Below are 110,368 nucleotides of genomic sequence, written 5' to 3'. Positions count from 1 at the left end.
CGGGTGCGGGCGGAGGTGTTCGCGGCCCGGGCGGCGAGCGAGCGCTCCCTCATGGCGAAGGGCGTCTTCGCCTGGGCCGCCGCGGAGTCCAGGAAGCGGTCCTGAGCCGTTACGGTGAGGTCCCGTGGAACGGATCATCGGAGTCGGCGTCGTGCTCACCGCGCCCGGCGGGCGCATCCTGCTGGGCGAGCGGGTCAAGGCGGGCGAGCCGCCGTCGTGGTGCCTGCCGGGCGGGGCGGTGGAGCCCGGCGAGGGGTTCGAGGCGGCCGCCGCGCGGGAGCTGCGTGAGGAGACCGGCCTGTCCGACGCCGGGCCGCCCCGGGTCACCGCCGTGGTGCTCGACCATCCCGGTGAGGGAGTGGTGCGGGTGACCGCGGCGGTGACCATGGAGCTGCGGTCGGGCGAGCCCGTGGTCACCGAGCCGCACGTGTTCCGGTCGTGGCGCTGGTTCGCCGTCGGCGACCTGCCGTCACCGCTGTTCCCGGCGACGGCGCGGGTCCTCGGCGGATACGGCGAGGGCCACTACCGCGTCACCGGCTGAACCTCCCGCCCGCCGGTTCAGCCCAAGTGGGCGCGGGTCTCGGCGAAGGCCAGGTCGGTGCCTTCGAGCGCCTTGGCGACGTCCTCCTCGGTGTGGGCCGCCGACATGAACCAGTTGTGCCACGGGTGCAGGTAGACGCCGTGGCGCAGGCAGGCGTCGCTCCAGTGCATGGCCACGGACAGGTCGGCGTCGCCGTCGAAGCTGAGCCACGGGATGGTCACCGGGCCGGTCTGGTTGACCACGAAGCCGTGCGCCTTCGCCTGGGCGTAGAGGCCCTCGCGGAGCTGGGCGCCCGCGCGTTCCATGGCGGCGATGGCGTCGGTGTCGCGCAGGGTCTCGATGGTGGCCTTGGCCGCCGCCATCGCGACCGCGGAGAACCAGAACGAGCCGGTCGAGTACAACGTCTGGGCGGCGCCGCGCAGCGCGTCGGTGCCGGTGACGGCGGCGATCGGGTAGCCGTTGGCCATGGCCTTGGACCAGGCGGTCAGGTCGGGGCGCACCCCGTACGGCTCCCAGGAGCCCCGCAGGTCGATGCGGAACCCGGCGCGCACGTCGTCGATCACCAGGGCCGCGCCGATCCGGTCGGCGAGGGCGCGGGCCCCGCGCGCGAAGGCCGGCTCGACGAGCTCCTGGTCCTCGAACGAGTCGTGCTTGAACGGCGTCACGATGATCGCCGCCACGTCACCCTCGACGGTGGCCGCGGCGGCCTCCAAGGACTCCAGCGAGTTGTACGCGAACTCCACCAGGTCGGCCCGCTCGTTCGGCGTGGTGCCGGCCGGCGAGGGCGTGCACCAGGGGTCGGCCCCGTGGTAGGCCCCGTGCGCCATCAGCACCTTGTTCCGGCCGGTGGCGGCCCTCGCGACCATGAGGGCCTGGGTGGTGGCGTCGGTGCCGTTCTTGGAGAACATCGCCCAGTCGGCGCTCGGGATCAGGTCCACGAGCAGCTCGGCCAGCTCCACCATGATCGCGCCGGGGCCGTTGAGGCAGTCGCCGAGCGCGGCCTGGCGGGCGGCGGCCTCCTCCACGCGCGGATGCCGGTGGCCCAGCACGACGGGGCCCCAGCTGCACATGAAGTCGATGTACTCGCGCCCGTTCACGTCCCACTGGCGGCAGCCCTCGCCCCGTTCGAAGAACTGGGGGAAGCCGGGGGCGAACAGGGCCGCGTTGAGGTGGCCGTACATGCCGCCGGGGACGACTTTTGCGGCTCGCGCGCGGAGGTCGGCGTCGTTCATCGGAGCATCCTTAGGGTCGAGTCGAGATCGGTGAGGCCGGCGTCGGAGCCGAGCCCGGTGGCGACGCGGGCGGCGGCGGCCGTGCCCCAGCGGGCGGCGGCGAGGACGTCCTCGCCGTGGAGGAGGCCGGTGAGGAAGCCGGCGCAGTACGCGTCGCCGCACCCGGTCGTGTCGACGACCTCGGTCTTGAGCGCCGGCACCCGTTCGGCCCCGTCGCCGGTGACGACGAGGCTGCCCTCCTCGCCGAGGGTGACGAGCACGCCGCGCGGGCCGTCGGCCAGCAGCTCGCGGGCGGCCTCCTCGGCGTCCGCGGCCCCGGTCATGAGCCGGGCCTGGGACTCGTTGGGCAGGACGTAGTCCACGTGCGGGAGGAAGGCCCGCGCCATCCCGAGCAGGTCGGGCATCTCCGACAGCAGGTCCATCGTGACGACGGTGCCGGCGGCGCGGATCTCGTCCAGGAGGGCGAAGAAGGCCGGGTCGCCCAGGCCGAACGTGACGTCCATGCCGCCGAGGTGCACGCCCCGGGCGCGGCGCAGCACGTCGGCGTCGAGGTCGGCGGTGACGACGGAGAGGTTCGCGCCGGGGACGTGGAAGCTGGGCCGCCCGCCGTCCGGCCGGATCGGCAGGATCGAGGCCGCGGTCGCCTCTCCCGTCCTGCGCCGCAGGCAGGAGGTGTCGACGCCGCGCTTGGCCAGCACCATGAGCAGGAAGTCGGCGAGTTCGTCGTCGCCGACCGCGCCCATGGTGACCACGTCGTTGCCCAGTTTGACCAGGTCCACGGCGGTGCCGGCCGCCGCGCCGGCGGCCGTGAGGCGGATCTGGTCGACCAGCACGGTGTCCTGGCCCTCGGGGATGTGCTCGACGGGCCTGGCGAGTATGTCGACGATGTGGACGCCGACGGTGACGACGGTCATAGTCTAAATAGACAGACGTCCGAATAAAACGTCAAGTGGAGGTTTCGATGCCGAAGATCGTCGACCACGACGAGCGCAGGCGCGAGGTGCTGTCGGCGGCCCGCCGGGTGATCGTCAGGGACGGCATCGACGCCGCGACCACCCGGGCCATCGCCAAGGAGGCCGGCTACTCCAACGGCGTGCTGGCCCACTACTTCGCCGACAAGGACGAGATCCTGCTGTCGGCGCTGCGCCAGTCGCACCAGCGCATCCGCGAGCGGCTGACCGGCAAGGTGGAGGGCGCGAGCGGCCTCGCCGCGCTGCGCGAGCTGCTGCTGGACAACCTGCCGCTGGACGCCGAGCGCACCCAGGAGTCGCGGCTGGAGGTCAGCTTCTGGAGCCGCAGCCTCGCCTCCGAGCGGCTGGCCGGGGTGCAGCGGGCGGAGGCGGACGAGCTGCGCGCCGCCGTACGCGAGCTGCTGGGCCAGGCGCGGGCGGCCGGCGAGCTGCGCGGCGACCATCCCGACGACGGACTCGACGACCTGGCCGAGCACTTGCTCGCCCTCGTGGACGGGCTCAGCCTGCACCTGCTGCTCTACCCGGACCGGTTGAACCGGGTGGACGTCGAGCGGCTGATGCTGCGCGCGCTCGACCGGCTATGACCACGATTGCGTCGTATTCGGACGACCGACTAGATTGCGCCCTCATGGACCCTCGCGAACAGCTCTGCGCGTACGGCCGCCGCGCCGTCGAGCTCGGCCTGGTCATCGGCACGTCCGGCAACCTCAGCGTGCGCGAGGGCGACCTCGTCGCGGTCACCCCGTCCGGGGTGGCGCTCGACCGGCTCACGCCCGAGATGTGCCCGCTGGTCGACGTCGAGGGCTACCTGGTGGAGGGCGAGCTGCAGCCCTCCAGCGAGACGCCCATGCACCTGGCGATCTACGCGAGCACCGACGCGCGGGCCGTGGTCCACACGCACTCGGTGTTCGGCACGGTCGTGGCCACGACGATGACCGAGCTGCCGCCGGTGCACTACAACGCGCTGCTGCTGGGCGGCGTGGTCAAGGTCGCCCCTTATGCGACGTACGGCACCGACGAGCTGGCCGCCAACGTGCGGGAGGCGCTGGCCGGCAAGCAGGCCGCGCTGCTCGCCAACCACGGCGGGGTGACCATCGGGCCCGGCCTGGAGCAGGCGTTCGAGGCCACCCGGCTGCTGGAGTGGCTGTGCGAGGTCTACGTCAGGGGGCTCGGCGTCGGGCGGCCGGCCGTCCTCACGGACGAGCAGCTGGCCGCCGTGGTCGAGCGGGCGCTCAACCCCCCGTCGTTCCCCCGGCGCGGCTGACGCGTGACTGCCGGGCCGATCACTGGGTAGACGCCCGGTCCAGTGTCAGTCGCGAGAAAGGAACGATCATGGCCGGACAGGCCAACTCCCGAGACGTCGTCCAGCGCCCCGACGGCACCTGGGCGGTCACCAAGCCCGGCTCCGAGCGCGCGCTGCACACCGCCGCGACCCAGGCCGAGGCGGTGGAGCGGGCCCGCGAGCTGCTGCACCGCGACGGCGGCGGCGAGCTGCGCGTCCACGGCACCGACGGCAAGGTGCGCGACCAGCGCACCATCGCCCCCGGCAACGACCCCACTCCCCCGAAGGGCTGAGCCGGCCGCTATCCCAGCGCCGCCTTCTCGGCCAGCCCCAGCGGCAGGCCGCCGGAGCCGGCGATGCGGTCGTGGAACTCCTTGAGCGAGCCCTGGAACGACTGCCGGATCCGGTCGATCTCGATGGCCCCCGTCAGGTACGAGGGCGCCTGGGTGGGCCAGGCGCAGTAGCGGTTGACCTCCCCCTGGGCGGTGCCCGGCGACAGCGACGCCTTCGTGGCCATGAACGTCTCGGCCTCCTCGATCGACATGTCCTCGCAGTGCAGCGCGGTGTCGACGACGATGCGGGCGGCGCGGAAGATCCGGCAGTCCAGGTGGGCCAGCTCGGTGGCGGGCGTGTCGAAGTAGCCCTGCTCGTGCAGGAGCTTCTCGACGTACAGGGCCCAGCCCTCGCTGAAGTAGGGGGTGCGGAAGACCTTCCTGACCGTGCGCGGGTTGCCCGCCATGTACGACAGGTGCCAGTGGTGGCCGGGGTAGGCCTCGTGGACGGCGATCGAGGGCATCTGGGCCCGGGAGTTCGTCCGCAGCCGCTGGCGCACCTGCTCCTCGGTGAAGTCGTCCGGCGTGTACGGCACGAAGAACACGCCGGTGCGCGAGCCAGCCAGCGGCGGCGGCGCCAGGTAGTGGGCGACGGACAGGACCGGCCGGGTGTACTCGGCGGAGGGCAGCACCAGGCACTCCTCGCCGTCGGCGAAGGTGACCAGGTCGCGCTCGGCGACGAAGGCGCGGGCGCGCAGGGTCTCGGCCTCGTACTCGGCCCGCATGTCGGCGAGGGTGGGCGGGTGGTCGTCCATCAGGGACTCCATGGCCGCCCGCCAGTCCTCGCCGCCGTTCACCCGGACGGCGACCTCGCGCATCCTGGCGTCCAGCTCGGCCCAGGCGGCCTTGCCCTTCTCGTGGAGCTCGGCGGCGCCGTAGCCGAGGAGCTCGCGCTCGCGGAGCAGGGTGGAGTAGAGCTTCTCCCCCATGCGCCAGGTGCCGCCGCACTCGAAGCCCTCAAGGAAGGTCACGAGCTCGTCGAAGGCGCGGGCGGCGGGCTCGGCGGCCTCGGCCAGCCTGGCGCGCAGCGTGTCGTCCCCGACCATGCCGGGGATGGTGCGGGTGAGGAAGTTGCGGCCGGTGCGGGCCTGGCCGAGGCCGCGCTTGACGAGCAGCGGCGCGGCGAGGTCGGGGTCGAGGTTGGCGCGGCAGGCGGCGAGCACGCCGGGCACCTCGGCCAGCCGGGAGATGGCGGCCGCGACCAGCTCGGGCTCGGGCTGGAGCCGCCGCTGGAACGGGGTGTACATCGCGCCGAAGACCGGCGAGAGGTAGACGCCCGGGTCGCGGCGCCATTCGGGCGAGGACGACGCGATCGCGATCGAGCCTCTGAGCTGGGAGAGGACGAGGTCCCTGTCGATCTCGTCGTCGAGGGAGGCGGTGGGGAGGCCCTGTAGCCGCTCGGCCCAGCGGATCTCCTCGCGTTCGCGGGTGGCCCAGGCGGCGGCGGTGAAGTCGCCTAGCGTGTGATCGTAACCGTCCGCCCCCAGCAGGCTGGCGAGCACGGGATGGTCGGAAAAGTACCACTTGAGAAACTCGTCCACCGCCGCACCTTATCCTGAGCGAATGCCCCTCCAGATCACTGGCGCGCTCGGCGATCCCGACCTGCTCCGCCTCCCCTGGGACGTCCCACTCGAAGACTGGCCGCAGCACCATCTGGTGGATCTGCCGCGCGGCATCTCCCGGCACATCGTGCGCTTCGCCCGGCTCGGCGGCAAGGTGTACGCGATCAAGGAGATCAGCGAGCGCTACGCCAGGCGGGAGTACCAGCTCCTCTGGGACCTGGCCAGGCTCGACGCGCCGTCGGTCGAGCCGGTCGCGTACGTCACCGGCAGGGACGACGGCCTGGACGCCGCGCTGGTCACCCGGCACCTGCAGTTCTCGCTGCCCTACCGCGCGGTCATGTCGGGCACCCTGCGCCCCGACACGCTCACCCGCCTGCTGGACGCCCTGGCCGTGCTGCTGGTGCGGCTGCACCTCAACGGCTTCTACTGGGGCGACTGCTCGCTGTCGAACACGCTCTTCCGGCGGGACGCGGGGGCGTTCGCGGCCTATCTGGTGGACGCCGAGACCGGCGAGCTGCACCCCATGATCAGCGAGGGCCAGCGGCTGACCGACATCGACATGGCCCACACCAACATCTTCGGCGAGATGCTGGACCTGGAGGCCGGCGGGCTGCTGCACCCGTCGATCGACCCCATGGAGACCGCCGAGGACATCGTGGCCCGCTACCACCGCCTCTGGGCCGAGCTCAACGACAGCGAGATCATCGAGGAGCTGGACTGGCACCGCGTGGAGCAGCGCATCCGGCGGCTCAACCTGCTCGGCTTCGACGTGGCCGAGATGATGGTGCGGCGCAAGGTCGGCACCGGCCGGCTCATCGTCCGGCCGAAGGTCGTGGACGCGGGGCACCACCAGCGGCGGCTGCTCAGGCTGACCGGCCTCGACGTCGAGGAGAACCAGGCCAGGCGGCTGCTCAACGACCTCGACGGCTTCCGGGTGGCGAAGGGCCTGCGGCACGAGGACGAGGCCATCGTGGCGCACCGGTGGCTGGCGGAGGTGTTCAACCCGACGGTGGACGCGATCCCGGCCGGGCTGCGCGGGAAGCTGGAGCCCGCGCAGATCTTCCACGAGATCCTCGACCACCGCTGGTATCTGTCCGAGCAGGCGGGCGCCGACGTCGGGCTCGCCACGGCGGCGAAGTCGTACGTGGACAACGTGCTCGTGCACAAGCCCGACGAGAAGGCGCTGCTCCCGGACGAACCGGATGAATCCGACGAGTAGTCAGTACGCCACAGTGATGCGGGTGCGCGGGTGGGCGCCGCGCTCCAGCTCGTCGGCGACGGCGACCGCGTAGTCCTCGGCCGTGATGAAGCTGCGGCCGTCGGCGTCGGTGAGCAGGTCCTCCCTGCCGATGCGGTAGACGCCGGTGCGCTCGCCGGGCGCGATCTCGGCGGCCGGCGAGATGTAGGTCCAGTCGAGGTCGTCCACCTGGCGGAAGAGGCCGAGGGCCTGCCGCCCGGCCAGCGCCTCCTTTTTGTAGATGTCCGGGAAGCCGGGCGTGTCGACCAGGTCGTCGCCCGAGGGCACCTTGAGGCTGCCCGCGCCGCCGACGGCGATCAGCCGCCGCGTTCCGGCCTCGCGGGCGCCGTCGATGACCGCGCGGTTGGCCTCCAGGAACGGGCCCTCCGGGTCGCTGCCGTCGCGCGGCGGCGAGATGGCGAGGACGATCGCGTCGTGCCCCTTGGCCAGGGTGGCGGTGTCGCGGACGTCGCCCTTGACCGGGCCGCCCGAGCGGCTGACGCCGGTGACCTCGTGCCCACGGCCGGTCAGCTCGGCGACGATGCGCTGCCCGATCATGCCGGTCGCGCCAAAGACAAGGATCTTCATGGGGTCAACAGTATCTGTTGGATACTGGTTACTTCATCGTGCTATAAGTACCTTGTGGATACCGGTGACGTATTCGACCCACAATGCCCGACCCGCGTGGTCCTGGACCGTATCGGCGACAAATGGTCGATGCTGGTGCTGCTCAGCCTCCGCGACGGGCCGATGCGCTTCACCCAATTGCGCACCCGGATCGGCGGCGTCACGCCGAAGGTGCTCACCCAGACCCTGCGCGCGATGGAGCAGGACGGGCTGCTGACGCGGGAGGTGTTCGCCGAGGTCCCGCCGCGGGTGGAGTACACGCTGACGGGCCTCGGGCGCTCGCTCCACGGGCCGCTGTCGGTGGTGGCCGAATGGGCCGAGCAGAACGTCGCGGAAATCCTCCGTTGCCGCGAGAAATTCTCGTGAATCTCATATTTATCTGTACTGGTGTTGTTTTTCTCCGCCATCGCCGTACAAATCATTAACTCCAGCCGCTGATCACGCTTCGCGGCGATTCCGTACCTCTACGCTGTCTCCGTCCCACCGATGGCGAGGGAGGTCACGTGCTCGGAATCGACACCTGCCTGGCGGAGGTCATGGCCATACCAGGCGCGCTGGACGCCATGCTGGTCGACCACACCAGCGGCATGGCCGTGGCCTTCAGCCAGGCGTCCGGCGTCGACGCCGACCGCTCCGCCGCCGCGCTCACCGAGGCGCTGCGCGCCACCTCCGACGGGCTCGCCCGTACCTGTCCCGGTGACGTCGTACGCATCGACGACATGATGGTCACCACGGACAAGGGCCACCATCTGCTCCGGCTGATGGAGACCGTCTTCGAGGGGCCGCTCGTCATCTACGTACGCCTCGACCTGGAGCGAGCCAACCTCGCCCTGGCCAGGCACCGTCTCCAGTCCATCGCCGGCCGTCTGACGACGTGAGCCATGACCAAGCTGGACTCCCTCCTCGCCGGGCTCGCCCGAGAGCGCTCGACGGGCGCGCTGCGGGTCGGGCGGAGCGGCACCATCTTCCTGTCGGACGGGCGCGTGACGTACATGGAGTGCGCCCAGACCCCGAGCCTCGAACGGCTGCTCACGGCCAGGGGACGGATGTCGGAGGCGGCCCTGCGGGGCGTGCAGTCCGACGGCGGCTGCGACCGGCTGCTGCGCGAGGGCTCGATCACGCAGGGAGAGCTCCAGTACGCCGTGCTCGGCGTGGTGCTCGACGCGGCCTTCTTCCTGCTGCCGATGAGCGGGACGCGGCCGAAGTTCCGCCCCGGCGAGGAGCACTGGCTGGGCAGGCAGTGGTTCTTCGACGTGGCGGGGCTGGTGCGCGAGTGCGCCAGGCGGCGGGCCCAGCTCGCGGGGATCTGGCCGTCCGCCGACGTCGACACCAGCCCGGTGCGCCCGGCCACCGCCCTGGCCGGGCACGGGGTGACGCTCGACCGGATCCAGTGGGAGGTGCTCGTCCGGGCCGACCGGAGGGCGACCCCGCTGGAGCTGGCCAAGCAGATCGGGCGGTCGGGCTACTCGGTGCTGCTGGCGGTGCGCCGGCTGGCCGCCGCCGGCCTGCTGTGCCCACCGGATCCGCCCGGTCCGCCGGGCCAGGAACCGGACCCGCCCGCCACGGAGGACGAGCGGACGCTGCCCAGGCGGGCCCGCGGCGAGCTGCCGCGGCCGCCCCACCATCCGGAGGCCCCGCGGCTGCCCGCCGGGCCGCCCGTCACGGGGGACCCGACCGATATAGCGCTGCTGTTGCGGCTGAAGAAGGCGCTAGAGGAGCTGTCGTGAGGTTTCCCTCACTCAGGAGGAGGCCACGGGTGGAATCGACGCACGAGGTCCTGGAGGAGATGAGGCTCCTGCGCGAGCGCACGCCGGACGTGCGCGGGAGCGTCGCCTGCACCGTGGACGGCCTGCAGGTGGCCTGCGACCTGCCGGACGAGATCGGCGAGCAGGCGGCGGCCCTGGCGGCGGCCCTGCTCGCCATGAGCAGGCGCATGCTGATCATGGCGCAGCACGGCGCCTTCGAGGAGACGCTGATCTCCGGCACCGCCGGCTTCGTGGCCTTCTACGCGGCCGGCCCCACCGTCATCCTCACAGTCCTGGCCGGACCCGGCGCGAACGTCGGGCTCCTGCGGCTGGAGGGCAGGAAGACGGCCGCCGCCGTGGCGGCCGTCGCAGCACCCAAGCAGTGAAACCGAACCCGGCAGAGAAGGAGGAGTCATGGCGGGCATGGACGTCTCTCTCAAGGAGATGATGACCATCGACGGCGCGGTCGGAGCGGCGGTCGTCGACTACGGCAGCGGCATGGCGCTGGGCACCCTCGGCGGATCGAAGGACCTGGACCTCCAGGTCGCCGCCGCGGGGAACACCGAGGTCGTCAAGGCCAAGCTGCGCACGATGGACTCGCTGGGCCTCAAGGACAGCATCGAGGACATCCTCATCACCCTGGGGGGCCAATACCACATCATCCGCCCCATCACCGGACGCGGCGGCAAGGGGCTGTTCCTCTACCTCGCCCTCGACCGCGCCCGGGCCAACCTCGCGATGTCCCGGCACCAGCTCCGGGGCATCGAGGAGAAGCTGGAGGTCTGAGCCTCGCCGCGGCCCGCGCCCCGTGACGGGGTGCGGGCCGCGGCGCGTTCAGGCGGTGGTGAGCTTGGTGATCTCGGCCACGAGGTCGGGCCAGAGCGCGCGCGGCAGGTCGTGCCCCATGCCCGGGTACGTCACCAGGCGGGCGCCCGGGATGGCCGCCGCGGTGGCCTGGCCGCCCGCCAGGGGAACGAGCTGGTCGGCCTCGCCGTGCACCACCAGGGTGGGCACGTCCAGCCGGCCGAGCGCCTCGACGCGGCTGCCCGAGGCCATGATGGCGGCGAGCTGCCGGCCGGTCCCGGCCGGGTCGAAGCAGCGGTCGTAGGCCAGGGCGGCGAGGGTGGTGATGCGCTCGTGGTCCAGCTCGTAGCCGGGCGAGCCGATCACCGACCAGGTCCGTACGGCCTGCGCCAGCACGCCGTCGCGGTCGGCCGGAGGCCGGGCCATGAGGATCGCGGCGGCCTCGGCCGTCGGAGGCGCGACCTCCGGACCGGGGGTGGACATGATCGAGGTGAGGGTCAGCACGCGCTCCGGGTGGCGGATGGCCAGCGTCTGGGCGATCATCCCGCCCATCGAGGCGCCCACGATGTGGGCCTGCGGCCAGCGGAGGGCGTCCATGAGGCCGGCGGTGTCGTCGGCCATGTCGTCCAGCAGGTACGGCGGAGCCGTGCCAGGACCGGGCGCCCCCGCCTCGCCGAAGTGCGTGGAGAGCCCCGCGTCGCGGTTGTCGAACCGGACGACGTGGTGTCCCTGCTCGGCCAGGAGCTCGCAGAGCCCTTCGTCCCAGTGGATGAGCTGGGCACCGAGGCCCATGATGAGGAGCAGCGGGCGGCCTCCGGGGGCGCCGAAGCTCTCGTAGGCGATGTCGATGCCGTTGGCGGTTACGCGGGTCGTCACCGGACCAGAATCTCATTCTGGTCCGGTGACGTAAAGCGTCAGGGCCGGGGGTCAGCCCTTGATCAGGCGCCGGAGCCGGGCGCCGGCCACCACCACGGCCCCGCCGCCCAGAGCCAGGACGAACCACAGCACGGCGCCGACCGCGCCGGTGCTCGCCTGCGCGGTCTCGCCCGCGGGGGCGGGCGCGGCCTGGCCGGCGGCGAGCTCGACGGCCGCGCCGCCGGACTGGGCCTGCGTCTTCGCCTGCGTCGTCTGCGCGCCCGAGTGCTCGGCCGTCTTCTCCACGGCCTTCGTCGTGGTCTTCGCCGGCTGCACGGTCTGCGTCGCCGTCGGCTTCTCCGCGACCTTCGGGGGCTTGGCCGGGTTGTTGTCGCGGCGCGACCAGGCGCCGGTGGAGAAGGGCACCGGGTAGTTCTTCTTGCCGACGCCGGGGCCCCACTTGGTGATGACGTAGTCGACCTTGATGTGGCCCTGGCCGCCGTTGCCGTCCACGTACAGCGTGGAGGGGTTGAACCTGCCGCCGGTCAGCTCGGCGAACGTCTTGGCGTCCAGGTCGAGCATGATGCCCGAGTTGGAGGGCACGCCGGGGCCGCGGTCGCCCACGAAGAAGGGCATCTTCTTGCCCTTGTAGATCACGTAGCCCTCGGTCAGCAGGGGCCAGCTCGGGCTGGCGGCCAAGCCCTTCTGCATGGGCTTGCCGCTGGCGGGCAGGCCCGTGTCCCCGGCCCGGCCGGAGGCGTCGTCCCAGAAGTAGGAGGCCGTGGTCGAGCCCTTGAGCAGGATCTTCTCGTCGGTGTCGGCGTGGGCGGGGGTGGAGACGGCGGTGAGCGCGCCGAACGAGCAGGCGGCGAGCACGGCGCAGGAACGCAGGCCAAAGCGGGGAGACATGAAGCAGTGAGTCCTTTGCGAGGGGGCAGGGACACGCGCTCAGGGGAGAAAGGCGCAGCCGGGAATGAACACCTGACGGGGGGAGGCTGCGCGGAGCGCGGAATGAGCCTGGGGTGAGGGGCCGCTCAGCGGGCGGCCGGCACTACGCTCTCGGGAATCTCGACCGGTGGGGAGCCGGCGTCCGGGGGTGTGACGCGGTACGACATGCGGGGGTCCTCTCCATCACGCCTACCGGGTTAGCTGACGGGTTCGGGCGAGGAGATGCCCTACCGGCGTGCTGCCGGATTCACCCCAACGAAGTGGGTCCCCGGTTCCCGAGTGGTTCGGGATTCGGCTGGTTGAATGGCAAGACTAAACCACGCACGCCGGGACGAACGCAAACGAATCTTCATGAATCGGACAAAAGATCTACCTGGCCGCAGCGCAAAGAAAAGAGGGGCGCGGAATAACCGCGCCCCTCTGGACCTGCCGGAACTGTCTGACTCAGCCGCCGCTCTTGCGCCTGAAGGATCGCTTGTTCGCGGCCGGGCCGTGCGTGCCGTGGATCTTCGACGGATCGCCGCCCCTGCCACCCGCGCCGCCGGCCGCCTGCTGGCCGCGCTTGCGCTCAAGCGCCTCGCGGAACTTGCGCTTCATCTCGTCCTCGGGAGTTTCGCTGACTTCCGGCTCCGGTGATTCCGCCATTGAGGACCTCCATGGTGTTGGGACACCCCCAGCTTCGCACGGGGTACCTTACGACGCGAAACCGGCGTCAATCTTGGTCTGCGGCACGGCCGGCAGCTCCAGCCGCCGGCCCGGCATGGCCGCCAGCGCCACGAGGGCGATCATCGCCCCGGCCACGCCGAGCGACGGGACGGCGACGGCCGCGGCCGAGGCGTGCGCGGCGGCGAGGCCCTGCGCCGGAGCCTCCGCGGTGACCGTGGAGGTGTAGAGCGCGCCGCCCACGGCCAGCGCCACGGAGCCGCCGATCTGCCGGAAGAAGGTGAGGTTGGCCGAGGCGGTGCCGAGGTACGCGGGCGGCACCGCCTGCTGGACGGCCACGGTCAGCCCCGAGAACATCGGCCCCATGCCCAGCCCGATGAGCAGCATCCACCCGGCGAGCGCCAGGCCCCCGGTGTCCAGAGCGAGGTTGAGGCAGAGCAGGGTGCCGGCCCCGAGCAGGAACGGCGCGGCCAGCAGCCAGGGCTTGTAGACCCTGGTACGGGACATCAGCATGCCCATGATGCCGCTGCCCACGACCATGGCCAGCGTCATGGGGTAGATCCGCAGGCCCGACTCGGTGGCGTCGGCGCCCAGTGCCTCCTGGAAGTAACGCGGCAGGAAGACGACCCCGGCGTACAGGCAGAACGCGGTGACGAAGGAGGTGACGTTGACCAGCGTGTACGTCCGGTTGCCGAACAGGTGCATCGGCATCATCGGGTTGGCCGCCCGCCGCTCCACGGCCACGAACGCCGCGAGCGCGGCCAGCGCCAGCAGGATCGGCCCCGCCACGGGCGCGTCGGTCCAGGTGTGGCCGTCGAGCCCCTTCTCCGTCAGCCCCACGAGCAGGGCCGTGATGGCGACGGTGAAGACGGCGATGCCCGCGTAGTCGGGACGCCCGCCGCCGCCGGTGCCCGGCCGCCCCGGCAGGCGCAGCGCGACGATCGCGATCAGCGCCGCGCCGAGCGGCACGTTCACGTAGAAGCCCCAGCGCCAGCTCGCCTGGTCGGTGAACACCCCGCCGAGGAACGGCCCCGCCAGGTACGCCAGCGCCATCACGCCGCCCAGAGCCCCCTGGGTGCGCGCGCCGCGCGGGGTGCCGGGCGGGAACATCTCCAGCACCAGGGCGAGCGACAGCGGCAGCAGCGCGCCCGCGCCGAGCCCCTGGAGCGCGCGGAAGGCGATGAGCTGCGTCATGTCCTGGGCCAGTCCGCACAGGGCCGAGCCCGCCACGAACACCACCATCCCGACCAGCAGCAAGGGCTTCCTGCCGTGCTGGTCGGACAGCCTGCCGTAGAGCGGCACCGTGACCGTCGAGGTCAGCAGGTAGGCCGTCACCACCCAGGTGTACAGCTCGCCGCCGCCCAGCTCGCCGACGATGCGCGGCAGCGCCGTGCCGACGATCGTCTGGTCGAGCATCGCGAGGAACATGCCGCCGAGCGCGGCCACGAGGACGAGCGCGCCGCCCTCCCGCGTCTTCATGTCATCAGCCACATGTGAAGATTGATATGTAAGCTCTTACATGTCAAGTCTTCGATAAGCTGACCGCCATGTCCCTGCGGATCGCGCTCCTGGGGCTGCTCTCGGCCAAAGGCCCGGCGAGCGGCTACGACCTGGCGAAGAAGTTCGAGCACTCGCTCAACCACGTCTGGCAGGCCGGGCACACGCAGATCTATCCGGAGCTCGTGAAGATGGCGGCCGACGGGCTGGTCGACGCCGGCTCCGAGGGCGTGAGGGGGCGCAAGACGTACACGATCACCCCGGAGGGGACGCGGCGGCTGCACGAGTGGATGATCGAGCACGCGGCGGTGGGCGTGACGCGGAGCGAGGTCGCGCTCCAGGCGTTCCTGCTGCCGCTGCTCGACCGGGACGACGCGATCGCGGTGATGGAGCGGATCCGGGCCGGGTTCCAGGGGCGGCTGGCGACGCTGGAGTGCCAGTCCCCGGCCTCGTTCGGGGCGTACGCGCTGAGGCTGGGGCTGGCGCAGGTGCGGACCAGCCTCCAATGGGCCGACGAGGTCCTGGCGGAGCTGAGGAATCCGGCCGGGTAAAAGGACGCCGTTCTGCTCGTGGTGTTGCGTTGATGTTCCGCCGGAAACAAATCCCGACATGGTGGACATATCACCTGGACAGCCATGAGCATCCTGGGGCTGGACCTGGCAGTGGATCTGGGGGCCGCGCGCACGCGGATCTACGTCAAGCGCAAGGGCATCGTCCTGGACGAGCCCACCGCCGTCGTCCGCGACGCCAGGACAGGCAAGATCGTGGAGTACGGCGCGGAGGCCGACCCCACGAGCGGCCACGAGACCTGCCGGCCCGTCAGCGCGGGCCTGCCGGTGGACGGCGAGCTGACCCGGCGGCTGGTCAGGCACTTCCTGCGCAAGGTGCACCGGCGGCCCTTCGCGGCCCGTCCACGCCTGGTCATGGCGCTGCCGGAGGGCGCCACGCCCATCGACAAGGTGGCGCTGCGGGACGTCGCCTACGACGCCGAGGCCCGCGGGCTCCTGCTCGTCCCGCACGGGCTCGCGGCGGCGCTGGGCGCGGGCGTCCAGGTGCGGGACGGCACCGGGCGGATGATCATCGACATCGGGCGGGACGTGGCCCGCGTGGCCGTCCTGTCCCACGGCGCGGTGGTGGCCGCGGCGACGGTGCCCGTCGGGGGCCGGGCCATGAACCTCGCCATCGTCCGCATGGTCGAGCGCGAGCACGGGCTGCTGCTCGACGAGGCCGAGGCGGAGGAGGCCAAGCGCCAGGCCGGCACCGACTGGAAGCCGCTGCAGCGGCACGTGACGGTCCAGGGCCGGGACGCCGAGACCGGCCAGGAGCGGGCCGTGTCGCTGCCCGTACAGCTCATCTACGAGGCGACCAGGCAGCCGGTCGAGGCCATCGTGCGGGCCGCCGTCGGGACCGTCGAGGGATGCCCTCCCGAGCTGGTGGCCGACCTCGGGGAGCGCGGCGCGGTGCTGGTGGGGGGCGGCGCGCTGCTGCGCGGCCTGGGCCGGCGGCTGCGCGCGGCGCTGTACATGCCGGTGCGGCGGGCGGAGCGGCCCCTGTACTCGGTGGCGCTCGGGCTCGGCCGGTGCGTGGAGGACCAGCATCTGGTGAGCCGGCTCAAGTCGATCATCCACTGATCCCGCGCGGCCCTGCCGGAGGCGCGGGGCCTCCGGTAAGGTCCGGAGCATGCGTACCCGCCGATACGCAGTCTCCGTGGCGCTCGTCTGCGTCGCGGCGATCAGCGCGTGCACGGCGGGCAGCGGCCTCCCGACGCTCGACGAGGCCACCAGCCGGCTCGCCGCCGACGCCGACCTCCTCCTCCGCTCCTCCGGCCTGCGCCGCTCCGCGCCACAGCAGCTCGACGACGGCTCCTGCGTCCCCGGCGAGGTACGCGGGTCGCTGCGGGCGGAGAGCGAGCGGGTGGACGCCTCCTCCGGCCTGCGGGAGAAGCTCCAGGCCATGGGGTACGCCGAGATCGCCGACGACCTGGACCTGCGCGACGGCCGCCAGGACGTGACGGTGCTGCGCGACCCCAGGACGTTGCTGACCTTCGAGCTGACCGTCGCCCGCGGCATGGGCGTCCGCCTGGTCGGCACGACCACCTGTTACGCGGCCTCCTAGTACTACGGCCTGTCCCTTCCTCAGTTCCTGGTCCACTTCTGGTTGGCGCCGCCGTTGCACGTCCACAGGATGATCGCGGTGCCGGCGCCGTCAGCGGATCGGTCCGACGAGCGGCCGCCGCGGCGTGAACGTTTCATTGAACGCCGCCGCGCGCCCGTAACCGGTTCATGCCTGGTGGGGGCGTCCCGGCGGGCCGGCGGGGGCCGTCGCAGGCGGGGGCGGGCGCTTGACGGATGCCGCCGCGAGGTATTTGCTCCGCCACACACCACCACCCCAGCAGCCCTCGCGGAAGGAGCGCCGCGCCGGGCAGCGAAATGTTAGCGCTAACAACGCATCAGGAGGTTCCCTTGACCCCTATCGATTCGGCCCCCGCCCGGGCAGTGGGCCCGCGCGCCTGGAGACGCGGCTGCGCCGCCGCGCTCACGGCCCTGGCGCTCGTCTTAGCCGCCATGGCGACGGGGGCGGGGACCGCCGCCGCCGAGTCCAACGGCGGGACGCGGGTCATGCCGCTCGGCGACTCCATCACCGAGGGCACCCAGGTGCCGGGCGGGTACCGGATCGGGCTGTGGCAGCGCCTGCTCGGCGGCCGGTACACGGTCGACTTCGTCGGCTCGCAGTTCAACGGGCCCGCCGGCCTCGGCGACCACGACCACGAGGGCCATCCGGGCTGGCGGATCGACCAGATCGACGCGAACATCGCCGGCTGGCTGCGCTCGTACACGCCGCGCACGGTGCTGCTGCACCTCGGCACCAACGACGTCCTGCAGAACTACAACCTGGCCGGCGCGCCGCAACGGCTGTCCACGCTGATCGACCGCGTCACCGCGGGCGCGCCGAACGCGGACGTCTTCGTCGCGACGATCATCCCGCTGTCCAACGCCGGCCAGGAGTCGGCCGCCCGCGCCTTCAACGCGGCGATCCCCGGCATCGTCCAGAGCAAGGTGAGCGCCGGCAAGCGCGTCCACCTGGTCGACATGCACAGCAAGCTCACCACCGCCGACCTGATCGACGGCATCCATCCCACCGCCGGCGGCTACGACAAGATGGCCGCCGCCTGGTACGCCGCGCTGCAGTCGGCGCCCGGCAGCATCGGCGAGCCCGGCACTCCCGGCTCCACGGCCGGCGCGATCAAGGGCGTGGGCTCGGGCCGCTGCCTCGACGTGGCCGGCGCCGCACAGACGAACGGCACACCGGTGCAGATCTACGACTGCAACGGCCAGGCCAACCAGCGCTGGGAGGCCACCGGCGCGGCCGAGCTGCGGGTCTACAGCGGCAAGTGCCTGGACGTGTCCGGCCGCGGCACCGCCGACGGCGCCCAGGTGCTGATCTGGGACTGCAACGGCCAGAACAACCAGCAGTGGCGCTTCAACGCCGACGGCAGCATCACCGCGATCGGCGCGAACAAGTGCCTGGACGTGCCCAACTACTCCACGGCCAACGGCGTCAGGCTCCAGATCTGGTCCTGCAACGGCGCCGCCAACCAGCGCTGGACCCGCACCTGACGGCTTGACGTAACCGGACCGTGGTCCATATAGTTCTCGCAACTAACCGGACCACGGTCCGATACTGTCGAGAAAGAGGTGCTCCCATGCCGAAGCTCCTGCACGTCTCCGCCTCCCCGCGCGGCGAGAACTCCGATTCGCTGCGCATCGCCCGCACGTTCACGGACGCCTACCGCGACGCCCACGAGGGCGACGAGATCGAGCACTGGGACCTGTGGGACGGCTCCCTGCCGGACTTCGCCGCCGGCGCGCGCGCCAAGATGACCGTCTTCGGCGGCGGCGAGCCGCAGGGCGAGGAGGCCGCGGCGTGGACCGCCGCCCGGCGCGCGTTCGAGCGCTTCGCCTCCGCCGAGCGGCTGCTGTTCAGCGTCCCGATGTGGAACGGATCGGTGCCGTACGTGCTCAAGCAGCTCATCGACGTCGTCAGCCAGCCCGGTTGGATCTTCGGCGTCGACCCGGAGAAGGGCTACAGCCACCTGCTGGAGGGGCGCGGCACCCGCGTCGCCGTCGTCTACACCAGCGCCGTGTGGGGGCCGGGGCTCGGCCCGGAGTTCGGCAGCGACTTTCAGTCCACGTACTTCTCCGACTGGCTGCGCTGGACCGGCCTGACCGACATCAGCGAGATCCGCTTCCACCCCACGCTCACCGGCGACCGCGACGAGACGCGCCGGCAGGCCGAGGCGCACGCCCGAGAGCTGGCCAAGGGCTTCTGATGGCTCCCGGCGAGGAAGGGCTGCGGCCGATCCGCCGCTACGGCGCCGCCGAGCGACGCCGAGCCCGCGCACGGCTCGGGCTCGACGGCCGGGTCAGGGTCGAGCACCGCATTTTTCCCCTCGAACTGTTCAACGGCCCGCACCCCCGGCGCGGCACCGACACCGAGGCCGTCGGGCTCGGACAGATCGAGGCGCGTCTCCTGGCAGGGGCCATGGGCGGCCGGCTTCCCCGTCGTGGACTCCTTCGAGGCCGGCGCCTACGACGCCCTGCTCAAGCGCGCGGCCCAGTGAGCGGCGCTCACCGGCGACCGTGGGTCACCCGCGGCTGGTGAGAGACCGACTCCACCAGGCAGGTGACGGTGGCGGCGGCGCGGCCGGCGCCGTACTCGGCCCGCAGGACCCCCGCCACCTCCGCGCTCACGGCCGCCAGGAGGGCGTGGGACAGTGGCTCGGCGTCGGCGTCCGGACGGGCCTCGGCCAGCAGGATGGCGACGTGGCGGTGCCAGAACCGGTAGGCGCCGATGCGGAACCTGGCGCCGGGGCTGGCGGTCTCGGACATCCTGACCAGGTCCAGGTGCCCGAGCACGTACTCCAGGTAGGCGGCGAAGAAGGCGGCCAGCCGGTCGCGGGCGGGCGCGCCCGGCCCCAGCGGCGGCGAGCCGGACAGGATGCGTTGCTGCAGGTCGCGTTCACGCTCGTCGAGCAGCGCCGCCGCGAGGCCCGACTTGTCGCCGAAGCGGCGGAAGAGCGTGCCCTTGCCCACTCCGGCCGCGGCGGCGACCGCGTCCATGGAGACCGACTCCACGCCCTTCTCGGCGAACAGCCTGGCCGCGGCGGCCAGCACCTTACGCCGGTTGCGGGCCGCGTCCGCGCGCTCCTTGGGCGGCTGCGCGCCCAGCATTTCCAGCTCCTCCATTCAAACGGACTGTAGTCCATTTTCATGGCGGCGCGCAACAGCCCGCGCCGGACGCCACTACCGACGCCTCCATCAGCTAGGGCCTCGTCTTCTACGGGGTGGAAAGGGCCTCGGTCGGGGAGAGGCGCGAGGCGCGTACGGCCGGGTAGAGGCCCGCCACCGCCCCGATCGCCAGCGTCGCCGCGAGGCCGCCCGCCGTCGCCCAGGCGGGCACCACCGGGGGCCAGCCGCTGTACAGCGCGTACCCCGTGGTCACCGCCGTGCCCAGCAGGACGCCGCCGGCCCCGCCGAGCAGCGACAGGAGCAGCGACTCCGCCAGGAACTGCGTGCGGATCTGCCCCCTGGTCGCCCCCAGCGAGCGGCGCAGGCCGATCTCGGCCCGGCGTTCCAGGACGGAGATGACCATCGTGTTGGCCACGCCGACCCCGCCCACCAGCAGCGCCACCGCGCCCACGCCCAGCAGGAGGCCGGCGAAGGCCTGGCTGGTGGCCTGCTTGGCGGCCAGCGCGTCGGACGGGCGGGAGACGTCCACCTCGTTCGGCGCCTCCGGGTTGGCGGTGCCGGCCAGGACCTCGCGCACCGCCTCAAGACCGGCCTCCTCCGCGCGGGTGTAGAGGGTCGTCGGATGCCCGTCGAAGCCCAGCCGCTCCTCGGCGACCGGCCAGCCGACCAGCACGCCGTTGTCGAGGTCGGTGGCGAGGGCCACCGGGTTCAGCACGCCGACCACGGTGAAGCGCACGCCGCCGACGACGACCTGCGTGTCCGGGCCGGCCGCGCCGACGCCGAGCCGCCGCGCCGCCGCCGCGCCGAGCACGGCCGCGGGATGGCGTTCGGTGGCCGCGTTGAGCCAGATGCCGTCGCGCAGGGTCGCGCCGATCGTGGCGGGCAGGTCGAGGCGGGCCGCGTACGTGCTGAGCCCGCCGGTCTGGACCTCGGGGATCCGCTCCGAGCGGTAGACCTTCGCCTCGGGGATCTTGCCGACGGACGAGACCGCCTGCACCGGCCCGACGCGCTCGATCATGGCCTCGGCCTCCACCGGCAGCCGCGCCGCCTCCCCCGTCAGCGTGGCGCCGGCGGAGACGGTGAGCAGGTTGGTGCCGAGGGCGGAGAGCGTACGGTCGAGCTCGGCGCCCGAGGAGGACGAGAGCCCGACCACGCCGACCATGGCCGCGATCCCGATGGCGATGCCCAGCGCGGACAGGAACGCCCGCAGCGGGCGGGTGCGCAGGCCGACCGCGCCGACCCGCACGACGTCCCCCGGCCGCATCCTGGCGGGCGCCGGCGGCGTCCTCACCGGCCCCGGCCGCGGTTCTTCCGGCGCCGGCCCGGGGGGCTCCAGGGCGCTCATCGGGTCACCCGCCCCTCCGTCGCGAGGACGCCCGCGGCGGAGTCGGCGACGATCCGGCCGTCGCGCATGCTCACCTGCCGGGGCAGGCTGCTCGCGATCTCGTGGTCGTGCGTGATGATCACGATGGTCGTGCCGGCCGCGTTGAGCTCGTGCAGCAGGTCCATCACGCCCGCGCCGGACACCGAGTCCAGCGCGCCGGTCGGCTCGTCGGCCAGCAGGAGCGGCGGCTCGCCGGCCACCGCGCGGGCGATGGCGACCCGCTGGCGCTCCCCGCCGGACAGCTCGTGCGGCTCGTGGTCCATGCGATGCCCCAGCCCCACGCGCTCCAGCGCCTCGGCGGCCCTGCGGCGGCGTTCGGACCGGCGCAGGCCCGTGTAGATGAGCCCGTCGGCCACGTTGTCCAGCGCGGGGACCCTGGCGGCCAGGTGGAAGTGCTGGAAGACGAAGCCGATCGTGGTCGCGCGCAGCGCCGAGAGCCGGCCGTCGGAGAGCGCCGCCACGTCGTGGCCGTCGAGCTGGACGGCGCCTGAGGTCGGCCGGTCGAGGGTGCCGACGACGTTGAGCAGCGTGGACTTGCCCGACCCCGACGGGCCGACGACCGCGACCAGCTCGCCGTGCTCGACGCGCAGCGACACCGAGCGCAGCGCCGCCACCCCGCCGGGATAGGCGCGGGACACCTCCGTCAGGGCGATCATCGGGTACGTCATCGCGGCATCCCCACGGTCATGCCCTCGCGCAGCCCCTCGCCCTCGACCTCGACCCGCCCGCCGGAGAACAGACCGGTCTCGACGGCGACGTACCGGGCTGAGCCGCCCTCGACGACCTGCAGCCCGAACCCGCCCTCCCGCAACGCGACCAGCGCCGCGACCGGCACGGTGAGCACGTTCTCGCGCCGCGAGGCGGTGAAGGTCACGTCCACCGCCGCACTGTCCAGGCCCTTGGCGGCTTTGGCGGCCTTCGCGGACGTGAGGGAGACCAGGGCCTCGACCCGGGTCTCGGGGGCGGCCCCCTGGCCCTCGCCGGGCTTGATGACCGTGGCGACCTCGGTGACCTTGCCCGGCACCGTCGTGCCGTCCGGCAGGGTGACCCGGACCTTGGCGCCCTTCCGCGCCATCCGCTGGTCCTCGGCGTCCAGTTCGGCGGTGACGAGCTGGGACGTTCCGGTGTAGGTCAGGATCTTCTGGCCCGGCTGGGCCGGCTGACCCTTCTCGGCCTCCAGGCTCTCCACGCGCACCTTCCCCGGCGCGAACACGACCCGCCCCAGCTCGACCACCCCGGTCTCCTCCAGGCCGCGGTCGGCCTGCCATTCCCTGACGGCCGCGGCCGTGCCGTAGGTGTACTCGTCGTCCACGGTGAAGCCGTCGTAGCCGAGGCGGCGGAGGTTGCGCTCCAGGTTCTCGACGTCCGCGCCCTCCGTGCCGACCCGGAGGTCGCGGTAGGCGGGCGTGTCACCGTACATGAGGGTCACGGGCTCGTCGTCCACGCGGTAGAGCGAGCGGCCGCGGGTGATCCGCGCGCCGCTCGCGGGCAGCCAGGTGATCGTGCCCGGCCTCCTCGCCACGGCGCCGGTGACCGGGCCGTGGCCGAGCCGGCCGTCGGCGTCCACGGTGTCGTCGAGGGTCTGCCTGGTCACCGTGGTGGTGGCCGGGGGCAGGATCGCGGCCGTGCCGGTCGGGCCGGCCGGTCGCGTCAACGGGCCGGCGCCGTTGATCGTGGCGAGCGCACCGCCCGTGGCGGCCACCACGACCAGCAGCCCGATGACCGCCCGCCCGCGCCGCCGGGGGCGGCGCGGGCGCGACGAACCGGTGTCCGCCCGGCTCCCTCTCCCGTCCTTGCCGTCGAGGGTGGTCATGCTCATCCCAGGCCTCCCAAACCGGCCTCGCTCATCTCCTTCTGGCACTTCTCCTGGGCGGCTTCGAAGTCGGGGTCGTCGCGGGTGATGCGCATCATGCCGCCGTCGGGGTCCGGGAACTTCTCGACGCCGTTGTCCCGCATGCACTGCGCCGCCTTGCGCAGCGCCTCGGTACGCTTGGGATCGCCGCCGCCCTTGAGCTGGCCGGCCGGGGCCCACTGCTTGCACGCCTGTGCGGCCTGGTCCACCTTCTCCTTCGGCGTGCCGGGACCGATCCTCATCGTGACGCCCTTGCCCGGCTCGGGGTCGGGCACGTCGATGCCGTGCTCGCGCATGCACTGGGCGTACTTGATGCCCTTCTCCTGCGGATCGGCGCTCGGTGGCGCGCTGGTCGCGGCCTTGGTGCCGGTGACCGACGCCACCTCGGAGCCGCCGGCTCCGCCGGCCGCGCAGCCGGTCAGGAGCAGGGCGAACGCGACGGGCGCGGCGGCCAGGGCGCTGCGGGCTCGTCCTCGCATGAGTGGTCTCCCCCATCTGGTTGGTACGACATGTGGGTGTTCGAGGGGAGATGCAATAGGCCGGGCTGTTTCCTCCGCGTTTCCTGGCGTCCCGCTCCGGCCGCTTACCTCCGCCGAACGCCGTCTGAGCCACACTCGGCTCTGTAGCCGACGGGAAGGGCCGGAGAGAAGCCATGCGGGTGCTGGTGGTCGAGGACGAGCACGTGCTCGCCGACGCGATAGCCGAGTGGCTGCGTGAGGAGACGCACGCGGTCGACCTGGCGCACGACGGCGAGGCGGCACTCGAACGCCTCGCGGTCAACGACTACGACGTGGTCGTGCTGGACCGTGACCTGCCGCGCGTGCACGGCGACGACGTGTGCAAGGAGCTGGTGGCCTCCGACTCGGCCGCGCGGGTGCTCATGCTGACCGCCGCGGCCCAGCTCGACGACCGGGTGACGGGGCTGTCCATCGGGGCCGACGACTATCTGCCGAAGCCGTTCGCGTTCCCCGAGCTGGCCGCGCGGGTGCTGGCGCTCGGCCGGCGGTCGCGGCCGGCCGCGCCGCCGGTGCTGCGGCGGGCCGGGATCACGCTCGACCCGTCGCGTCGCGAGGTGTTCAGAGACGGGCGGTTCGTGCCGCTGGCGAGGAAGGAGTTCGCGGTGCTCGCCGAGCTCCTGCGGGCGCAGGGCGGCGTGGTCTCCGCCGAGCACCTGCTGGAGAAGGCGTGGGACGAGCACGCCGACCCGTTCACCGGGGCGGTCCGGCTCACCGTGCTCAAGCTGCGCCGCAAGCTCGCCGGCCCGCCCGTGATCGAGACCGTGCCGGGAGTGGGGTATCGGATCGGATGACCGGACGCTGGAGGCCGCGCGTGCCGCGGACGTTGCGGCTGCGGCTCACCCTCGGGTACGGCGCGATCTTCCTGGTGGCGGGGCTGACGCTGCTCGGGGTGACGTACGTGCTGTTCGACCAGCAGCTCACGCGGTCGTTCGAGGACCGGTACGTCGCCGCGCCCGGCCTGCACAAGCAGTTCTTCATCATCAACGGCGACGTGCAGCTCACCGGGGACGCGGCCGTCGCCTGGCTGCGGCGGCAGGAGCTGGAGCTGCGCGGGGCCGCCGGCACGTCGCTGCTCGCGCAGGGCGTGCTCGCGCTGGCCGTGGTCGGCGGGGCGGCGGTCGCGTTCGGCTGGGTGATGGCCGGGCGGATGCTGGCCCCGCTGCACCGCGTCACCGACACCGCCCGCCGGATCGCGGCCGCCCCGATGGCCGAGCGCGGGCTGCACGAGCGGATCGCGCTGGAGGGCCCGGTGGACGAGGTCAAGCGGCTCGCCGACACCTTCGACACGATGGTCGAGCGGCTGGACCACTCCTTCGACGGGCAGCGCAGGTTCGTCGCGAACGCCTCCCACGAACTGCGCACGCCGCTCACGCTCAACCGGGCGCTGGTCGAGCTGGCCATGCACCGGCGTACGGCCTCGCCGGACGTCAAGGAGCTGGGCGAGAGCCTGCTGGAGATCAACGCCCGGCACGATCGGCTCATCTCGGGCCTGCTGCTGCTGGCCCGCTCGGAGCAGGAGATCGCCGACCGCTCGCCGGTGGACCTCGCCGACGTGGTGACGCACGTGGTGCGGCAGACGGCCGGCGACGCCGCCGCGGCCAAGGTCACGGTGGAGGAGGTGGCCGGCCAGGCGCCCGTCACCGGGGACGCGCTGCTCCTCGAACGGCTGGTGCACAACCTGGTCGAGAACGGCATCAGGTACAACCTGGACGACGGGAGCGGGTGGGTGCGGGTGGTGAGCCGTACCGTGGCGGACGGCAAGGCGCAGATCGAGGTCAGCAACACCGGGCCGGAGGTGCCGCCGTACGAGGTGCCGCCGCTCTTCAAGCCCTTCCACCGGCACGGCGCCGAGCGGGTGGTGACGGCCCGGAGCGCGGGGCTCGGCCTGTCGATCGTGCGCTCGATCGCGGTGGCGCACGGCGGCGACGTGAGCGCCCGCCCCCGCGACGACGGCGGCCTCGTCGTCACCGCCACCCTCCCCCGCGCCCGCCACTGACCGGCCGTCAGGCCCCGCCGAGCAGCGCCCGCAGCGTCGCGCCGGCCCGCCCGGCCTCGACGGTGACGATGTCGTACGCCGCAACGCCCGCCACCGCGAACGGATCCTCGGCCGCCGCCCGCTCGACCCGCTCCCGGTCGCCGACGGCGAGGATCACGCCGCCGAGGTCGTCAGGCACCGTCTGCCCGGACAGCAGGAACATGCCGTCGGCGTGCCACCGCGTGAGGTAGGCGACATGGCCGGGGACGTGCGGGGCGACCTCGGCGGGCGGAGCGGTGTAACGCACCAGCAGCACGTGCAGCACCGGCGGGCTCTCCTCGGCCGGTCGATCGCTCACTCGGGGGCCTTCCTTCATCGTGTCTCGCGCTGTGCGGGCACCACCCTGCCAGGCCGGGCCGACAGAATCGGGGTATCGGGCCGGGGGTGCGGGTAGTGATCGCGGAAACGCACGGGAGGAAGTCGCTCATGTCCGCTCCCTCGATCCCCCGCTTCCATCTGGCCGTACCCGTGGACGATCTCGACGCCGCCCGGCACTTCTACGGCGAGCTCATCGGCTGCGCCCAGGGCCGCAGCTCCGGCAGGTGGATCGACTGGAACCTGCACGGGCACCAGTTCGTCACCCATCTCGCGCCCGGCGCCGCCGGGGAACGGGCGCGCAACCCGGTGGACGGGCACGACGTGCCGGTGCCGCACTTCGGGCTGATCCTGACGATCCCGGAGTTCCATCGGCTGGCGGACCGGCTCAGGGCGGCCGGCGTCGCGTTCGTCGTCGAGCCGTACCTGCGCTTCGCGGGCCTGCCGGGCGAGCAGTGGACGATGTTCCTGCTCGACCCGGCGGGCAACGCCCTGGAGTTCAAGGCGTTCGCCGACGACGCGCAGATCTTCGCGGTCTGAGCAGGTCGTTCGCTCAACAGGCGCTCCACAGGTTCTCAACATCGGCCTGGCTACCTTCGCGGTGTCCAGTACGACGAGCACCAAGGAGAAAGCGATGCGAACGCTCAACACGATGGTCCTCGGTGCGGCGGTCGCCGCCGCGGCTCTGACCGCGGGCGCCCCTGCGCAGGCCGCCGCCCAGACCTCCGCCCAGACCTCCACCACCACTGCCGCCGCGGCGGCCTGCAGCCAGGTGCGCGTGTACCGTCCGGAGATGCGCAAGGGACACGTGGCCGCGACCGGCTGGGCGATCGGCTGCTCCCGCAACCAGCGCGTCAAGATCATGCTGAAGCGCAAGCGCTGGTGGGGCTGGCAGGAGATCTCCACCGCCACCTGGTACGGGGCCGGCAAGAAGACCCTGTACAAGGGCTGCAAGCGGGGCACCACCTTCACCTACCAACTGCAGGGCCAGGTCAGCTACTACGCCGGCAGCAAGTACGTCGTCCACAACGGCTACAGCCCCAAGATGCGCGCGAAGTGCCCGTGACGCGCTCGACCACCTGACCGAGGCACCTAGCCGAGGGCGGCCGTCCGCAGCGAGCGGTAGAGCAGGCGGGCGTCGCCCAGGTGGTGGCGCAGCAGCTTCTCCAGGCCGCCGATCGGCACGAGGTTCTGCGGTGCGCGCGGGTCCTTGTAGTCGACGCCGGCGAGCGGCGGCAGCGCCAGGGTCACGGCGTCGGCGAGCTTGACGACCTGGGCGGGCTCCAGCTCGGCGCTCGCCTCGCAGCGCGCGACCCCCGCCCAGGGGGCGGAGGAGCGCACCGGCAGCCGGACGTACCAGGCGTGCCGCCGCCAGCTCGTGCCCATGAGGAACACCGGCGTCCGCTGCCCCGGCGCGAGCGCCGCGACCACCGAGGACTGCGGCGGCGGCAGGTAGGCCGTGTGGTGCGTCTTGATGTAGCCGACCGTGCGCGGCAGGTGGGTACGGCCCCGCAGCGGGCCGTCCACCAGCAGCAGGTCGTCGCTTTCCGTACGGTGGCGCACCGCCAGGTCCACTTCGAGCTGGGTGACCTGCCGCTGCAACGCCAGGGACAGCTCCTCGAAGCTGGCGTCCGCGGCCTTGCTCGGATGGTAGGTGGCGTGCGGCGTCTTGACCTCGGGGGTGTTCGGCGAGGCGGAGATGAGCGTCCTGTTGACCTCGATGGCGGCCAGGTCCGCGCCCTCCGGCCCGCACCGGACGATCCCGGCCGCGTACGAGGCCGCGATCCCCGGCACCGGCATCGGCGCGCCGGGGTCCTCGACCCAGACCCGCGCGTCCACGCGGCGTACCCCGTCGGCGACCAGCAGCGTCGCGGGCGGGACCGCGTCGGGCGCGGGCGTGACCGGCTGCCAGGCGGCGGGCTGGAGCTCGATGTCGAGCACCAGCTCGGCGCTGGTGGCGCCCAGCTCGGCGATGTTCTCGACGGCGAGCGCGGCGGCGTAGCCCGGGTCCCACGGGTCGACCGTGAAGCCGCTCACGCGACCCCGGCCTTGCGGACGTGGGAGCCCTTGCCGTCGCGGCTGACCTCGAAGCGCACCGGCACCCGTTCGGCCAGCGCGGGCACGTGGGTGACCAGGCCGATCATGCGGTCCTGGCCGGCGGCCAGGCGTTCGAGCGTGGTGGCGACGGTGTCGAGGGTGGCCGGGTCGAGGGTGCCGAAGCCCTCGTCCAGGAAGATCGAGTCGAGGCTCTTGGCGACGGCCCCGGACAGCGCGAGGGCGAGGGCGAGCGCGGCCTGGAAGGTCTCGCCGCCGGACAGGGTACGGGCGCTGCGCCGCAGGCCGGCCTCGGCGTGGTCGATGACCTCGATGTCGCCGGTGCGGTCGGCGAGCGCGAGCTCGTACTGGCCGTCGGACAGCTCGCGCAGCGTCTCCGAGGCCGTGGCGACGAGCACGGCCAGGGCCTCGGCGCACAGCCAGCGCTCGAAGGCGTTGGCCCGCAGCCGCAGCGCGAGCTCGTGGGCGACCTTGGCCTCGTGCTCCTTCATGGCGACCCGCTGCTCCAGGTCGGCGGCCCGCTTGCGTTCCTCCCTGAGCCGGTCGAGGTCGCTCTCGGCACGGGCGAGCGCGCCGGCGACGGCGGCGCCGAGCTGGTCGGGCGAGGCGTCGCGGGGCGGGACGACGCCGTGCTCGGCCAGGCGCTCGGCGAGCCTGCGTCGGTCGGCGGCGAGCCGGTCGCGGGCCTCGGCGAGCTGCTGCTCCCGCGCGGCGAGCGCAGCGCGGGCGGTCTCGGCGGCCCGGTCGCGCCAGGCGAGCAGCTCGCTCCAGGCCCGGTGCAGGTCGTCACGGACGAGAGTCGGCGGCGCGTCCCCCTGGATCTCCTCGCCGGGATCCGGCGGGTCGTCGGGCCCGGACCGCCCGCCGGGGTTCAGCGGGTCTTCGCGCCCGGACCGCCCGCCCGGGCTCAGCGCGTCGTCGCGCCCGAACCGGACGCCGGAGACGAGGAGGCGGTCGCGGGCGGACTCCAGCGTCTGCCAGGCCGCCGCCGTCTGGCGTTCGACCTGGTCGGCGTGGTCGCGGGCGCGCTGCAGCCGGCCGCGGGCAGCGCGTACGGCGGCGCGGGCCTCCCCCGCCACCGCGTCCGCCTTGGCGATCTCCGCCAGCCGGGCCTCCAGCTCGGCGCGGTCGCCGGGCGCGGGCAGGGCGGCGAGCCGGGACTCCAGCCCTTCTGCCTGCCTGGCCAGCAGGGACGCCGACGTCTCGGCCTTGGCGTGCGCGGCGCGGGCGCGCTGGGCCTGCTCACGCGCCTGGGCGAGGGCGCGGTCGGCGGTGCGCATGTCGGCGGGCGAGCGGTGCAGCGGCAGCTCGCCGACCGGGTGGTGGCAGACCGGGCACGGCTCTCCGACGGCCAGCCGGTGCACCAGGTGGGCGGCGGCGTGGGCGTCGCGCAGGCGTTCGCGCCGCTCCTCGGCGGCGCCGGCGGCCTGCTCGGCGGTCTCGGCGGCCGCGGCGAGGTCCGCGAGGCCCGCGACGGCGGCCTCGGCCTCGGCGCGGGTGCGGGCCGCGTCGGCGGCGAGGCGTTCGCGGGCGTCGAGCGCGGCCAGCTCCGCCCGTGGCGCGCCGCGGTCGCCCAGCGCGGTCAGCGCCTCGAACGCCTCGTGCTCGTCGGCCTCCAGCGTGGCGACCTCGCGGGCCAGCGTCTCGACGGCCTCGGCGGCGGCGCGGCGGGCCGAGGCCAGGGTGGGAACGGCCTCCGGCATGGCCAGCCTGGCCAGCACCGCCTGCCGTTCGGCGACGGCGGCGCGCTCCTGCTCGGCGCGGCGGATGTCGCCCTCGCGGACGCGCAGCAGGTCGAGGTCGGCGCCGATGGCGTCGGAGAGCCGGCGCAGCGCCTCCATGCGCTCGGCCAGCTCGCGCTCGGCCTCCTCGCTCGCGCCGGACAGCTTGGCGAGCTGGTCGCGGGCGAAGGACGCCTCCTGCCTGGCGCTCTCCTCCTCGCGGGCGGCGCGCTGCCTGATCAGCTCGTACACGTCGGCGTCGAGGAGCTGCACCAGCAGGTCCTGGCGTTCGCGCGGGGCGGCGTGCAGGAACTCGGCGAAGCGGCCCTGCGGCAGCACCACGCACTGGGTGAAGAAGCGGTATTCGAGGCCGGTGACCCGCTGCGCCTCGGGGGTGACGCCCTCTCCCTCGGCGAGCGGCTTGACCACGGCCTCGAACGCCTGCTCCAGCGGCGCGGCCGGATCGAGCTCGTCGAGCCGCGCCTCCTTGGTGCGGACCGCGCCCTTGGCGTCGCGCACCATCGCGCGGACCACGCCGTAGCGGCGGCCGTCGCTGTCGAAGACCATCGCGACCTTGCCGGCGGCGACGGACGGCGCGAGGGCGTGCGCGACGGCGCCCTCCCTGCCCCAGCGTGGCACGGTGCCGTAGAGGGCGAAGCAGACGGCGTCGATGATCGTGCTCTTGCCGGCGCCGGTCGGGCCGACGAGCGCGAAGTAGTCGGTGTCGGAGAAGTCGACGATCACCGGCTCGCGGAAGCTGCCGAAGTGGTCGAGGTGGAGCAGCAGGGGGCGCATCAGCCGGTCACCTCGTCGTAGAGCCGGTCGAACAGGCCGGCCACCTGGTCGTCGTGGCGTCCGGTGGCGGCGAGATAGTCGCGGAACAGCTCGCGGGGGCTGCGGCCGGCCGTGCCGGCCCGGCGGGTGGCGGGCACCGGGCGGAACTTCTCGTCCAGCATGACGTCCACGGCGGCGCCCGCGAGCAGCTCGCGTACGTCGTCGGCGAGCCCGACGCGGGGTTTCTCCTCCACGACGACCTTGAGCCAGTCGTCGCCCGGGTCGATGCCCTCCAGCTGCTCCAGCGTGCCGCGTACGGTGCGGAGCCGGCGGGCCGAGGAGAAGGGCAGCTCGCGGACCACGGCGGGCCGGCCCGGCGAGACCTCGACCAGCAGCGCGCCCGGCACGTTGCCCTCCTCGCCGAAGTCGACGTTGAGCGGCGAGCCGCTGTACCAGATCGGGCAGGGGCCGGGGATCTGCTGGCGGCGGTGGAGGTGGCCGAGCGCGGCGTACTGGGTCGTGGTGGGGAAGGCGGTCGGCTCGAAGTAGTACGAGAAGATCGACTGGGCCTCGCGCTCGCCGCCGCCGAACGCGCCGCCCGGCAGGGTGCCGTGCGTGGTGACGAGGTTGACGGTGTCGCCGTGGAAGCCGGCGGTGAGCGCGCCGATCAGCTCGCCGATGCGGGAGGCGTAGTCGCGGTTGTGCTCGGCGGCGGTGCCGGTCAGCACCTCGGCGGCGCGTACGACGTAGCGGTGCGACAGGAACGGCAGCACCGCCAGCCGCACCGGCTCGCCCGTGCGCGCGGTGAAGGCGAGCGTGCCGCCCGCGTCGGGGCGGCGGAAGACGCCGACCACGTGCAGGCCGAGCTTGCCCAGCACGGGCCGGTAGACCTCCAGGAGCTGCGCGTTGTCGTGGTTGCCCGCCAGCACGACGACGTCGCGGTTGTCGCCGCGCAGCGCCATGAGCGCGCCCAGCACCAGCGACTGCGCCTCCGGCGTGGGCGCGGAGGTGTCGAAGAGGTCGCCGGCCACGATGACGGCGTCCACGTCGTGGGTGCGGGCGGCGGCGACCAGCTCGCGCAGCACCTCCCGGTGCTCGTCGAGACGGGATCGGCCCTTGAGCACCTTGCCCACGTGCCAGTCCGCGGTGTGCAGGATCTTCACGAAACCACCTGGGGGTCAGAAGGGCGGGATGTCGTCTTCGATGGCGGACGGGAGGCCCTGGAACGGGTCGCCGCTCGTCCTCGCGCCCGGCCGGTCGTCGGCGCGCGGCGCGGCCTCGGCGGGCCGGGTGGCCCAGGCGGGGAACGGGAAGGCCACGGCCAGCGGCACCGGGATCTCCGGCTGGGCCACGAACATGGTGCCCGGCTTGGCGATCGTGGCGCGCTCGCGGACGGCCGGGGGCATCCAGCCGTACTCGGAGCGGGCGGCCTCGGCCGGGTCGAGCCGCCCGGCGACGCGGACGGCGCTGTTGGAGACGATCCGCCGCTCCACCTCGGAGGCGGTCTGCTGGGCGCCGATGAGGATGACGCCGAGCGAGCGGCCCCGTTCGGCGACGTCCAGCAGGATCTCCTTGATCGGGGAGTCGCCCTCGCGCGGCGCGTACTTGTTGAGCTCGTCCAGCACCACGAACAGCAGCGGCTTGGCGCTGCCCGAGGACTCCTTGCGGTGGAACTCGCCGCGCAGCACGACGCCGACCACGAACCGCTGCGCCCGCTCGGGCAGGTTGTGCAGGTCGACGATGGAGACCTGGGCGTCGGAGGTGCTGACCGAGTGGCTGCGGTAGAAGGGCAGGTCGCCGCGGACGATCGGGGACAGCGGGCGCACGGCGCTGCGCAGGCGGCGCAGGAAGGCGTTGACGGTGCCGAGCGGGGTCTGCGCGCCGGTCCAGTCCCTGCGGGTGTCCTCCTCCTGGAGCTGGTCGGAGAGCATCTCGACAAGGTCGGCGAAGGTGCGGCAGGTGGTGCCCTGCACGCGTACGGCGCCGCCGTCGCCGATCGGCTCGGCCCACGACTTCAGCCGGGCCGCGACCTGCCCGACGAGCAGGGAGTAGCCGGCCCGCTCGTCGTCGGCGTCGGCGAAGACGAAGCGCAGCAGCTCCTCCTGGCAGAACTCGACCAGCGTCCAGTAGAAGGCGCTGACGCCCTGCGTGCGGGCGGCGACGTGCGGGACGCCGTTGGGGTCGTTGGGGCGGGGCGGGGCGAAGACGTGGACGCTGCCGAAGGCCCGCGCGGGCAGCCCGAGCCGGGCGTAACCGTCGCGGGCGCGCTGGTCGAGCCGGGTGTTGTCGTGGTCGAGGAAGAGCAGGTCCTCGCCCTTGACGGAGAAGATGAGCGCCTTGGTGTTGGCCGACTCGGCGTCGAGCACGCCGGAGTTGAAGATCGAGTAGAGCAGGAACGTGGCGAAGGAGGTCTTGGTCGCCACGCCGGACACGCCGGAGATCGACACGTGGGCGCCGCGGGTGCCGTCGAGGAAGTCGAAGTTCACGTAGAGCGGCTGGCCGTCGCGGCCCATGCCGAGCGGGATGCGGCGATCCATGACGTCGAAGTAGAGCGCCTGGTCGCGGTCGCCGGCGCCGGCCAGGTAGACCTGGGAGCCGGGCAGCGGCGGCACGAACACCTCCGGCTCGACCCGGGTCACCCGCACCTCGGCCACCTCGACGACGGCGGCCGGCAGCGCGCCGTCGGCGATGAGGAACACATCGGAGTCGTACGCCGCGCCCTCGTGCCGGGCCTCCACCGTGGTCACCACGCCCGCGACCAGCACCGGGCCGTGGCCGGGCACCTCGCGCCTGGTCACCACCACGTCGTCGAGCTGGAGCACCCTGCCCGGCTCCAAGCCCACCCAGAACGACAGCGGCGAGGCCGCCTGCGTGCCGAGCACCCGCCCGACCACCTCACCGGTCACCTGCGCCCCGCCTGCCGCTGTCGCCGCCTGCGGGCTCGCCGCTCCGTTGACCGTCACCAATCCCTCCGCCCCCAACCAACGCCCTTCCCAAGGAGGGTAGTAGGGCGGGCGGGGTGCGTCCGGCTCATTCGACCGCCGGGACCCCGTTCATCCGCCGGTGCGCGTGACGGGAACGCGGTGGACGCGCAGTTCGTGCGCGCCGTCGGCGCGGGTCATCTCGTAGTAGAGCCACCAGTGGCCGTCGTGGAGCAGCGCGTCGAGGTAGCGGACCGAGCCGGTGCCGTACGGGGAGGTGACCCAGGGGCCGTACTCGGACAGCCGCCGCCAGGAGAACAGGTCGGAGGAGACGGCGACGCCGCAGCGTTCCTCGTAGTTCTCGGTGTGGGAGGCCGAGCCGTCGTAGAAGCCGACGTAGCCGCCGCCGGGCACGGGGACGACGCTGTTGAGCCGGGCCTGGTAGCGGTCCCAGCCGGTGCCGACGGGCAGGACCGCGCCGCGCCAGGTGAACGACTCGCCGTCGAGGCTGGTGGCCAGGCCGGTCGGGTGGACGGTCGCGCCGACGTTGTAGATGTCGGCGGTGGCGTGGGCGCCGGGGTCGGGGCGGTCCATGGGTGCGGCGTAGCTGGCGAACAGGTACGTGACAGGACCGGCCCGCAGCACGAACGGGTCCTTGACCCCTTCGGTGCCGGTGGAGGCCGCGGTCAGGACCGGCCGGGCGCGGGTGACGTCGAACCGCGACGGGTGCTCGGCGGTGAGCGCGTCGATGCGCCACCGGTTGTCGGCGGGGTCCACGTACGACAGGTAGAGCCGGTAGCCGCCGCTGACCGGCATCAGGCAGAAGCGTTCCATGGAGGGGGTGCCGAGCTCGTCCTTGTGCACGCTCCACACGTCGGTGAACCGCAGGCCGTCGTCGCTCACGGCCACGGCGCACTGCCAGCCCCGCTCGGCCTCGGCGCCCCTCGGCCGCCGCCGCCGGTAGGTGAGCCAGAACCGCTCGCCGTCGTGCAGGACTCCGGCCGCGCCGCTCCAGTAGCCCGGCTCGTCCTTCTCCGGCTCCATCACCACGGAGCCCGCCACCGGATCGAACGCGGACAGCGGAGCGAACACACGATTTCCCACTTTGCCTACCTTTCGTACAAGAAACTGTCCAGGGCGACGGCGGCTCCGCCCACGACCCCGGCGTCGCCGCCGAGGGTCGGACGGTCCACCCGTACCATGTCGCGCAGCACGGGGAACACCTTGGCGCGCAGCGCGGCGCGCACCCGGTCGAAGACCGGCTCGGGAGCCGTGCGGAAGATGCCTCCGAGCAGGATCAGCTCGGGGTTGAGCAGGTTGACCACGCTGGCCAGGCCCGTGGTCAGATGGTCGGCGACCTCGCCGAGCAGCTCGTCGTCCAGCTCGGCGAGCGGGTCGGGCGAGCGGCGGCCGAGCCGTTCCGCGAGGTACGCCTCCGACACGACGGTCTCCAGGCAGCCGGTCGCGCCGCAGGCGCAGGTCCTGCCCTTCTCCCTCACACGCAGGTGGCCGAGCTCGGTGACGCCGTACGCGCCGGGCCGGAACGGCTGCCCGCCGATCACCAGCCCGGCGCCCACGCCGGTGCGGACGTGGACGTAGAGGAGCGGGTCCGCGCCGCCGGTCGCGCCGTAGCGGCTCTCGGCGAGCGCCATGGAGCGTACGTTGTGGTCCACGACCGCGGGGACGCCGAGCGCGGGCTCCAGCAGGTCGGCGAAGGGCACGTCGCGCCAGCCGAGGTTGACCGACAGGACGTTGCGGCGGTGCTCACCGTCCACCGGGCCCGGGGCGGCGACCCCGACGCCGAGCAGCCGCCCGTCGGGCAGGCCCTTGGCCAGCAGGGACGCCTCCTCGGCGATGCGGGCGACCACCCGCTCGGGCCGCTCGGCGGGGTCGAAGGCGAACGACGCGCTCCGCGTCACCCGGGCCCTGATGTCGCACAGGCCCAGCTCGACGGTGCCCGCGCCGACCCGTACGCCGATGACGTTGCGGGCGTCGGCCCTGATGCCGATGCCCGTGGACGGCCGGCCGACCCGCTGGCCGGCCCCCTCCACGGCGCCCTCGGCGACCAGGCCCTCGTCGAGGAGCTGGCCGACGACCTTGGTCATGGTGGTGGCCGACAGGCCGAGCCGCCGCGCGAGGTCGGCGCGCGGCTGGGCGCCGTCGTCGCGCAGGCTGCGCAGCACGAGCCGGAGGTGGTGCCTGCGCACGTCCTGGACCGGTGAGATCCGATCGCCCATCGTCGCCCCTTAAGTAACTACTGGTGAGAAAATAAGGCACTCGTCCGAATTAGGCAATATGTCGCGAATCTGCGGCATCGGGGTCGTAGGCTGCCCGCGTGATCAGCCGTCCCGCTCAGGTGGAGTCGCTCCTGTCGGCCGCCGTCGTCGGCTGGGAGCCGGTGCCGCCCTGGGCCGTGGCGCGGGCGCGGCTCGGCGCGGGCGGGTCGGTGATCGCCAAGTGGACGCGCCCCCACGTGCTCCAGGCGCGGGACAACGGCCGGCGGACCCGTACCGAGGTGGCCGCGCTGCGCTTCCTCTCCGACGACCTGGGCCTCGACCTCGCGCCGCGCGTCCTCGCCGCCGACCTGGACGGCGGCCTCGTGGTGCTGGAGGACCTGTCCCCGCGCACGCCGCTGGACGGGCTGCTGCGCGCGGACGGCCCGGCCCCGCACGCCGGCCGGCTGGCCGCCTTCGGCCATGCCCGCGGCACGCTGAACGCCGCCACCGCCGGCCGGGCCGCGGCCTACTACGCCCGGCGGGCCGCGCTCGGCCCGATCTCCCCCGCCGAGGACCGCGCCGGGCACCTCGCCGGGCACCACGAGCGAGGGCTGCGGGCGGCCGGCGCCTTCGGCGCGCCGGTCACCGGCCGCGCGGCGGACGAGCTGGCCGCCGCCGTGACCGAGCTGCGCGAGCCAGGACCGTTCCTGGCGCTGAGCAACGGCGACCCGGAGAGCAACAACGTGCTCGTCCACGCCGCCGGCGAGCCGGACCCCCGGCTCATCGACTTCGAGTTCGCCGGGTACACGCACTGCCTGCACGACGCGGTCTGCCTGCACGTCCCCGGCCCCGGCTGGCTCTCGGTGGCCGATCCCGGGCCGGCCGCCGCGTACCGGCGGGCCCTGGCGGCGGGCGTGCCCGAGGCCGAGGACGACCGCCGCTACGGCTTCGGCCTCGCCGCGGCCTGCCTCTGGTACGCCCTCGTCCGCGTGGAACGCCTGCCCGCCCTCGACGCCCGCCCGCCGGGCGATGACAGCCGGGCCCAGCTCGTGGCGACCCTGGAGGCGGCGGACGTCATCGCGAAGGGCGTGCTGCCGCACCTGGCGGGCTGGGCGGGCCGGACCGCCGAGCTGCTCCGCCGCCGCTGGCCGGACGCGGACCGGGATCTCGGCGGGCTGCCGCCGTACACGCCGCGCCGCCGGTGACCGCCGTTCCCGACCAGGCTCACCAGGAGTCGGGGCGGGCGGACGCCGCGGCCGGCGGCCTTGCCGAGGCGCACGGATCGTGGAAACTTGTACCCTTCGTCCCCGTCTCCGTCCGGGAGCCTTCCGTGCGTGTCGCCCTGCTCGTCCCCCTCGCCGCCCTCCTGTTAGGAAGCGCCCCCGCGGCCGCCGCGGCCCCCGAGGTGCTGGACTACACGTGCACCGCGACCGCGACCGGCGACAGGCAGAACATCAAGATGAGCGTCGAGCTGACCGTGCCGGCCACCGGCGGCGTCCAGCAGCACCTGACGATCGGCTGGAAGGGCTCCTACTCCGGCTCGGCTCAGCTCCTCGCGCCCGCGACCGGCCTGGAGGCCGGGCTCAACCTGTACGCCTACGCCGGCATCAGCGGCATGCCCGGCCTGACCTCGGCCACGGGCGTCGCCCAGCTCACCGGCGTCGCCCCCGGCGCGCCGATCACCCTCCCCACGACGACGGTCAACCTGACGACCACCCCGTCGCAGGCGGGCACGGGCAAGGTGCACGCGGCGTCCGTGAACTTCGGCCCCAGCCCGCAGGAGCCGGTGATCGAGTGCGAGCTCCCGAGCACCGCCACGCCCGCGGAGCACCCGCTGACGATCAGCGCCACGGGCGCTTCGCCCAGCCAGACCCCCACACCCAGCACCACTCCGACCCCGACGCCTACCCCCACCCCCACTCCCACTCCCACCGATGACGAGGAGGAGGACCCGGAGGACGACGCCACTCCGGAGGAGAGCGACAGCCCCACGAACGTGCCGTCCGGCGGCGTCTCCACGGGAGGCGGCGGCGAGGCCGGCCCCGACGGGCGGGTGCTGATCCTGGCCGGCTCCCTGCTGCTGCTGGCCGGGGGCACGGGCCTCGTCCTGCGCCGCCGCCGGCTGCCGTGGTGAGTGTGATCGCGATTGTGACCAGGAGCACGTGCCCGAGAGGTGCCCCCGGTATTCCCCGGCAGCGAAGGTTAGCCTAACCTTAGCTTCATGACTGAGGAGATCTCCCTCCGCGGCGCGGAGCTGTGCCTGAGCTACCACGGCACCCCCGTGGTGCAGGACGCCCGCATCGCGCTCCGCCCGGGCCGGGTCACCGCCCTGGTCGGCCCCAACGGCAGCGGCAAGTCGACCCTGCTGCGCGCGCTGGCCCGGCTGCACCGCCCCGACAGCGGCGCGGTGACCCTGGCCGACGGCTCCTCAGCCCTGGACCTCACGTCCCGCGATTTCGCCCAGCGGGTGACGCTGCTCTGCCAAAGCCGCCCCACGCCGGGGGGCGTCCAGGTACGCGACGTCGTCGGCTACGGCCGCCACCCCTACCGCCGGCGCTGGCGGGCCGGCGACCCCGAGGGCGAGGTGGCCGTCGCCCGCGCGATGGAGCTCACCGGCGTCGCCGTCATGGCCGACCGTCCCGTGGACGAGCTGTCCGGCGGCGAGCTGCAGCGCGTCTGGCTGGCCACCTGCCTGGCCCAGGACACCGGCGTGCTGCTGCTCGACGAGCCCACCACGTTCCTGGACCTGCGCTACCAGGTGGAGCTGCTGGACCTCGTCCGCGACCTCGCCGACGACCACGGCGTCGCCATCGGCGTCGTGCTGCACGACCTCAACCAGGCCGCCGAGATCGCCGACCACGTCGTCCTCCTCCAAGGCGGCCGGGTCCGCGCCGAGGGCACGCCCGCCGAGGTCCTCACGACCGAGCTGCTCACCGCCGCCTACGGCATCCGGATCGAGGTCGCCTGCGACCCCCGTACGGGCACCGTGAGCACCCGCCCCGTCGGCCGGCACACCCGCGCGGTCCCGGTCGCCGTCTGATCCCCCTCAGCACCTCTGCCCCGATTCACCACACGTCAGGAAAGACCATGCGCAAGACCCTGCTCGCCCTCGCCTCCACCGTCCTGCTCGCCACCGCGTGCGGGACGACCGAGGCCCCCGTGACCGAACAGGCGGGGCCGAGCGGCAGTCCCTCCGCCGCCGCCAAGATCACCGTGACCGACAGCCGTGGCAAGGAGGTCACGCTGGACGGGCCGGCGACCAGGGTGGTCAGCCTGGAGTGGGCCGAGACCGAGATGCTCGCCTCCCTCGGCGTCATGCCGGTCGGCGCGGCGGACGTGAAGGGCTACGCCACCTGGGACACCGCCGCCAAGCTCGACGACTCGGTCAAGGACGTCGGCACCCGGCAGGAGCCCAGCGTCGACTCCATCAGCGCCCTCCAGCCCGACCTGGTCGTGATGGAGGCCACGCGGGACGCGCCGCTGATCGGGCAGCTCGAGAAGTTCGTGCCGGTGCTGGTGACCAAGGGCAGCGACGGCAGCGACAACATCAAGCGCATGCGTGACGACCTCGGCATGATCGCCCAGGCGGTCGGCAAGACCGACCAGGCGACCAAGCTGATGGCCGACTTCGACGCCGCCATGGCCGCCGGCAAGCAGAAGCTGGCCGACGCGGGCGCGGCGGGCAAGCCGTTCGTCATGGCCGACGGGTGGAAGCAGGGCAGCACGATCTCGGTCCGCCTGTTCGGCAAGGGCTCGCTGGTCTCCGAGGTCGCGGGACAGCTCGGCCTCACCAACGCCTGGACCGGCAAGGTGGACGAGCAGTGGGGCCTCGGCACCACCGACGTCGAGGGCCTGACCGCGCTCAAGGACCCCGACACCCGCTTCTTCTACAACGCCTCCGACGGCGACGACGTCTTCGCCGACGGGCTCGCCTCCAACGCCATCTGGAAGTCGCTGCCGTTCGTCAAGAGCCAGCAGGTCCACAAGCTGCCCAACGGCATCTGGACCTTCGGCGGGCCGCTGTCCTGCCAGCAGTTCGCCGACGCGCTGGTGAAGGCGTACGCGGGTTGAGCAACGCGCCACGACCCGGCTCGGGCGCGCCGGCCGGACCGGTTCTCGCGCCCGAGCCGCCGGGCACGCCGCTGCGGCGGCTCGGCACCGCCGGGGTCTTCGTGCTCGCGCTGGCCGCCGTCGTCGTGATGGCGGCCGTGCACGTGACGCAGGGCACCTCGTCGATCGGCGCGTTCGACCTGCTGGCGCTGCCGTTCGGCGGCGACGAGGAGGCCGCCCGCGTGCTGCTGGCCTCCCGCCTGCCCCGGCTGCTCGCCGGGGTGGCGGTCGGCGTCGCGCTCGGCGTCGCGGGCTCCCTGCTGCAGTCGGTCGCGCGCAACCCGATGGCCGCGCCGGACACGCTGGCCGTCAGCGCCGGGGCGTACCTGGCGGTGGCGACGGCGGCGGCGTTCGGGCTGGCGCTGCCGCTGCCCCTGTCGGGCGGGCTCGCCCTGGTCGGCGGCCTCGCCGCGGCCGGGCTGGTGATGGCGCTGTCGGCGGGCGGGCGCGCCGGGACGACCCGGCTCATCCTCGCCGGGTCCGCCACCGCCCTGGCGCTCCAATCGCTCACCAACCTCGTCATGATCCTGTTCGAGGAGGAGACGACCGGGCTGTTCGCCTGGGGCAGCGGCTCCCTGGTGCAGAGCGACTTCGGCGCCGTCGCCCAGCTCGGGCCGCTCATCGCGGCGGTGCTGGTGGCGGCGGTGCTGATCGGGCCGCGGGTGGACATCCTCGGCCTGGGCGACGACACCGCCGCGGTCCTCGGGGTGAACGTGCGCCGGCTGCGCGGCTGGCTCGTCCTGATGGCGGTCCTGCTGGCGGCGACCGCCGTGACGATCGCGGGGCCGATCGGGTTCGTCGGGCTCTGCGCGCCGGTGATCGTACGCCTGCTGCCGAGGACCATCCCCGGGCTGCACCGCAACCGGGCGCTGCTGCCGCTGTCCGGGCTGGCCGGCGCGCTGATCGTGCTCGGCTCCGACATCCTGCTGCGGGCCGCGCTCGGCGGGCAGGCCGGGGTCGAGGTGCCGCCCGGCGTGGTCACGACGATCCTCGGCGCGGGCGTGATGATCTGGCTGGCGCGGCGCTACCGGGACGCGGGGCCGACCCGCACGCCGCCTGCCGTACGCACCGGCGGGGCCCGCAGCCGCGGGGCCTTCCTCGCCGTGGTGGCGGTCTGCGCCACGCTGCTGGTCGCGGCGCTGGTCGCCGGCCTGCTCGGCGGCGACCGGTGGCTGCTCACCGGCGACGTGCTCAACTGGCTGCAGGGCCGCTCGGGGCGGGCGCTCACGTTCGTGCTCGACCAGCGCTGGCCTCGGGTGCTGGCCGCCGTGCTGGCGGGGGCCGCGCTGGCCGTCGCGGGCGCCGCGGTGCAGGCCGTGTGCCGCAACCCGCTGGCCGAGCCTGGCGTGCTCGGCGTCACGGCCGGGGCCGGGGTCGGGGCGATCTCGCTGCTGGCCGCCGCGCCGCTGGCCGGCGTCTGGATGATGTCGGCCACCGCCGGCGCGGGCGCGCTGGTCACGTTCGCCGTGGTGTACGCCCTGTCCTGGCGCGGCGGGCTGCACTCGGACCGGCTGGTCCTGATCGGCATCGCCATGCAGGCGGCCTGCACGTCGGTCACCGTGCTGATCATCGTCAAGTCCGATCCGTGGAACACCGCGCTGGCGCTGACCTGGCTGTCCGGCTCCACGTACGGCCGGGTGCCCGCCCAGCTCGTCCCGGTGGTGCTGGCGCTGCTGGTGGCCGTTCCGCTGCTGGCCTGGCTCCGCCGCGACCTCGACCTGCTCGCGCTGGACGAGAACACCCCGCGCGTCCTGGGCGTGCCCCTGGAACCCGTCCGCCTGGCCGCGCTGGGCGCGGCGGTCGTGCTGACCAGCACGGCGGTGTCGGCGGTGGGCGTGGTCGGCTTCGTCGGCCTCGTCGCGCCGCACGCCGCCCGCGCCCTGGTCGGCTCGCGGCACGCGCGGGTGCTGCCGGTGGCGGCCCTGCTCGGCGCGTTGCTGGTGAGCCTCGCCGACACCCTGGGCCGTACGGTCATCGCCCCCGCTCAGGTGCCGGCCGGCCTGGTCACGGCGCTGATCGGCACGCCGTATTTCGTCTACCTGCTCTGGCGGGCCCGCGCCCAGGCCGACGCGAGCTGAGGCGTTCGCCGCGAGCCGCGGCAGACTGGACGAATGACATCAACCGATCATCGACCGGTCAGCCCGTTCGAGGAGCGGCTGTGGGCGGCCCACCAGGACGGGCAGACCGCGTTGTGCCTCGCCCTGCTGCGGGAGTCGGAGCTGGCGCTGCCGATCACCGCGGCCGCGGCGTCCGGGGACGAGCCGCCCGCGTGGGCGACGGTCGCGGACGGTCCGCGTACGTGGCTGGTGGCGTACACGTCGGTGGAGGGCATGCGGCTGGCCACCGGCGGGGCGGCTCAGTACGGCCGGATCGCCGCGCTGCCCGAGCTGGCGGCGGGCTGGCCGGACCCCCGGTGGGGGCTGGCGGTCAATCCCGGGCTCTCCGCCGCCTTCCTGCTGGAGCCGGGGACGGTCGCCAGGCTGGCAGTGCCCACGCTGATCCAGGACCTGCGGCTCGCCCCTGACTCGGGGGTGCCGGCGGTGCAGAAGCTGCTCGCGCCCGCCGACGTCCACGCCCTGTTGACCGGCGGCGAGCCGCGGATCTCCGGCTACTGCCACCACGCGCTCGACGTCTCGCACATCGCCACGCCGGACGTGCTCGCCGCGGCGCTCGGCCAGCCCGCCATGCTGACCTCCGACGGCTCGCTGAACGTCCTGCGCTGGCGGCCCGCCGGCCTGGCGCTCTACCTCACGCCCTACGGCGGGACCGACGAGGAGAGCCGCGCGGCGGTCGCCGGATGGGTGGTCGAGGAGCCGCCGTTCGTCGGGATGGGCCTGGTGCCGAGCGTCGACCACGTCATCCGCGAGTACAAGGTGTACGACGTGCCGCTCCCCCACGGCGCGGAGATCTGGGAGCTGACCGCCGGGGGCACCGAGCACCGGCGCGCGATGTACCACGGCGACCTGCGGCGATGGCTGCTCATCGGGACGCGGGCGGCATGAGCGGGAGCTTCTACCTGGCCCGCTGGCAGGGCGCCGACTACCCGGCCAGCCCGGAGCCGCACGCCATGGAGCTGTGGATCCGGCTGCGGAGCCCCGAGCCGCTGGACGGTTTCGAGGAGGTCGAGCCCGGTTGCCACGTCCGTACCGTGCCGGCGCCGGAGTGCGAGGCGCTGCACCTGGTGAGGACCGTCTGCCGCTGGCGGCAGGAGTCGTTCCTCGTGCGGGAGGAGCGGGACGGGCAGGTGTGCCTGGAGTACCTCGGCGGTTCCGTGCTGACGGCGCGCGCGCTCGGGCTGGAGCGGATCGAACGCGGGGTCTACCGGCGGCGGGTTCCCCGGGAGGAGGTCTCGGAGCTGCGCGAGCAGGTCACGCCGCTAGATGTCGGGATTCAACACTTTTGATAGATCTCTTGCCTTCTGCTGTTCATGTGACGGAAACTGATCGGTAACACGTGAGTGACGTCGGGGACGTGTGAGCTTGGCATCGGGGGTTTGTCGCGTGGACTCGTCGGATCGGCCGGACGCCGCGGCGATGCGCGCCTACGCCGACGAACTGCGCGAGATGTTCCGGCAGATCTCCGACGCCGGCCAGGAACTGCACGAGAAGGCCCGAGCCCTGCGGACCACCGCGAAGTCGCGCGACGGCCTGGTGACGGTCACCGTCAGCGCCCGCGGCGAGCTCGTCGGGCTCGACCTCGACCCGCGCATCTACCGGCACCCCGACGCGCGCCGCCTGGCCGGCACGATCCTCGACACCGTACAGCGGGCCACGGACCAGGCGCGCGAGCGCGTCATGGAGATCCTGGAGCCGGTCGTGCCGCGCGACGAACTCCTCGCGCACCTCGACGGCGACCTCGACACCGCCATGGCCCGCTTCGCCGAACGGATGGAGGGCAAAAGGTGAGGCTCTGGGACGGCACGCAGATCGCGAAGCCCGTCGTCTACCGCGGCATCACGCAGTGGACGACGATGGCCGACGACCTGAGCGGAGAGGCCACCCGCCTGATCGCCCAGGTCAAGGCCGCGCTCGCGGCCGAGCCGTGGGGCAGGGGCGCCGAGGGCCAGTCCTTCTACGTCTCCCACTTCCGCGGCGACGGCCCGAACCGCATGCTCACCCAGTACGAAGACCTCGCCGAGGCGATCGTCGACGCCGGCACCAGAGTGCGCGCGAACGTCGACAACACCCTGCTCACCGACGCCGACATCAAGAACGACCTGCAGGCCAACCTGACGATGCAGGTCTGACCCCGGCGACGTGGCGACCAACAGCGGCGGCGGGCTCACCAACCCCGGCAGCCAGAACGGCGGCGGACTGCCGAGCGAGGCCGTCGCCGTACGCATCGACCGGGACGTCGAGCCGGTCTGGGAGACCGAGGCGCTGCCCGAATGGGTGGTCACCTGGCTCATCCCCATGCTGTCGGCCGGGCAGAAGTGGCCGGAGGCCAGCGAGAGCGGGCTGTCGAAGCTGGCCCAGGCGTACCAGGCCCTCGGCTCGGGCGCCGTCTCCTCCGCGCCGGAGGCCGGAGCCGCCACGCGCGTGGTCGCGGCCGGCTGGGCCGCGCCCGCCACCGCCGACTTCGTCTCCAGGGCGCAGTTCCTCTACGGCCACGACGGCGGACTGGCCGGCGTGGCGCAGAACGCGCAGGCGTACACGCAGCAGGCGAACGACTTCGCCGTCGAGACCCAATACTCCAAGCTCTCCATCAACGTCGCCTTCTGGGTGACCGTCGTCGCCATCGCCATCGCCCTGTACGCCGCCTTCTTCACCGCCGGGTCCAGCACCGCGATCATCGGCCCGTACGCGGCGGCGGCCCGCGCCGCCATCAGCCGGATCCTCGTCCGGCTGGCCATGGTGGGCGGCAGGCAGCTCGCCGCCCGGCAGCTCGCCCGGGTGACCGTGCTCAGCGGCGCCACCGGGCGCGGTCTCATCACCCGGCTGCTCGCCTCCTCGATGGGCCGCGAGCTGATCGAGGAGATCGGCGAGGAGTTCTTCATCGACGCGGCCGCCCAGTACCAGCAGATGAAGATGGGGACGCGGCAGGAATGGGACTGGAAGAAGTCCCAGGCCGCGATCATCGGAGCGGGTGGCGGCGCGATCATCGGCACCCGGGTGGCCGGGCCGGTGTCCCGCGTCACCAGCCGGGTGCCGGGCTTCGCCGGCCGGGCGCTCACCACCGGCCTGACGAACACCATCGCCTCGCCCGCCGGCAGCTTCATCGCCAACGGGCTCGTGTACGACCAGTGGGGGAACCCGTTCACGCCGGACGCCCTGCTGGGGGGCTTCTTCGGCGGTGCCGGGCGCACCGGGACGATCAGCCCGTTCAACCCGGACGTGTACACGGCGCTCGCGCATCCGATCACCTCGCTCGCCTCCGCGTACGACGCCGCCGCCCGCGCCGACGCCGCCCGCCTCGGTGGCGCCCCGCCCGGTGACCCGGCCGCCGGGAGCCCGGTCAACAGCGGGCCCAACGGGAGCGGGCCCAACGGGAGCGGCGACCCGGCCGCCGCCGCAGCCGTCGGCCGCCCTGGGGGCGCGGATCCGGCGCAGGTCCGCAGCACCGTCTCCACGCCCGGCCGCGCGCCGGCGAACCCCGTCGCCACGAACGACCTCACGGGGAACGACGGCACCCGGCGTACGGCCACCGGCGCCCCGGACGCCGACCCGTCCGCCCAGCGCCGCCCCGCCAGGAACGCCTCCCAGCCCGCGAACCCCGACCAGCAGCCCCAGGCGCCCTCCGCCCCGGACACGGACGGCTCCGAACCCCGGCGTACCGGGCAGCAGGGCCAGCCGGCGAGGCAGGCCGACCACACCGCTGCCTCGCAACCGGACCCCGACGCCCAGCCGGACGCCACCCCCGCCCAGCCGGACGCGCCCCCTGCCCGGCCTGACGCCACCCCCGCCCAGCCGGAGGCCACAGCGCCGCAGCCGGAGGCCGCGCCGCAGCCGGACCCGGCCACCGCGCCGCAGCCGGACACGACCGCCGCGCCCGAGCCGGACGCCACCCCCGGCCAGCCGGAGGCCGGCACCGCACCGCAACCGGACACCGCTGCCGCGCCGGAACCGGACACCGCCCCCGCGCCGCAGCCCGACGCCGCGCCGCAGCCGGAGACCGCTGCCGCGCCGCAGCCGGACAGTGCCACCACCATCCAGCCGGAGACCACCGGCGTCCAGCCGGTGGCGGGGGCGACCACGCGGCTGGCCGATGACGTGGGACCCGCCGACACCCCCGTCGTCTCCGTGACGCCGGCCGCGCGGGCCCGTACGGCGCTGATCGGCGCGCTCACCACCGACTTCCCCGGCGCCGTGATCGGCCAGACCGGCGACCTGCTCATCCCCACGGCCGACGGCGTGCGCATGATCCCGGCCGCGACCATGAACCGCATCCGGGCCGCGCTGGACACCCGAGCCACCGAGGTGCAGAGCCTCGCGGACCTCCAGGTCGAGGCGTCCGCCCTGCTCCTGGTCTCCCAGAGCGCGGCGGACCCAGAAGCGGACCCGGAAACGGACCCGGAAGGAGCCACGAAAGCGGCCCCCGCACCGGGTCCCCGCACCACCCGGGCCCTCGCCACCAGCAAGCCGGGCACGGTCACCTCCCGCCCGGTCGCCGGCACCCGGTACGTCACCGACGGCCGCCAGGGCCCCGACCTGACCCTGGACGAGGTGAAGAACGCGGTGTCCGAACTCGTGGCCCGCCACTTCCTGACCCAGGGGGTGCTCAGCCTGACCTGGTCGCAGGACGGCAACACGCTGGTGGTCGAGACCCGCGAGCACGGCACCCACCACTTCCGCCCCGTCGTGGGCGGCCTGTCGTCCAAGGAGCTGATGGGCGAGACCGAACTCGCCCCGGGCGAGAACCTCGACCAGGGCACCGACGAGAACGCCCCGCACGTGGTCCACTTCAACCCGCGGGTCGCCGGCGACCAGCTCGCCCGAGTCTGGCTGCACGAGATCACCGACACCCTCCAGGCGGTGCAGGCCGATGGCCGCTCCTGCATCCCGGCGAAGCTCAACGAGCTGGCGATGCTGATCGAGCAGTGGCACCTGGCGCCGACGATCCAGGAGAAGCGCCTGCTCGCCCTGGACATCGACGGACTGGCCCGCGACCTGGCCCGGCACGGCGCGTCCCTGCCGCCGTCGCCCTGGACCGCCACCCAGGCCGTCCGGCCTCAGCGGACCCCGCCGTCACCGGGGCCGGACCCGACCATCGACCAGGTACGCGACACCCTCCAGGCGCTCGTACGCGCCGAGCACGACCTCAAGCTCCAGATCGCCACGATGGAGCAGAGCGCGGAGAAGGCCCGGGTGGAGGCCCGCCAGGCGACCCGGCGGGCCAAGAAGGCGCTCAAGCAGCACGACGAGGCCCGCTTCGAGCGGGCGCGCACGGCCAGGCAGGACAACCGGAAGCACCGGGCCACGCAGGCCAGGCACACCAGGATCGCCAAGGCGTACAGCGCCGCCCTGAAGCAGGCGACGCTGACGCGGGAGGCGTACCAGCGGGCGCTGGAGGCGATGACGTACGCCGCCCAGGGCCGCCCGACGCCGCCCGGAGCCGTCCCCGCCGCCACCGTCGCCCAATGGAAGATCGCCGACGCCCTCGGCCGGCACCAGAACTACCTGGACGCGATGGCCGCCGCCCTGCCGGACCTGGACACCCTGCCCGGCGCCATGCCCGCGGGGCGGCTCGCCCACCTGTCGACCCTGACCGCCGCGGTGAACGACAAGCTGGCGCGCAACGGGTCCTCCTACCGTTACACGCCGGACGGGCTGGAGCGCGCGCTGCGCGCCGACTTCCACCAGGCCGCCTCCCCCGACGGCGTCGTGCTCCGCGTCGGCCAGGGCTCCAAGGCGGTGGAGGTACGCGTCCAGCTGACCCTCAGCGACCTGTTCGAGCTGCTGGGCCTCGGCGTCGAGGCGTCGGAGATGATGATGGGCCTGTTCTTCCAGGCTTCCCGCATCGTGTCGGCGACCGAGGCGGGCAGCTTCGGGACGTCGCGCGGCTTCAACACGGGGGTCCTGGCGAAGCTCCTGCCGGAGGGCGAATGGCCGCGGGTCACGATGGAGCTGCTGGGTTTGGGCTTCGGGATGGCGATCGGGCGCAACACGGCGACGTCGGGCGGCGCCGGCGTCTTCGCGCAGGGGGGCGCGGTCGCCGACAACCGGAGCGAGTCGCGGCTGTTCGACGCCGCCGTGCGCTACCGGGTGGACGTCCGGACCGACGACGGCCGCGGCTGGCGGGACGCCACGGTGATCGACTCGGGCGCGCCCGGCGACTCCTCCTCGCAGCGGCTGTGGGTCTCCCACTCCTACACCGACGCGACTCCGCGCAAGCTGGAATGGATCCCGGACCACCTGCGGGACCCGAGGATGCCCAACCACGTCCTGGTCAGTGCCATGACCGGCATGGAGGACGCGCTCGACCAGATCTCGGAGGCGGCCGGCGGCAAGTACGCCAAGGTGGGCAGCAGAGCCCACGGCGAGCTGCGCACGTTCATGACCGAGCTGTCCCACCGGCTGCGTGACGCGACCAGACCGGAGGGGCTGGAGCGGGTCTTCAGCGTGAACGGCGAGCCCGACCTCGTGGTGACCGCGCGTACCGAGGTCGTCATGGTGGCCGCCGAGCCGGTGGGCGGGCGCACCTCCGAGGAGTGGGAGGAGGAGGTGCTCGTCGACTTCGCCGCGATGCCCGGAGGCGCCTCCGCCGGCAGGTCGCGGGAGGTCAGCGCCTCGAGCGAGCTCACCCTCGACGCCCTGCAAGCAGTCGACGGCCCCGGGAGCTACGCGCCGAAGATCGGGCCGAAGGTCAAGGGCTCCAGGTCGGGTGGGCGGTCGTACTCGTCGACCGCGAACAAGCAGGCCATCTATCCGAGCGTGCACCGCAAGACCAGCCCGAAGCAGGCCTACCGCCTGGAGACGCGGACGACGTTCACCGTGGAGCGGGTCGGTCGCGCGCCGGTCAAGCTGCCGCCGGTGCGGAGCTCCGTGGTGGTCAGCATGCGGGAGTCGGCCGCCTACCGCTATGGCCTGCCCGTGGACCGGGCGGCGCTGGTGTTCAAGAACGGGCAGCCCCTCATCGGCGCGGACGGCCGCCCGGTGCTGCAGGGCGACCCGCGGCCCGGCCCGCCGCCCGGCCGGAAACCGGCGCTGCCGGACTGGCTCGGCGACGGCCCGGGGCAGCTGCGCGGCGCGGGCCCCGCCCTCGTGCAGGACATCGACGGGCTGGACACGGTGCGGACGAAGGTCTTGAACGAGCTGGCCGAGCGCGGCATCATCGCGAAGACCGTGAACGGCGTGCCGCAGTACTCCTCCAACCGCCTCGAACGCGCCAGCCAGATACTCAACCGGCAGGAGGTCCTGGAGCAGCTCTCCGAGCACCGGATCAGGTCGGCGTACGACGCCCTGGCCCAGGCCGAGCAGGACGGCACCGGCGGCCTCACCTTCGACCTGGTGCTGCACGGCCTCAACAGCGCCCCGGAGCACTACATGGTGCGTCTGTCGCTGAAGCAGGACTTCGGCGACGTGGACTACGTCGGCTACACAGACTCCGAGACGGTGGTCAACCTCGCCATCGGCTCCGACACCTCGGGGCGCGGGATCAGCAGGTCCCGCACGTACGCGGGTGAAGGTGGCGTGTCCGTGGGCGAAAGCCCCGGCGAGGGCGAGGACGGCCTGGCGCACTCGGCGGGCGCCAACGCCGGCGGCAACCGCACCCGTACGGTGGGCTCCAGCGCCGGCAGCACCGTCAACGTGGTGACGCTCCAGGAGAGCACCAGCCCGGTCGCGATCTTCTCCCTCGCGCACGACCTGAAGGTCGAGCTGGTGCACGACAACAAGGTCGAGACGCTGGCCACCGGCCGGGGACGGGCGAGGCTCCTGTTCGCCACGGACCTCCTCCCCCCGGACACGAGCGCGGGCGCGCCGGCGCCCCTGTCGGCTCCGCTCGGCCCGATGCGGGGCCGGCTGCTGTCGCGGGCCCGGCTGCTCCACATGGACGTGCGGGGACTGATCCCCGCCGCGCAGCGAGTGCTCCCCGAGGCGATGCGCGCGGACTCGGCCGCCTACCAGCACATCGCGGCGTTCCTGAACGTGCGCAACCTCGTCGCCCACCCCAAGCTGCTGAACCGGCCGCTCACCACCGGTCTCGCGGTCCGCCCCAACGGACTGACGACCCGGTCGGCGCTGTCGGTGTCCGCCGACACCGGCGAGGCCGAGGTGCTGGCCCTCGTGGACCAGGTGAACGGCAACATCCTGTTCGGGCTGAACAGCGCCGGCGTCTCCTGGGGCGGCTCCTCCGGCGTGAACGTCGGCTCCTCCGTCAGCGGGGCCGACTTCGACGACGGCGGGACCTCCCAGGACGGCGGCTCGATCGGGCTGCCCTCCCGCTCGGGCGGCACCTCCGAGTCCACCTCGCTCCTCGACATCTGGGGCACCGAGGAGCTGACGATCGAGCACGGCCGCCAGTACATCCTCCGCGCACCCGTGGACCTCACGCTGACCGGGGCCGAGAGCAGGATGAACCTGATGCCCACGGACGCCCGGCTGCCGCTGGGCGAGGTCCGCACGGCCGGGGCGCAGGGCACCGCGCTGTTCTCGCTCCCCGAGTACGACGCCCTGCTCATGTACGCCGAGGGCGACATCGCCCTGCCCGGCCGCCTGGCGGGCGACGCGGTCGAGCGGTTCCTCAACGGCAGCCTCACCCTCGACCAGACCCTCGCCGTACCCCTGGTGCAGCGTTACCTCCAGGACCTCGCCACGGCGCGGGCGGCCGGCACGGACGTGGGGTACGCCGCCCGCCACACCCCGGAGGCCCTGCTCGCCAAGATCAGAGAGGTGACGGGCCTCGGGCCGGCGGCGACCACGGCCCAGCGGGGCGGCGTGGACCAGCAGCTCGACGAGGCGCTGCGGGACGCGACGACCCAGATCGAGAGCTCCAGGGACGTCGTGGTCGCCTCCTCCTACGACCGCGCGTCGGGCATCGGCGCCACGGAGTCGCTGGAGCTGTCCGACGAGCAGGGCAACGAGGTCGACCCGCTGGACGCGGTGCTCGGCGTGGTGGACGCCGCCTATCCCGGCATGGCGGAGGCCAGCCCGACGCTGCGTGAGGAGGTGAACGTCGACTTCTCCCGGGACGCGCTGCTCATCCACGTGGCGGACATGTGGTCGCGGACGGGCTACGAGAGGACCTACCACGTCCAGGGCGAGGCGCAGGGCTCCCGGGCCGAGGAGGTGACGGTACGGGCGCGGCTGGTGTACGACCAGGGCGACTCCCGGCGGGGCAGGCTGCTCTCGCACACCTCGCAGGCCGGCACCATCCTCCAGTACTACCGCTACTTCGACCAGACGAGTTCGGCGTCCTACAACGGCTCCTACGCGGTGGGCACGGACGTCAACGGGGCGGAGGACGGCGAGGGCCAGAAACTCGGCCTGTCCACAGACCGGAGCCGGTCGTACTCGGTGTCGGTGAACCAGCAGGACGTGCGGCTCCAGCGGATGAGCCAGTTCGCCGGGCACTACCGGGTGGAGCAGAAGCCGCGGCTGGTGATCGAGGTCGAGCGGCGGCAGGTGCGCAAGGGCAGGGTGGCCCGGACCGCCGCCAAGCTCCTCCGCAGGATCCGCTACTCCAAGGCCGTCTACGACGCCCGGATCGTCAGGCGCATCCCGACGGGCATGATCGTCACCGCGGCCCAGGACCCGGGCCCGGTCACCCTCACGACCGACCCGCGGCAGGTCGAGCTGCATCCAGGCCACTTCCCGCAGGGGCTCTGGGACGATCCGGCCAAGCCCACCCTCCTGGAGGTCGTCACCGCGCAGTTCACGAAGATGCTGGGCAAGGCCGCCGTCGCGGAGCGCCGGGCCGAGCTGGTCAGACGGCTGTCCCCGTCGGGGGTGCTGACCGCGTTCGAGCGGATGGCCGGGCCCGAAGGGCACATCGAACGGGTGTCGCGGCTGAAGTTCAAGGACCAGGGCGCCCGGGTGCGGATCCAGGCCCGCCTGTCGGACCTCACCGTCGTCGCCGGGCCGTTCGAGGCCGAGAAGGGCGAGGTGGACCGTAAGGCCGACGCCACGAATACCACCGTCTCCCGGGGCCGGACGACGCCCCTCGGCCTGAGCGGCGGCGCCAGTCACGCCGCGACCGGCCTGGAGGGCAGCGTGCGGGCGAGCGAACAGTCGTCCGAGAGCGTGTCCGACCATCACGGGGCCCGCCGCGAGCGCAGCAAGTTCGAGAAGGGCCGCCTCTACAACGTGCGGCTCCGGGTGGACTACGACCTCACCTTCGAGTACGTGGCCCGGGTGCGCGGCAAGGACGAGCGGGTCGTCGGCAAGCCCGTGCACCTGCCCGGCGCCACGAGCGGCGAGGTCGAGGTGACGCTGTTGGAGCACGAGCTGGCGGAGCTGCGCGCCCGGATGGAGAACGGCGTGCGGCTCGCCGCGCCGGCCGCCGTACCCGAGCGGGCGCCCGCCTTCGTTCCCTCCGGGAACGTGCACGGCCTCGTCCAGATCATCGAGGCCGCCCGCCTGGCCGCCCGCGAGCGTGGCGAGGTGGTCCGCGTGGCGGTCCGCGAGAAGGGCGGCGTCCGCCGGTTCATGGCCTTCCCCGACGGCTCCCTGCACAGCCTGACCGCGGACGGCGGGTTCGCCCAGGCGCTCGCCACCGTCCCGCCCGCGGTGCTGGCCGCCGCCGACCGGACGGGACTGAACCTGCGCGAGATCTTCATGACCTCCGGCCTGCCCGGCACGTTCACCCAGCAGGTCGTGGCCGAGCTGGTGGCGCGCGGCACCTTCGTCGCCGACGCCGGCAAGGCGGCGTGGCCCGTCGAGCACGTCAACGGGCAGGCGGCGGTCGGCGGCAGCGTCGGACAGGGCATCTCGGCCGGCGTGTCCTCACCCGCCATCGAGAACACGCCGCTGGCCAGGTCGGGACGCCCTGACGGCGACCCCGACCTGACCCTGGCCGAACTGCGCGCGCAGAACGTCACCGCGGCCGACCTCGGCGGCGCCGCCTCTCACGTGAACTGGAACGGGGACGAGGCGGTCACCATGCGGTTCGCCGCCGCGCCCGACCAGCATGTCCGCATGGTGGTGGGCGAGCCCGGCGAAGGGCTGAACGGCTCCACCGAGCTGCGCGCGGGCACGCCGGAAGACCCGCACGTGATGCGCGTCTGGTCGCGCGTCCACCCGGAGATGGTGTCGACGGTCCTGGTGCACGAGTTCTCGCACCTCGCCCAGGAGGTCGCGGCGATCACGGCGGGCGCGCCGCAGGGCGTCGTCAGGCCGTCGCTGGCGCCGCAGCAGGCGGAGGGCACGGACCTCTGCGTGGTCCCCCGGCTGGACGAGCACGCCCACCTGTCGAACAAGTGGCGCGCGGCCACGGACCCGGCGCGGCGGGCGCTGCTGGCCGACGCGATCGACGCCGTCGCCACCGACCTCGAACGCCGCGGCCACACCCCGCCACCGCCGCCCTGGGGCACGGGGCCGCGCGTGCCCGTGGCCGACCGGTCGCAGGGGCGGATCGCGCGGCTGCTCAACGCCGAGATCACGGCGGGCCTGGACACCTCGGCGGCCGGGCTGTCCCGGCTGGCCGAGATCGCCGGCGTCGCCGGGCTGGCCCCGGTGCCGGGCCGGCCCGGCGAGTTCACCGTCACCGCGCCCGGCGGCACGTTCACCCTGGCGTTGGAGCCGGCACCGGCGGGGGCGACGGAGGTCCGCGCCACCGAGGACCAGCCCGGCCGCCTGACCCTCCGCGTCCCCCCGAATCCCGGCTACCAGGCCACCGTGTCCGTGGCCGAACACCTGGCCACCCACGCCACCACCACCACGAACGGGACGACGGCGGCGACGTTGGCGCGGATCCGGGGCCTCGCAGTCGCGGTGAACGAGGGCGGGCACCGCGGCGCCGCGGCGGCGTTGCGGGCCGAGGCGGAGCGGGCGGGACTCGCGCCCGGACAGCCCGGCGCGGCGGCCGCGCTGCTCGCGCTGGCGCGGACCGGCGAGCTCACCTCCGCCCACGTCGCGGCGATCCGGAACCGCCCGGCACTGCCGGAGGCCGCCGCCGCCCAGGCTTTCGTCCGCGGCGCCGCGCTGATGGGCGCCCGCGTCCACCTGTACGGCCCGGACCTGGCCGACCTCGTGCTGCCCGGCCGCCCGCCGGTCCCCGTCGAGATCCGCCCGGACAACGCAGGCACCCCCGATCCGGGCGTACTCACCGTACGGACCGACGCCGCCCGCACGGTCGGCGCGAACGAGCGCGCCGCCGCCGCGGCCGCCGCCGCCGCGGTCGCCCGCGCGCAGGGCCGGCCGGAAGCCGACCTCGCGGCGCTGGCCGAGGTGAACGAGGCCGTCCGCCAGGTACGCTCCGCCACCGCCGCGCAGCGCCCCGCCCGGCTGGGGGTGCTGCACGATCTGCTCGCCGCCTCGGGCCCCGGCGTGTGGCGGCTGATCGCCGAGCCCTTCGCGGCCGAGCTGGGCACTCTGGCGGAGGGCCCGCGCCCGGTGGACCGCCCCGCCCGGTACGCGCAGGCCCGCAGGCTGGCGGACACGACCGGCTGGAGCCCGCCGGAGCCGGAGTGCACCTGCCCCGACGGCGAGCCGTGCCGCTGCGGACTGCGGCCGGGCGCGCGGCTGCGCCCGAATCCCTGGCAGCGCCCCGACGAGCAGCAACGGATAGGGGCATGAGCGGCCTCACAGGGTCGGGCATCATGGAAGTTCCGCCGGAGAGAGGACGGCTATGACATTCGCGGTGGCGCGGACGAGGGACGAGGCCCATCTCTACTTCGACCTGCACCCGTGCGCCTGCGGGTCGGTCGACACCACCTGGCGCAGCGGCCTGGTGAGCGTCGAGGGAGCCCTGGCCAACCGCTACACGGGGGTGTGCGAGGTGTGCGGGGCGGCCCGCGAGCACGTGTTCGCGCTGCCGGAGCGGCCGGTGATGCCCACCGGCTACCCGACGTTTGGCGGTCCCGAGCCGTCGGAGCTGCTGGACGCGGGCGAATGGCTGTGGGTCGCCGACCTCACGGCCGGCAACGTCCCCATCGACGACCGCGACGAGGCGCTGCGGTCGCTGCGCATCGCGGCGGCGGCCGTCGAGGAGGCCGTCAAGTTCGTGCCGCCGGGCGCGGACGCGGTGCCGGACGACGGGTTCTGGTCGGAACGCGGGCGGCTCGTGCGGGCGGTCGAGCCGGGCAGGTTCGCGCTCGACCGGCTGCTGGTCGTCCGCGACACCTACCAGGAGCTGGCGGGCCGTTATGCCTGAGCGCGGCCTGGGGCGTTCGCTGGTGGAGGCGTACGTGCACTTCGACCTGGTCCAGCCGCAGGGCTCGGCGGCGGCCGAGCTCACGCACGAGCCGGACGGGCTGGTGCTGCGGCTGGGCGAGGCCGAGGTGCTGGTGCCGTACGAGGCGGAGGAGGCGGCCCGCGAGGACGGGCTGACGTTCGGCGCGGGCCTGTCGGAGCTGCTGGACCCCGGCCAGTGGACGCTGGTCGCGGCCACCTACGCCGACCGGGCGCTGGAGGGCGGGCTGATGTACGCCGCCGGCGTGGCGGCCGGCGAGGACGCCTACGAGCGGGTGACGACCAACTGGCGCTTCGCCGCCGACGCCGTGGCCGAGGCGCTGAAGTTCTTCCCCGAGGGCGCCGCCGAGCTGCCCGCGGAGGCGTTCTGGAGCGAGGAGGGCCGGGCCCTGCGGGCGTCGGATCCCGCCCGGCTCACCCGCGAGAAGCTGGAGCGCGACCTCACCTTCTACCGGCGCAGCCTGACCGACTTCGAGCGCCTGCGCACCCACTGATCAGGAAGCCAGCAGGCCGTGGGAGAGCTGGTCGGCGGCCCACTCCTCCCACTGCGGCGTCGTCCAGCCGCATTCGCGCCGCATCACCAGGAACAGGTCCGGTGACAGGATCCCGACGGTGATGTCGGTGGCCCGGCGTTCGGTCAGGCCGGGCCGCAGGGCGTCCAGGCGGGCCAGGATGGCGACGACCGTGCCGTGGGCGGTGTGCCGCTCCCGGCTGTTGGCGGCCCATTGGGCGGCCATGCCGGCGTCGCCGGCCGCCGCGTCGCGGACCACCGCCAGGACGGGGGCCACCCGGTCGAGGATGACCCCGCTCGCGTGAACCCACCCTTCTACGACCTTCACCGGGTCCTCCGTCGCCTGCAAGGCGGCGAACCAGGGCCGTCCCAGGAGCGGCACGGGCTCGTCGTCCCCGGCTGAGGCGACGTCGACCACGTGCTTGAGCAACTCGCTCTTGGTTCCGTAATGGAAGTAGACCGTCTGCACCGAGACCTCGGCCGCGTCGGCGACCAGTTGGAACGTCGTCCCGGCGTAGCCGCGCACGACGAACAGCTCGTGGGCGGCGCTCACGATGCGGTTTCTGGTCTCCGCCGAGCGGCGTTTCGGACTTCTGGCCTCTTCCATTTTCTTAGAGTAGCACTTTAAAGTGAGACCTTAGAGTCACACTACAAAGAGGTGAATCATGGCGCTCTTAGGTGGGTTCCACCACGTCAAGCTGCCGGTCTCCAACGTGCACAAGAGCCTGGAGTGGTATCGCCGCACGCTCGGCCTTGAGGTGGAGATCGAGTTCGTCGAGGACGGCGTGCTGCGCGGCGTCGCGCTGACCGACGCGGGCCGCACGCTCATGCTCGCGCTGCGCGAGGAGCCCGAACGGACCGCCGGCTGGTACGGGTTCGACCCGATCGCGCTGGCCGTGCCGACCCTGCAAGCGCTCCACACCTGGGCCGAGCACCTGGACGCGCTCGAGATCAGTCACTCCGGCATCGCCGAAGGCAGCGTGGGCTGGCTGATCGGCGGCATCACCGACCCCGACGGCATCGAGATCAGGCTCTACACCCAGCAGAGGCGGCCATGAGCGCGCTCCACCTGCCCAGCGGCACCGGCACCACCCACAACTTCCTCGGCACCACGATGACCGTGAAAGCGGGGACGTCGGAGACCGCCGGCGCCCTGACCCTGATCGAACAGGAATGCCCGCCGGATTTCGCCACCCCCTGGCACGTGCACCAGAACGACGACGAGGCGTTCTACGTGCTGTCGGGGACCGTCCAGCTGTACTGCGGCGACCGGACCTGGCAGGCCGGCCCCGGCGACTTCGTCCTGCTGCCCCGCGACCTCCCCCACGCCTTCGCCAACCGCCAGGACTCCCCGCTCCGCCTGCTGCAACTGACCTGGCCGGCCGGCTTCGAGCACTTCGCGGCCGACCTCGCCGGCCACGCCCCCGACCCCGCCCTGCTGGCCGAGGTGGCCGCCCGCCACGGCTACCAGATCATCGGCCCGCCACCGGGCACCATCTCGTGAGCTCCCGGCACTTAGCACGGCCGACGACACCTGGAGAAAAATCATGAAATATGAAGCCATCGGAACGGCCGCCCTGGCCGCGGCCCTGACCCTCGCCCTCTCCCCCGCCACTGTCGCCGCCGCGTCCGCCGCGCCCCCACCGGACACCTGCCTGGTCGGCTTCGTCTGGCGGGAGGCGCGGCCCACCGACCACGTCTGCGTGACCCCGAAGGTCCGCCAGCGAACCGAGGTGGAGAACCGGCTCAAGTACACCAACTGGGTCACGGGCGCGTACGGCCCGCACACCTGCGTGAACGGAACGGTGTGGCGGGAGGCCTTCACCGGCGACGACGTCTGCGTCACCCCCCGAAGCCGCGACGAAGCCCGGTCGGACAACGCCCAGGCCGCCGCTCGCCGGGTGACGGCCAAACTGTGGATCTCCACGTACCGGCAGGGCCCCGTCGACAACGGCGACGGCACCGCCACCACCACCTCCACCGACGACATCCCCCGGCTGAAACTGAACGGCAGCCACTTCAACGCGGGCCAGGTGAAGGTGTTCATCTACTACAACACCGGCAAGCTCTACTGGAGCGGCACGGTCACCGCCACGCGGAACGGCGGGTACGCGGGCGGGAGCTGGGGCAAGCGGACCGGCAAGTTCGACTGCTCGGCCCCGGGGAAACCGGCCAACGCCTACGCCCGCGCCCAGGACGTGACGTCCGGCCGCTGGTCCGCCTCCGTCCCGGTCCGCGTCGGCTGCTCCGTCTACTGACCCTCATCACTCCCCGCCGAAACAGCGGAAAACGAGCGACCACCAGCCGATGGTGACTCTGCCTTTTCTTCGTCAACCGATGAGGTTCTCCACGCCGATTCCCATGGCCGCGAGGACGGCGGAGACGGACGTGATGGCCAGCACGACGAGAGCGCACCCACTCGAACTCGAGGATGTATTGGAGTTCATTTTTGCGGCGGTCTCGCGATAAAGCTTCACGGCGGGATCGTTCTCGTCGTCGTAGTCCCCGTCGTGGTAGGCGACCATCTTCGCGGCGCACAATGCGCAGAGCCTTCCCTCCGACACCGCACCGCCGCAACCGTTGCACTGCGCCATATTCTCAACCTCCGCCTGGTCCGATTGCCGGAGAATATCAACCAGGCGGAGCTTTACACGGCCGAACGAAAGATATGCCGTGCATTGTCAATCCGCATATCGCCGTTCAACCGGCGAGCCCGTTCTCCGTGCCTGGTGCCGGCGGGATCGCTCGGACACCCGCCATGGCGCTGGCCGATTCCACCAGCTCCGGGCTGCCGAGTGGTCGCGTGCTCTGCTCTGCTGCCTTGAGCTCGACCAGTTGACTTTCCACGACCTTGAGCGTGTGAAACTTGCGCGCCGTCACCATGACCCGCCCCTCCATCGACCCGACCGTGTCGTTGTACGCCTTGACCGACCGGTCGAGTGACCTGCCCAGGGTGTTGAGATGCCCACCCATGACCGAAAGCCTGTCGTACAGTTCGCGGCCGAGCTCGTAGACCTGCTTGAGGTTGTCCTGCAGCGCCGCCTGTGTCCACGCGAACGCCACAGTGCGGAGCAGGGCGATGAGCGAGGTCGGCGTCGCGATCAGGACGTTCCTGCCGGCCGCATACTCGAGCAGGGTCGGCTCCTTCTCCAGCGCCGGCTGGAGAAAGGCGTCGCTGGGCACGAAGAGCACGACGAACTCCGGTGATGCGGCGACCTTCCGGAAGTACTCCTTGCCTCCGAGCGCATCCACGTGCTGGCGCAACTGCCGGGCGTGGTCGGCCCAGTGCCTGTCCGCCTCGGCCTCGTCGACGGCCTCGATCGCGGACATGAACGCGGCCATCGGAACCTTGGAGTCCACGACGACGTGCTTGCCACCCGACAGATGGATCAGCATGTCGGGCCGGAGTGAACCCTCGCTGTCGGTGAAGTGGACCTGGGTGTCGAAGTCGCACCGCTCGACCAGGCCCGCCTGCTCCACGGCCCTCTTGAGATGCATCTCGCCCCACGACCCGCGCACCTGCGGCTTCTTGAGCGCCTCGACGAGCGCCCTGGTTTCCTTCCTGGTCCGCTGCCCCTCCTCGGTCAGCGTGGCCAGCTGCTGACTCAGCGTGGCCTCGGCCGCGACACGCGTGGTGGAGAACTGCTTGAGCTGCCGGTCCATCTCCGCCAACTGATCGTGAACCGGCTTGCTGGCCGCGCTCAAGGTCGCCTCGGCCTGGGTCACCAGCTCGGCCTGAGACTGCTTCAGCATCTGGTTGGTCGCCGCGCGCAGTGTCTCCTCCAGGAGCCGGTTGCTGTCCGAGCGGGTCTGATCGAGCTCCTGACGGACAGCCTGCACCGTCGCGGCCTGCTCCAGCAGCGCCTGCTTCTGCATGACCAACTCGGCAAGCTGCGTCTTCAGATCCTGGATCTCCGAGCGCAGGACCGACTCCCTCGCCGTCAGCTCGGTGATCGAGAGTTCGGTGTCGCGGAGACGACGACCCGCTTCCGCTCCTCGCGCCTGCTCCGCCTGGAGTTCCACCCGCAGACGCTCTGCGTCGGCCGCCTTCCGTTGGAGACTGCTTCGAGTCGTCTCCACCTCGGCGCTGAGCCGACCGAGTCGCTCGTCCAGCGTCCTGCGCTCGGTCAGGGCGGTGGTGTGTGCCTGGCTCAAATCGGCCAGTTGCCTCTGGGCCCTGTCCCGTTCGGCACGGAGTGCGGCCGCCTGCTCGGCGGCTTGGGCTCGCTGTTCCTCGGCGAGCTTCAACGCGACGTGCTCGTCCGCCGCGCGGCTACGGGCGATCAGATACGCGATCGCGGCGCTGACCAGCACAAGCACGATCGCCAGTACGACGAGGTAGAAGGAAGTCATCTCAGCCCACCCGCTTCCAGTCCTGGCACCCGTTGGTCTCGAAGAACTCGCCCTTCTTGACGGCGACTCTGGTCTGACCCTGGACGTTGCCGTTGGCGATGATGGCGGTGAGCTCGCCGGAGGCGTTCTTCAGGCGGGCCCAGTAGCAGTTGGAGCCGTCCGCCCCGGCCGTCTTGTAGGTGCCGGGCTTGATGTCCTCACCGACGAGATACTGACCGTCACCGGAGAACGCGGTCTGCGGGCCGTCTTCTCCCTCCGGGTCCACCACGGGTACGGCGGTGACCGTCTCGGTTGCGGCGGGCACCGACTCGGCCTGCGTGGTCTCGGTCACCGTGACGACGGGGCGCGGCGAGGCCGAGGTCCCGGTGTCGCCACCTGCGCCGATCGCCACGCCGATGGTCAACGAGACGATCGCGGTCAGGCCGTGGGCCAGGAAACGCCGGCCGGGACGGGCCGGGGGCGCCACGGGAGCAGCAGGCTGCCAGCCGGGCTGGGCGAAGGACTGCTGGTATGGCGGCTGCGGGTGGGGACCCGTGCCGAGGTTCTGGTTGGTCATATCGAGTCCTCTCATGGTCGGACTTCTGAGCCCGAAGGGGTTGACGAGAGAACTGTTTCTCAGGCTCCTTGATGAGCACTAAATTAATTCCGATAACCCCCCATATCGATATTTGTTATGGACAAGGTATTCGCCACCATTTGGTCCGAGGACGGCAGGGTCAGGTGACCTTTCCTCCACTTGTGGTTGGGGTGTCATGAAGGCTGGACGGCAGAGGCGCAGAGCTCGCGGTATGCCTCGCGCAGTTCGGCGGCCTCGGGGGCACGCCTTGTCTCCAGGCCACTCACCACCTCGGCCGCCCGCCAGTAGTTGGAGGGTACGAGAAGTCCGCTGGTCATCGCGGCGAGAGTCAGATGCCCCGCCTCGTCGGGCTGGTCGGCGGCCAGGAGCGCGAGCGCCAGGTCGAGCCGCGCGGCGACGGCCCTCCGCGGCCGTGGCGGGCCGTCGGTCGCCGACTCCAGCCGGGCGAGCACTCCCCGGGAGTACGGCTCGGCCGATGGATCACCGAGCCAGCACAAGGTGGTCGCGAGGTAGGCGTCGGACTTGGCGGGGTCGTACCGGTAGTGATGTTCGGCCCGGTCGGGGACGTGCAGAGGTTCGACGAGCCGCATCAGCCGGTTCAGCGTCTCGTGGGTCTCCCGAGCCCGGCCGAGGCGTGCCCAGGCCCGGCCCTCCTGGGCCTTCCCCGCCGGGGTGTGCCGCCCGTGTCCTGGACGGCCGAGCGGTGGCGCCGCCGCTCGCCGGCCAGGCCCGATGAGCCCACCTCCCCCTTACGAGGCGGCGATCGTCAGGCGGGTGATCAGGGTCCCGTCGTGCTCGAACCGGTAGCGGAGCGTGACGGTGCCGCCGGGGAAGTTGCCGTCCAGTCTCACGAGCACGATCGCGTGGGCGTCGTCAGGGAGGTGCTGCCCGAGGCGGGTGCTGGTGTAGGTGTACTCGTGGGAGGACCTCTGGATCCAGGCGCGGATCGCGTCGATGCCCTCGTAGGTCTTTCCGTCGTCGAGCACGGTCGCGTCCGGCGCGAACGTGGCAGAGGCGTCGGCGTGGCGCTTGTCGTCGTGGGCGTCGAGGTACGCGACCACGACGTCGGGCAGGGCCAAGGCGCTGTAGGGGGCGAAGGCGTCGGCGTCAGTCACTTCTATTTTCGCAGTCATAGTAACTGCTAGATTAGCAGTAGATGGCCCCGAGGAGGACTTGATGCCCGCACGCATCCGCGTCGAAGACCGCGAATGCCCCCTGTCCACGGCGATGTCGTACATCGGAGAGTGGTGGACCGTCCTGATCCTGCACGACTGCTTCGACGGCTACACCCGCTTCGACCAGTTCGAGGAGAACATCGGCCTGTCCTCCAGCATGCTCACCGCCAGACTCAAGACCCTCGTCGACAACGGCATCCTCGCCAGGCGGGTCTACCAGGAGCGCCCGGTCCGCCACGAGTACGTGCTCACCGACTTCGGCCGCTCGCTGAGGCCGGTCCTCGTCGCGATGGCCGCCTGGCGCAACGCGCAACTGGAGCCCGGGGAACGGGCCATGATCCTCGTCGACTCGGACACCGGCCGCGAGGTGGAACCGGCGGTCATCGACCCGGCGACCGGCCTGGAGGTCTCGGACCCGCGCTTCGTCTTCACCGCGGGCCCGGCCGCCGGCGACCAGATGCGCGCCCGCTACGGCCCGGAAACGACAACAGCGCGTCCGTGATCGGAATCATGAACGCGCTGGTGATCGGCTGGTGCGCCGCCAGGGACTCGAACCCCGGACCCGCTGATTAAGAGTCACTAGCTTTTGTGTCAGGCCATACCTCAATGTACTTCCAGTGTCGAGAAGACGCTCAGGGCTTACCGGTTGTGGCCGAGTTCTGCGAGCCGGCACCCGCCAGTCCCGGAATGTCGGGCATATCCGGCCAGGATTCGAATCGCTAAGGCTTTCCACCGCTTGGCGGAGGCGTGCCGAAGCTGATCGGCCCTGAGAAGTCGCGGCCCTGGATCAGGGGCCCCGTGACCTGCGCGCTTCCTGCCACCACATTCGTGGGCCCGTCGGACTTCGGGAGCGCCTTGATGCTCTCGAGCCAGGCGGTCAGCTCGCTGGCGAACTGCGTGTCCCAACTGGCCCGCTCCACCAGCACTTCGGACAACTCGGTGACGTCCCGCCCATCTGTCCTGACGGCTTCGACCAACTCCAATGCTGTTTGCTGTTCATCCTTCTTGCCGAAGGCCTTCTTCACCATGGTCGTGAGCGACATCCAGGCCGCTTTGCCCGCTTCACCCGTTGCCCCGGTGACGAGGCCGGTGATACCCGTCGCCACAAGTGCCACGACGGTCTCGTCCATATTGGCCCTCTTATCTCCGCGAATCGTTCCTGACCCGAACCGATATGTTCAGCCTGATGACATGGTACGAGTCAGGATGCAATCCTGGAATAGGCGTCAAGTCGTCGGCAGAGAGCCAGGCAGGCCGTGATCGCGCAGACTTCACCTTCCGCGGAGTCAGAGGACGAGTCAACGAACGTGTTGTCGGGTACGGTCCTCGGTCCGGCCATCCAGGCAGGGACGATCAGTGGCGACGTGCAGATTCACTGGCAAGAAGCGGCTTCAGCTCCTGTTGTGCCGCGACAGCTACCACCTGCGACAAGCCGCTTTACTGCGAGGAAAGCCGAGCTCGCCGCCCTGAGCCGAGCCCTGAGTGAGCGGAGACCAGGGCGCAGTGCCATCTATACGATCACTGGTATGGCGGGGATCGGCAAGACGACCCTTGCCCTCCACTGGGCGCACAGCGTCGCCGACCGATTTCCTCATGGTCAGCTCTATGTGAACCTGCGGGGATTCGATCCCAGCGGTACGCCGGTCACGCCGAGTCAGGCGTTGAGGGGATTTATTGCCGCGTTGGGAGTAAGGCCAAATAATATCCCGTTCGAGATGGCTGAACAGATCTCACTCTACCGCTCACTGCTCGACGGGCGGCAGGTTCTGGTTGTCTTGGACAATGCGCTGAATACTGACCAGATACGTCATCTCCTTCCTGGATCCCCCACCTGCATGGCTATTGCAACCAGCCGGAACAAGTTGGGAGCGTTGGTGGCCAACGAAGGCGCCACGCCTTTGGCGATGAAGTTGCTGGAGCAAGGGGAGGGCGCCGAGCTATTGGCCTGCTACCTGAGCAGCGAGCGCGTGGCGCAGGAAAGAGGCGCAGCGGCCACACTTGTGGAACTTTGTGGAATGTTGCCGCTCGCGTTGAGCATAGTCGGGGCACGGGCGGCGATCTACAATTGGCCGCTGGAATCGCTCATCGACGACCTGCGCTCCGAGAGAGATCGGCTCTACGCCTTGGACCTGCATGACAGTGAAACGACAAACATCGCGTCCGTCTTCTCCTGGTCCTACCGCAACCTGGCTCCCGAGCCTGCCAGGATATTTCGCCTGCTGGGCCTGGCCCCCGGCCCCGAGATCAGTCTCGCCGGAGTGTCGTCGCTCGCCGGCACTCCCATTCCGGTGACTCGCCGCTTCCTCGACGTGCTCGTGGAGGCCAACCTCGTCAGCGAGCTGACTCGCGACCGTTACCGCGTCCACGACCTGCTGCGTACCTTCGCGGCGGATCAGGTGGAGCGCGATGAGTCGGTCCAATCCCGGCAGGAGGCAATGCGGCGTCTCCATGATTTCCTGCTGTTGGCAGCGGATGCGGCCGATCGCGTGATAAGCCCGAATCGCGCCCGCATTGAACTCCTTCCGGTGGCCGGCGTCTTTTCCAAGCCGAAGTTCTCCACGTACGGGGAGGCCGTTGGCTGGCTGGAGACGGAGCACACGGGGCTGGTGGAAAGCATCGATCATGCTCTGCGAAATGGGTTTGACTCGCATGCTTGGCAACTCGCCTGGACGCTTGCTGTCTACTTCGACCGGCGCGGTCATGCGTTTGATCGCTTGCGCACAGGTGAAGCCGCCCTACAAGCCACTTCACGCCTCGGGGACCGCGAGGCTGAAGCGCTGATCCGTACCAGCATCGGATACGCACACGCTCGGGTCGGGCACTTCGCCGAGGCCGAGGAGCAATTGCTACAGGCACTGGAAGCACTGCGGCGGATCGGCTCGGAGGTGCACGAGGGCCACGCCTTGATCGCCTTGGCCATCGTGTACGAGGAGCAGGACCGATATGGAGAGGCCAAAGGGCATCTCGAACGCGCGCTCCGTCTGCACGAGCGTCATCACGACCGGGCGGGCCAAGCCCACGCCCTGGAGAACCTCGGCTGGTGCCATGCCCATCTCGGCGAGTTCCCAGCCGCGCTGCGCACATGTGAGGCCGCGTTGGCACTCTTCCGCGAGCTCAATGATCAGGACGGCCAGGCCGACACTCTCGACAGCCTTGGATACACCTACGCTCAGCTCGCGCAGCATGAGCAGGCACTCGGCCACTACGAGTCAGCGCTGGCCCTGTGGCGGGACATGGGCAACCGCTACGACGAGGCCGACGTCCTGACCAGAATCGGCGATTCTCACGCGGCGTTGGGTGCTCAGGAGGCCGCCCACGAAGCGTGGCAGCAGGCCTTGTTCATCTTCGATGAGTTGGCGCAACCGGACGCGGAGCTTCTCCGCGCCAGACTGGCACGTTGATCGCCTCTGGCCAGCAAGCCTCTGGCTCTACAGGTGAGAAGCGGATCTAGATCTGTTCCTCAGAGGAGGTCGCAACACCTTCGCTGCGAAAGCCTGGTCGACTCAACGCCGCCAGAGCTACTCGAAAAACGAGGAACCCCAGCTCAGTGCCCTGAACTGGGGTTTCGATGCGGTGCGCCGCCAGGGACTCGAACCCCGGACCCGCTGATTAAGAGTCAGCTGCTCTGACCAACTGAGCTAGCGGCGCCTGCGAGAAGGAATATACCGGTCATCCGCATCCTGGTCGAATCGGTCAATCGCCACGCTCTGTTGCTAGAATAAAGTTCGGCCCGCAGACAGGAGCGTAGATGTTCAACTCGCCCGCCGACGTGACGGAACGGCTCGCCGCCGTGGACTATCTCTCCGACGACGCCATCTCCACCTCGGTGTTCCTGGCCGCGGCGCTGGGCAAGCCGCTGCTCGTGGAAGGCCCGGCCGGGGTCGGCAAGACGCAGCTCGCCAAGGCGGTCGCCGCGGCGACCGGGTCCGAGCTGATCCGGCTGCAGTGCTACGAGGGCCTGGACGAGGCCCGCGCCCTCTACGAGTGGAACTACAAGAAGCAGCTCCTCCGCATCCAGGCGACCAGCGCCGACGACGACATCTTCACCGAGGAGTTCCTGCTGGAGCGCCCGCTGCTCAAGGCCATCAGGTCCGACCGGCCCACCGTGCTGCTCATCGACGAGACCGACAAGGCCGACGTCGAGGTGGAGGGCCTGCTGCTGGAGCTGCTGTCGGACTTCCAGGTGACGATCCCCGAGCTCGGCACCATCGAGGCCCGCCGCCGGCCGTTCGTCGTGCTGACCTCCAACGCCACCCGCGAGCTGTCGGAGGCGCTGAAGCGGCGCTGCCTCTACCTGCACATCGAGTACCCGACGCCGGAGCGCGAGCGCGACATCGTGCTCAGCCAGGTGCCGGGCATCCGGGGCGACCTCGCCGAGCAGCTCGCGAGGACCGTCGCGACGTTGCGGGCGCTGGAGCTGAAGAAGGCGCCGTCGGTGGCCGAGACCGTCGACTGGGCCAACACCCTGCTCGCCCTCGGCAGGGAGGAGCTGGACGAGGCCACCGTCGCGGGCACCCTGGGCGTGGTGCTCAAGCACGCCGCCGACCACACGCGGGCGGTCAAGGAGCTGGGACTTCCCGATGCCTGAGTCCGGCTCGCTGGTCGACCGGCACGTCGGGTTCGTACGGGCGCTCCGGGAGGCCGGGGTGCCCGTGTCGGTCGCCGAGGGGCTGGACGCCGCCAACGCGCTGCGCGTGGTCGAGCTGGCCGACCGGGAGTCGCTGCGGGCCGCGTACGCGGCGACGCTGGTCAAGAAGCCCGCCTACCGGCCGGGGTTCGACGTGCTGTTCGATCTGTGGTTCCCGGCGACGACGACCGGCATGCGCGCCCCGCGCGAGGAGCCCCTGGACCCGGAGACGGCGACCGTCGAGGAGCTGCGGGCGTACCTCGCGCAACTGCTGACCGACGGCGGCGAGGTCGAGATGCGGGCGTTCGCGCAGGCCATGGTGAGCCGGTTCGGGCGGCAGCAGGCGTCCGGGCCCGGCCGGCAGAACTGGTTCTCCTACAGCGTCCTGCGGGCCCTGTCCCCCGAGACGCTGATGGCCCGCATCCTGCGCGAGGTCCTGGCCGGGCAGGAGCGCGGCGGGCTGGCCGAGAAGACCGTGCGGCAGCGGGTCAACTCCGGGATCCGGCGCTTCGAGGAGGAGGTGGCGACCGACGTCCGCCGCCGCATCGCCGAGGACTCCGGCGTGGAGCGCATCGCCCGCTCCGCCGTACGCCCGCCGCTCGACCAGATCGACTTCCTGCGCATCACCAAGGCCGACCTGGCCCGGCTACGCCGGGAGGTGCACCCGCTGGCCCGGCGGCTGGCGGCACGGCTGACGATCAAGCACAAGAAGGGCCGGCGCGGGCGGCTCGACTTCCGCCGCACCGTACGGGCCTCGCTGCAGAGCGGCGGCGTTCCGCTGACCACGCACTTCAAGCCGCCCCGGCCGCACAAGCCGGAGCTCGTCATTCTCTGTGACACCAGCGACTCGGTCTCGTCGTTCGCGCACTTCACGCTGCTGCTGACGTACGCGCTGCGCGAGCAGTTCACGAAGGTGCGGGCGTTCGGCTTCGTGGACACGGTGGACGAGATCACCCGGTTCTTCCAGCCCGGCGCCGACGTCGTCGAGGCGATGACCCGGCTGGCGAACGAGGCCGACATGGTCCGCTTCGGCCGCACCAACTACGGCCACAGCCTGGAGCAGTTCGCCGAGCGCTACGGCGACGCGATCGGCCCCAGGACCTCGCTGCTGATCCTCGGCGACGCCCGCTCCAACTACCAGCCGCCCGCCCTCGACCTGCTGAAGTCGCTGACCGGCAAGGCCCGCCACGCCTACTGGCTGAACCCGGAGCCCCGGCAGCAGTGGGACACCGGCGACTCGGTGGCGAGCGACTACGCCACGATCGTCCCGATGCACGAATGCCGCAACGTCGCCCAGCTCACCGCGTTCATCGAGACTCTGGCCTGAGGGTCCTCGCAGCCGTCGTGCCGCCGGGCCATGGACCGGCGGCACGACGGGCGATCCTGGCCGGGGCCGAGCCGGGATCGCGGGGAGGCAGGTCTCAGACGGCGGCCTTGAGCAGCTCCTTGGCCGCGGTGCGGGTGATCAGCTCAAGCTGCTCGTCGGTGTAGACGCGCCCCTCGACGGCCTTGATGACCTTGGCGGCCACGCGCGGCTTGAGCACCGTCAGCCCTTCGGCCACGAAGACGCCGCCCCTGGGCAGCAGGCCGCAGTGGACCGCGAGCATGGGCGAGATCGTCACCTGGACGCCGGTCTCGCGGGTCAGCAGGTCGCCGAACGACTCGGCGGTCTTGACCAGCTTGCTCGCGTACGTGGAGCCGTATTTCTCGCCGAAGAACAGCCGTCCGCCGTAGACGTTGATGTCGGTGTCGGGGCTCCAGGACTCGTTGTCCACGATCCACACCCCGGCGGGGCCGATGATCAGGTGGTCGATGGACGCCTCGCCCTTGACGGCGCGCCCGTCGAGCACGGCGTAGCCCTGCCGGCCCAGGGAGCGGCGCAGGAGGCGGGCGGTGATGGTCTCACCGTGCTTGGCCCCCCGCCAGACGGCGGTGGCGTAGAAGGAGCGCCAGTCGAGGAACCAGTCGACCGCGGCCACGAGGGCGGCGACCAGGAGGCCTGCCACGACCGAGGCTCCGGAGAGGTCGAAGCGCAGGGCCACCGCGACGCCGACGACGAACCCCACGCCCGCCTTGACGTATCGGGACCTGCGGCGGTTTTTGGCGTCCTCGCGCCACAGTTTCTCGTACCACCACTGCGCGGAGTTTCCTGTGTATTTGTCGCTTGGCTGCACGTAGATCGAGCCACCGGGCACGGCAAACTCCCCCAAAGAGTAGGAAATGTGCAGGATCTGCCACGCCGAAGATCCCTCGCCGGTCAAGGGATACCCGGCTCGCAACCAAGGCAAGCCTAAGGTGAGACGATTGGCACCGGCAAGCAGGGGTTCCCACTGCGTCTACCGACCAGTCGGTATGCTGTCCCGGTGACCAAAGGGCAGCATGGGAAAGACGAACCGGTCCGGCAGCGGCTGCTCGCCGAGGCGACCCGGCTGTTCGCCGAGCGCGGGTTCGAGGGCACCTCCGTGCAGGAGATCGTCGTGGCGGCGGGCGTCACCAAGGGCGCCATGTACCACTATTTCGACTCCAAGGACGACCTGCTGCGCGAGATCTACGGCCGGGTCCTGCGCATGCAGATGGACCGGCTCACCCAGATCGCGGACGGCGCAGGCACGGTCGAGCAGCGCCTGCACCGCGCCGCCGCCGACGTCGTCGAGACCACGACCGCCAACCTCGACGACTCCAAGATCTTCTTCCGGTCGATGCACCTGCTCGCCCCGGAGACCCAGAAGACCGTGCGCGCCGAGCGCCGCCGCTACCACGAACGTTTCCGCGACCTCGTGGCTGAAGGGCAGCGCGCCGGCGTCCTCTCCGGCAAGGTCCCCGCCGAGCTGGTCGTCGACTACTTCTTCGGCTCGGTGCACCACCTGGGCACGTGGTTCCACGCGGACGGGCCGCTGACCGGCGCCCAGGTGGGCAGGCACTTCGCCGACCTACTGCTCGCCTCCCTCGGGGCCGGGCACGTCGACGAGTGAGGCCAGGGCGGCCCGGTGGTCGCCCGGCGTGCCGAGCGCGATCTCCGAGGACTTCGCGCGCTTGAGATAGAGATGTACGGGGTGCTCCCACGTCATCCCGATCCCGCCGTGCAGTTGCACCGCGTCCTCGGCCACGCGCACCGCGACCCCGGCGTTCCACGCCTGCGCCACGGCCACCGAGACGGCCGAAGGATCGGCCACCGCGTTGCGGGCCGCGGCCCGCGCCCGTACGACGTCCAGCCACAGGTCGGCCAGCCGGTGCTTGATCGCCTGGAAGGAGCCGATGGGCCGGGCGAACTGGTGGCGCTCCTTGACGTAGCCGAGCGTCGTCTCCAGGCACCACTCCGCCACGCCGAGCTGCTCGCTGGCCAGCAGCGCCGCGCCGAGCCGCAGCACGGCGGCCAGGTCGCAGGCCCCCACGTGCCGGGCCTCGGCCCGGTCGAAGGTCACCGTGGCGACCGGCCTCGTCTGGTCCAGCGACGGCACGGCCGCGACCTGGGCCGCCGCCGCCTCGACCGCGTAGAGCTCGCCGTCCACGGGCACCAGCAGCACGTCGGCCACGTCCGCCCCGGCGACGCCGGTGACCGTGCCGGACAGCCGGCCGCCCTCCGCCCGCACCGCCGAGCCCCGCTGCGGCCGGTACGGCGAGGCCGCGAACGACACCACGAGCGCCGCCGTACGCCGTCCCTCGGCCAGCTCGCCGAGCAGCGCGTCCCTGGTCGGCAGCAGCGCCCGGGTGGCGAGCACCGCGCTGGTGAGGAACGGCACCGGCGCCACGGCCCGCCCCAGCTCCTCCAGCACCACGCCCGCCTCGCCGGGACCGGCTCCCGCGCCGCCCAGCTCCTCGGGGATCAGCAGCCCGGCCACGCCGATCTCGCCGGCCAGCGTCTTCCACAGGTCCAGGTCGGCGGGCTCGGACTCCACCCGCTTGAGCACGGCGGCCGGCGGGCAGCGGTCCGCCAGCAGCGCCCGCACGCTCGCGCGCAGCTCCTCCTCGATCTCCGTGTACAGCAGGGTCATCGCGGCAGGTCCTTCCAGGGCACGTCCTTGTCGACGCGGGGTTCGGAGGGCAGGCCGAGCACCCGCTCGGCGATGATGTTGCGCAGGATCTCCGAGGTGCCGCCCTCGATCGAGTTGCCCTTGGCCCGCAGGTAGCGGTAGCCGGGCCCGCGGCCGAAGAAGTCGACGTCCTCGGAACGCCGGAACGCCCAGTCGTCGTAGCCGAGGTCGCGGTTGAACTCGACGTCGAAGCCGGACAGCGCCTGGTTGAGCTTGGCGAACGACAGCTTCATCCCCGACCCCTCGGGCCCCGGCTGCCCGGCGGCGAGCTGCTCGCGCAGCCGGGCGCCGGACAGGCGGGTGACCTCGGCCTCCACCCACAGCGACAGCAGCCGCTGGTGCAGGTCGTGGGTACGCAGCTCGGGACGCTCGCGCCAGGCGCCGAGCACCGTCGCCATGACACCGCCGCCGCGCCGGGTGGGCGCGCCGCCGATGGCCACGCGCTCGTTCATGAGCGTGGTCTGCGCGACCCGCCAGCCGTCGCCGATCTCGCCGAGCCGCAGGTCGTCGGAGAGCCGCACGCCGGTGAGGAAGACCTCGTTGAACTCGGCCTCGCCGGTGATCTGCCGCAGCGGCCGCACCTCGACGCCGGGGGCCTGCATGTCGCACACGAAGTACGTCAGTCCGCGGTGCTTGGGCACGTCAGGGTCGGTACGCGTGACGAGGATGGCCCAGCGGGAGTGGTGGGCGCCGGACGTCCACACCTTCTGACCGTCCACCACCCATTCGTCGCCGTCGCGCACCGCGCGGGTGGCGAGCGTGGCCAGGTCGGAGCCGGCGCCGGGCTCGCTGAAGAGCTGGCACCAGATCTCCTCGCCGGTCCACAGGGGGCGCAGGAAGCGGCGCTTCTGCTCCTCGGTGCCGAACGCCAGGATCGTCGGCGCGGCCATGCCGAGCCCGATGCCCTGCTTGCCGCCGTTGATCTGCGGGGTGTCGGCCAGCTCCCGCTCGACGACCTGCTGCAGCTCGCGGGGCGCGCCGAGCCCGCCGAGCCCCTTGGGGAACCACACCCAGGCGAGCCCGGCGTCGAACCTGGCCCGCAGGAACTCCAGCCGGTCCCCCGACGGGTCGTGCCCGGCCAGGAACTCGGCGACCCGCTCCTTGATCTCCGCTTCGTTCACCTCTGCCTCACATCCACTTCTTGAGCTCGCGGTAGGCGAGTGAGCGCTTGTGCACCTCGTCGGGGCCGTCGGCGAGGCGGAGCGTGCGCGCGTGCGCCCAGAGCGCCGCCAGCGGGAAGTCCTGGGAGACGCCGCCCGCCCCGTGCACCTGCACGGCCTTGTCGAGGATCCACTCCACGGCGATCGGAGTGGCGATCTTGATGGACTGGATCTCCGTGTGGGCGCCCTGGTTGCCCACCGTGTCCATGAGCCAGGCCGTCTTGAGCACGAGCAGCCGGAGCTGCTCGATGCGGATGCGGGACTCGGCGATCCAGTCCTGGACCACGCCCTGCCGGGCGATCGGCTTGCCGAACGTGGTGCGCGACAGCGCCCGCCGGCACATCAGCTCGACCGCCCGCTCGGCCATGCCGATGAGGCGCATGCAGTGGTGGATGCGGCCGGGGCCGAGGCGGGCCTGGGCGATGGCGAAACCGCCGCCCTCCTCGCCGATGAGGTTCGCCACCGGGACGCGGACGTCCTCGAAGACGACCTCGGCGTGGCCGCCGTGGTCGGCGTCGGTGTAGCCGAAGACGTGCATGCCGCGCTTGACGTGCAGACCGGGGGTGTCGCGCGGCACCAGGACCATGCTCTGCTGGCGGTGCTTCGGCGCCTCCGGGTCGGTCTTGCCCATGACGATGAAAATCTTGCAGTTGGGGTTCATCGCGCCGGAGATGTACCACTTGCGGCCGTTGATGACGTACTCGTCGCCGTCACGGACGATGGAGGTGGCGATGTTGGTGGCGTCGGAGGAGGCCACGTCCGGCTCGGTCATCGCGAAGGCGGAGCGGATCTCGCCGTCGAGCAGCGGCCTCAGCCACTCCTTGCGCTGCCACTCGCTGCCGAACATCGCCAGCACTTCCATGTTGCCGGTGTCGGGGGCCGCGCAGTTGGTGGCCGCCGGGGCGATGCTGGGACTCCGGCCGAGGATCTCGGCCAGCGGGGCGTACTGGAGGTTCGTCAGCCCGGCGCCGTGCTCCCCCGGGAGGAACAGGTTCCACAGGCCGCGCTTCCTGGCCTCGTCCTTGAGGTCGTCCAGGAGGGGTGGCAGGCTCCAGCCGCTGTCGGCCGCCTGCTCCTCGAAGGCGGCTTCGGCGGGGTAGACGCACTCGTCCATGAAACGCAGCAGGCGTTCCCGCAGGTCCTCGGTGACTTGGTCATAGGCGAAGTCCATGCGGTGAGCCTACCGACCGGCCGGTATGAGTGTCGACAGGTGGATCCTCATAAAAACCGTCATGTGGCCATCATCCGTGCCAAGCCGGGCCACCTAGGGTTGCCCCATGACCGCCACGCTCCCTCAGCCCGTCGTCCTCGAGAACGACGTCGTACGGCTCGAACCGCTCGCCCTCGCCCACGTCCCCGACCTGTTCGCCGCCGGCGGCGGTGACGACGAGGTGTGGCGGTGGCTGCCGGTCACCACGCCGCGTACGGAGGAGGAGCTGGGCAAGACGGCGCTGTCCCTCGTCCACGACGACCGGCACGTCCCGTTCGCCGTGATCGCGAAGGAGAGCGGCCGGGCGGTCGGCTGGACGACCTACGCCGACGTGCCGGGGTTCGAGGCCAGCGTCGAGATCGGCTGGACGTGGTACGGCCGCGCGGTCTGGCGCACCGCCGTCAACACCGCCTGCAAGCTGCTGCTCGTGGAGCACGCCTTCGGGCTCGGCCTCAACCGCGTCATGCTGAAGACCGACGTGCTCAACGTACGCTCCCAGAACGCCATCAGGCGGATCGGCGGCGTGCACGAGGGCACGCTGCGCCGGCACCGCAGGCGGCCGGACGGCACCTGGCGCGACACCGCCGTCTTCGGCATCCTCGCCGAGGAGTGGCCCGAGCACCGCGCCCGGCTGCTGAGCCGCCCGTAAGACCCCTGCGCGAGAATGCCGGTCATGGAGCTGGACCATCTCGTGTACGCCACCCCCGACCTGGACGCCACCGTGGCCGACCTGGAGCGGCGGCTCGGCGTGCGGGCCGCCGTCGGCGGGCGGCATCCGGGGCTCGGCACCCGCAACCGGCTCATCGGGCTCGGCGGCCGGAGCTACCTGGAGGTCATCGGGCCCGATCCCGAGCAGGAGGAGCCGGCCGGGCCGCGGCCTTTCCTGATCGACGAGCTGGACCGGGCCGCGCTGGTGACCTGGGCCGTGGCGGTGGCGGACCTCGACGCCGCCGTGGCGCGGGCCCGCGCCCAGGGGTACGACCCGGGCGAGCCGCGGGACATGTCCCGCCGCACCCCTTCCGGCGACCTGCTGGCCTGGCGGCTCACCCCGCCGGAGCGGGCCGGGCTGGTGCCGTTCCTCATCGACTGGGGGGCCGCCCGGCACCCGACCGAGGGTGACCTGCCCCGCGTGGAGCTGGTGTCGCTGACCGTCGCCCACCCCGACCCCGGCGTGGTCCGGCCGGCTCTGGCGGCCGTCGGCGCGGCGGCCGCCCTGACGAGGGAGCCGGCGCCGCGCCTGGTGGCCGAGCTGACGGGCCGGGCCGGCCCGGTCACGCTCACCTGACCGGGCGGAGCATGCCGGTGAGCAGGTCGGCCACGGCGCGGCGCAGGTCGTCCTCGGCGGACGTGCCGCCGGCGCCGGCGACGGCGTAGAACATCAGGCCCTCGGCGAAGGCCACGAGCTCGCCGGCGTGCCGTGCCGGGTCCGCCGAGCCCATCGCGGCCAGCAGCGTCGCGGCGAAGTCGCGGAAGCGGCGGCCCGCGCGGTCGTATACCGCGCGGAGCTCGGGCCGGCGCGTGGCCTCCAGGGCCAGCTCGTAGCGGGCGAGCGTACGCCGGCGGTCGAGGAGCTGCGCGCGCAGCGCCCGCGCGAACACCCGGGCCACCCCGTCCACATCCGCCATGGAAACGAGCGCCTCCGGGTCGAACACCGCGGACTCCAGCTCCGTGAGCCGGGCCAGCGTCAGCTCCAGGAGAGCCGCCCGCGTCCGCGCGAGGTTGGACGTGGAGCCGGGCGGCAGGCCCGCCGCCTCGTCCACCGCCCGGTGGGTGAGGCCGCGCATGCCGCGCTCGGCCAGCAGGGCGATGGCCGTGTCCGCGACGAGGTCCGAACGTCTCATGGCAGCCGATACTACACCCGTAGTACGCTGGCACTACAGACGTAGTGAGCAGGAGGTCATGACATGGCGCACGCCGTCGTCATCGGAGCCGGCATCGGCGGTTTGACCAGCGCGATCGCGCTGCGGCAGCGCGGCTGGGAGGTGACGGTGCTGGAGCGGGCGCCCGCGATCGAGCCGGTCGGCTCAGGGCTGGCGATCGCCGCCAACGCCCTCAAGGCCCTCGACACGCTCGGCCTCGGCGACCGGGTGCGCGCGCTGTCGCGCGTCCAGGGCCAGGCAGGGATCAGGCGCGCCGACGGGCGCTGGCTCACCCACACCACGCCCGAGGCCGCGGCGGGCCGCTACGACGACTCGGTGGTGCTCCTGCCGCGGGCGGCGCTCATGGAGGTCCTGACCGGCGCGCTCGGCCCGGACGTCCTGCGGCTCGGCACCGGGGTGGCGCAGGCGGACCCGGAGACCGGCGTGGTCCGCACCGAGGCGGGCGAGGAGGTGCGCGCCGACCTGGTCGTGGCCGCCGACGGGATCCGCTCCCGCACCCGGCGAGCGCTATACCCCGGGCATCCGGGCCCGGCGTACGCGGGCGTGACGGCCTGGCGCGGCCTGGTGCCCCGCGGCGACCTGGAGGTCGGCGTCAGCGAGAGCTGGGGCAGGGGGCGGGTGTTCGGGGTGAGCCCGCTGGCCGGCGACCTCGTCTACGTCTACGCCACCGACGTGCTGCCCGAGGGCGTCGCCTTCGCCGACGAGCGGGAGGAGCTGATCCGCAGGTTCGGCGGCTGGCACGAGCCGATCCCCGCGCTGCTGCGGGCCGCGGAGCCCGCGATGATCATCCGGAACGACGTGTACCACCTGGCCGAGCCGCTGCCCGCCTACCACCGGGGCAGGGTCGCGCTGGTGGGCGACGCGGCCCACGCGATGACCCCCAACCTCGGCCAGGGGGCCTGCCAGGCGATCGAGGACGCCGTGGTGCTGGCGCACGCGGCCGGCGCGGGCGACCTGGCCGGTTACACCGCCGCCCGGCTGGCGCGTACCCGGCGGATCATGCGGCGCTCGTGGGACATCTGCAGGGCCACGAAGATGCGCAACCCGCTGCTCGTCGCGGCCCGTGACGCCGCCCTGATCCTGGGGACGAGGGTCCGGCCCGACCTGCTCGTCCGGTCGATGGACGAGGTGCTGGGCTGGCGGCCCCCGGAGGAGACGGTCAGTTCGCGTCCGACGCGGCCGTGACCGCGCTCCCGGAGCCGGCGGCCGGGGAGGCCGCGGCCTCGACCGGGGCGGCCGGGTTCGCCGGGACGACCGGACGGGTGTGGTCGGGGGCCAGCCGGCCCAGGGTGATCGTGCCGCCGATGGTCAGGGCGGCGGCCAGCAGCGCCGGGACCGCCGTGCCGGGGGCGGTCGGCAGCGGCTCGCCGAGCAGCAGCGCCCCCGCCAGCACCGAGGTGATCGGGTCGATGACCTGCACGCCCGCGTACGCGATGCCGAAGTAGCCCACCGCGTAGGAGCGCTGGAGCAGCACCACGGCGCAGACCAGCAGCACGGGCACGGCGAGGGTGAACCAGTGGACGAGCCGCCCCCAGTCGCCCTCCAGGCCGCCGCCCACGACCCTGACGAACGTCGACACGCTCGCGGTGACCACGCCGGCCCCGATGGCGAGCACGATCGCCCGGCCCGCGCCGCGCATGCGGCCCGCGGCCACCTGCGTGACCAGCACGATCACGCCGATCACGGCCAGGAACCCGAGCGCCGCGCCGTTGCCGAGATGCGGCGTCACGTCGTGCTCGGGCACCAGCAGCATGAGCCAGAGCAGCCCCACGGCCACGGCGAGCGAGCCGAGGATCTCCGCCCGGTAGGGCTTGCGCCCGTACATGAACGCGGCCAGCGGCACCGCGAACACCAGCGTGGCCACGCTGATCGGCTGCACCACGACCAGCGGGGCGAGGCTGAGCGCCACGGCGTGCAGGCAGGCGCCGGCGAAGCCGATGACGCCGCCGATCCACCAGCGGGGCCGTCGGACCAGCTTGAGCGAGGCGCCCTCGGCCACGGCCTCGTACTGCTGGAGTGCGGCGCCGAGCGCGTAGCCCAGCGCTCCCACCAGGGCGATGAGCAGGCCGGCCCAGGTCATGGGCGCCGACGCGGGGGCAGAGATCCTTGCACGAGCATTGCTCCAGCTTAGGAGGACAGCGGAGCGGGCGAATCATACTTTCGGCGGAATATCATCCAGATATCGCCCGCCACCTGGGGGAACTTCTTTCCTTCAGGAAGACTCGGGGCAGACGCAGAACGCGTGCCCGGCCGGATCCTGCAGCACGATCCAGCGCGTCCCCTCCTCGGTGATCCCGGGCTGGAACTCGGGCCTGGTCGCGCCGAGCGCGACGTACTCCTCGACCGCCCGCTCCACGTCCGGCACCCGGAAGTCGAGGTGGAACTGCTTGTTCGGGCTGGGCCAGGCAACCGGCTCGCGCTCGGCGATGCGACCGAAGTAGATGTTGGTCGTGCCGTCGCTCACGGCGGCGTACTCGTCCTCCGCGTACGTGATCTCCCAGCCGGTGATCGCGTGGTAGAACTCGGCCAGTGTCTTGGGCTCCGGGCAGTCGAGGGAGACCGCGAGGAGCTTCGCCTTTGTCGTCATGGTTCGAGCCTTCCAGGCGTACCTGTCACCTTCCGTCAGGTACGCGATCGGATGCGGAAAACGGCGAGGGGCCGCACCCTCTCGGGCGCGACCCCTCTGAACGGCAGGTCAGGGATCACCGCGGGAACCGGCCGTAGTAGTCCCCAAGACTGGCGCGGTACTCGGGCTCCTTGAACCTGGCCTCGTCGAACTCGGGCGAGTCCTTGATCTCGGCCTTGGTGCGCGCCACGTGGACGTAGCGCTCCTGAGGGTCGATGCTCGTGATGACCTGAGCCGGGAGCATGACCTTCTTGCCGAAGATCCAGGGGCCGGTGTCGACGATGATGTAGCTCTCGCCGACCTCGTACGTCGCCTCGTCGACAGACCCGATCTTGCCGTCCGTCGCCTGGACGTGGTAGCCCACGAGGTCCAGGCTCTGGCCGCGGTCGTAGACGTCAGGACGATAGTCCCAGAGCTCCATGAGGTAGCTCATCCTCTCTCTTCCTCGTCGTCTTCTTCCTCGGGCTCACGTCCACTACCCGGCAACAGGGGTCCAAACGTCGTACCAAGAATTGACAAGCGAACCTGACTGTCCTGACGATCCTTCGCCAGGCGAGCGGCGGAGCCACGGGTGTGGATACGATCCGCGCAACCGACCGTGACAAGGGGGTCAGGTGAGTCTCGACGGCGCGCAGGAGTGGGCACCGCCCGGCGTGGACACCTCGCGCTCGTCCGGGGCCAGGGTGCACGACGCCCTGCTCGGCGGCATGGAGAACTTCGCCGTCGACCGTTCGGTCGCCCGCCGGCTCAAGGACGCGGTGCCGGAGGTCGTCGACCTGGTGTGGTGCAGCCGCGCCTTCATCGGCCGGGTCGTGGACTTCCTCGTCCGCGAGGCGGGCATCCGCCAGATCATCGACCTCGGCTCGGGGCTGCCCACCGTGGAGAACACCCACGAGGTCGCCCAGTTCGCCCATCCGCTCTGCCGGGTGGTCTACGTCGACCTCGACCCCATGGTCGAGCCGCACGCCCGCGCGATCATGAAGGGCAACCTGTACGCGGACGCCGTCACCGCCGACGCCCGCGACGTCGGCGCCGTGCTCGGCCATCCCACGCTGACCCGGCTCGTCGACCTGTCGCAGCCCACCGCGATCCTGGCCATCGGGCTGCTGCACCTGTTCTCCGACGACGAGGACCCGCACGGGCTGATGCGCCGCTACATGGCGGCGCTGCCGTCCGGCAGCTACCTGGCCGCCTCCAACTTCATGGCCTCGCCGAGCCCCAAGGCCAAGGCCCTGGAGGTGCTGCTCCAGGCCACGATGGGCACCGGCTGGTTCCGCGGGCGTGAGGCGATCGCCGCCTACTTCGACGGCCTCGTGCTGGAGGAGCCCGGCGTGGTGCACTTCCCCGAGTGGCGGCCCGACGAGCGCGTGCCGGGGCCGCTCTCGCCCTGGGAGGAGCTGCTGCTCGGCGGCGTCGCGCGCAAGCCGTGAAGCACGCCGTTAATTCCTGCCGTTCGGCCCCGGTCCCCGCTACGCTGATCCGCGTGCCGCGACGTCTGATCTGCTCTCCGCCCCCCGCCCGCTAGCGGGCGGCCTCTCACGCGACGTCCGGGTCCTGGCGATCCGGGGGTGGTTGCTGCCCGCGTACGGGCCCCTTTTCCACCACCTCCTCCGGAGAGCTTCTGTCATGACCCATGTCTCCGCCCGGCGGGGCGCCGTCTACGTGTCCGTGGCCGCCACCGCCTGGGGCACCGGCGGCGCGGCCGGTTCGCTGCTGTTCGAGACCGGCGGGCTCGGCCCCGTCGGCGTGTCCCTGTGGCGCTATCTCCTGGGCGCCGCCTTCCTGTTCCTGCTCGCTCCCCGTCCCGCCTCCCCTCGCCCGCTGAGCTGGCGGGTCCTGCCGATCGGGGCCGGGATGGCCGTCTACCAGACCGCGTACTTCGCCGCGATCGCCCACACCGGGGTGGCCGTGGCGACGGTCGTCACCATGGGCGCCACGCCCGTGTTCGCCGCGCTCGGCAGCCGCTTCCTGCTGCGCGAGCGGCTCGGCGGGCTCGCGCTCGGCGCGCTGGCCGTCGCGCTGGCCGGGCTGGTGCTGCTCACCGCGGAGACCGCGGGCGAGGCGGACGCGTCCGCGGCCGGGATCGGCTGGGCGCTGGCCTCGGCCGCCGGGTACGCCGGGGTGACCCTGCTGTCCCGGCTGTTCTCCCGGCGTCACCAGGACGACGCCGCGGCCACGGCGACCGGCGGGTTCGTCGTGGCCGCGGCGTGCCTCGCGCCGTTCGCGATGACCGGTGACGTGCTGCCCGAGGTCAGCGTGACGTCGGTGGCGCTGCTGCTCTACCTGGGTGCGGTGCCGACGGCGCTGGCGTACGGGCTGTTCTTCCGCGCGCTGAGCGCGCTGCGCGCGACCACCGTCTCGATCATCTCGCTGGGCGAGACCGTGGGCGCGGCGCTGCTCGGCGTGCTGCTGTTCGGCGAGCGGCTGACCCCGCTCGCCTGGTGCGGGTGCGCGTTGCTGCTGGCCGCGGTCGCGGTGCTCGCGGCCCGGCCCGAGGCGGGCTGAGCACGGGTGGGAGCGCTTGTGGCGGTCCGGGCCGCAACATGGGTTAAGGTCCGGTACGGCGGCGAGTGCTGTGCCGTCGCTGCGCTCCCACCCCGCCATCGGGGGAACGGTGTCGGCGAAGCGTGCGTTGGAGGAACTGTGGCCTCACTCAAGGGAATATTCAGGAACCTCCTGGACCGTCCGGGCGGCGTGCCCCTGACCCCCTACCAGAAGGTCGTCAAGGCGGCCGGCGAGCGCGCCGAGCGGATCAAGAAGCTCGACGAGCTGCCGCGGCCCGGGATGGACGACCTGGCCGAGTTCTGCGCCGTGGCGCGCGAGGCCGCCGACCGCACACTGGGGCTGCGCCCGTACGACGTGCAGCTCCTCGGGACGCTCGCGCTGCTCGACGGCAAGGTGGCCGAGATGGCGACCGGCGAGGGCAAGACCCTGTCGGGCGCGATGGCCGCCGCCGGCTACGCGCTGCAGGGCAAGCGGGTCCACGTGATCTCCGTCAACGACTACCTGGCCCGCCGCGACGCCGAGTGGATGGAGCCGTTCTACGCGGCGCTGGGCGTGAGCGTGGGCTGGATCGACCAGAACTCCACGCCGGAGGAGCGGCGGGCGGCGTACGCGAAGGACGTGACGTACGGGCCGGTCAGCGAGATCGGCTTCGACGTGCTGCGCGACCGGCTGCGCACCGACGCCGCCGAGATCATCGTGCCGGCCCCGGAGGTCGCGGTGATCGACGAGGCCGACTCGGTGCTCGTCGACGAGGCCCGCGTGCCGCTGGTGATGGCCGGCGCGGGCGACGCGGGCGACGCGGTGCCGGAGATGGCGGCGCTGGTCCGGCAGCTCGTCCGCGGCTACCACTACGAGATCGACGAGCAGGCACGCAACGTCTACCTGACGCCCAAGGGCGCCGACAGCGTGGAGAACCTCCTCGGTGTCGAGCTCTACGACGAGAACGAGCCCGGCACGCTCATCGAGCTCAACCTCGCCCTGCACGCCCACGCGCTGCTGACCCGCGACGTCGACTACATCGTGCGCGACGGCAAGGTCCAGCTCATCAACCCGTCGCGCGGCCGGGTGGCGCTGCTCCAGCGCTGGCCCAACGGCCTCCAGGCGGCCGTCGAGGCCAAGGAGGCGCTGCCGCCGAGCGAGAAGGGCGAGATCCTCGACTCGATCACCGTGCAGGGCCTGATCCGCCGCTACCCGCAGATCTGCGGCATGACCGGCACCGCGGTCGCGGTGAGCGAGCAGCTCGGCGAGTTCTACGGGCTGAAGGTCGCGGTGATCCCGCCCAACCGGCCCTGCGTGCGCGAGGACGAGCCGGACCGCGTCTACCCGACCGTCCCCGACAAGGACGCGGCGCTGGTGGAGGAGATCCAGACGGCCCACGCCACCGGCCGGCCCATCCTCATCGGCACGCTCGACGTGGCCGAGTCGGAGAACCTCGCCAAGCTGCTGCAGCGGCGCGGCATGGAGCCGGTCGTGCTCAACGCCAAGAACGACGCCGAGGAGGCCGAGATCATCGCGCGGGCCGGCGAGCGCGACGCGATCACGGTCTCGACCCAGATGGCCGGCCGCGGCACCGACATCCGTCTCGGCGACGGCGTGGCCGAGCTGGGCGGTCTCTACGTCATCGGCTCGGGCCGGCACGCCAGCAGCCGCCTGGACGACCAGCTCCGCGGCCGGGCGGGCCGCCAGGGCGACCCCGGCGCCTCGGTGTTCTTCGTCAGCATGACGGACGACCTGATCACGCAGTTCGTCCCCGACGAGCGGCCGCCCGCGGCCGACCCCGACGGGATCGTACGGCACCGGCGCGGCGCCTACCTGGTGGGTCACGCCCAGCGCGTCGCCGAGGGCGTCAACCTGGAGATCCACCGCAACACCTGGCGCTACACCCGCCTGCTGGAGCAGCAGCGCGAGCTGATCCTGGAGTGGCGCGACAAGGTCCTGCACGGTGACGCCGCCTCCAGGGCGCTGGAGCAGGCCGATCCCGACCGCTGGGCCGAGCTGCCCGAGGACACCCGCGACGAGACCGCCAGGCAGATCGTGCTGCACGCCATCGACACGTGCTGGACCGAGCACCTGGCCTTCCTCCAGGATCTGCGCGAGGGCATCCACCTGCGGGCGCTCGGCCGGATGAGCCCGGTCGACGAGTTCCACCGCGAGGCCGTGGCCGAGTACAAATCGCTGCTGGCCGAGGTGGAGCGGCGCTCGCTGGAGGCGTTCGAGTCGCCGGAGCCGGATCTCAAGCGGCCCTCCGCGACCTGGACCTATCTCGTGCAGGACAACCCGTTCGGCACCGAATGGGACCGCATTCTGCGCCGGGTCAAGAACGCCACCCGCCACGGCTAATCCCCAGCCCACTCAAGGCGAGGAAAAAGGATGTTATGGGGTCGCGGCTGAGGGCAGTGATGGGCTCATGGCTACTTTGCTCTGGATCATCGCAGTAATCCTCGTCATCGCCGGGATCTATGTGATCCTGGCCCGGCGCGACCTTCTCTGGGGGATCGTGCTCATCGTCCTCGGGTTCCTGGTGGGCCCGGGTGGCGTCAGCATCTTCAATGTCTAGGGGCGCAAACCGCCCACACATCCGTTCGGCAACGCCGCTGGGCCGGTCTCCGAGAGCGGTCCAGCGGCTCCATCATGCCCAATTGCTGAAATAAAAGCGTACGTTTTTACCGGACAGCTTTACCGGACGACGGCGAGGGCGCCTTCAGGCGCCCTCGCCGTCCGAAACTCCGGAACAATTCAGCAGTAGCCGTTCTCGCCCAGGCAGTAGACCGCGTACGCGCGGCCGATGACGGGCAGCGCCACGTTCCGCACCCGGATGCCGCCCGGCGTCATGCCCTTCTCGCTGCCCTTGTGCGCGTGCCCGTGCAGGATCAGGTCGGCGCCCGCCGTGTCGACCGCCTCGGCCAGCAGGTAGCTGCCGAGGAAGGGGTAGATCTCGTGGGGCTCGCCCTCCAGCGTCTCCTTGACCGGGGAGTAGTGCGAGAGCACCACCTTCAGGTCGGCGGTCATCTCCTTCAGCGCGACCTTCCACGCCTCGGCGATGTAGCGGGTGTGGGCCACGAAGTTCTTGATCTCGCGCTCGCCGAACTCGCTCGCGCACTTGCCGGCGTACCCGCCGCCGAAACCCTTGCCGCCGACCACGCCCAGCTTGACCTCGCCGCACTGGATGACCACGCCGTCGTCGTGGAGGACGATGACGCCGGCGTCGCGGAGCGCCGCGGCGATCTCGTACTGGAGGTCGGAGTGGTAGTCGTGGTTGCCGAGCACGGCGATCGTGGGGACGGGCAGCCCGCGCAGTTCCTCGGCCACCAGCCGGCCCTCTTCGAGGGTGCCGTGCCGGGTGAGGTCGCCGGTGAGCATGAACACGTCCGCCCGCTCCTCGATGCCCTCCAGGTGTTTTCGGTACTGGCCGCGGACGTCCTCGCCCAGGTGGATGTCTCCGACGGCCGCGATGCGCAGTTCAGTCAAGATGCTCGTCCTCTCCCGGCTCGGTGACCTCCACGACCATGATCTCGTTGTGCACGCGCAGGTCGGGTGCGGCCTCGTGCGCCACCAGGCCGAGCCGTTCGCGCTGCTCGGCCCCGCTCACCTGACCACGCAGGAAGAGCTGGTCGCCGCGGATGTCCACGCGGATCCCCAGCTCGTGCGTGCGCCCGTCCTCGGCCAGCGCCGCCTGGACGCGGGCCGCGACGTACTGCGGAGCTTCCATCGTCTCTCCTCCTCGCTTTGTCGTCGCGTGCCCGTGCATTAACGCCTCAAACGGTACGAATAAGGTCAATGACCGCCCGTTCCACCCGTCCCGCCGTCGCGAGCTGCCCGAAGTCGGCGTCCGCGCCGAGCTCGGTCAGGGCCGCGCCGATGGTCCTGTCCTGGTCGTACGCCTCGACGACGCGCGGGTCCACGTACGACGCCCTGGCCACGGTGGGGGTGTTGCCCAGGTACTCGGCGACCTCCCGCATGACGCGGGTGACCGCTCTCTTCTTCTTCGTCGGCCCCGCCTTGCCGGCCGGGCGGGACACCGCCAGCCCGACGGCCGCCAGCACCGTCGCGTGCCAGGTGCGGAAGTCCTTGGCCGTGACCTCGTAACCGATGATCTCCTTGAGATAGTCGTTGATGTCCTCACTGCGCACGTCGGCCCAGTCGCCGTCGCGCCGGTACCGCAGCAGCTCGCCCTCCTTGGGGCCGGCCCGCTTCAGCGAGCGCAGCACCGCGCACGCACCCGGGTCGGCCACCTCGACCTCGCGCGGGATGTCACCCTTGGCCTGGTAGGAGAAGACCACGTACCCCTTCGAGAAGGTCAGGTGCTCCATCCGCAGGGTGGCCAGGCCGTAGCTGTCGTAGCTCTCGCCGCCGATGCGGAAGAAGCCGATGTCCAGCAGCCGGGCCGCCGCGGCGAGGACCCGCGGCCGGGTCAGGCCGCGCCCCTGGAGCTGTTCGTCCACCGTCTTCCTGAACTCCGGCAGCCGCTCGGCCACCTCCAGCACCCGGTCGAACTTGGCCCGGTCCTGCTGCTCGCGCCACAGGTCGTGGTAGCGGTACTGGAGCCGCCCGGCCGCGTCGGTGCCGACGGCCTGCAGATGGCCGCGGGGGTCGGTGCAGATCCACACGTCCGTCCAGGCCGGAGGGATGGCGAGGGCCCTGATCCGGGCCAGCGTCTCGGGGTCGCGGACCGGCCTGCCGTCGGGGTCTGCGTAGCTGAACCCGCGTCCCCGGCGTCGCCGGACGATCCCCGGCTCACTGTGATCGCTAGGACGCAGCACGGGCACGCCAGGCGGGCTACCCAGGACGTTAATGGGCAAACGAGACGGGCAGAGGAGCGGGCATGGCTCATAAGGGAGATTGGCACGAGGAACGGTCCTCACGAGGCCACGCCATGGTGCCGGCGACCCCGCGCGACGTGGTGCACATCAGGGTGGGCTCGTTCATTTTGGTGTTCCTGTTCGCGTTCACGGTGCTGGGACTCATCGCGCAGGCGCCGGTCATCACCGGCATCGCCATCGCGCTCGCCGTGGTCACGGTCGTCGACATGGTCCTCGCCGTACGACGTCAGAAGCAAGGACGAGACGGAGAGGCGGGCTGATCGGTCCATGGCATCACTACGCGGGCGGGTCGTCGTGGTGACGGGCGCGAGCGGCGGCGTGGGCCGCGCGGTCGTGCGCGAGCTGGGCAAGCAGGGCGCGAAGGTGGCGCTGCTGGCGCGCGGGACGACCGGGCTGGGCGCGGCCGCGGTCGACGTGGGCGCGGCGGGCGGCGTCGGCCAGGTCTACGAGACCGACATGGCGGACTACGAGCAGGTACGCGCGGCGGCCGAGCGCATCGAGACGGAGATGGGCCCCATCTCGGTCTGGATCAACACGGCCTTCTCCACCGTCTTCGCCCGCTTCACCGACATCTCGCCGGAGGAGTACGAGCGGACCACTCAGGTCACCTACCTCGGATACGTGTGGGGCACGAAGGTGGCGCTGGACCTCATGGGCCCCCGCAACCAGGGCGCGATCGTGCAGGTGGGCTCGGCGCTGGCGCAGCGCTCCATCCCGCTGCAGTCGGCGTACTGCGGGGCCAAGCACGCGATCCAGGGCTTCACCGAGTCGGTCCGCACCGAGCTGCTGGCCGACGGGAGCAATGTCAGGATCACCGTGGTCCAGCTCCCGGCGGTCAACACCCCGCAGTTCGAGTGGGTGCTGAGCAAGCTGCGCAAGCACCCCCAGCCGGTGCCGCCGATCTACCAGCCGGAGGTCGCGGCCAGGGCGGTCGTGTTCGCGGCCGAGCATCCGGAGCGCAAGGAGTACTGGGTGGGCGGCATGACCGCCGCGACCCTCATGGCGCAGCGGGTGGCGCCCGCGCTGGTCGACCGCTACCTGGCGCGGACCGGCATCCAGTCGCAGCTGACCGACGAGAAGCCGCCGAGCGGCGTGTCGAACCTGTGGGAGCCGGCCGACGACGACACCGACTACGGCGCGCACGGCACGTTCGACCGGCGCTCGACCACGCGCAGCCCGCAGCTCTGGCTGTCGCAGCACCGCCGCCCGGTCCTGATGGGGCTGGCCGGAGGCGCGGCGGCGGCGGGTGCGCTGGCTCTGCTGCGCCGCAGGTGAGCGGCTCACAGGTCCAGATTTTTCCTCCCGAGAGGGATGAAAGCACACCTCATGATCGGTTCGCCGATCGCCAGGGATGGCGCGCGATTGCCACCATATGCTCACAGGACGGCGGGACCCCGGCCCGGGACGGGTCCGGGGTCCCTTCATGCGAGCGCGAAGGCGGGAGCGCGTGAACGCAGCGACGGAGCCGCCGGGCGGCGAGGACGGCCTATGGAGCCGGATGGCCGGGACGAGAGCCGAGCTCCTGGAGCTCAGGAACGAGGTCAGCCACGGGCTCACGGCGCTCGGCCGGCAGGTCGGCGAGCTGACGCGGCAGGCCGAGGAGCACCTGGAGCCGGCCCGTCACGAGGTGCTGGGCAAGCTGGACGCGCTGCGCCGCGAGCTGGCCGAGCTGGGGCTCAAGGCGGGCAGGCCACCGGACGAGCAGCAGTGAAAGTGAACGGGCGAGCAGCGATGAACGGCCGGAGAGCCGGACCGGCGCGGGCCCCCGTCCGCATCGGGGCCCGCGCCGGGGCTCGGTGAAAAGCGGGGCTACTCCGCCGCCTTCATGAGTCTGGCGTAGGCGAGCTGGAGCCAGTCCGACACCGCCACCGCCGTCATCGTCGCGCCGATGAGCCGGGTCGCCTTCGGCGCGATCACCAGTCCGGCGGCGTACCCGGTCGCCACCCACTGCGCGAGACAGAACGGGCACGCCAGCAGCTCGCCGAGCGCGCTGCGGGGGCTCTCCTCCACCTCGGCGGGCCCGCCCTGGCCCTCGTACCGGGTGAAGGGGGCGCGAAGGGGACTGGTGACGGGGTCCTTGGCGATGCGCCGGGACACCTTGTGCGTGCATGCCGCCATGAGCGCGAGGTCCAGGACGCCGATCCGGTCGGGGACGCGCCGGTTCGCCAGGCCGGCCACCGCGGCCGCGACGGCCACCGTGCCGCCGTACGCGGCGAGGATGCCGAGATAACCGCGGAGCGGACGATTCTGCCCGCCCTCATAGGCCCTTTCCGTCTTCTCCAGGATTTCCGTCATAGGGCCTGTGACTACCCTGCAAGGGCCGCATCCAACGTCTACTTGACCATCCGCTGGGTAGCCCGAACCTATGAGCAGCCACGGTCACGAGGTCACTGACGCCATCCTCGACACCTTGAAGCGCGCGAGCTCCGGGCTCAAGGACGCCGGGGTCAAGTTCGCGCTGGCCGGAGGTTGCGCCGCTTACGCCCGAGGCGCCGCCCCCTCCCTCCATGATGTCGATTTCGTCCTCACCGAGCACGACGTGCCGGCCGCCCTGGACGCGCTGCGCCAGCTCGGCTTCCAGACGGCCAAGCCCCCGGAGGACTGGCTGGTGAAGGCCTACGACGAGGGCCGGCTGGTGGACCTGATCTTCCGTGTGTCCGATCTCGACATCACCGAGGAGCTGCTCGACCGGGCCGAGCCGCTGAAGGCGTCGGCCGTGATCGTGCCCGTGCTGGAGGCCACCGACCTGGTGATCTCGTGGCTGCTGCCGCTGTCGGAGCACGCCTGCGACTACGGGGCGCTGCTGGCCCAGGTGCGGGCGATGCGCGAGCAGGTGGACTGGCCGCGGGTGGCCGCGGTGACGGAGGACTCCCCTTACGCGGCCACGTTCATCACCCTGCTGGAACGGCTCGGCGTGCTGAACGGCCCGGTCGAGCCCTCCGGCGACTCCAAGTGGCCCTGACGCCCGCCCGCGCACGGCGTTAACTCGGCCGACGCGGGTAGACGGGGCGGAACCCGTCTCCGAGGAGGTCAAGATGCCCGAGCGCGATCTTCAATACCTGGCCGAGCTGGCCGCGCAACTACGCGTCGACTCCGTCCGAGCCGCCGCGGCCGCCGGCTCCGGTCACCCCACCTCGTCGATGTCCGCGGCCGACCTCATGGCGGTGCTGTTCTCCTGCCACCTCCGTTACGACTTCGCCGACCCCGGCAACCCGGCGAACGACCACCTCATCTTCTCCAAGGGGCACGCCTCCCCCCTCCTCTACTCCCTCTACAAGGCGGCCGGCGCCATCGATGACGAGGAGCTGCTGACGTTCCGCAAGCGTGGCAGCCGGTTGGAGGGGCACCCCACCCCCCGCCTGCCCTGGGTGGACGTCGCCACGGGCTCCCTGGGCCAGGGACTTCCCGTCGGCGTGGGGGTGGCGCTGGCCGCGCGGATGGAACGGCTGCCGTACCGGGTGTGGGTGCTGTGCGGCGACAGCGAGCTGGCCGAGGGGTCGATATGGGAGGCCGCCGAGCACGCCGGCGACGAGGGCCTGGCCAACCTCACCGTCATCGTGGACGTCAACCGGCTCGGCCAGCGCGGCCCCACCCGGCACGGCTGGGACACCGGGGCCTACGCCCGCAGGTTCGGCGCGTTCGGCTGGCACACGATCGAGATCGACGGGCACGATCCCGGGCAGATCGACTTCGCGCTGTCCGACGCCTGCAACACCCGCAGACGCCCCACCGTCATCCTGGCGAAGACCCGCAAGGGCGAGGGCGTGCTGGAGGTGGAGAACCGCGAGGGCGCGCACGGCAAGGCGCTGAAGGATCCTGACAAGGCCGTCGAGGAGCTGGGCGGCGTCCGGGACCTGCGGCTCTCGGTGAGCCGGCCGGACGAGGCCCCTGACCCGTTCCGCTTCGCGGACGGGCCGCTGGAGCTGCCGGCGTACAAGGTCGGCGACACGGTGGCCACGCGGACGGCGTACGGGGAGGCGCTGGCGGCGCTCGGCGCGGCCAGGGGCGACGTGGTGGCCCTGGACGGCGAGGTGGGCGACTCGACCAAGACCGAGCTGTTCGCCGAGGCGTTCCCCGAGCGCTTCTTCCAGATGTACATCGCCGAGCAGCAGCTCGTCGCCGCCGCGGTCGGGCTGCAGGTGCGCGGGTGGAGGCCGTACGCGGCCACGTTCGCCGCGTTCCTGACCCGGGCCTACGACTTCATCAGGATGGCCGGGGTGAGCGGCGCCTCGATCCGGCTGGTCGGCTCGCACGCGGGCGTGGCCATCGGCGAGGACGGGCCGTCCCAGATGGGGCTGGAGGACCTCGCCATGATGCGGCCCGTGCACGGCAGCACCGTGCTCTACCCCTGCGACGCCAACCAGGCGGCGGCGCTGGTCGCCGAGATGGCCGACCTGGAGGGCGTGTCCTACCTGCGCACCACGCGCGGGGCCACGCCGGTGATCTACGAGCCGGGCGAGCGCTTCCCCGTGGGCGGCTCGCGGGTGCTGCGCCGCTCGGCGGAGGACCGGGCCACGATCGTCGCGGCCGGGGTGACCGTCCACGAAGCGCTGGCGGCGGCCGACGAGCTGGCCGCGGCCGACGTGCCCGTCGGGGTGATCGACCTGTACTCGGTCAAGCCGGTCGACGCGGCGGCGCTGGCCGAGGCGGCCACCACCACCGGCAATCTGATCACAGTCGAGGACCACCGGCCGGAGGGCGGGCTCGGCGACGCCGTGCTGGAGGCCGTCAGCGAGCTCGGGCCCCGGGTGGTCCAGCTCGGGGTGACCGGGCTGCCCGCCTCGGCGACGCCGGAGGAACAACTGGCCGACGCACGCATTGACCGCCGCGCCATCGTCGCGGCGGTCAAGCGGTTGTTGTGATCGGGCCCGGTAAGGGGAAGGTCACCGCGCCTTCGCGGTGGCCTTCCTGTTGGCCTTCTTGATGGCCTCGACCAGCTCCTTCTTGTTCATCCTGGACCGGCCGGTGACGCCCAGCCGCTTCGCCACGTCCTGCAGGTGCTCCTTGCTGGCGTTGGCGTCCACGCCTTCGGCCGTGCGGCCCGAGCGGTCCTTCGCGCCCTGGTCGGACGGGCCCTTCTCGGACTTCGGCTCCCAGTGGTCGCCGACCTTCTCGAAGGAGTGTTTCAACGCGGCGAACGCGGTCATATGAGCGCGCCTGCCCTCTCCGTACTCCTCCACGGCACTGTCGTGCGCCTTGATCCAGGTGCGCTGCGCCTTCTTCGGCGAACGCTTGATCGTCGACGGCAGCTCTTCGACTCCCGGCATTCCCTTTCACCTCCTACAGGGGGGGCTCGTCGTAGCGGCGGCGTTCCTCGTACACGGTGGTGCGGCGGGTCTCCGGCTCAGCCACGATGTCGTGACGGTGCACCGGCTCGTCGATCGGACCGACCGCCCTGCGGGTTACGGTGATCCGGTAGATGCCGAACAGGAGACCGGCCAGACCGCCGAGCATGAGGATGACCCCCACCACGTTGATGTCGAGACCGGCGAGGTCGAACTCGACGGCCCAGGTGAGGATCGCGCCGAGCATGATGAGGATGATGCTTCCGGCGATGGTCATCTGATTTACCTCCTTGACACGAGGAACTTCTATCCACATGTCGAAAAACAAACCAGTCGTGGTGATCGGGCTGATGGGATCGGGTAAGACCACCGTCGGCCGCCTCATCGCGGACGCCCTCCACCTCCCCCTGACCGACAGCGACCCCTTCCTCCGATCGCGCTACGGCGGCACCGCCAAGGAGATCGTCGCCCGCGAGGGCGCCGACGCCCTCCACCGCTACGAGGCCCAGCACGTCCTGATCGAGCTGGCCGGCGAGCCCAAGGTGATCGCGGCGGCCGCCAGCACCGTCGAGGACCCCGAGGTGCGCCAGGCGCTGCGCGAGGTGTTCGTGGTGTGGGTCGACGCCGACGACGCCGTGCTCGCCGAGCGCATGAAATCGGGCGACCACCGCCCCGGCTTCGACCCCAAAGCCATGCGGGCCCGGCGCGAGCCCTGGTTCAAGGAGATCGCCGACATGCGCTGCGACGTGGGCGTCCTCCGGCCGGAACAGGTGCGCGACGAGGTGCTGAGGGAGTTGCGCTCGCGCGGCCTGGCATAATGATCATGACACATGGGCCCCCCGAGGCGCGCGGGGGGCCTGTGGCGTCCCTCTCGTCAACCATCCACGCGCGCCACGCATCTAAACGCTAGTGACTATGCGCTTGGTGCCCGGCGACCCGGAACGGCTTGGCGGCTTCTGGCTGGCGGGCCGCCTCGGCGCGGGCGGGCGCGGGGTCGTCTACGACGCCTACGACGACGACGGCCGCCGCCATGTCGTCACCGTGCCGCGCGGCGAGGCCCCCGGCCGGCGCTACGAGCGTGTCTCGTGCCCCCGGCTGGCCGAGGTGGTCGCGGTCGGCGTCGACGGCCGGGTCCCCTACGTGGTCGCCGAATACGTCGACGGCCCCGACCTGCGGCGCGCGGTCGAGCTGCACGGCCCGTACGCGGGCGAGGAGCTGCTCGCGCTGGCCGACGCCCTCGGCGAGGCGCTGGAGGCGCTGCACGCGGCGGGCCTGACGCACCGCGGGCTCAACCCGGAGAGCGTGCTGCTGGCGGCCGACGGCCCCAAGGTCATCGAGCTGGGGCTGCCCGCCGCCGGCACTGTGGACGGCACCTTCACCTACCTCGCGCCCGAGACGCTGACCTGCGGGGAGGCGGGGGCGGCGGCCGACGTGTTCGCGTGGGGCGCGGTGGTGCTCTTCGCGGCCACCGGGCACGACCCGTTCGCCGGAGGAAGCCTCGGCGGGGTGATGCACCGGCTGCTGACCGTCGACCCCGACCTGGACGTCCTGCCCGACGGGCTGCGCGAGCTGGTCGGGAGCGCGCTGGCCAAGGACCCGGCCGAGCGGCCCGAGGCGTCCCGGCTGCGGATCGGCGGCTCCGCGGTGCTGCGCCCGCCCGAGGGGCACTCCGGGCCGCGTTCGCTCGGGGAGCGCGCGGAGGAGGCGTACCAGTCGCTCACCCCCGCCCAGCAGGAGCAGGTGCCCAGCCTGCTGCTGCGGCTGCTCGACGGCGAGAGCCCGCACGACGAGGGGGACGTGCTGGGCCCGCTCATGGCCGCCGGGCTGGTGGTGCGGCGCAGCGTGCGCGTGCCGCCCGCGGAGACCCCCGTCGGGAAGCTGGTGGCGGTCGGCGACGGGCGGGTGGCCCCGGCCAGCGCCGCGCTCTACCGGGCCTGGCCCCGCCTGCGCGGCTGGGTGGCCGACGAGCGCGAGAGCCTGCTCGTGCTGCGGAGCATCCGCGAGGCCGCCGGTCGCTGGTCGGCGCACCGGCGCGGGCGCGGCCACCTGCTGCGGGGCGAGGAGCTCGACACCGCGCTCGGCTGGGCCGCCGTCAAACGCCGCCACCTGCGGCTGAGCCAGCTCGAACGGGACTTCATCGCGGGCAGCGTCGCCCTGTCCAAGCAGCGCAGGCGGCTGCTGGTGCCGGGGCTCGGCGCGGCCGGCGCGGTGCTGGCCGTCGCGGTGTCGATGGCGGTGGTGTCCGTGCTCGGGCAGCACGAGCTGCGCGGACAACTCGTGGAGGCGAACGCGCGGGCGGTGGCGGCACGGGCGGAGTCGCTCCGGTCGTCGGACCCGCGCACCGCGATGCGGCTGAGCGTGGCCGCCTGGCGGCTGTCGCCGGTGTTCGAGGCGCGGGCCGCGTTGCAGGCCTCGCTCGTCCAGCCGGAGCTGGGCGTCTTCACCGATCCCGCGCCCGACTCGCGGGCCCGCTACCTGCTGCGCGGGGACGAACTCATCAAGTGGGACACCGGCGGCGTGGCCGTGTGGGACGTCGTCGCCGGGCGGCAGACCGCCTTCCACGCGCTGCCGCCGGGCAACCCGGCGCTGAGCGACGACGGGCGCTTCGCCGAGGGCGTGGACGGGCGGCCGTTCGAGCTCGCCACCGGCCGGACGCCGGCCGACACCGCCGCGTACGTGATCAGCCGAGGCGACCGCACCCGCGTGTACCGGGGCGGGCGGGTGCTGCTGGAGGTCACCGGCCGCGAGGTGGCGCTGTCCCCGGACGGGACTCGGGCGGCGCTCTCGCTCCCCGACGGGCGGGTGGAGCTGTGGGAGCTGGCGGGACACAGGCGTACGGCCACCGTCAGGGTCCGGCCGCCCCGGACGCCGGGGCCGGCGGCGCCGCCGATGGCGTTCAGCCCGGACGGGCGGCTGCTGGCGGTCGCGGGACGCGCCGGCGTCACCCTCGTGGACACCCTCGGCTCCGTCACCGGCCCCCTCCCCCCGCACCCCGCCCCCGACGTCACCGCCCCCCTGCCCCCGGCCCCCGGCACCATCGGCCCCCTGACCAGGGACGCGACCCCCACCGACCCGCCGACCAAGGACGCGACCCCAAGCGGCCCACCGACCAAGCACGCGCCCCCTACCGGCCCGCTACCAGCGGACGCGACCCCGCACGCCGCCGCGACCCCGGTCGCCGCCCCCACCCTCATCTCCGCCTCCACGCTCACGGAGGACCTCAGGACCGGGGGCGGGCGCGCGGGGAGGCCGGCGGGTCCGGTGGGTGCGGATCGCCCGTCCGGCGCGCCCGTCTTCAGCCCCGACGGCCGCCTGCTCGCCCTCCCCGGCGCCGGCGAGGTACGGGTCTGGAACGTCGCGGAGCGCCGCCTGTCCGGCTCGTACCCCCTCCGCGACCCCCAGCCCGGCCTCGCCTTCTCCGCCGACGGCCACTGCCTGCGCTACCTGAGCGGCACCGGCTCCGTCGTCTCGCTGGACGTGTCCGGCCTGCCGGTCCCGTCAGGGGCGCGCGAGGCGGCGGCGTTCTCCGGCAACGGCAAGGTGGCCGCCAAGGCGGTCGGCGACGCGATCGAGGTCACCGACACCGAGGACCGTACGAAGGTGGGCAGGATCGCCGCCGACGGCGACCTGGCGTTCGACGCGAGCGGCAGGCTGCTGGCCGTCGCCGGCGACCCGGTGACCGTCTGGCAGGTGCCGGGCGGCGAGCTGGTCAGCTCCGTCGACGCGGGCGGCGACGTCCTGGCCGTGGCCCTCTCCCCCAAGGGCGACCTGCTGGCCACCGCGCGCGGCCGCACCCTGGAGACGTGGGAGGTGCGGACGGGCCGCCGCGTCAGGGTCTACGAGGGCGCGGGCGACCTGGCGCTCGCGTTCAGCCCGGACGGCGCGACGCTGGCCGCCGGCTCCACGCTCCTCGACCTGCGCAGCGGCCGGGTCACCCTGCTGGACCTGCGGACCGGCGGGTCCACGTCGGACGCGCCGGTGCCGACCGCGCTCGCCTACTCCCCCGACGGCCGCACGCTGGCGTTCGGCCTGGACGGCGGCCGGGTGCTGCTCTGGGAGACCCGCGAGCGCGAGCGCATCGGCACGATCGAGACGGGCACCTCCGCCGTCGGCGCGCTGCGCTTCTCCCCCAAGGGCGACCTGCTCGCCGTGGAGGCGGCCCGTACGACGCTCTGGGACGTCCGCACGCTGCGCGAGGTCGGGCAGGTCGCCTTGTGGACGTCCGGGCTCGCCTTCAGCCCCGACGGCAAGCGGCTGCGCGGCGTGGCGCTGGACGGCACCGTACGCGAGAGCCCCGTGGACCCGGCGCTGGCCGCGCGGGAGGTGTGCGACCGGGCGGGCGGGTCGCTGAGCCGGGCGGAGTGGTCGCGGCTGATCCCGGAGAGCGGCTACCGGGACGTGTGCTGACCCGCGCCGGGGTCAGTCGTTCGGATAGAGCTTCAGCACCTTGCCCTTGAAGTCGGCGACCAGATAGCCGGTGCGGTTGTACTCGTCGCTGACGTACACGCGCAGGACCTGGCGGGGGTTGGTGAAGACGAAGTTGGGGTCCACGATCAGGTAGCGGGACGTGGGCTTGGCCACGCCGAGGTCCTTGCCGGCCCTCCTCAGCAGGGCCGGGAGGGCGTTCCAGTCGTATTTGTCCAGGTCCACGGTGGGGCCGTCGATCTCCCTGCCGAAGCCGGCTGACAGGGTGACCTTGCCGGCGCGGTAGTCGTAGCGCTCGGAGACCTCCGGGTCCTCCTTGTTCGGGGCCTCGATGACGGCGTACGTCGGGTAGACCGTCAGGTCGACGACCTTGCTGCCGCCGATCGCCGGCTTCAGCTTGGCGATCATGGCCCGCATGCCGTCGGGGGTGTGCAGGTTCTCCTGCACGGGCTCGGCCTCGCCGGTCGAGGTCTGCTCGGGGGTGGTCTCCTCGGTGTCCTCGCTCGCCTGCGAGGAGAGGGCCTGCGGGGAGTGGGCCTGCGTGGTCGGGCGGCCGTCCGTGGGGCGCCCGGCGTTGCCGGCGGCGCCGTCGAGAGGGAGGAACCGCCAGGCTAGGACGCCCATCACCGCCACGACCGCCATCGTGGCCGCGCCGATCGCGTTGCGGGCGGCGCGGCCGGAACGCCGGGAGCGCACGGTGTCCTTCTCCGGCACGGGCCTCGCGCCGTACGGCGGCGGCGTGGCGGCGTACCCGTACGGTAAGCCGCCCTGCCCGGGACCGGTGGCGACCTGGGGCGGGCCCATCGGCCCCGGCCGGGGAGGAACGGCAGGACCGGGCGCCCCTGCGGCCGTGGCCAGCATGCGGTCCAGTACGTCCGGGTGCGCGCGGGCGCGCGGGTCGCTCTGGAGCAGGGCCTGGAGCACCGGGGTCAGCGCCCCGGCCCGCTCCGCCGGCGGCACCGGCTGGTTGAGCACGGCGGCCAGCGTCGCCAGCGGGGTGGCCCGGCGCATCGGGTGCCGTCCTTCGACGGCGACGTACAGGAGCATGCCGAGCGACCACAGGTCGGAGGCCGGATCCCCTTCGTGGCCGTTGATGCGCTCGGGCGCCATGAACTCGGGCGAGCCGATGAACGACCCGGTCGCCGTCAGGCTCGTGGACTCGCGTACCGCCGCGATGCCGAAGTCGGTGAGCACCGACGTGCCGTCCTCGCGCAGCAGCACGTTGGCGGGCTTGACGTCGCGGTGCTGGATGCCGACGGCGTGCGCGGCCCGCAGCGCGGACAGCACCTCCCGCCCGAGCCGGGCCGCCTCGGCGGGCGTCATGGGGCCGCGCTGGAGGCGGTCCTGCAGGGAGCCGCCGGTGACCAGCTCCATCACCAGCCACGGATAGGCGTGCTCGCCGGGATCGACGATGTGGTGGATGGTGACCACGTGCGGGTGGTTGAGCCGGGCCAGCGCGCGGGCCTCGCGCAGGACGCGGGCGCGCAGCTCGGCCGCCGCCGCGGGGTCGCGCGCGTCGTCGTAGGCGGGGTCGGGCGGGCGGACCTCCTTGAGCGCGACCTCGCGGTGCAGGGCCACGTCGCGGGCGCGCCACACCAGGCCCATGCCCCCGCCGCCGAGCCGCTCCAGCAGCTCGAAACGGCCGTCGATCACCCGATTCTGCATGAGGAGCAGCGTAGGGCCGCCACGCTCCTCCCGTCATCACGCCTCCCGCCATCACGGCGCCGCGGGACGCGGGAAGAATTCACCTAGAGGAAAGGAGCCATTGCGGCCTGTGACCGACAGCGATTGCCCATACCTTTGTCCTCATGGATCCCCTCATCAGCCGCCGGGCGCTCAACCGGGCCACGCTGGACCGCCAGCTCCTGCTGAGCCGCACCGACCGCGGCGTGGTCGACGTCGTCGAGCACCTGGCCGGGCTGCAGGCGCAGACCCCCCACACCTGGTACACCGGCCTGTGGAACAGGATCGCCGACTTCGACCCGGCGGCGGCCGGGGATCTCCTGCTCAAGCGCGAGCTGGTCCGCATCGCGCTGCAACGTTCCACCATCCACCTGGTCAGCGCCCGCGACTGCCTGTCGATGCGGCCGCTGCTGCAGCCGGTCACGACGCGCATGACGCGCAGCGTGTTCGGCAAGCGGCTGTCCGGGGTCGATCTGGAGGAGCTGGCCGAGGCCGGGCGGGAGCTGCTCGCGTCGCGGCCGATGACCTTCGCCGAGCTGGGACGCGAGCTCGCCGCACGCTGGCCGGAGGCCGACCCGCACGCGCTCGGCCAGGGGGTGCGCTCGCTGGTGCCGCTGGTGCAGGTGCCGCCGCGCGGCGTGTGGGGCCGCAGCGGGCCGGTCGCCCACACCGGCGCGGAGTCGTGGCTCCGCTTCCGCACCCCGCCGATGGCGGCGGGCGAGCTGGTCGAGCGCTACCTGGCGGCGTTCGGGCCCGCCTCGGTCATGGACATGCAGACCTGGTCGGGGCTGACCCGGCTGTCGGAGGTCGTGGAGACGCTCGACCTCAGACGCTTCGGCGACGGGTCCGGCCGCATCCTGTACGACCTGCCGGACGCCCCCCGCCCGCCCGAGGACGTCCCGGCGCCGGTGCGGCTGATGTACGACTTCGACAACCTGTTCCTGTCGTACGCCGACCGCTCGCGGGTCATCAGCGACCTCGGCGGGGCCGTGCTGACCCGTTTCTCGGGGACGAACGTCATGCCCCGGATGATCCTGGTCGACGGCTTCACCGCCGGCGACTGGACGTACCGCCGCGCCCGGGGCGTCGCGACGCTCAACGTGCACGCCTGGCAGCCGATCAAGGAGCGGGACGAGGTCGAGAAGGAGGCGCTGGCGCTGCTGGCCTTCCTCGCGCCCGGCGACGAGCACGAGGTGGCCTTCTTCAACGCCTCCTCCATGGGCTGACTCAGGCGTTGGAGGCGGCCGACAGCGTGGCCGTCCGCTCCACCTCGGCGATCTGCTCGTCGGTGACGACGAGGCTGCCGAACTGCTTGACCGCCTGGTAGTACGTCCAGGCGAGCCCGTCACAGGTCGTCTTGGAGACCCCGGAATACCCGGCGCACACCTGCCGCAGGTCGTAGTAGAAGGCGTCGTCGATGCGCGACTTGTTCGCCGGGAACTGGCTCACGGACTTGTAGTTGCGATAACCGAAGTCGTGCCGGCGGCAGGGCATGCGGAAGTCGAAGCCGAGCGGCTGGTCGGGGCTGCTTGAGCAGAGGTCGGTGGACCAGTCGAAGGCGTAGTCGGCCCAGGCCGCCTGGTTCTCCCAGGCGGAGCGCCACGCGACGGCGCTCGGCGTCGTGGGCTGGCTGAACCCGGAGAGCGCGGCGAGCTTCTGCTCCAGCGTCACCGCGTGGGCGGGCAGCCCGAACACGGTGGTCAGGGAGATCGCGGCGAAAAAGAGCGTGGCGAGGCAACGTCGGACCATGGGAATCTGCTTCTCCTGCCGGGAAACGTGAGGACTCGATCAGGTTCGCGTGACGTCCCTACGATGAAGGGGAAACCCGGGTAACGCAGAAGCAGAAAGTGCTCAATTTCCCCGCCGTGATTGACGGAACATCGCCCTTTACGGCCACGTCTTTCCGTGGTCAACCAGGTAGGTCAGATTTCGTGCAGGCGGCGGATCACGGCCTGTTTGGCGGAGGCGAATTCCTCGTCCGTCAGCACGCCCGCGCGGTGCAGCTCCCCCAGCTCGGCGAGGCGGCGCAGAACGGCGTCGTGGGCGTCACCGCCGGGAGGGGCGGGCGGCAGCTCGGGCGGCTCTTTCGGCAGCTCGCGCGGCAGGCGGGCCAGCACCGCCGCGGCGACCAGGGCGGTCGCCCCGCCGAAACGCTGGATGCCCCACGACACGCAGCGCAGGTCCTTCTGCGGCGGCTGCGCCGGGCCCTCGCCCTTGATGCGGAAGCGCAGCGTGCCGTAGCCCATGCCGGACTGCGGCTTCCACTCCACGCCCGTCACCGCCGACAGCGGGTATTCCTGCGGCCCCGCCTTCTCCTTCTCCGACGCGGCGAAGCCGGTCCACTCCAGCCGCACCCGCTCGCCGTCGAAGATCACCGTGCCGTCGCCCGCGGTGGCCGAGATGGGCACGTCGGGGCCGGGCAGCAGGTATTCCTCGCAGGGGCCGGCGGGCTGCTGGTAGATCTCCAGCGTGTCGCGCACCTCGTCGGCGAAGTACTCGGCCGCGCCGGCGCGGGCCTTGGGAACCGCCAGCCGGTAGGGGTCCGCGGGCGGGCCGAGCGTGCCCGCCACCGCGTCGGAGAGCGGATCGGCCCCCTTGCGCAGCCGCAGCCGCAGGTGACCGCCCTTGCGTGCGGGCTCGAACGTCACCCCGGCGATCGCCTCGCGCGGCACGGTGACCGCGCCCAGGGTGCGGCGCAGCTCGTGCACCTCTTTCCCGCTGCCGGGCACCACGCGCAGGAGGTCACCGTCGAAAGTCCATGACCCGTCGGGGATCGCGATCTCGGCCATGTCCACAGCCTAGGTCAACGGCCGGGGGGACGATCACGGTTGAAGGAACTGGCCGCTCACGCCGGTACGCGCGTCTCCCGGGCGACCCTGGCCAGCCAGCCGGCGGCCTCGCCGGCGGGCAGGATCCGGCGCAGGCGCACGTCCGGCCGCATCAGCGGGTAGATCCGGCCGGCGCGCCACGACCGCTCGTACGCGGGCCGGTCCAGGACGAGCACGCGCACCCCGGCCAGACGGGGGATGTCGGCCGGACGGCCCTCGTTCCAGATCCGCCCGCCACGGCCGTCGAGCAGCGCGAACGAGCCCCGCACCGGCGGCGCGGCCGGATCCGCAGGACCGTCGGTCGCGGCCCGCACCCACGCCGGGTCCGGCCGCACCCCCTCCAGCAGGCCCTCGGCGTCCGGGCCGCCCAGCACGTCGGCGAGCAGCGTGTGAAGCTGGCCGTTGTCGCCGATCCCGCCGATCACGACCTCGTAGCCGCGCCCGGTGGGCCGGTGCAGCACGATCAGCCGCTCGTCGTCGAGCACGCGCAGCAGCCCGGCCAGGAACTCCAGGTCGGGGCGCTCGTCCAGCACCGTCCCGAGGGCGGCGATCAGCCGCTCGCGGCCCGGCAACGCGTGCCGCAGCCGGGGCGAGAGCTGCAGGATCGACAGCACCGGCAGGCTCCGCAGGTGCGCCATCGACCAGGCGTCGGCCAGCTCCACCGCGGCCTCGCGGGTGAGCGGCGCGGCGGCCAGCCGGTCGGCCGCGGCCTCGGTCCACGCGTGGTCGTCGGCCACCGGCTCGGGCGGCGCCTCGCCGGTCGCCGTACGCCAGTGGGCGGCGAACGTGCCGGCCAGCTCAAGGCAGTCGGCCAGCTCGGCGACCAGCGGCGCGGCCACCGGCTCAGGATCGCCGCCCAGCTCGGCCAGCGCGCCGCAGAGCACACCCAGACGAGCGCCGATGCGTACGGGGACCCGCTCGAAGAGGTCCCCGAGCCGCGCGAGAACGGCCGACAACGCCGGCTCGTCGGCGGATCGGGCGGCGGCGTACAGCCGGGGCAGGATGTCGAGGAGACGAAGAGGGTTCCGGTCGGCCGCGGCGCGGTGAAGTTCGTCGGAGAGTTGATCGAGCATTGCGGAAGGCTATGACATCAAGGGTGACGTACGTCGCTCTTTCGGGGTTGAGCCGGTTACGAGCAGCGGACGATCCGGTGGCCGCCGAAACGAGCGAAGGCGCCCTCCCCGGAGGGAGAACGCCTTCGAACGATGAGTGCGCCGCCAGGGACTCGAACCCCGGACCCGCTGATTAAGAGTCAGCTGCTCTGACCAACTGAGCTAGCGGCGCAACACGAGTAACTGTATCAGCCGCCGAGCGGTGCCCGCACATCAGCCGAGGCGGTCCGCCAGCCTCCCGTACGCGCCGAGCATCAGCTCCCAGAACCGCGGCACGTCCAGCGCGGTCGCCACCAGGGCGTTCGCCCTGCGGCCTGTCACGGCGAAGTCGGTCACGGTCATGCCGCGGGTGTGGAGGCCGGCCGTCTCGACGTCCACGACCGCGGGGACGCAGGTGAACAGCGAGGGGTCCAGCACGTACGCGACCGCGCACGCGTCGTGGATGGCGGGCCCGCTGTCGTCCGTGACCTCCTTGTACGACTGCGCCCCCGGCACCAGCAGCTCCGCCAGCCGGCCGAGCGGGCGCATCCGGTCCAGCACGGCGGTGTTGACCACGGCCGTCAGGGTCACGTCCAGGCCCAGCATCGTGACGGTCCACCCGGCCTCGAACACGATCGCGGCCGCCTCGGGGTCGGCGAGCATGTTGAACTCGGCGGCCGGGGTGTGGTTGCCGCGCGTGTAGGAGCCGCCCATGATGACGATGTCGCGGGCCCATTCGACGACGCGGGGCTCCTTGCGTACGGCGAGGGCGAGGTTCGTCAGCGGGCCCACGCCCACCAGCGTGATCTCGCCGGGGGCGGCGCGCAGCGCGTCCACGATGAAGTCGACCGCGTGGCCCGGCGACGGGCCGCGCAGCGGTGCGGGCAGCACCACGGTCCCGAGCCCGCTCGTCCCGTGGACGGTGGCCCGTACGGTGTGCCGCAGCAGCGCGCCGGCGCTGCCCGGCGTCACCGGCACGTCCCCGAGGTCCAGGAACTCCCGCAGCGCCAGCGCGTTCGCCGTGGTCAGGGAGAGGTCCACGTTGCCGCCCACCGTCGTGACGCCCACCAGGTCGAGGGCGTCGCGGGAGCCGGCGATGAGGGCGAGGGCGAGGGCGTCGTCGATGCCGGGATCGCAGTCGATGAGAACTTTCTTCACATGACGGGAGGATACGCACCCGGGCGCGCTCGGCGCCCGGGTGCGGGCATGGATCGGGCCGGGCAGTTCCCCCAAATCTGCCCGGCCCGATCGGTGGCGGTCCAGGCCGGTGTCTTCCCCCAAAAACACCGGCGGTCCCGCACTTGCGGCTCGCGGTCCCCCTCCGCGTCCGCTTCGGTGAAGGTCGTTCGGCCGGGAACCCAGTGCGGTGCTCCTGACCTGCTATAACGCTACCGAGACGAATGCAACGGTCGCGTCATAACGGGGTCGAATATCTGTTTAATCCGACTCCGGAAGCTCCCGACTAGGGCAGCTCCAGCCGAACCTCCGTGCCGTCCTGGAGCGACGTGCTCACCGTGCAGTACTTGTCGTGCACCCGCCCGGCCACCGCGCGGAACACCTCGTCGGCCGCCTCCGACGGCAGCTCCACGTCGTAGGTGATCGTCACCGGGCCCAGCCTGTTGGACTCGACCTTCTGCGCCTCCACCGTCATCGCCAGCCGCACCAGCCGGTGCCCGCGCTGCGCGGTGAGCGGCTCGACGGTGACGATGTTGCAGCCGCCCACCGCCGCCAGCAGCAACTCCACGGGCGTGAACGCCCCTTCCTCGTCGCCTCCGCCGATGCGTACCTCTGCCCCGCGGGCGTTGGTTGCCCGGAATCCGCCGTCCTCGGTCCGTTCGACCCACACGTTAGCCATGTTTCAGACACTACTCAGAAAGCTTTAATGTTCGTTCAGCACCGTGGAGACATGGCAAGCCAGGCGCACGCTCATCATCACGGTCCCGTCCTGTTCTGGTGCGGTGTCGCGGTCGCCGAACTCGGCGCGATCCAGCCGGGCCCCGGTCTCCTCTGGCGGCCCACGGCGTACGTGGCCGCCGCGCTGCTCGTGGCGATCGGCTTCCTCACCGCCGAGGCCGCGCAACGGCTCGGCAGCCCGCAGGCCCGGCAGCGGCTGCTGCTCGCCAGCTATCTCTCCGGCGCGCTGCTGGTCGCCCAGCAGGCCGGCGCGTTCACGGGTACGGCTGGCCCCGTACAGGCCGGCTCGCTCCTGCTGTACGTCGTGGCCGCGGTGGCCGCGCTCCACGGCCACGCGCCCTCCCGTGCCACCACCAGGGGCACCCTGCTGATCGCCACCGGACTCGACGCCGGCGCGCTGCGGGCCCGGCTCGACGGTGACGCCGGCGGCGACCGCGACGGCGGCGGCGACGCCGACACGATCGCGATCTACCGTACGGACCGGGTCACCGACGAGCTGCGCGACCTCGCGGCCCGGCACCGGCTCGTGCTCGTCGAGGGCGCCGAGCACGACCCGCGGGCCAAGGAACGGATCAGCGCCTCGGGGCTGGCCCGCGAGATCCCCGACCTCGCCGAGCGGGACGTGGTGGTGGCCGGTCCCCGGCCGTTCCAGCGCTATGTCGGGGGCGCGCTGTCCCGCCTGGCCGTGCCCCGGTCACAGATCCGGTTCACCTCCCGGCTGAAGGCGCGGCCCGCCCTCGGCCCCGAGCTTCCGCCGCTCCCGATGGACGAAGAGGCGAGGTGACGCTAGGCGTCGGGGTGTTCGCGCAGATAGCTCAGGTACACCGGGCGCAGCGCCTCGCCCAGCTCGCCTTCACCGGCCGCGATGGCGTCCGCCAGCAGCGCCGACACCTTCGTCAGATCGGCGTCCGTCTCGTGACCGGAGGCGGCCTCCGCCGCCGGGATGACCTTCAGCAGTTCCCACAGGAACCCCAGATCGCCATGACGCACGGCGTACCGCACCGCGCGCTCGTGCAACTCGTGTGCCGGCAGAGATTCGAGCCCGTTCGCGTTCATCTCGCTCCTTCCCCCGCCCGCCCCTTCCCCTCGCGGGGGCGGCGATAACCGATGAGCGACTACCAAGAGCGGCGACCGGGCACATAGCCACCCGTAGCCCCTATCGCGGTGCCGAGCGCAAAGTGGGAGTATCAACCAGCGTGAAGTTCATCATCCGAACCCTCGCGGCGGCAGTGGCCCTCTGGGTGGCCGTCCAGTTCATCCCCGGCATCGACGTCAACGCCCCCGCCAACTCGGCACAATACTGGGGCGTCCTGCTGCTCGTGGCGCTGATCTTCGGCGTCGTCAACGCCATCGTCAAGCCCATCGTGAAGGCGCTCGGCTGCGCGATCATCGTCCTCACCCTCGGGCTGTTCCTGCTCGTGATCAACGCGGGCATGCTGCTGCTGACGAGCTGGATCTCCGGCCAGCTCGACATCCCCTTCCATGTGGAGGACTTCTACCCGTCGGCGTTCTGGGGCGCGATCATCGTCAGCGTCGTGAGCTGGCTGCTCGGGCTGATCCTCCCCGACGGCGACTGATCCTCCGATGCCGATGGCGGTCCTGCTCGACGGCTCCGGGCTGACGTGCGCGCAGGTCCACGACGTCGCCCACGGCGGCGTCCGGGTCGAGCTCGCCTCCCTGGACCGGGCGCGGGCCGCGTGGGTGACCGCCCAGGAGCTGACCGGCCCGGTGTACGGGCGCAGCACCGGGGCGGGCGCCAACAAGGACGTCCCGGTCCGGGAGCCCGGCCTCGGCCTGCTGCGCAGCCACGCCATCGGCGCCGGTCCCCCGATCGAGCCGGCCCGTGCGCGGGCGATGCTCACGGTCCGGCTCAACCAACTGCTCGCGGGCGGCTCGGGGCTCGACCCGGCCGTCCTTCCCGTGCTGGCGGCGGCGGTCAACGACGGCTTCGTCCCGCCGATCAGCACGTACGGGGCCATCGGCACCGGCGACCTCACCGCCCTCGCCACGACGGCCCTGTGCCTGCTCGGCGAGATCCCCTGGCTCCACTCCCCGACCACCCCCGCCGTGACTCCCGAGCCGCCGCGGTTCGCGCTCGCCTCCGAGGACGCGCTGCCGTTCATCAGCTCCGGCGCCGCCACCCTGGCCGACGCCGCCCTCGCCTGCCACCGGCTCCGCGTCCTCCTCGACGGCGCCGTCGACGTGGCCGCCCTGTCGTACACCGCTATCGGGGCCTCCGCCGAGCCGCTGGCCGCCGTCGTGCAGGAGGCCCGCCCGCATCCGGGGCAGGCCGCGGTCGCCGCCCGCCTGCGCGGCCTCCTCGCCCGCGAGCAGGCCGCCCGCATCCAGGACCCGTACGGCTTCCGCGCCTTCGCCCAGGTCCACGGCGCCGCCCTGGACGCGCTCGGCCACGCCCGCGCCGCCGTCGAGACCGATCTGAACGCCGCCGCCGAGAACCCGCTCATCGCCGGCTCCCTGGCCTGGCACAACGGCAACTTCCACGCGGCCCCGATCGCCCTGGCCCTGGACGGCCTGCGTGCCGCGGTCGCCCAGACCGCGCAGCTCAGCACCGCCCGCCTGGCCACCCTCATGGACCCGGACTACACCGGCCGCCACCGCTTCCTCGCCGACCAGCCGGGCGCGTCCGGCGTCCTGATCCTGGAGTACGTCGCCCAGGACGCCCTCGCCGAGCTCCGCCACCTCGCCGGCCCGGTCACGACCGGCACCGCGGTCATCTCACTCGGCGTCGAGGACCATGCGAGCTTCGCCACCCAGGCCGCCAGGTATGCGCTGCGCTGCCTCGAACCCCTGGAGATCGTCCTCGCCTGCGAGCGTACGGCTGCCACCCGCGCCCTCCATCCACCGCCGCCCGACCGCACCCTGACCGCCGACCTCGCCGCCTCCCGCCACGCCCTCAGCGCGGGCGGGTGACCAGGCAGCTCAGGGGCGGGGAGCGGTGGAGGCGCGCGGTCGGAGTGTCGGGGACTGGACGACGCGGCGGCGGCGGGTCGCGCCGTCGGCGGCGGCGGCCGTGAGGCGGACGGCGGCGCGGACGATCCCGTCGATGTCCCAGTCGACCGTCGTGAGCCCCGGCGTCAGCAGCCCCGACATCGGGTGGTCGTCGTAGCCCATGACGGACACGTCGCCGGGGATCGACAGCCCGAGCTCCTGCGCCGCCGCGTAGACGCCGTAGGCGATCGAGTCGGCGAAGCAGAAGACGGCGCTCGGCTTGCGGTCGAGCAGGATGTCGCGGGCGGCCGCGGTGGCGGCGGTCATGCCGTGGGGTGCGGTGGTGACCGTGATGTCGAGCCCCAGGCGTTCGGCCTCGGCGGTGACGTGGACGTCGGCGGGCCGGTCGGGGGTGCTGGGCCGGGTGGGGGTGAGGACGGAGATGCGCCGGTGGCCGAGGTCGCGCAGGTGCTCAAGGGCGAGGGTGACGCCGCGCCGGTTGTCGAAGATGACCTCGCCGGCGGTGCCGGGCAGCGAGTCGCCGATCGCGATCACGGGCAGCGACTCGCACAGCTCGCTCCAGAACCCGGCCGACGGGTCGAGCGGCTGCACGATCATGCCGTCGACGCGCTGGTCGCGGAGCTGCTGGGCGAGGGCACGCTCGCGGGCGGGGTCGCCGACGGCGTCGAGGATCAGGGCGTAGCGGTCCTTCTCCCGCAGCCCTCTGCTGATGCCGACCGCCAGCGACTGCTGCCAGAGGTCTTCGAGCGATCCGCAGAGCAGCCCGATCATCCCGCTGCGCCCGCTGGCCAGGGCCCTGGCGATGGGGTCGGCTTCGTAGCCCAGCTCGGCCGCCGCGGCGCGCACGCGCTCCATGGTCTCCTCCGAGACCTGAAGGCCGCGCAGCGCGTAGGAGACGGCCGCCGGCGACAGGCCGGTGGCCTGGGCCACCTCACGGATCGTCGCTCTCTTGCGAGGCATTAATCCAGCCTATTGCCTGCCACCGACAGAATCCGGTTTCCCCGCTGACACCGCCCCGGCGGCGGCGCGGCGTCAGGGGCCGGCGGGCCGTTGACAGCCAGGGAGGTGAAGCGTTTCACTGAACCGTATCACTGAATCGCTTCACTCTTCCGGTGTCCCTGGACAACAGGTTTGTATGTAATACTAGTAGGAAATGAGGGGAGGGAAGATCGTGAGCGGCGGGATCGACGTCCATCAGCATCTGTGGACGGGTTCGTTCGTGGCGGCGTTGCGGGCGCGCACCGCCCCGCCCCGGCTCGACGGCTGGACGCTGATCCTCGACGGCGAGCCGCCTTACGAGGTGAACCCGGCCGACCACGAACGCCGCGACACCACCGGCCTGGACCTGGCGCTGGTGTCGCTGTCGAGCCCGCTCGGCATCGAGTTCCTGCCGCCGGAGGAGTCCTGGCCGCTGCTCGACGCCCACCACGAGGGGGCGCTCGGGCTCGGTGAGCCGTTCGGCGTCTGGGCGGCCACCTGCCACAGCGAGCCCGATCCCGACCGGCTGGCGGCCGACCTCGACCGCGGCTGCGCCGGGCTGCAGATCCCGGCGACGGCCGTGCCCGACGACCGGCTGCTGGACGTGCTGACCGACCGCGACCTGCCGCTGTTCGTGCACCCCGGCCCGGCGCGCGTCCCCGAGGGAGCGCCGCCGTGGTGGCCCGCGGTGGTGCCGTACGTGCAGCAGATGCACCAGGCGTGGCACCACTTCCAGGCCGTCGTCCGGCCCCGGCACCCGAGGCTGCGCGTGTGCTTCGCGCTGCTCGCCGGCCTCGCGCCGCTGCACTCGGAGCGGCTGCTGGCCAGGGGCGGGACCGGCCGCGGCCTGGTCGATCCCGGCGCCTTCGTCGAGACCTCCTCCTACGGCCCCCGCGCGATCGACGCGATCGTCAGGGAGCTCGGGATCGACGTCGTCGTCAACGGCTCCGACGCCCCCTACGCCACCGCCCCCGACCCGGGTCTCGGCGCCGCCGCCGCCCACGCCATCCGCGTCACCAATCCCCGCCGCCTGCTGGGCATCCGTCCCGGGGCGACCGTTCCACCGTCCAGAGAGGAGACACGTACGTGAGCACCGACCAGATCCAGCAGGACGGGGGGACCTGCCACGCCCTCCCCGAGCGCACGCTCGACCGGCGCGAGCTGCGCGACCTGGTGGACCGGCTGGCCGCCAGCCCGCAGGAGTGGGAGCAGCTGGTGGACTTCCCCGAGGACGGCGGGCGGCACTACGCCTCGCTGCACCGCGACGCGTACGTGGACGTATGGGTCCTGTGCTGGCGCCCCGAGGACGACACCGGCTGGCACGACCACGACATCTCCTCGGGCGCGGTGCACGTGGTGCAGGGTGCGCTGCGCGAGTGCAATCCGCGCATCGGCGGCGAGCACCTGGAGACGGTGGTCACGGAGGGGCAGTCGTTCTCGTTCGGGCCTGACCACATCCACCGGCTGACCGGGGCGGTGGAGCGCAGCGTCTCCATCCACGCCTACTCGCCGCCGCTCTGGCGGCTCGGGCAGTACTCGATCGACGGCACCGGCGTGATGCGGCGCGTGTCCGTGAGCTACGCCGACGAGCTGCGGCCCCTGGACGACGTCGAGGCGGCCGTCGGAGTGGCCTGATCAGCGCGGGCGCAGCACGCAGCAGCTCGCGCAGGGCTCCACGTCGGGGAGCGTGATCCACAGGCAGCAGGTCCTGCGGAAGTAGGTGTCGCCCGCCGGCTCGATCAGGCCGTCCACCGGCGGGCCGATCCGCCTGAGCAGCTCCATGTAGTCGCCGGGCACGACGGAGGTCAGCGGCTGCGCGAACGCCTCGGCCGTCGAGCCCCACAGCGTGCGCTCGCCCACCCTGGCCCGGCGGCTGATGACGGTGACCAGCGGCTGCTGGGTCTCGGCCAGCGCCTCGCCGATGGCGTCCGTGCCGCCGGTCCAGGTGACGCGGGTGGCCGCGATCGTCACGCCGGCCTCGGAGACCTTGAACCACGTCTCCGCCGGTCGCATGATCGGCACCCGTCCGTCCAGCGCCCAGCCGAGCGCCATGGGCAGCGTGTGCCAGTAGCCGAACGTCTTCCAGAACAGTGCCGCGCCGACGTGTTGCGGCGCGTTCCAGCGCCGGGCCGTCTCGTCGATCAGCTCGTCCAGCAGCGTGCAGGGCTCTCGCAGCAGCTCCGTGACCGGCGTCCAGGTCTCGTCCGGCTCGATGACCAGACCGGGCTCGACCCCGAGCACACCGCCGCGTGCGTCGGCCATGCGCTGGAGCACGTCCGTCAGCACCCCGGACCCCCTTCCGGCCTCTTCACGGCCGGCCCTCTTCAAGTCGGCCAGGGCCTAACGTAGCAGGGCGGCCGGCGAACCAGCCGACCACGATCTGCGCCGCCAGCACCCCCAGCGCCACCGTCAGCGGCACGCTCCAGCCGCCGGACAGCTCCCGCAGGTAGCCGAAGAGCAGCGGGCCGAGGGCCGCGATCACGTACCCGGCCGACTGAGCCACGGCCGACAGCGCCGTCACCGCGGCCGGGTCCGCCGGGCGCAGCGCGATGATGAGCAGCGCGAGCGCGAACGACGCGCCCTGCCCGAGCCCGAGGACGATCATCCATAGCCACGGCAGGGTCGTCGGGGCCAGCAGCACGCCGAGGTAGCCGAGCACGGTCAGCACGCCCGCGCCCACCACGTACGGCACCTGCGAGGCCCGCCGCCCGGCCAGCACCGGGACCGCGAGCGAGGCGGCGACCTGCACCAGGTTCGTCAGGCTGAGCAGGTAGCCGGCCTGCTCCGCGGGCACGCCCCGCTCCATGAAGATCGTCGGCAGCCAGGCCAGGACGACGTAGAAGGTGAGGGACTGCAGGCCCATGAGCGCGGTGACGTACCAGGTGACGCGGCTGCGCAGCACCGTGCGGAAGGGGCGCGGGCCGCTCGGCTGAGCGGGTTGCGCGCGGAGCGCCTGCGGCAGCCAGAGCAGCGCCGCCAGCAGGGCGGGAACGGCCAGCAGCGCCGTCACCCCGCGCCAGCTGAACCCGGTGAGCCGCTCGACCGGGATCACCGCCGCCGAGGCGACGGCCGCGCCGGCCACCACGGCGGAGACGTAGACGCCGGTCATCACGCTGATCCGGGTCGGGAAGTGCTGCTTGACGACGCCGGGCATGGAGACGTTCATGACGGCGATCGCGGTGGCGGCCAGCGCCGAGCCGAGATAGAGCACCGGCGCGCCGTCGAGACCGCGCAGCGCCACGCCGCAGGCGATCACGAGCAGGCCGGCCAGCAGCGTGCGGTCGAGCCCGATCCGCCGCGCCAGCAGGGGCGCGACCGGGCCGAACATGCCCAGGCAGACCACCATCACGGTGGTGATCGCGCCGCCGCCCGCGGGCGAGAGGCCCACGTCGCCCATGATCTCGTCGAGGAGGGGGGAGACGCCCGCGATGGCCGGGCGCAGGTTGAGCGCGGCCAGCACGAACCCGGCCACGAGCACCGCAGATCGCAACGACATAAGCGTCCACTCTCGCACACGCCCTGACAGCGTTGTCCGCCCCCGTACGGTGAGACATGATCCAGGCGTGAGACCGACGATGAAGGACGTCGCCACGGCGGCGGGCGTGGCGCTGAAGACCGTATCGCGCGTGGTCAACGGCGAGCCCGGCGTCCATCCGGCGACGGCCGAGCGGGTGCGCGCGGCCATCGACCGGCTGGGCTACAGCCGCAACGAGAGCGCGCGGGTGCTGCGCAGGGGCAGGACCGCCACCATCGGGCTGGTGATCGAGGACGTCGCCGACCCGTTCTACGCGGGACTCAGCCGGGCCGTCGAGGACGTCGCGATCGCGCACGACTGCCTGCTGCTCAGCGGCTCGTCCGGGGAGGAGCCGGGGCGCGAGCGCGAGCTGGTCGAGACGTTCTGCGCGCGGCGGGTGGACGGGCTCATCGTCGTGCCGGCCGGGGCTGACCACGGCTATCTGCGGCCGGAGCTGGCGGCGGGCACGAAGGTGGTCTTCGCCGACCGGCCGCCTGGCGCGGGGCTGGACGCCGACACCGTGCTCGCCGACAACGCGGGCGGGGCCGGGCGGGCCGTACGCCACCTGCTCGGGCAGGGCCACGAGCGGGTCGCCTTCGTCGGGGACGCCCCCGCCATCTACACCGCCGCCGAGCGCCACCGCGGCTACCGTGACGCGCTGGGCGACCGGTACGACCCCCGCCTGGTCGCGATGCGGCCGCCCGCCGAGGAGGCGATGCGGGCGGACCTGGAGCGCATGTTCGCCCTGGACCGGCCGCCCACCGCGATCTTCACCGGCAACGGGCGCTGCACGGTGACGGCGCTGCGGGCGCTCGCCGGGCGGAAGGTGGCGCTGGTGGGCTTCGACGACTTCGAGCTGGCCGACCTGCTGCGGCCGGGGGTGACGGTCGTCGCGCAGGACCCGGTGTGGATGGGGCGGGTGGCGGCCGAGCTGCTGTTCCGCCGGCTGCTCGGCGACGAAGGGCCACCGGAGCACATCCGGCTCCCGGTCCGCCTCATCCCACGCGGCTCGGGCGAGCTGCCGCCGTGAGTGCTCAGCCCGCGTGGCTCGGGCGAGCTCCCCTATTGAGTCCTCAGCCGGCGTGGCTCGGGCGGGCTTCCGCGGTGAGTGCCGGCGGGCGCAGGATGCCGGCGAGGGCCAGGGCCACCAGGATGCCCGCGCCGCCCGCGACCGCGATGGCCGTCCCCGGACCGGCCGCCTCGCCGAGCGCGCCGACGGCCGCCGCGCCCAGCGCCTGCCCGGTCATCAGCCCCGCCGACTGCAGCCCGAACGCCTGCCCGCGCGTCTCCTCCGGCACCACGTCCACGAACCGCCGCTGCAGCCCGAGCTGGTACGCCAGCCCCGCCGCCCCCAGCGCGGCCAGCACCGCGGCCCAGCCGATGCCGGGCGCGAGCGCGAAGCCCAGCCAGGGCGCCCCGAGCAGCACCGCCAGCGGCAGCGACAGCCGCTCGCGCAGCTCCGGCCGGGCGAA

The 110,368-nt window shown here is 72.5% G+C and carries 113 protein-coding genes, 2 tRNA genes and 1 riboswitch (2 of these 116 cut by a window edge); of the genes, 61 read left to right on the top strand and 54 right to left on the bottom strand.

Annotated features, from left to right (window positions below; translation table 11 throughout):
* Both SMD20_RS38975 and SMD20_RS38970 read left to right on the top strand, forming a co-directional pair.
* On the top strand, positions 1 to 105 hold the end of the coding sequence (locus tag SMD20_RS38975; protein ID WP_329590865.1) for an alkyl sulfatase dimerization domain-containing protein. 1,128 nt of this gene lie to the left of the window's left edge; only the last 105 of its 1,233 coding nucleotides appear in the window; its start codon lies beyond the left edge, outside the window; it ends in the stop codon at positions 103 to 105.
* Between the two features lie 19 nt (positions 106 to 124).
* On the top strand, positions 125 to 541 hold the full coding sequence (locus SMD20_RS38970; protein WP_329590864.1) for a nucleotide triphosphate diphosphatase NUDT15: 417 nt from the start codon (positions 125 to 127) through the stop codon (positions 539 to 541).
* A gap of 17 nt (positions 542 to 558) precedes the next feature.
* Here the strand turns inward: SMD20_RS38970 and SMD20_RS38965 are convergent, their stop codons facing one another.
* On the bottom strand, positions 559 to 1,773 hold the full coding sequence (locus SMD20_RS38965; RefSeq protein WP_329590862.1) for an aminotransferase class III-fold pyridoxal phosphate-dependent enzyme: 1,215 nt from the start codon (positions 1,771 to 1,773) through the stop codon (positions 559 to 561).
* On the bottom strand, positions 1,770 to 2,687 hold the full coding sequence (locus SMD20_RS38960) for a carbohydrate kinase family protein (protein WP_329590861.1): 918 nt from the start codon (positions 2,685 to 2,687) through the stop codon (positions 1,770 to 1,772). Before SMD20_RS38960 ends, SMD20_RS38965 begins: the two co-directional genes overlap by 4 nt.
* Positions 2,688 to 2,734: 47 nt before the next feature.
* Here SMD20_RS38960 and SMD20_RS38955 point away from each other — a divergent pair, with 47 nt between their 5' ends.
* The 3 genes from SMD20_RS38955 to SMD20_RS38945 all read left to right on the top strand — a co-directional run bounded on the left by SMD20_RS38955 (position 2,735) and on the right by SMD20_RS38945 (position 4,319).
* Positions 2,735 to 3,328: a TetR/AcrR family transcriptional regulator gene (locus SMD20_RS38955; RefSeq protein ID WP_329590859.1), complete on the top strand. Its 594-nt coding sequence runs from the start codon at positions 2,735 to 2,737 to the stop codon at positions 3,326 to 3,328.
* A 44-nt stretch (positions 3,329 to 3,372) separates the two neighbouring features.
* Complete coding sequence (locus SMD20_RS38950) at positions 3,373 to 4,008, top strand: class II aldolase/adducin family protein (RefSeq protein ID WP_329590857.1); 636 nt, start codon at positions 3,373 to 3,375, stop codon at positions 4,006 to 4,008.
* A gap of 68 nt (positions 4,009 to 4,076) precedes the next feature.
* Entirely contained in the window at positions 4,077 to 4,319 is a 243-nt protein-coding gene (locus SMD20_RS38945; RefSeq protein ID WP_329590856.1) for a DUF2188 domain-containing protein, read from the top strand.
* Between the two features lie 8 nt (positions 4,320 to 4,327).
* Here the strand turns inward: SMD20_RS38945 and SMD20_RS38940 are convergent, their stop codons facing one another.
* Positions 4,328 to 5,899, bottom strand: a complete 1,572-nt coding sequence (locus tag SMD20_RS38940; protein WP_329590854.1) for a DUF885 domain-containing protein — start codon at positions 5,897 to 5,899, stop codon at positions 4,328 to 4,330.
* Between the two features lie 22 nt (positions 5,900 to 5,921).
* Here SMD20_RS38940 and SMD20_RS38935 point away from each other — a divergent pair, with 22 nt between their 5' ends.
* Positions 5,922 to 7,139, top strand: coding sequence for a DUF4032 domain-containing protein (locus SMD20_RS38935; RefSeq protein WP_329590852.1), 1,218 nt, complete (start codon positions 5,922 to 5,924; stop codon positions 7,137 to 7,139).
* On the opposite strand, the gene SMD20_RS38930 is transcribed toward SMD20_RS38935, so the two are convergent.
* Positions 7,140 to 7,745 carry an NAD(P)-dependent oxidoreductase gene (locus SMD20_RS38930; protein WP_329590850.1) on the bottom strand — a complete coding sequence of 202 codons (606 nt, stop codon included), beginning with the start codon at positions 7,743 to 7,745 and terminating at the stop codon, positions 7,140 to 7,142.
* Positions 7,746 to 7,799: 54 nt separating this feature from the next.
* Between SMD20_RS38930 and SMD20_RS38925 the strand changes: the two genes are divergently transcribed.
* From SMD20_RS38925 to SMD20_RS38905, 5 genes are all read left to right on the top strand, one after another.
* The gene (locus tag SMD20_RS38925) at positions 7,800 to 8,150 is read left to right on the top strand and encodes a winged helix-turn-helix transcriptional regulator (protein WP_329590848.1); all 351 of its coding nucleotides are present in this window, start codon (positions 7,800 to 7,802) and stop codon (positions 8,148 to 8,150) included.
* A gap of 137 nt (positions 8,151 to 8,287) precedes the next feature.
* Complete coding sequence (locus SMD20_RS38920) at positions 8,288 to 8,662, top strand: roadblock/LC7 domain-containing protein (protein WP_091078097.1); 375 nt, start codon at positions 8,288 to 8,290, stop codon at positions 8,660 to 8,662.
* Positions 8,663 to 8,665: 3 nt separating this feature from the next.
* Positions 8,666 to 9,511, top strand: a complete 846-nt coding sequence (locus SMD20_RS38915) for a DUF4388 domain-containing protein (protein ID WP_329590844.1) — start codon at positions 8,666 to 8,668, stop codon at positions 9,509 to 9,511.
* A gap of 29 nt (positions 9,512 to 9,540) precedes the next feature.
* Positions 9,541 to 9,915: a roadblock/LC7 domain-containing protein gene (locus SMD20_RS38910; RefSeq protein ID WP_329590842.1), complete on the top strand. Its 375-nt coding sequence runs from the start codon at positions 9,541 to 9,543 to the stop codon at positions 9,913 to 9,915.
* Positions 9,916 to 9,943: 28 nt separating this feature from the next.
* Entirely contained in the window at positions 9,944 to 10,315 is a 372-nt protein-coding gene (locus SMD20_RS38905; protein WP_020541337.1) for a hypothetical protein, read from the top strand.
* 48 nt (positions 10,316 to 10,363) lie between these two features.
* Here the strand turns inward: SMD20_RS38905 and SMD20_RS38900 are convergent, their stop codons facing one another.
* From SMD20_RS38900 to SMD20_RS38885, 4 genes are all read right to left on the bottom strand, one after another.
* Positions 10,364 to 11,209, bottom strand: a complete 846-nt coding sequence (locus SMD20_RS38900; protein ID WP_329590840.1) for an alpha/beta fold hydrolase — start codon at positions 11,207 to 11,209, stop codon at positions 10,364 to 10,366.
* Positions 11,210 to 11,260: 51 nt separating this feature from the next.
* Positions 11,261 to 12,097 (bottom strand): hypothetical protein, encoded by an 837-nt coding sequence (locus SMD20_RS38895; protein ID WP_329590839.1) that lies wholly within the window; start codon positions 12,095 to 12,097, stop codon positions 11,261 to 11,263.
* A 210-nt stretch (positions 12,098 to 12,307) separates the two neighbouring features.
* Positions 12,308 to 12,443: riboswitch (cyclic di-AMP (ydaO/yuaA leader) on the bottom strand.
* Between the two features lie 137 nt (positions 12,444 to 12,580).
* On the bottom strand, positions 12,581 to 12,781 hold the full coding sequence (locus tag SMD20_RS38890; protein ID WP_329590838.1) for a DUF5302 domain-containing protein: 201 nt from the start codon (positions 12,779 to 12,781) through the stop codon (positions 12,581 to 12,583).
* A 48-nt stretch (positions 12,782 to 12,829) separates the two neighbouring features.
* The gene (locus SMD20_RS38885) at positions 12,830 to 14,290 is read right to left on the bottom strand and encodes an MDR family MFS transporter (RefSeq protein ID WP_329590837.1); all 1,461 of its coding nucleotides are present in this window, start codon (positions 14,288 to 14,290) and stop codon (positions 12,830 to 12,832) included.
* A gap of 56 nt (positions 14,291 to 14,346) precedes the next feature.
* Here SMD20_RS38885 and SMD20_RS38880 point away from each other — a divergent pair, with 56 nt between their 5' ends.
* The 5 genes from SMD20_RS38880 to SMD20_RS38860 all read left to right on the top strand — a co-directional run bounded on the left by SMD20_RS38880 (position 14,347) and on the right by SMD20_RS38860 (position 18,626).
* Entirely contained in the window at positions 14,347 to 14,847 is a 501-nt protein-coding gene (locus tag SMD20_RS38880; RefSeq protein WP_329590835.1) for a PadR family transcriptional regulator, read from the top strand.
* A gap of 84 nt (positions 14,848 to 14,931) precedes the next feature.
* Positions 14,932 to 15,927, top strand: a complete 996-nt coding sequence (locus SMD20_RS38875) for a rod shape-determining protein (protein WP_329590832.1) — start codon at positions 14,932 to 14,934, stop codon at positions 15,925 to 15,927.
* A gap of 49 nt (positions 15,928 to 15,976) precedes the next feature.
* Positions 15,977 to 16,411 carry a hypothetical protein gene (locus SMD20_RS38870; protein WP_329590830.1) on the top strand — a complete coding sequence of 145 codons (435 nt, stop codon included), beginning with the start codon at positions 15,977 to 15,979 and terminating at the stop codon, positions 16,409 to 16,411.
* A gap of 347 nt (positions 16,412 to 16,758) precedes the next feature.
* A complete protein-coding gene (locus SMD20_RS38865; protein WP_329590829.1) occupies positions 16,759 to 17,913 on the top strand; it encodes a lectin in 1,155 nt (384 codons plus the stop codon).
* Between the two features lie 86 nt (positions 17,914 to 17,999).
* The gene (locus SMD20_RS38860; protein WP_329590827.1) at positions 18,000 to 18,626 is read left to right on the top strand and encodes an FMN-dependent NADH-azoreductase; all 627 of its coding nucleotides are present in this window, start codon (positions 18,000 to 18,002) and stop codon (positions 18,624 to 18,626) included.
* Positions 18,627 to 18,924: 298 nt separating this feature from the next.
* On the opposite strand, the gene SMD20_RS38855 is transcribed toward SMD20_RS38860, so the two are convergent.
* The 5 genes from SMD20_RS38855 to SMD20_RS38835 all read right to left on the bottom strand — a co-directional run bounded on the left by SMD20_RS38855 (position 18,925) and on the right by SMD20_RS38835 (position 23,260).
* Entirely contained in the window at positions 18,925 to 19,542 is a 618-nt protein-coding gene (locus SMD20_RS38855) for a TetR/AcrR family transcriptional regulator (protein WP_329590825.1), read from the bottom strand.
* Between the two features lie 91 nt (positions 19,543 to 19,633).
* Positions 19,634 to 20,809: an ABC transporter permease gene (locus SMD20_RS38850; protein WP_329592822.1), complete on the bottom strand. Its 1,176-nt coding sequence runs from the start codon at positions 20,807 to 20,809 to the stop codon at positions 19,634 to 19,636.
* Between the two features lie 77 nt (positions 20,810 to 20,886).
* A complete protein-coding gene (locus SMD20_RS38845) occupies positions 20,887 to 21,597 on the bottom strand; it encodes an ABC transporter ATP-binding protein (protein ID WP_329590824.1) in 711 nt (236 codons plus the stop codon).
* Positions 21,594 to 22,748, bottom strand: coding sequence for an efflux RND transporter periplasmic adaptor subunit (locus SMD20_RS38840; protein ID WP_329590822.1), 1,155 nt, complete (start codon positions 22,746 to 22,748; stop codon positions 21,594 to 21,596). Before SMD20_RS38840 ends, SMD20_RS38845 begins: the two co-directional genes overlap by 4 nt.
* Positions 22,745 to 23,260: a hypothetical protein gene (locus SMD20_RS38835; RefSeq protein ID WP_329590820.1), complete on the bottom strand. Its 516-nt coding sequence runs from the start codon at positions 23,258 to 23,260 to the stop codon at positions 22,745 to 22,747. The genes SMD20_RS38840 and SMD20_RS38835 overlap by 4 nt, the downstream gene beginning before the upstream one ends.
* Before the next feature lie 173 nt (positions 23,261 to 23,433).
* Here SMD20_RS38835 and SMD20_RS38830 point away from each other — a divergent pair, with 173 nt between their 5' ends.
* Both SMD20_RS38830 and SMD20_RS38825 read left to right on the top strand, forming a co-directional pair.
* On the top strand, positions 23,434 to 24,090 hold the full coding sequence (locus tag SMD20_RS38830) for a response regulator transcription factor (protein ID WP_329590818.1): 657 nt from the start codon (positions 23,434 to 23,436) through the stop codon (positions 24,088 to 24,090).
* 20 nt (positions 24,091 to 24,110) lie between these two features.
* The gene (locus SMD20_RS38825) at positions 24,111 to 25,295 is read left to right on the top strand and encodes a sensor histidine kinase (RefSeq protein ID WP_329590816.1); all 1,185 of its coding nucleotides are present in this window, start codon (positions 24,111 to 24,113) and stop codon (positions 25,293 to 25,295) included.
* A 7-nt stretch (positions 25,296 to 25,302) separates the two neighbouring features.
* Here the strand turns inward: SMD20_RS38825 and SMD20_RS38820 are convergent, their stop codons facing one another.
* Entirely contained in the window at positions 25,303 to 25,632 is a 330-nt protein-coding gene (locus SMD20_RS38820; protein ID WP_329590814.1) for a YciI family protein, read from the bottom strand.
* 128 nt (positions 25,633 to 25,760) lie between these two features.
* Here SMD20_RS38820 and SMD20_RS38815 point away from each other — a divergent pair, with 128 nt between their 5' ends.
* On the top strand, positions 25,761 to 26,189 hold the full coding sequence (locus SMD20_RS38815) for a VOC family protein (protein ID WP_329590812.1): 429 nt from the start codon (positions 25,761 to 25,763) through the stop codon (positions 26,187 to 26,189).
* Positions 26,190 to 26,283: 94 nt separating this feature from the next.
* The gene (locus tag SMD20_RS38810) at positions 26,284 to 26,715 is read left to right on the top strand and encodes a hypothetical protein (protein WP_329590811.1); all 432 of its coding nucleotides are present in this window, start codon (positions 26,284 to 26,286) and stop codon (positions 26,713 to 26,715) included.
* A gap of 26 nt (positions 26,716 to 26,741) precedes the next feature.
* On the opposite strand, the gene SMD20_RS38805 is transcribed toward SMD20_RS38810, so the two are convergent.
* The 6 genes from SMD20_RS38805 to SMD20_RS38780 all read right to left on the bottom strand — a co-directional run bounded on the left by SMD20_RS38805 (position 26,742) and on the right by SMD20_RS38780 (position 35,357).
* Positions 26,742 to 27,686, bottom strand: coding sequence for a hypothetical protein (locus tag SMD20_RS38805; protein ID WP_329590809.1), 945 nt, complete (start codon positions 27,684 to 27,686; stop codon positions 26,742 to 26,744).
* On the bottom strand, positions 27,683 to 30,220 hold the full coding sequence (locus tag SMD20_RS38800) for an SMC family ATPase (RefSeq protein WP_329590808.1): 2,538 nt from the start codon (positions 30,218 to 30,220) through the stop codon (positions 27,683 to 27,685). The genes SMD20_RS38805 and SMD20_RS38800 overlap by 4 nt, the downstream gene beginning before the upstream one ends.
* Positions 30,220 to 31,362 (bottom strand): exonuclease SbcCD subunit D, encoded by a 1,143-nt coding sequence (locus tag SMD20_RS38795; protein WP_329590806.1) that lies wholly within the window; start codon positions 31,360 to 31,362, stop codon positions 30,220 to 30,222. Before SMD20_RS38795 ends, SMD20_RS38800 begins: the two co-directional genes overlap by 1 nt.
* Before the next feature lie 15 nt (positions 31,363 to 31,377).
* Complete coding sequence (locus SMD20_RS38790; RefSeq protein WP_329590804.1) at positions 31,378 to 33,162, bottom strand: ATP-binding protein; 1,785 nt, start codon at positions 33,160 to 33,162, stop codon at positions 31,378 to 31,380.
* A 90-nt stretch (positions 33,163 to 33,252) separates the two neighbouring features.
* A complete protein-coding gene (locus SMD20_RS38785) occupies positions 33,253 to 34,224 on the bottom strand; it encodes a hypothetical protein (protein ID WP_329590802.1) in 972 nt (323 codons plus the stop codon).
* A gap of 5 nt (positions 34,225 to 34,229) precedes the next feature.
* The gene (locus SMD20_RS38780) at positions 34,230 to 35,357 is read right to left on the bottom strand and encodes an ROK family transcriptional regulator (RefSeq protein ID WP_329590800.1); all 1,128 of its coding nucleotides are present in this window, start codon (positions 35,355 to 35,357) and stop codon (positions 34,230 to 34,232) included.
* A gap of 98 nt (positions 35,358 to 35,455) precedes the next feature.
* Here SMD20_RS38780 and SMD20_RS38775 point away from each other — a divergent pair, with 98 nt between their 5' ends.
* From SMD20_RS38775 to SMD20_RS38720, 12 genes are all read left to right on the top strand, one after another.
* Positions 35,456 to 36,541 (top strand): hypothetical protein, encoded by a 1,086-nt coding sequence (locus SMD20_RS38775; RefSeq protein WP_329590799.1) that lies wholly within the window; start codon positions 35,456 to 35,458, stop codon positions 36,539 to 36,541.
* A gap of 125 nt (positions 36,542 to 36,666) precedes the next feature.
* A complete protein-coding gene (locus tag SMD20_RS38770; RefSeq protein WP_329590798.1) occupies positions 36,667 to 37,470 on the top strand; it encodes a hypothetical protein in 804 nt (267 codons plus the stop codon).
* Between the two features lie 87 nt (positions 37,471 to 37,557).
* Positions 37,558 to 38,376, top strand: a complete 819-nt coding sequence (locus tag SMD20_RS38765; RefSeq protein ID WP_329590796.1) for an ABC transporter ATP-binding protein — start codon at positions 37,558 to 37,560, stop codon at positions 38,374 to 38,376.
* Positions 38,377 to 38,423: 47 nt separating this feature from the next.
* The gene (locus tag SMD20_RS38760; RefSeq protein WP_329590794.1) at positions 38,424 to 39,407 is read left to right on the top strand and encodes an ABC transporter substrate-binding protein; all 984 of its coding nucleotides are present in this window, start codon (positions 38,424 to 38,426) and stop codon (positions 39,405 to 39,407) included.
* Positions 39,404 to 41,524: an iron ABC transporter permease gene (locus SMD20_RS38755; protein ID WP_329590792.1), complete on the top strand. Its 2,121-nt coding sequence runs from the start codon at positions 39,404 to 39,406 to the stop codon at positions 41,522 to 41,524. The genes SMD20_RS38760 and SMD20_RS38755 overlap by 4 nt, the downstream gene beginning before the upstream one ends.
* Positions 41,525 to 41,557: 33 nt before the next feature.
* Positions 41,558 to 42,448: an SseB family protein gene (locus SMD20_RS38750; RefSeq protein ID WP_329590791.1), complete on the top strand. Its 891-nt coding sequence runs from the start codon at positions 41,558 to 41,560 to the stop codon at positions 42,446 to 42,448.
* A complete protein-coding gene (locus SMD20_RS38745) occupies positions 42,445 to 42,849 on the top strand; it encodes a hypothetical protein (RefSeq protein WP_329590789.1) in 405 nt (134 codons plus the stop codon). The genes SMD20_RS38750 and SMD20_RS38745 overlap by 4 nt, the downstream gene beginning before the upstream one ends.
* A gap of 97 nt (positions 42,850 to 42,946) precedes the next feature.
* Positions 42,947 to 43,351, top strand: coding sequence for a YbaB/EbfC family nucleoid-associated protein (locus tag SMD20_RS38740; RefSeq protein WP_329590787.1), 405 nt, complete (start codon positions 42,947 to 42,949; stop codon positions 43,349 to 43,351).
* Positions 43,348 to 43,692 carry a hypothetical protein gene (locus SMD20_RS38735; protein ID WP_329590786.1) on the top strand — a complete coding sequence of 115 codons (345 nt, stop codon included), beginning with the start codon at positions 43,348 to 43,350 and terminating at the stop codon, positions 43,690 to 43,692. The genes SMD20_RS38740 and SMD20_RS38735 overlap by 4 nt, the downstream gene beginning before the upstream one ends.
* Positions 43,693 to 43,702: 10 nt before the next feature.
* Positions 43,703 to 54,118 (top strand): WXG100-like domain-containing protein, encoded by a 10,416-nt coding sequence (locus tag SMD20_RS38730; protein ID WP_329590784.1) that lies wholly within the window; start codon positions 43,703 to 43,705, stop codon positions 54,116 to 54,118.
* Between the two features lie 52 nt (positions 54,119 to 54,170).
* Complete coding sequence (locus SMD20_RS38725) at positions 54,171 to 54,695, top strand: hypothetical protein (RefSeq protein WP_329590782.1); 525 nt, start codon at positions 54,171 to 54,173, stop codon at positions 54,693 to 54,695.
* Positions 54,688 to 55,227 carry a hypothetical protein gene (locus SMD20_RS38720; RefSeq protein WP_329590780.1) on the top strand — a complete coding sequence of 180 codons (540 nt, stop codon included), beginning with the start codon at positions 54,688 to 54,690 and terminating at the stop codon, positions 55,225 to 55,227. The genes SMD20_RS38725 and SMD20_RS38720 overlap by 8 nt, the downstream gene beginning before the upstream one ends.
* Here the strand turns inward: SMD20_RS38720 and SMD20_RS38715 are convergent, their stop codons facing one another.
* Positions 55,228 to 55,851 carry a TetR/AcrR family transcriptional regulator gene (locus SMD20_RS38715; protein ID WP_329590779.1) on the bottom strand — a complete coding sequence of 208 codons (624 nt, stop codon included), beginning with the start codon at positions 55,849 to 55,851 and terminating at the stop codon, positions 55,228 to 55,230.
* Between the two features lie 58 nt (positions 55,852 to 55,909).
* Here SMD20_RS38715 and SMD20_RS38710 point away from each other — a divergent pair, with 58 nt between their 5' ends.
* The 3 genes from SMD20_RS38710 to SMD20_RS38700 are packed head-to-tail and all read left to right on the top strand — an operon-like array spanning position 55,910 to position 57,502.
* Complete coding sequence (locus SMD20_RS38710) at positions 55,910 to 56,302, top strand: VOC family protein (protein ID WP_329590777.1); 393 nt, start codon at positions 55,910 to 55,912, stop codon at positions 56,300 to 56,302.
* Entirely contained in the window at positions 56,299 to 56,748 is a 450-nt protein-coding gene (locus SMD20_RS38705; protein ID WP_329590776.1) for a cupin domain-containing protein, read from the top strand. Before SMD20_RS38710 ends, SMD20_RS38705 begins: the two co-directional genes overlap by 4 nt.
* A gap of 43 nt (positions 56,749 to 56,791) precedes the next feature.
* Positions 56,792 to 57,502, top strand: coding sequence for a hypothetical protein (locus SMD20_RS38700; protein ID WP_329590774.1), 711 nt, complete (start codon positions 56,792 to 56,794; stop codon positions 57,500 to 57,502).
* A gap of 72 nt (positions 57,503 to 57,574) precedes the next feature.
* On the opposite strand, the gene SMD20_RS38695 is transcribed toward SMD20_RS38700, so the two are convergent.
* The 5 genes from SMD20_RS38695 to SMD20_RS38675 form a co-directional block, all read right to left on the bottom strand.
* Complete coding sequence (locus tag SMD20_RS38695; protein ID WP_329590772.1) at positions 57,575 to 57,838, bottom strand: hypothetical protein; 264 nt, start codon at positions 57,836 to 57,838, stop codon at positions 57,575 to 57,577.
* A 106-nt stretch (positions 57,839 to 57,944) separates the two neighbouring features.
* Entirely contained in the window at positions 57,945 to 59,597 is a 1,653-nt protein-coding gene (gene rmuC, locus SMD20_RS38690; protein WP_329590770.1) for a DNA recombination protein RmuC, read from the bottom strand.
* Between the two features lies 1 nt (position 59,598).
* The gene (locus tag SMD20_RS38685; RefSeq protein ID WP_329590769.1) at positions 59,599 to 60,168 is read right to left on the bottom strand and encodes a hypothetical protein; all 570 of its coding nucleotides are present in this window, start codon (positions 60,166 to 60,168) and stop codon (positions 59,599 to 59,601) included.
* A 179-nt stretch (positions 60,169 to 60,347) separates the two neighbouring features.
* The gene (locus SMD20_RS38680) at positions 60,348 to 60,764 is read right to left on the bottom strand and encodes a hypothetical protein (protein WP_329590767.1); all 417 of its coding nucleotides are present in this window, start codon (positions 60,762 to 60,764) and stop codon (positions 60,348 to 60,350) included.
* Positions 60,765 to 60,923: 159 nt separating this feature from the next.
* Positions 60,924 to 61,289, bottom strand: coding sequence for a nuclear transport factor 2 family protein (locus tag SMD20_RS38675; RefSeq protein ID WP_329590766.1), 366 nt, complete (start codon positions 61,287 to 61,289; stop codon positions 60,924 to 60,926).
* Positions 61,290 to 61,350: 61 nt separating this feature from the next.
* Between SMD20_RS38675 and SMD20_RS38670 the strand changes: the two genes are divergently transcribed.
* Positions 61,351 to 61,851 carry a winged helix-turn-helix transcriptional regulator gene (locus SMD20_RS38670; protein WP_329590764.1) on the top strand — a complete coding sequence of 167 codons (501 nt, stop codon included), beginning with the start codon at positions 61,351 to 61,353 and terminating at the stop codon, positions 61,849 to 61,851.
* 217 nt (positions 61,852 to 62,068) lie between these two features.
* Here SMD20_RS38670 and SMD20_RS38665 read toward each other — a convergent pair whose 3' ends face one another.
* Positions 62,069 to 62,479 (bottom strand): hypothetical protein, encoded by a 411-nt coding sequence (locus SMD20_RS38665; RefSeq protein ID WP_329590762.1) that lies wholly within the window; start codon positions 62,477 to 62,479, stop codon positions 62,069 to 62,071.
* A gap of 126 nt (positions 62,480 to 62,605) precedes the next feature.
* Between SMD20_RS38665 and SMD20_RS38660 the strand changes: the two genes are divergently transcribed.
* Entirely contained in the window at positions 62,606 to 64,750 is a 2,145-nt protein-coding gene (locus SMD20_RS38660) for an ATP-binding protein (RefSeq protein ID WP_329590761.1), read from the top strand.
* A gap of 173 nt (positions 64,751 to 64,923) precedes the next feature.
* Here SMD20_RS38660 and SMD20_RS38655 read toward each other — a convergent pair.
* Positions 64,924 to 64,997 (bottom strand) — tRNA-Lys (locus tag SMD20_RS38655).
* Between the two features lie 100 nt (positions 64,998 to 65,097).
* On the opposite strand from SMD20_RS38655, the gene SMD20_RS38650 reads away from it, so the two are divergent.
* Entirely contained in the window at positions 65,098 to 65,937 is an 840-nt protein-coding gene (locus tag SMD20_RS38650) for an AAA family ATPase (RefSeq protein ID WP_329590759.1), read from the top strand.
* The gene (locus tag SMD20_RS38645; RefSeq protein WP_329590757.1) at positions 65,930 to 67,303 is read left to right on the top strand and encodes a vWA domain-containing protein; all 1,374 of its coding nucleotides are present in this window, start codon (positions 65,930 to 65,932) and stop codon (positions 67,301 to 67,303) included. Before SMD20_RS38650 ends, SMD20_RS38645 begins: the two co-directional genes overlap by 8 nt.
* A gap of 94 nt (positions 67,304 to 67,397) precedes the next feature.
* On the opposite strand, the gene SMD20_RS38640 is transcribed toward SMD20_RS38645, so the two are convergent.
* On the bottom strand, positions 67,398 to 68,171 hold the full coding sequence (locus SMD20_RS38640; protein WP_329590755.1) for a nuclease-related domain-containing protein: 774 nt from the start codon (positions 68,169 to 68,171) through the stop codon (positions 67,398 to 67,400).
* Positions 68,172 to 68,339: 168 nt separating this feature from the next.
* Between SMD20_RS38640 and SMD20_RS38635 the strand changes: the two genes are divergently transcribed.
* Complete coding sequence (locus SMD20_RS38635) at positions 68,340 to 68,948, top strand: TetR/AcrR family transcriptional regulator (protein WP_329590754.1); 609 nt, start codon at positions 68,340 to 68,342, stop codon at positions 68,946 to 68,948.
* On the opposite strand, the gene SMD20_RS38630 is transcribed toward SMD20_RS38635, so the two are convergent.
* The 3 genes from SMD20_RS38630 to SMD20_RS38620 are packed head-to-tail and all read right to left on the bottom strand — an operon-like array spanning position 68,907 to position 72,338.
* Positions 68,907 to 69,968, bottom strand: coding sequence for an acyl-CoA dehydrogenase family protein (locus tag SMD20_RS38630; RefSeq protein WP_329590752.1), 1,062 nt, complete (start codon positions 69,966 to 69,968; stop codon positions 68,907 to 68,909). The two genes, SMD20_RS38635 and SMD20_RS38630, sit on opposite strands and share 42 nt — an antisense overlap.
* On the bottom strand, positions 69,965 to 71,128 hold the full coding sequence (locus SMD20_RS38625; RefSeq protein WP_329590750.1) for an acyl-CoA dehydrogenase family protein: 1,164 nt from the start codon (positions 71,126 to 71,128) through the stop codon (positions 69,965 to 69,967). Before SMD20_RS38625 ends, SMD20_RS38630 begins: the two co-directional genes overlap by 4 nt.
* Before the next feature lie 7 nt (positions 71,129 to 71,135).
* On the bottom strand, positions 71,136 to 72,338 hold the full coding sequence (locus SMD20_RS38620) for an acyl-CoA dehydrogenase family protein (RefSeq protein WP_329590748.1): 1,203 nt from the start codon (positions 72,336 to 72,338) through the stop codon (positions 71,136 to 71,138).
* A gap of 106 nt (positions 72,339 to 72,444) precedes the next feature.
* Here SMD20_RS38620 and SMD20_RS38615 point away from each other — a divergent pair, with 106 nt between their 5' ends.
* Positions 72,445 to 73,026, top strand: a complete 582-nt coding sequence (locus SMD20_RS38615; protein ID WP_329590745.1) for a GNAT family N-acetyltransferase — start codon at positions 72,445 to 72,447, stop codon at positions 73,024 to 73,026.
* Between the two features lie 24 nt (positions 73,027 to 73,050).
* Complete coding sequence (locus SMD20_RS38610) at positions 73,051 to 73,662, top strand: VOC family protein (protein WP_329590743.1); 612 nt, start codon at positions 73,051 to 73,053, stop codon at positions 73,660 to 73,662.
* On the opposite strand, the gene SMD20_RS38605 is transcribed toward SMD20_RS38610, so the two are convergent.
* A complete protein-coding gene (locus SMD20_RS38605) occupies positions 73,655 to 74,218 on the bottom strand; it encodes a TetR/AcrR family transcriptional regulator (RefSeq protein ID WP_329590741.1) in 564 nt (187 codons plus the stop codon). The genes SMD20_RS38610 and SMD20_RS38605 overlap by 8 nt on opposite strands.
* A gap of 63 nt (positions 74,219 to 74,281) precedes the next feature.
* Here SMD20_RS38605 and SMD20_RS38600 point away from each other — a divergent pair, with 63 nt between their 5' ends.
* Entirely contained in the window at positions 74,282 to 75,442 is a 1,161-nt protein-coding gene (locus SMD20_RS38600; RefSeq protein WP_329590739.1) for an FAD-dependent oxidoreductase, read from the top strand.
* Here SMD20_RS38600 and SMD20_RS38595 read toward each other — a convergent pair.
* From SMD20_RS38595 to SMD20_RS38585, 3 genes are all read right to left on the bottom strand, one after another.
* Positions 75,417 to 76,337, bottom strand: a complete 921-nt coding sequence (locus SMD20_RS38595) for a hypothetical protein (RefSeq protein ID WP_329590737.1) — start codon at positions 76,335 to 76,337, stop codon at positions 75,417 to 75,419. The genes SMD20_RS38600 and SMD20_RS38595 overlap by 26 nt on opposite strands.
* 132 nt (positions 76,338 to 76,469) lie before the next feature.
* Positions 76,470 to 76,844, bottom strand: a complete 375-nt coding sequence (locus SMD20_RS38590) for a VOC family protein (protein ID WP_329590736.1) — start codon at positions 76,842 to 76,844, stop codon at positions 76,470 to 76,472.
* Positions 76,845 to 76,959: 115 nt separating this feature from the next.
* The gene (locus tag SMD20_RS38585; protein WP_091078227.1) at positions 76,960 to 77,316 is read right to left on the bottom strand and encodes a PRC-barrel domain-containing protein; all 357 of its coding nucleotides are present in this window, start codon (positions 77,314 to 77,316) and stop codon (positions 76,960 to 76,962) included.
* A gap of 181 nt (positions 77,317 to 77,497) precedes the next feature.
* Between SMD20_RS38585 and SMD20_RS38580 the strand changes: the two genes are divergently transcribed.
* The 4 genes from SMD20_RS38580 (at position 77,498) to SMD20_RS38565 (ending at position 81,945) form a co-directional block, all read left to right on the top strand.
* Positions 77,498 to 78,313, top strand: a complete 816-nt coding sequence (locus SMD20_RS38580; protein ID WP_329590733.1) for an SAM-dependent methyltransferase — start codon at positions 77,498 to 77,500, stop codon at positions 78,311 to 78,313.
* Between the two features lie 196 nt (positions 78,314 to 78,509).
* Positions 78,510 to 79,388: a DMT family transporter gene (locus SMD20_RS38575; RefSeq protein WP_329590731.1), complete on the top strand. Its 879-nt coding sequence runs from the start codon at positions 78,510 to 78,512 to the stop codon at positions 79,386 to 79,388.
* Positions 79,389 to 79,526: 138 nt separating this feature from the next.
* Complete coding sequence (gene secA2, locus SMD20_RS38570; RefSeq protein ID WP_329590729.1) at positions 79,527 to 81,728, top strand: accessory Sec system translocase SecA2; 2,202 nt, start codon at positions 79,527 to 79,529, stop codon at positions 81,726 to 81,728.
* Between the two features lie 67 nt (positions 81,729 to 81,795).
* Positions 81,796 to 81,945 (top strand): GPGG-motif small membrane protein, encoded by a 150-nt coding sequence (locus SMD20_RS38565; RefSeq protein WP_020543887.1) that lies wholly within the window; start codon positions 81,796 to 81,798, stop codon positions 81,943 to 81,945.
* A 179-nt stretch (positions 81,946 to 82,124) separates the two neighbouring features.
* Here the strand turns inward: SMD20_RS38565 and SMD20_RS38560 are convergent, their stop codons facing one another.
* Genes SMD20_RS38560 through SMD20_RS38550 form a run of 3 tightly spaced genes read right to left on the bottom strand, consistent with a single transcriptional unit; the run spans position 82,125 to position 84,154 of the window.
* The gene (locus SMD20_RS38560) at positions 82,125 to 82,856 is read right to left on the bottom strand and encodes a metallophosphoesterase family protein (protein ID WP_329590727.1); all 732 of its coding nucleotides are present in this window, start codon (positions 82,854 to 82,856) and stop codon (positions 82,125 to 82,127) included.
* Positions 82,849 to 83,097 (bottom strand): BON domain-containing protein, encoded by a 249-nt coding sequence (locus SMD20_RS38555; protein WP_329590726.1) that lies wholly within the window; start codon positions 83,095 to 83,097, stop codon positions 82,849 to 82,851. The genes SMD20_RS38560 and SMD20_RS38555 overlap by 8 nt, the downstream gene beginning before the upstream one ends.
* Positions 83,098 to 83,143: 46 nt before the next feature.
* Positions 83,144 to 84,154, bottom strand: a complete 1,011-nt coding sequence (locus tag SMD20_RS38550; protein WP_329590725.1) for a DNA topoisomerase IB — start codon at positions 84,152 to 84,154, stop codon at positions 83,144 to 83,146.
* A gap of 107 nt (positions 84,155 to 84,261) precedes the next feature.
* Here SMD20_RS38550 and SMD20_RS38545 point away from each other — a divergent pair, with 107 nt between their 5' ends.
* From SMD20_RS38545 to SMD20_RS38535, 3 genes are all read left to right on the top strand, one after another.
* Complete coding sequence (locus SMD20_RS38545) at positions 84,262 to 84,468, top strand: hypothetical protein (protein ID WP_329590723.1); 207 nt, start codon at positions 84,262 to 84,264, stop codon at positions 84,466 to 84,468.
* A gap of 7 nt (positions 84,469 to 84,475) precedes the next feature.
* Positions 84,476 to 85,483, top strand: coding sequence for an SDR family oxidoreductase (locus SMD20_RS38540; RefSeq protein WP_329590721.1), 1,008 nt, complete (start codon positions 84,476 to 84,478; stop codon positions 85,481 to 85,483).
* Between the two features lie 172 nt (positions 85,484 to 85,655).
* The gene (locus SMD20_RS38535; RefSeq protein ID WP_329590719.1) at positions 85,656 to 85,919 is read left to right on the top strand and encodes a hypothetical protein; all 264 of its coding nucleotides are present in this window, start codon (positions 85,656 to 85,658) and stop codon (positions 85,917 to 85,919) included.
* Positions 85,920 to 86,017: 98 nt separating this feature from the next.
* On the opposite strand, the gene SMD20_RS38530 is transcribed toward SMD20_RS38535, so the two are convergent.
* Entirely contained in the window at positions 86,018 to 86,503 is a 486-nt protein-coding gene (locus SMD20_RS38530) for a DUF1360 domain-containing protein (protein WP_329590717.1), read from the bottom strand.
* Between the two features lie 70 nt (positions 86,504 to 86,573).
* On the opposite strand from SMD20_RS38530, the gene SMD20_RS38525 reads away from it, so the two are divergent.
* Positions 86,574 to 87,170, top strand: coding sequence for a nucleotidyltransferase (locus SMD20_RS38525; protein WP_329590715.1), 597 nt, complete (start codon positions 86,574 to 86,576; stop codon positions 87,168 to 87,170).
* Positions 87,171 to 87,243: 73 nt separating this feature from the next.
* Positions 87,244 to 89,070: a transketolase gene (locus SMD20_RS38520; protein WP_329590713.1), complete on the top strand. Its 1,827-nt coding sequence runs from the start codon at positions 87,244 to 87,246 to the stop codon at positions 89,068 to 89,070.
* 21 nt (positions 89,071 to 89,091) lie between these two features.
* Here SMD20_RS38520 and SMD20_RS38515 read toward each other — a convergent pair whose 3' ends face one another.
* Together SMD20_RS38515 and SMD20_RS38510 are read right to left on the bottom strand one after the other, a co-directional pair.
* Positions 89,092 to 89,475 carry a ChaB family protein gene (locus tag SMD20_RS38515; RefSeq protein WP_329590712.1) on the bottom strand — a complete coding sequence of 128 codons (384 nt, stop codon included), beginning with the start codon at positions 89,473 to 89,475 and terminating at the stop codon, positions 89,092 to 89,094.
* 13 nt (positions 89,476 to 89,488) lie between these two features.
* Entirely contained in the window at positions 89,489 to 89,770 is a 282-nt protein-coding gene (locus tag SMD20_RS38510; RefSeq protein WP_329590710.1) for a hypothetical protein, read from the bottom strand.
* A gap of 37 nt (positions 89,771 to 89,807) precedes the next feature.
* On the opposite strand from SMD20_RS38510, the gene SMD20_RS38505 reads away from it, so the two are divergent.
* Together SMD20_RS38505 and SMD20_RS38500 are read left to right on the top strand one after the other, a co-directional pair.
* Positions 89,808 to 90,311, top strand: a complete 504-nt coding sequence (locus tag SMD20_RS38505; protein ID WP_329590708.1) for a shikimate kinase — start codon at positions 89,808 to 89,810, stop codon at positions 90,309 to 90,311.
* Between the two features lie 97 nt (positions 90,312 to 90,408).
* On the top strand, positions 90,409 to 93,900 hold the full coding sequence (locus tag SMD20_RS38500) for a protein kinase domain-containing protein (protein WP_329590706.1): 3,492 nt from the start codon (positions 90,409 to 90,411) through the stop codon (positions 93,898 to 93,900).
* Positions 93,901 to 93,912: 12 nt separating this feature from the next.
* On the opposite strand, the gene SMD20_RS38495 is transcribed toward SMD20_RS38500, so the two are convergent.
* Positions 93,913 to 95,583 carry a serine/threonine-protein kinase gene (locus SMD20_RS38495; protein WP_329590704.1) on the bottom strand — a complete coding sequence of 557 codons (1,671 nt, stop codon included), beginning with the start codon at positions 95,581 to 95,583 and terminating at the stop codon, positions 93,913 to 93,915.
* A gap of 143 nt (positions 95,584 to 95,726) precedes the next feature.
* On the opposite strand from SMD20_RS38495, the gene SMD20_RS38490 reads away from it, so the two are divergent.
* Entirely contained in the window at positions 95,727 to 96,827 is a 1,101-nt protein-coding gene (locus SMD20_RS38490; protein ID WP_329590702.1) for a winged helix DNA-binding domain-containing protein, read from the top strand.
* 1 nt (position 96,828) lies between these two features.
* Here SMD20_RS38490 and SMD20_RS38485 read toward each other — a convergent pair whose 3' ends face one another.
* The 6 genes from SMD20_RS38485 to SMD20_RS38460 all read right to left on the bottom strand — a co-directional run bounded on the left by SMD20_RS38485 (position 96,829) and on the right by SMD20_RS38460 (position 101,375).
* Entirely contained in the window at positions 96,829 to 97,350 is a 522-nt protein-coding gene (locus SMD20_RS38485; protein WP_329590700.1) for a phospholipase, read from the bottom strand.
* A 173-nt stretch (positions 97,351 to 97,523) separates the two neighbouring features.
* Positions 97,524 to 98,390 (bottom strand): DUF4429 domain-containing protein, encoded by an 867-nt coding sequence (locus SMD20_RS38480; RefSeq protein ID WP_329590698.1) that lies wholly within the window; start codon positions 98,388 to 98,390, stop codon positions 97,524 to 97,526.
* A 56-nt stretch (positions 98,391 to 98,446) separates the two neighbouring features.
* Positions 98,447 to 99,502 (bottom strand): hypothetical protein, encoded by a 1,056-nt coding sequence (locus tag SMD20_RS38475; protein ID WP_329590696.1) that lies wholly within the window; start codon positions 99,500 to 99,502, stop codon positions 98,447 to 98,449.
* Positions 99,503 to 99,639: 137 nt separating this feature from the next.
* Positions 99,640 to 99,713 (bottom strand) — tRNA-Lys (locus tag SMD20_RS38470).
* 41 nt (positions 99,714 to 99,754) lie between these two features.
* Positions 99,755 to 100,678 carry a nucleoside hydrolase gene (locus tag SMD20_RS38465; RefSeq protein ID WP_329590694.1) on the bottom strand — a complete coding sequence of 308 codons (924 nt, stop codon included), beginning with the start codon at positions 100,676 to 100,678 and terminating at the stop codon, positions 99,755 to 99,757.
* 304 nt (positions 100,679 to 100,982) lie between these two features.
* Positions 100,983 to 101,375, bottom strand: a complete 393-nt coding sequence (locus SMD20_RS38460) for an OsmC family protein (RefSeq protein WP_329590692.1) — start codon at positions 101,373 to 101,375, stop codon at positions 100,983 to 100,985.
* Between the two features lie 51 nt (positions 101,376 to 101,426).
* Here SMD20_RS38460 and SMD20_RS38455 point away from each other — a divergent pair, with 51 nt between their 5' ends.
* Positions 101,427 to 102,218 (top strand): hypothetical protein, encoded by a 792-nt coding sequence (locus SMD20_RS38455; RefSeq protein WP_329590690.1) that lies wholly within the window; start codon positions 101,427 to 101,429, stop codon positions 102,216 to 102,218.
* Between the two features lie 2 nt (positions 102,219 to 102,220).
* On the opposite strand, the gene SMD20_RS38450 is transcribed toward SMD20_RS38455, so the two are convergent.
* Complete coding sequence (locus tag SMD20_RS38450; protein WP_091078274.1) at positions 102,221 to 102,490, bottom strand: hypothetical protein; 270 nt, start codon at positions 102,488 to 102,490, stop codon at positions 102,221 to 102,223.
* Positions 102,491 to 102,630: 140 nt separating this feature from the next.
* On the opposite strand from SMD20_RS38450, the gene SMD20_RS38445 reads away from it, so the two are divergent.
* On the top strand, positions 102,631 to 103,011 hold the full coding sequence (locus tag SMD20_RS38445; protein ID WP_329590686.1) for a phage holin family protein: 381 nt from the start codon (positions 102,631 to 102,633) through the stop codon (positions 103,009 to 103,011).
* 7 nt (positions 103,012 to 103,018) lie between these two features.
* The gene (locus SMD20_RS38440) at positions 103,019 to 104,365 is read left to right on the top strand and encodes an aromatic amino acid lyase (protein ID WP_329590684.1); all 1,347 of its coding nucleotides are present in this window, start codon (positions 103,019 to 103,021) and stop codon (positions 104,363 to 104,365) included.
* A gap of 9 nt (positions 104,366 to 104,374) precedes the next feature.
* Here the strand turns inward: SMD20_RS38440 and SMD20_RS38435 are convergent, their stop codons facing one another.
* Entirely contained in the window at positions 104,375 to 105,364 is a 990-nt protein-coding gene (locus SMD20_RS38435; protein WP_329590683.1) for a LacI family DNA-binding transcriptional regulator, read from the bottom strand.
* Between the two features lie 211 nt (positions 105,365 to 105,575).
* Between SMD20_RS38435 and SMD20_RS38430 the strand changes: the two genes are divergently transcribed.
* Positions 105,576 to 106,472, top strand: a complete 897-nt coding sequence (locus tag SMD20_RS38430; RefSeq protein WP_329590681.1) for an amidohydrolase family protein — start codon at positions 105,576 to 105,578, stop codon at positions 106,470 to 106,472.
* Complete coding sequence (locus SMD20_RS38425) at positions 106,469 to 107,017, top strand: cysteine dioxygenase (RefSeq protein WP_329590679.1); 549 nt, start codon at positions 106,469 to 106,471, stop codon at positions 107,015 to 107,017. The genes SMD20_RS38430 and SMD20_RS38425 overlap by 4 nt, the downstream gene beginning before the upstream one ends.
* Here SMD20_RS38425 and SMD20_RS38420 read toward each other — a convergent pair whose 3' ends face one another.
* A complete protein-coding gene (locus SMD20_RS38420; RefSeq protein WP_329590677.1) occupies positions 107,018 to 107,668 on the bottom strand; it encodes a hypothetical protein in 651 nt (216 codons plus the stop codon). It abuts the gene before it with no gap.
* 22 nt (positions 107,669 to 107,690) lie between these two features.
* The gene (locus SMD20_RS38415) at positions 107,691 to 108,878 is read right to left on the bottom strand and encodes a CynX/NimT family MFS transporter (protein WP_329590675.1); all 1,188 of its coding nucleotides are present in this window, start codon (positions 108,876 to 108,878) and stop codon (positions 107,691 to 107,693) included.
* A 67-nt stretch (positions 108,879 to 108,945) separates the two neighbouring features.
* Between SMD20_RS38415 and SMD20_RS38410 the strand changes: the two genes are divergently transcribed.
* Positions 108,946 to 109,926 (top strand): LacI family DNA-binding transcriptional regulator, encoded by a 981-nt coding sequence (locus tag SMD20_RS38410; protein ID WP_442942555.1) that lies wholly within the window; start codon positions 108,946 to 108,948, stop codon positions 109,924 to 109,926.
* A 43-nt stretch (positions 109,927 to 109,969) separates the two neighbouring features.
* On the opposite strand, the gene SMD20_RS38405 is transcribed toward SMD20_RS38410, so the two are convergent.
* A protein-coding gene (locus tag SMD20_RS38405) for an MFS transporter (RefSeq protein WP_329590673.1) crosses the window boundary here: on the bottom strand, positions 109,970 to 110,368 show its final stretch. Its footprint extends 834 nt past the window's final position; only the last 399 of its 1,233 coding nucleotides appear in the window; its start codon lies beyond the right edge, outside the window; it ends in the stop codon at positions 109,970 to 109,972.

It is taken from the genome of Nonomuraea sp. LP-02, from assembly GCF_036289125.1.
Lineage (GTDB): Bacteria > Actinomycetota > Actinomycetes > Streptosporangiales > Streptosporangiaceae > Nonomuraea > Nonomuraea bangladeshensis.
Note: the sequence above shows the minus strand (reverse complement) of the source record. Positions and strands in the feature narration are given on the sequence as shown.

Coding starts and splice junctions, on each gene's coding strand:
- SMD20_RS38895 (WP_329590839.1), bottom strand. CDS start 12,097: ATGTCTCCCCGCTTTGGCCTGCGTTCCTGCGCCGTGCTCGCCGCCTGC.
- SMD20_RS38815 (WP_329590812.1), top strand. CDS start 25,761: ATGTCCGCTCCCTCGATCCCCCGCTTCCATCTGGCCGTACCCGTGGAC.
- SMD20_RS38440 (WP_329590684.1), top strand. CDS start 103,019: ATGCCGATGGCGGTCCTGCTCGACGGCTCCGGGCTGACGTGCGCGCAG.
- SMD20_RS38595 (WP_329590737.1), bottom strand. CDS start 76,337: ATGACCTGGGCCGGCCTGCTCATCGCCCTGGTGGGAGCGCTGGGCTAC.
- SMD20_RS38510 (WP_329590710.1), bottom strand. CDS start 89,770: ATGACCATCGCCGGAAGCATCATCCTCATCATGCTCGGCGCGATCCTC.
- SMD20_RS38855 (WP_329590825.1), bottom strand. CDS start 19,542: ATGGAGGAGCTGGAAATGCTGGGCGCGCAGCCGCCCAAGGAGCGCGCG.
- SMD20_RS38720 (WP_329590780.1), top strand. CDS start 54,688: ATGCCTGAGCGCGGCCTGGGGCGTTCGCTGGTGGAGGCGTACGTGCAC.
- SMD20_RS38870 (WP_329590830.1), top strand. CDS start 15,977: ATGCGTACCCGCCGATACGCAGTCTCCGTGGCGCTCGTCTGCGTCGCG.
- SMD20_RS38525 (WP_329590715.1), top strand. CDS start 86,574: ATGAGCAGCCACGGTCACGAGGTCACTGACGCCATCCTCGACACCTTG.
- SMD20_RS38670 (WP_329590764.1), top strand. CDS start 61,351: ATGCCCGCACGCATCCGCGTCGAAGACCGCGAATGCCCCCTGTCCACG.
- SMD20_RS38495 (WP_329590704.1), bottom strand. CDS start 95,583: ATGCAGAATCGGGTGATCGACGGCCGTTTCGAGCTGCTGGAGCGGCTC.
- SMD20_RS38605 (WP_329590741.1), bottom strand. CDS start 74,218: ATGAGACGTTCGGACCTCGTCGCGGACACGGCCATCGCCCTGCTGGCC.
- SMD20_RS38915 (WP_329590844.1), top strand. CDS start 8,666: ATGACCAAGCTGGACTCCCTCCTCGCCGGGCTCGCCCGAGAGCGCTCG.
- SMD20_RS38705 (WP_329590776.1), top strand. CDS start 56,299: ATGAGCGCGCTCCACCTGCCCAGCGGCACCGGCACCACCCACAACTTC.
- SMD20_RS38500 (WP_329590706.1), top strand. CDS start 90,409: ATGCGCTTGGTGCCCGGCGACCCGGAACGGCTTGGCGGCTTCTGGCTG.
- SMD20_RS38935 (WP_329590852.1), top strand. CDS start 5,922: ATGCCCCTCCAGATCACTGGCGCGCTCGGCGATCCCGACCTGCTCCGC.
- SMD20_RS38685 (WP_329590769.1), bottom strand. CDS start 60,168: ATGAGAGGACTCGATATGACCAACCAGAACCTCGGCACGGGTCCCCAC.
- SMD20_RS38545 (WP_329590723.1), top strand. CDS start 84,262: ATGGTGCCGGCGACCCCGCGCGACGTGGTGCACATCAGGGTGGGCTCG.
- SMD20_RS38475 (WP_329590696.1), bottom strand. CDS start 99,502: ATGCTCGATCAACTCTCCGACGAACTTCACCGCGCCGCGGCCGACCGG.
- SMD20_RS38810 (WP_329590811.1), top strand. CDS start 26,284: ATGCGAACGCTCAACACGATGGTCCTCGGTGCGGCGGTCGCCGCCGCG.
- SMD20_RS38485 (WP_329590700.1), bottom strand. CDS start 97,350: ATGGTCCGACGTTGCCTCGCCACGCTCTTTTTCGCCGCGATCTCCCTG.
- SMD20_RS38890 (WP_329590838.1), bottom strand. CDS start 12,781: ATGGCGGAATCACCGGAGCCGGAAGTCAGCGAAACTCCCGAGGACGAG.
- SMD20_RS38515 (WP_329590712.1), bottom strand. CDS start 89,475: ATGCCGGGAGTCGAAGAGCTGCCGTCGACGATCAAGCGTTCGCCGAAG.
- SMD20_RS38965 (WP_329590862.1), bottom strand. CDS start 1,773: ATGAACGACGCCGACCTCCGCGCGCGAGCCGCAAAAGTCGTCCCCGGC.
- SMD20_RS38905 (WP_020541337.1), top strand. CDS start 9,944: ATGGCGGGCATGGACGTCTCTCTCAAGGAGATGATGACCATCGACGGC.
- SMD20_RS38955 (WP_329590859.1), top strand. CDS start 2,735: ATGCCGAAGATCGTCGACCACGACGAGCGCAGGCGCGAGGTGCTGTCG.
- SMD20_RS38950 (WP_329590857.1), top strand. CDS start 3,373: ATGGACCCTCGCGAACAGCTCTGCGCGTACGGCCGCCGCGCCGTCGAG.
- SMD20_RS38590 (WP_329590736.1), bottom strand. CDS start 76,844: ATGACGACAAAGGCGAAGCTCCTCGCGGTCTCCCTCGACTGCCCGGAG.
- SMD20_RS38540 (WP_329590721.1), top strand. CDS start 84,476: ATGGCATCACTACGCGGGCGGGTCGTCGTGGTGACGGGCGCGAGCGGC.
- SMD20_RS38680 (WP_329590767.1), bottom strand. CDS start 60,764: ATGCGGCTCGTCGAACCTCTGCACGTCCCCGACCGGGCCGAACATCAC.
- SMD20_RS38750 (WP_329590791.1), top strand. CDS start 41,558: ATGACATCAACCGATCATCGACCGGTCAGCCCGTTCGAGGAGCGGCTG.
- SMD20_RS38800 (WP_329590808.1), bottom strand. CDS start 30,220: ATGCGCCCCCTGCTGCTCCACCTCGACCACTTCGGCAGCTTCCGCGAG.
- SMD20_RS38620 (WP_329590748.1), bottom strand. CDS start 72,338: ATGGACTTCGCCTATGACCAAGTCACCGAGGACCTGCGGGAACGCCTG.
- SMD20_RS38860 (WP_329590827.1), top strand. CDS start 18,000: ATGCCGAAGCTCCTGCACGTCTCCGCCTCCCCGCGCGGCGAGAACTCC.
- SMD20_RS38845 (WP_329590824.1), bottom strand. CDS start 21,597: ATGACGTACCCGATGATCGCCCTGACGGAGGTGTCCCGCGCCTATCCC.
- SMD20_RS38880 (WP_329590835.1), top strand. CDS start 14,347: ATGTCCCTGCGGATCGCGCTCCTGGGGCTGCTCTCGGCCAAAGGCCCG.
- SMD20_RS38875 (WP_329590832.1), top strand. CDS start 14,932: ATGAGCATCCTGGGGCTGGACCTGGCAGTGGATCTGGGGGCCGCGCGC.
- SMD20_RS38460 (WP_329590692.1), bottom strand. CDS start 101,375: ATGGCTAACGTGTGGGTCGAACGGACCGAGGACGGCGGATTCCGGGCA.
- SMD20_RS38710 (WP_329590777.1), top strand. CDS start 55,910: ATGGCGCTCTTAGGTGGGTTCCACCACGTCAAGCTGCCGGTCTCCAAC.
- SMD20_RS38490 (WP_329590702.1), top strand. CDS start 95,727: ATGGATCCCCTCATCAGCCGCCGGGCGCTCAACCGGGCCACGCTGGAC.
- SMD20_RS38480 (WP_329590698.1), bottom strand. CDS start 98,390: ATGGCCGAGATCGCGATCCCCGACGGGTCATGGACTTTCGACGGTGAC.
- SMD20_RS38650 (WP_329590759.1), top strand. CDS start 65,098: ATGTTCAACTCGCCCGCCGACGTGACGGAACGGCTCGCCGCCGTGGAC.
- SMD20_RS38575 (WP_329590731.1), top strand. CDS start 78,510: ATGACCCATGTCTCCGCCCGGCGGGGCGCCGTCTACGTGTCCGTGGCC.
- SMD20_RS38450 (WP_091078274.1), bottom strand. CDS start 102,490: ATGAACGCGAACGGGCTCGAATCTCTGCCGGCACACGAGTTGCACGAG.
- SMD20_RS38725 (WP_329590782.1), top strand. CDS start 54,171: ATGACATTCGCGGTGGCGCGGACGAGGGACGAGGCCCATCTCTACTTC.
- SMD20_RS38745 (WP_329590789.1), top strand. CDS start 42,445: ATGAGCGGGAGCTTCTACCTGGCCCGCTGGCAGGGCGCCGACTACCCG.
- SMD20_RS38665 (WP_329590762.1), bottom strand. CDS start 62,479: ATGGACGAGACCGTCGTGGCACTTGTGGCGACGGGTATCACCGGCCTC.
- SMD20_RS38530 (WP_329590717.1), bottom strand. CDS start 86,503: ATGACGGAAATCCTGGAGAAGACGGAAAGGGCCTATGAGGGCGGGCAG.
- rmuC (WP_329590770.1), bottom strand. CDS start 59,597: ATGACTTCCTTCTACCTCGTCGTACTGGCGATCGTGCTTGTGCTGGTC.
- SMD20_RS38835 (WP_329590820.1), bottom strand. CDS start 23,260: ATGCGAGGACGAGCCCGCAGCGCCCTGGCCGCCGCGCCCGTCGCGTTC.
- SMD20_RS38645 (WP_329590757.1), top strand. CDS start 65,930: ATGCCTGAGTCCGGCTCGCTGGTCGACCGGCACGTCGGGTTCGTACGG.
- SMD20_RS38695 (WP_329590772.1), bottom strand. CDS start 57,838: ATGGCGCAGTGCAACGGTTGCGGCGGTGCGGTGTCGGAGGGAAGGCTC.
- SMD20_RS38850 (WP_329592822.1), bottom strand. CDS start 20,809: ATGCGGCCGGGGGACGTCGTGCGGGTCGGCGCGGTCGGCCTGCGCACC.
- SMD20_RS38520 (WP_329590713.1), top strand. CDS start 87,244: ATGCCCGAGCGCGATCTTCAATACCTGGCCGAGCTGGCCGCGCAACTA.
- SMD20_RS38945 (WP_329590856.1), top strand. CDS start 4,077: ATGGCCGGACAGGCCAACTCCCGAGACGTCGTCCAGCGCCCCGACGGC.
- SMD20_RS38435 (WP_329590683.1), bottom strand. CDS start 105,364: ATGCCTCGCAAGAGAGCGACGATCCGTGAGGTGGCCCAGGCCACCGGC.
- SMD20_RS38780 (WP_329590800.1), bottom strand. CDS start 35,357: ATGGGCGATCGGATCTCACCGGTCCAGGACGTGCGCAGGCACCACCTC.
- SMD20_RS38600 (WP_329590739.1), top strand. CDS start 74,282: ATGGCGCACGCCGTCGTCATCGGAGCCGGCATCGGCGGTTTGACCAGC.
- SMD20_RS38840 (WP_329590822.1), bottom strand. CDS start 22,748: ATGAGCATGACCACCCTCGACGGCAAGGACGGGAGAGGGAGCCGGGCG.
- SMD20_RS38415 (WP_329590675.1), bottom strand. CDS start 108,878: ATGTCGTTGCGATCTGCGGTGCTCGTGGCCGGGTTCGTGCTGGCCGCG.
- SMD20_RS38565 (WP_020543887.1), top strand. CDS start 81,796: ATGGCTACTTTGCTCTGGATCATCGCAGTAATCCTCGTCATCGCCGGG.
- SMD20_RS38455 (WP_329590690.1), top strand. CDS start 101,427: ATGGCAAGCCAGGCGCACGCTCATCATCACGGTCCCGTCCTGTTCTGG.
- SMD20_RS38760 (WP_329590794.1), top strand. CDS start 38,424: ATGCGCAAGACCCTGCTCGCCCTCGCCTCCACCGTCCTGCTCGCCACC.
- SMD20_RS38555 (WP_329590726.1), bottom strand. CDS start 83,097: ATGGAAGCTCCGCAGTACGTCGCGGCCCGCGTCCAGGCGGCGCTGGCC.
- SMD20_RS38830 (WP_329590818.1), top strand. CDS start 23,434: ATGCGGGTGCTGGTGGTCGAGGACGAGCACGTGCTCGCCGACGCGATA.
- SMD20_RS38700 (WP_329590774.1), top strand. CDS start 56,792: ATGAAATATGAAGCCATCGGAACGGCCGCCCTGGCCGCGGCCCTGACC.
- SMD20_RS38930 (WP_329590850.1), bottom strand. CDS start 7,745: ATGAAGATCCTTGTCTTTGGCGCGACCGGCATGATCGGGCAGCGCATC.
- SMD20_RS38610 (WP_329590743.1), top strand. CDS start 73,051: ATGGAGCTGGACCATCTCGTGTACGCCACCCCCGACCTGGACGCCACC.
- SMD20_RS38630 (WP_329590752.1), bottom strand. CDS start 69,968: ATGACCCTGCTGTACACGGAGATCGAGGAGGAGCTGCGCGCGAGCGTG.
- SMD20_RS38615 (WP_329590745.1), top strand. CDS start 72,445: ATGACCGCCACGCTCCCTCAGCCCGTCGTCCTCGAGAACGACGTCGTA.
- SMD20_RS38765 (WP_329590796.1), top strand. CDS start 37,558: ATGACTGAGGAGATCTCCCTCCGCGGCGCGGAGCTGTGCCTGAGCTAC.
- SMD20_RS38715 (WP_329590779.1), bottom strand. CDS start 55,851: ATGGAAGAGGCCAGAAGTCCGAAACGCCGCTCGGCGGAGACCAGAAAC.
- SMD20_RS38960 (WP_329590861.1), bottom strand. CDS start 2,687: ATGACCGTCGTCACCGTCGGCGTCCACATCGTCGACATACTCGCCAGG.
- SMD20_RS38505 (WP_329590708.1), top strand. CDS start 89,808: ATGTCGAAAAACAAACCAGTCGTGGTGATCGGGCTGATGGGATCGGGT.
- SMD20_RS38585 (WP_091078227.1), bottom strand. CDS start 77,316: ATGAGCTACCTCATGGAGCTCTGGGACTATCGTCCTGACGTCTACGAC.